Annotated in this window: 106 protein-coding genes, 1 tRNA gene and 8 pseudogenes (1 of these 115 running past the window's edge); 60 read left to right on the top strand and 55 right to left on the bottom strand. The window is 63.9% G+C overall.

Annotated features, from left to right (window positions below; genetic code table 11):
- The 6 genes from BIWAKO_RS16775 to BIWAKO_RS16750 form a co-directional block, all read right to left on the bottom strand.
- Positions 1-258, bottom strand: the start of a protein-coding gene (locus BIWAKO_RS16775) for an adenine phosphoribosyltransferase (protein ID WP_069879618.1). Its footprint begins 288 nt before the window's first position; the window shows 258 of its 546 coding nt (coding positions 1-258); it begins with the start codon at positions 256-258; its stop codon lies beyond the left edge, outside the window.
- A gap of 101 nt (positions 259-359) precedes the next feature.
- Complete coding sequence (locus BIWAKO_RS16770; protein ID WP_069879617.1) at positions 360-1,229, bottom strand: S-methyl-5'-thioadenosine phosphorylase; 870 nt, start codon at positions 1,227-1,229, stop codon at positions 360-362.
- A gap of 137 nt (positions 1,230-1,366) precedes the next feature.
- Positions 1,367-2,248 carry a cytochrome c1 gene (locus BIWAKO_RS16765; RefSeq protein ID WP_069879616.1) on the bottom strand — a complete coding sequence of 294 codons (882 nt, stop codon included), beginning with the start codon at positions 2,246-2,248 and terminating at the stop codon, positions 1,367-1,369.
- A gap of 6 nt (positions 2,249-2,254) precedes the next feature.
- Positions 2,255-3,538, bottom strand: a complete 1,284-nt coding sequence (locus BIWAKO_RS16760) for a cytochrome b (protein WP_069879615.1) — start codon at positions 3,536-3,538, stop codon at positions 2,255-2,257.
- 56 nt (positions 3,539-3,594) lie between these two features.
- The gene (gene petA, locus BIWAKO_RS16755; protein WP_274533587.1) at positions 3,595-4,140 is read right to left on the bottom strand and encodes a ubiquinol-cytochrome c reductase iron-sulfur subunit; all 546 of its coding nucleotides are present in this window, start codon (positions 4,138-4,140) and stop codon (positions 3,595-3,597) included.
- A gap of 189 nt (positions 4,141-4,329) precedes the next feature.
- Entirely contained in the window at positions 4,330-6,195 is a 1,866-nt protein-coding gene (locus tag BIWAKO_RS16750; protein WP_069879614.1) for an ABC transporter ATP-binding protein, read from the bottom strand.
- 118 nt (positions 6,196-6,313) lie between these two features.
- Between BIWAKO_RS16750 and BIWAKO_RS16745 the strand changes: the two genes are divergently transcribed.
- Positions 6,314-6,775, top strand: coding sequence for a tRNA (cytidine(34)-2'-O)-methyltransferase (locus BIWAKO_RS16745; RefSeq protein WP_069879613.1), 462 nt, complete (start codon positions 6,314-6,316; stop codon positions 6,773-6,775).
- Between the two features lie 123 nt (positions 6,776-6,898).
- The gene (gene hemF, locus BIWAKO_RS16740; RefSeq protein ID WP_244523652.1) at positions 6,899-7,768 is read left to right on the top strand and encodes an oxygen-dependent coproporphyrinogen oxidase; all 870 of its coding nucleotides are present in this window, start codon (positions 6,899-6,901) and stop codon (positions 7,766-7,768) included.
- A gap of 6 nt (positions 7,769-7,774) precedes the next feature.
- Here hemF and BIWAKO_RS16735 read toward each other — a convergent pair whose 3' ends face one another.
- From BIWAKO_RS16735 to BIWAKO_RS16720, 4 genes are read right to left on the bottom strand one after another with little or no spacing between them, the layout of a single operon-like run.
- Positions 7,775-9,016: a CCA tRNA nucleotidyltransferase gene (locus tag BIWAKO_RS16735; RefSeq protein ID WP_069879612.1), complete on the bottom strand. Its 1,242-nt coding sequence runs from the start codon at positions 9,014-9,016 to the stop codon at positions 7,775-7,777.
- A complete protein-coding gene (locus BIWAKO_RS16730; RefSeq protein ID WP_069879611.1) occupies positions 9,013-9,270 on the bottom strand; it encodes a DUF6111 family protein in 258 nt (85 codons plus the stop codon). The genes BIWAKO_RS16735 and BIWAKO_RS16730 overlap by 4 nt, the downstream gene beginning before the upstream one ends.
- 20 nt (positions 9,271-9,290) lie before the next feature.
- Complete coding sequence (locus BIWAKO_RS16725) at positions 9,291-9,935, bottom strand: CoA pyrophosphatase (RefSeq protein ID WP_069879610.1); 645 nt, start codon at positions 9,933-9,935, stop codon at positions 9,291-9,293.
- A complete protein-coding gene (locus BIWAKO_RS16720; RefSeq protein WP_069879609.1) occupies positions 9,935-10,516 on the bottom strand; it encodes a DUF1285 domain-containing protein in 582 nt (193 codons plus the stop codon). The genes BIWAKO_RS16725 and BIWAKO_RS16720 overlap by 1 nt, the downstream gene beginning before the upstream one ends.
- 206 nt (positions 10,517-10,722) lie before the next feature.
- On the opposite strand from BIWAKO_RS16720, the gene BIWAKO_RS16715 reads away from it, so the two are divergent.
- Genes BIWAKO_RS16715 through BIWAKO_RS16700 form a run of 4 tightly spaced genes read left to right on the top strand, consistent with a single transcriptional unit; the run spans position 10,723 to position 17,619 of the window.
- Positions 10,723-11,757 carry an AAA family ATPase gene (locus BIWAKO_RS16715; RefSeq protein ID WP_069882560.1) on the top strand — a complete coding sequence of 345 codons (1,035 nt, stop codon included), beginning with the start codon at positions 10,723-10,725 and terminating at the stop codon, positions 11,755-11,757.
- 11 nt (positions 11,758-11,768) lie between these two features.
- Positions 11,769-12,686, top strand: coding sequence for a DUF58 domain-containing protein (locus tag BIWAKO_RS16710; protein WP_069879608.1), 918 nt, complete (start codon positions 11,769-11,771; stop codon positions 12,684-12,686).
- Between the two features lie 13 nt (positions 12,687-12,699).
- A complete protein-coding gene (locus tag BIWAKO_RS16705) occupies positions 12,700-15,516 on the top strand; it encodes a DUF4159 domain-containing protein (protein WP_069879607.1) in 2,817 nt (938 codons plus the stop codon).
- 3 nt (positions 15,517-15,519) lie between these two features.
- On the top strand, positions 15,520-17,619 hold the full coding sequence (locus BIWAKO_RS16700; RefSeq protein WP_069879606.1) for a hypothetical protein: 2,100 nt from the start codon (positions 15,520-15,522) through the stop codon (positions 17,617-17,619).
- On the opposite strand, the gene BIWAKO_RS16695 is transcribed toward BIWAKO_RS16700, so the two are convergent.
- Both BIWAKO_RS16695 and BIWAKO_RS16690 read right to left on the bottom strand, forming a co-directional pair.
- Positions 17,591-18,103: a GNAT family N-acetyltransferase gene (locus BIWAKO_RS16695; protein ID WP_069879605.1), complete on the bottom strand. Its 513-nt coding sequence runs from the start codon at positions 18,101-18,103 to the stop codon at positions 17,591-17,593. The genes BIWAKO_RS16700 and BIWAKO_RS16695 overlap by 29 nt on opposite strands.
- Before the next feature lie 322 nt (positions 18,104-18,425).
- Positions 18,426-18,944, bottom strand: coding sequence for an NUDIX domain-containing protein (locus BIWAKO_RS16690; RefSeq protein WP_371331987.1), 519 nt, complete (start codon positions 18,942-18,944; stop codon positions 18,426-18,428).
- A 354-nt stretch (positions 18,945-19,298) separates the two neighbouring features.
- Here BIWAKO_RS16690 and BIWAKO_RS16685 point away from each other — a divergent pair, with 354 nt between their 5' ends.
- Positions 19,299-20,192, top strand: a complete 894-nt coding sequence (locus tag BIWAKO_RS16685) for a metallophosphoesterase family protein (protein ID WP_069879604.1) — start codon at positions 19,299-19,301, stop codon at positions 20,190-20,192.
- Positions 20,193-20,280: 88 nt separating this feature from the next.
- Here BIWAKO_RS16685 and BIWAKO_RS16680 read toward each other — a convergent pair whose 3' ends face one another.
- Together BIWAKO_RS16680 and BIWAKO_RS16675 are read right to left on the bottom strand one after the other, a co-directional pair.
- Positions 20,281-21,027, bottom strand: a complete 747-nt coding sequence (locus BIWAKO_RS16680) for a glucose 1-dehydrogenase (protein ID WP_069879603.1) — start codon at positions 21,025-21,027, stop codon at positions 20,281-20,283.
- 141 nt (positions 21,028-21,168) lie between these two features.
- Positions 21,169-22,974, bottom strand: a complete 1,806-nt coding sequence (locus BIWAKO_RS16675; RefSeq protein WP_069879602.1) for an ABC-F family ATP-binding cassette domain-containing protein — start codon at positions 22,972-22,974, stop codon at positions 21,169-21,171.
- 137 nt (positions 22,975-23,111) lie between these two features.
- On the opposite strand from BIWAKO_RS16675, the gene BIWAKO_RS16670 reads away from it, so the two are divergent.
- The gene (locus BIWAKO_RS16670; RefSeq protein ID WP_069879601.1) at positions 23,112-23,480 is read left to right on the top strand and encodes a hypothetical protein; all 369 of its coding nucleotides are present in this window, start codon (positions 23,112-23,114) and stop codon (positions 23,478-23,480) included.
- 63 nt (positions 23,481-23,543) lie between these two features.
- Here the strand turns inward: BIWAKO_RS16670 and BIWAKO_RS16665 are convergent, their stop codons facing one another.
- From BIWAKO_RS16665 to BIWAKO_RS16650, 4 genes are all read right to left on the bottom strand, one after another.
- On the bottom strand, positions 23,544-24,590 hold the full coding sequence (locus tag BIWAKO_RS16665; protein WP_244523466.1) for an acyltransferase family protein: 1,047 nt from the start codon (positions 24,588-24,590) through the stop codon (positions 23,544-23,546).
- Positions 24,591-24,662: 72 nt separating this feature from the next.
- A complete protein-coding gene (locus tag BIWAKO_RS16660; protein WP_069879600.1) occupies positions 24,663-25,667 on the bottom strand; it encodes a glucokinase in 1,005 nt (334 codons plus the stop codon).
- Positions 25,668-25,670: 3 nt separating this feature from the next.
- Positions 25,671-26,450: a 2-oxo-tetronate isomerase gene (gene otnI, locus BIWAKO_RS16655; protein ID WP_069879599.1), complete on the bottom strand. Its 780-nt coding sequence runs from the start codon at positions 26,448-26,450 to the stop codon at positions 25,671-25,673.
- Between the two features lie 173 nt (positions 26,451-26,623).
- Positions 26,624-27,604, bottom strand: coding sequence for a hypothetical protein (locus BIWAKO_RS16650; protein ID WP_069882557.1), 981 nt, complete (start codon positions 27,602-27,604; stop codon positions 26,624-26,626).
- Positions 27,605-27,796: 192 nt separating this feature from the next.
- Between BIWAKO_RS16650 and BIWAKO_RS16645 the strand changes: the two genes are divergently transcribed.
- Entirely contained in the window at positions 27,797-28,189 is a 393-nt protein-coding gene (locus BIWAKO_RS16645; protein ID WP_201788630.1) for a hypothetical protein, read from the top strand.
- A 22-nt stretch (positions 28,190-28,211) separates the two neighbouring features.
- On the opposite strand, the gene BIWAKO_RS16640 is transcribed toward BIWAKO_RS16645, so the two are convergent.
- Both BIWAKO_RS16640 and mdoH read right to left on the bottom strand, forming a co-directional pair.
- Entirely contained in the window at positions 28,212-28,967 is a 756-nt protein-coding gene (locus tag BIWAKO_RS16640; protein ID WP_069879597.1) for an FkbM family methyltransferase, read from the bottom strand.
- The gene (gene mdoH, locus BIWAKO_RS16635) at positions 28,967-30,787 is read right to left on the bottom strand and encodes a glucans biosynthesis glucosyltransferase MdoH (protein ID WP_084652257.1); all 1,821 of its coding nucleotides are present in this window, start codon (positions 30,785-30,787) and stop codon (positions 28,967-28,969) included. The genes BIWAKO_RS16640 and mdoH overlap by 1 nt, the downstream gene beginning before the upstream one ends.
- Before the next feature lie 45 nt (positions 30,788-30,832).
- On the opposite strand from mdoH, the gene BIWAKO_RS16630 reads away from it, so the two are divergent.
- The 4 genes from BIWAKO_RS16630 (at position 30,833) to BIWAKO_RS16615 (ending at position 34,190) form a co-directional block, all read left to right on the top strand.
- Positions 30,833-31,840, top strand: coding sequence for a zinc-dependent alcohol dehydrogenase (locus tag BIWAKO_RS16630; RefSeq protein WP_069882555.1), 1,008 nt, complete (start codon positions 30,833-30,835; stop codon positions 31,838-31,840).
- Positions 31,841-31,903: 63 nt separating this feature from the next.
- Complete coding sequence (locus tag BIWAKO_RS16625) at positions 31,904-32,305, top strand: 6-pyruvoyl trahydropterin synthase family protein (RefSeq protein WP_069879596.1); 402 nt, start codon at positions 31,904-31,906, stop codon at positions 32,303-32,305.
- A complete protein-coding gene (locus tag BIWAKO_RS16620) occupies positions 32,302-33,354 on the top strand; it encodes a glycosyltransferase family 4 protein (protein WP_069879595.1) in 1,053 nt (350 codons plus the stop codon). Before BIWAKO_RS16625 ends, BIWAKO_RS16620 begins: the two co-directional genes overlap by 4 nt.
- On the top strand, positions 33,351-34,190 hold the full coding sequence (locus BIWAKO_RS16615; RefSeq protein WP_069879594.1) for a class I SAM-dependent methyltransferase: 840 nt from the start codon (positions 33,351-33,353) through the stop codon (positions 34,188-34,190). Before BIWAKO_RS16620 ends, BIWAKO_RS16615 begins: the two co-directional genes overlap by 4 nt.
- A gap of 10 nt (positions 34,191-34,200) precedes the next feature.
- Here BIWAKO_RS16615 and BIWAKO_RS16610 read toward each other — a convergent pair whose 3' ends face one another.
- Positions 34,201-34,782: a cytochrome b gene (locus BIWAKO_RS16610; protein WP_244523465.1), complete on the bottom strand. Its 582-nt coding sequence runs from the start codon at positions 34,780-34,782 to the stop codon at positions 34,201-34,203.
- Positions 34,783-35,047: 265 nt separating this feature from the next.
- Between BIWAKO_RS16610 and ribA the strand changes: the two genes are divergently transcribed.
- Together ribA and BIWAKO_RS16600 are read left to right on the top strand one after the other, a co-directional pair.
- Positions 35,048-36,190, top strand: coding sequence for a GTP cyclohydrolase II RibA (gene ribA / locus BIWAKO_RS16605; RefSeq protein ID WP_069879592.1), 1,143 nt, complete (start codon positions 35,048-35,050; stop codon positions 36,188-36,190).
- Between the two features lie 31 nt (positions 36,191-36,221).
- Positions 36,222-38,588, top strand: a complete 2,367-nt coding sequence (locus BIWAKO_RS16600; protein ID WP_069879591.1) for a glycosyltransferase family protein — start codon at positions 36,222-36,224, stop codon at positions 38,586-38,588.
- Between the two features lie 7 nt (positions 38,589-38,595).
- Here the strand turns inward: BIWAKO_RS16600 and BIWAKO_RS16595 are convergent, their stop codons facing one another.
- From BIWAKO_RS16595 to BIWAKO_RS16580, 4 genes are all read right to left on the bottom strand, one after another.
- On the bottom strand, positions 38,596-39,456 hold the full coding sequence (locus BIWAKO_RS16595) for a TIGR01459 family HAD-type hydrolase (protein WP_069879590.1): 861 nt from the start codon (positions 39,454-39,456) through the stop codon (positions 38,596-38,598).
- A 5-nt stretch (positions 39,457-39,461) separates the two neighbouring features.
- On the bottom strand, positions 39,462-40,400 hold the full coding sequence (locus tag BIWAKO_RS16590) for a sugar kinase (protein ID WP_069879589.1): 939 nt from the start codon (positions 40,398-40,400) through the stop codon (positions 39,462-39,464).
- A 104-nt stretch (positions 40,401-40,504) separates the two neighbouring features.
- The gene (locus BIWAKO_RS16585; RefSeq protein WP_069879588.1) at positions 40,505-41,767 is read right to left on the bottom strand and encodes a coiled-coil domain-containing protein; all 1,263 of its coding nucleotides are present in this window, start codon (positions 41,765-41,767) and stop codon (positions 40,505-40,507) included.
- Positions 41,768-41,853: 86 nt separating this feature from the next.
- Positions 41,854-42,432, bottom strand: coding sequence for a DUF1134 domain-containing protein (locus BIWAKO_RS16580; protein ID WP_069879587.1), 579 nt, complete (start codon positions 42,430-42,432; stop codon positions 41,854-41,856).
- A 177-nt stretch (positions 42,433-42,609) separates the two neighbouring features.
- Between BIWAKO_RS16580 and BIWAKO_RS16575 the strand changes: the two genes are divergently transcribed.
- On the top strand, positions 42,610-43,128 hold the full coding sequence (locus tag BIWAKO_RS16575) for a YHS domain-containing (seleno)protein (protein ID WP_069879586.1): 519 nt from the start codon (positions 42,610-42,612) through the stop codon (positions 43,126-43,128).
- A 93-nt stretch (positions 43,129-43,221) separates the two neighbouring features.
- Here BIWAKO_RS16575 and BIWAKO_RS16570 read toward each other — a convergent pair whose 3' ends face one another.
- Complete coding sequence (locus BIWAKO_RS16570) at positions 43,222-44,085, bottom strand: 3'(2'),5'-bisphosphate nucleotidase CysQ family protein (protein ID WP_069879585.1); 864 nt, start codon at positions 44,083-44,085, stop codon at positions 43,222-43,224.
- Between the two features lie 138 nt (positions 44,086-44,223).
- Here BIWAKO_RS16570 and chpT point away from each other — a divergent pair, with 138 nt between their 5' ends.
- From chpT to BIWAKO_RS16540, 6 genes are all read left to right on the top strand, one after another.
- Complete coding sequence (chpT, locus tag BIWAKO_RS16565; RefSeq protein ID WP_069879584.1) at positions 44,224-44,865, top strand: histidine phosphotransferase ChpT; 642 nt, start codon at positions 44,224-44,226, stop codon at positions 44,863-44,865.
- 115 nt (positions 44,866-44,980) lie between these two features.
- Positions 44,981-47,593 (top strand): hybrid sensor histidine kinase/response regulator, encoded by a 2,613-nt coding sequence (locus BIWAKO_RS16560; RefSeq protein WP_069882554.1) that lies wholly within the window; start codon positions 44,981-44,983, stop codon positions 47,591-47,593.
- A complete protein-coding gene (locus tag BIWAKO_RS16555) occupies positions 47,590-48,084 on the top strand; it encodes a chemotaxis protein CheW (RefSeq protein ID WP_069879583.1) in 495 nt (164 codons plus the stop codon). Before BIWAKO_RS16560 ends, BIWAKO_RS16555 begins: the two co-directional genes overlap by 4 nt.
- A 30-nt stretch (positions 48,085-48,114) precedes the next feature.
- On the top strand, positions 48,115-48,480 hold the full coding sequence (locus tag BIWAKO_RS16550) for a response regulator (protein ID WP_043237911.1): 366 nt from the start codon (positions 48,115-48,117) through the stop codon (positions 48,478-48,480).
- Between the two features lie 100 nt (positions 48,481-48,580).
- On the top strand, positions 48,581-49,702 hold the full coding sequence (cheB, locus tag BIWAKO_RS16545; protein WP_069879582.1) for a chemotaxis-specific protein-glutamate methyltransferase CheB: 1,122 nt from the start codon (positions 48,581-48,583) through the stop codon (positions 49,700-49,702).
- Positions 49,699-50,589, top strand: a complete 891-nt coding sequence (locus BIWAKO_RS16540) for a CheR family methyltransferase (protein WP_069879581.1) — start codon at positions 49,699-49,701, stop codon at positions 50,587-50,589. Before cheB ends, BIWAKO_RS16540 begins: the two co-directional genes overlap by 4 nt.
- Before the next feature lie 220 nt (positions 50,590-50,809).
- Here BIWAKO_RS16540 and ctrA read toward each other — a convergent pair whose 3' ends face one another.
- A complete protein-coding gene (gene ctrA, locus BIWAKO_RS16535; protein ID WP_069882553.1) occupies positions 50,810-51,511 on the bottom strand; it encodes a response regulator transcription factor CtrA in 702 nt (233 codons plus the stop codon).
- A gap of 344 nt (positions 51,512-51,855) precedes the next feature.
- Between ctrA and fliI the strand changes: the two genes are divergently transcribed.
- On the top strand, positions 51,856-53,196 hold the full coding sequence (gene fliI / locus BIWAKO_RS16530; protein ID WP_069879580.1) for a flagellar protein export ATPase FliI: 1,341 nt from the start codon (positions 51,856-51,858) through the stop codon (positions 53,194-53,196).
- Here the strand turns inward: fliI and BIWAKO_RS16525 are convergent.
- Complete coding sequence (locus tag BIWAKO_RS16525) at positions 53,183-54,388, bottom strand: MFS transporter (RefSeq protein ID WP_069879579.1); 1,206 nt, start codon at positions 54,386-54,388, stop codon at positions 53,183-53,185. The genes fliI and BIWAKO_RS16525 overlap by 14 nt on opposite strands.
- A gap of 242 nt (positions 54,389-54,630) precedes the next feature.
- On the opposite strand from BIWAKO_RS16525, the gene fliJ reads away from it, so the two are divergent.
- Positions 54,631-55,035 (top strand): flagellar export protein FliJ, encoded by a 405-nt coding sequence (gene fliJ, locus BIWAKO_RS16520; protein ID WP_043237924.1) that lies wholly within the window; start codon positions 54,631-54,633, stop codon positions 55,033-55,035.
- Between the two features lie 63 nt (positions 55,036-55,098).
- Here the strand turns inward: fliJ and BIWAKO_RS16515 are convergent, their stop codons facing one another.
- The gene (locus BIWAKO_RS16515; RefSeq protein WP_069879578.1) at positions 55,099-55,713 is read right to left on the bottom strand and encodes a GNAT family N-acetyltransferase; all 615 of its coding nucleotides are present in this window, start codon (positions 55,711-55,713) and stop codon (positions 55,099-55,101) included.
- Positions 55,714-55,893: 180 nt separating this feature from the next.
- On the opposite strand from BIWAKO_RS16515, the gene copM reads away from it, so the two are divergent.
- A complete protein-coding gene (gene copM, locus BIWAKO_RS16510; RefSeq protein WP_069879577.1) occupies positions 55,894-56,277 on the top strand; it encodes a CopM family metallochaperone in 384 nt (127 codons plus the stop codon).
- A 150-nt stretch (positions 56,278-56,427) separates the two neighbouring features.
- Positions 56,428-57,465, top strand: a complete 1,038-nt coding sequence (locus tag BIWAKO_RS16505) for a lysylphosphatidylglycerol synthase transmembrane domain-containing protein (RefSeq protein ID WP_069879576.1) — start codon at positions 56,428-56,430, stop codon at positions 57,463-57,465.
- 62 nt (positions 57,466-57,527) lie between these two features.
- On the opposite strand, the gene BIWAKO_RS16500 is transcribed toward BIWAKO_RS16505, so the two are convergent.
- A complete protein-coding gene (locus tag BIWAKO_RS16500) occupies positions 57,528-58,415 on the bottom strand; it encodes a DMT family transporter (RefSeq protein ID WP_069879575.1) in 888 nt (295 codons plus the stop codon).
- 153 nt (positions 58,416-58,568) lie between these two features.
- Between BIWAKO_RS16500 and BIWAKO_RS16495 the strand changes: the two genes are divergently transcribed.
- Positions 58,569-59,123 carry a helix-turn-helix domain-containing protein gene (locus BIWAKO_RS16495; RefSeq protein WP_244523464.1) on the top strand — a complete coding sequence of 185 codons (555 nt, stop codon included), beginning with the start codon at positions 58,569-58,571 and terminating at the stop codon, positions 59,121-59,123.
- 7 nt (positions 59,124-59,130) lie between these two features.
- Here the strand turns inward: BIWAKO_RS16495 and flhA are convergent, their stop codons facing one another.
- Positions 59,131-61,215: a flagellar biosynthesis protein FlhA gene (flhA, locus tag BIWAKO_RS16490; RefSeq protein ID WP_244523649.1), complete on the bottom strand. Its 2,085-nt coding sequence runs from the start codon at positions 61,213-61,215 to the stop codon at positions 59,131-59,133.
- Positions 61,216-61,503: 288 nt separating this feature from the next.
- Here flhA and BIWAKO_RS16485 point away from each other — a divergent pair, with 288 nt between their 5' ends.
- The 3 genes from BIWAKO_RS16485 to BIWAKO_RS16475 all read left to right on the top strand — a co-directional run bounded on the left by BIWAKO_RS16485 (position 61,504) and on the right by BIWAKO_RS16475 (position 63,829).
- A complete protein-coding gene (locus BIWAKO_RS16485; protein WP_141740128.1) occupies positions 61,504-61,833 on the top strand; it encodes a hypothetical protein in 330 nt (109 codons plus the stop codon).
- Positions 61,834-61,928: 95 nt separating this feature from the next.
- A complete protein-coding gene (locus BIWAKO_RS16480; protein WP_069879571.1) occupies positions 61,929-63,371 on the top strand; it encodes an MFS transporter in 1,443 nt (480 codons plus the stop codon).
- Between the two features lie 131 nt (positions 63,372-63,502).
- A complete protein-coding gene (locus BIWAKO_RS16475) occupies positions 63,503-63,829 on the top strand; it encodes a hypothetical protein (protein ID WP_176733339.1) in 327 nt (108 codons plus the stop codon).
- Positions 63,830-63,854: 25 nt separating this feature from the next.
- On the opposite strand, the gene flbD is transcribed toward BIWAKO_RS16475, so the two are convergent.
- Genes flbD through fliF form a run of 5 tightly spaced genes read right to left on the bottom strand, consistent with a single transcriptional unit; the run spans position 63,855 to position 69,004 of the window.
- Entirely contained in the window at positions 63,855-65,219 is a 1,365-nt protein-coding gene (gene flbD, locus BIWAKO_RS16470; RefSeq protein ID WP_069879569.1) for a sigma-54-dependent transcriptional regulator FlbD, read from the bottom strand.
- Between the two features lie 44 nt (positions 65,220-65,263).
- Positions 65,264-65,614 (bottom strand): flagellar motor switch protein FliN, encoded by a 351-nt coding sequence (fliN, locus tag BIWAKO_RS16465; protein WP_043237944.1) that lies wholly within the window; start codon positions 65,612-65,614, stop codon positions 65,264-65,266.
- A complete protein-coding gene (locus BIWAKO_RS16460; RefSeq protein WP_069879568.1) occupies positions 65,611-66,222 on the bottom strand; it encodes a FliH/SctL family protein in 612 nt (203 codons plus the stop codon). Before BIWAKO_RS16460 ends, fliN begins: the two co-directional genes overlap by 4 nt.
- Before the next feature lie 2 nt (positions 66,223-66,224).
- Entirely contained in the window at positions 66,225-67,313 is a 1,089-nt protein-coding gene (fliG, locus tag BIWAKO_RS16455) for a flagellar motor switch protein FliG (RefSeq protein ID WP_069879567.1), read from the bottom strand.
- Positions 67,314-67,327: 14 nt separating this feature from the next.
- Positions 67,328-69,004, bottom strand: coding sequence for a flagellar basal-body MS-ring/collar protein FliF (fliF, locus tag BIWAKO_RS16450; protein WP_074471568.1), 1,677 nt, complete (start codon positions 69,002-69,004; stop codon positions 67,328-67,330).
- A 252-nt stretch (positions 69,005-69,256) separates the two neighbouring features.
- Between fliF and BIWAKO_RS16445 the strand changes: the two genes are divergently transcribed.
- From BIWAKO_RS16445 to BIWAKO_RS16440, 3 genes are read left to right on the top strand one after another with little or no spacing between them, the layout of a single operon-like run.
- Positions 69,257-69,691, top strand: a complete 435-nt coding sequence (locus BIWAKO_RS16445) for an SxtJ family membrane protein (protein WP_069879566.1) — start codon at positions 69,257-69,259, stop codon at positions 69,689-69,691.
- Positions 69,692-69,704: 13 nt separating this feature from the next.
- The gene (locus BIWAKO_RS35975) at positions 69,705-69,854 is read left to right on the top strand and encodes a DUF5989 family protein (protein WP_176733338.1); all 150 of its coding nucleotides are present in this window, start codon (positions 69,705-69,707) and stop codon (positions 69,852-69,854) included.
- A 10-nt stretch (positions 69,855-69,864) separates the two neighbouring features.
- Positions 69,865-71,700, top strand: coding sequence for a carbamoyltransferase family protein (locus tag BIWAKO_RS16440; RefSeq protein ID WP_069879565.1), 1,836 nt, complete (start codon positions 69,865-69,867; stop codon positions 71,698-71,700).
- A gap of 84 nt (positions 71,701-71,784) precedes the next feature.
- On the opposite strand, the gene sciP is transcribed toward BIWAKO_RS16440, so the two are convergent.
- From sciP to BIWAKO_RS16425, 3 genes are all read right to left on the bottom strand, one after another.
- Positions 71,785-72,060, bottom strand: coding sequence for a CtrA inhibitor SciP (gene sciP / locus BIWAKO_RS16435; protein ID WP_038359348.1), 276 nt, complete (start codon positions 72,058-72,060; stop codon positions 71,785-71,787).
- Between the two features lie 105 nt (positions 72,061-72,165).
- On the bottom strand, positions 72,166-72,831 hold the full coding sequence (locus BIWAKO_RS16430) for a flagellar hook assembly protein FlgD (protein ID WP_069879564.1): 666 nt from the start codon (positions 72,829-72,831) through the stop codon (positions 72,166-72,168).
- Positions 72,832-72,843: 12 nt separating this feature from the next.
- Entirely contained in the window at positions 72,844-74,304 is a 1,461-nt protein-coding gene (locus BIWAKO_RS16425; RefSeq protein WP_176733337.1) for a flagellar hook-length control protein FliK, read from the bottom strand.
- Positions 74,305-74,543: 239 nt separating this feature from the next.
- Here BIWAKO_RS16425 and mnmA point away from each other — a divergent pair, with 239 nt between their 5' ends.
- Together mnmA and BIWAKO_RS16415 are read left to right on the top strand one after the other, a co-directional pair.
- On the top strand, positions 74,544-75,728 hold the full coding sequence (gene mnmA, locus BIWAKO_RS16420) for a tRNA 2-thiouridine(34) synthase MnmA (RefSeq protein ID WP_069882551.1): 1,185 nt from the start codon (positions 74,544-74,546) through the stop codon (positions 75,726-75,728).
- Between the two features lie 52 nt (positions 75,729-75,780).
- Positions 75,781-76,419 (top strand): class I SAM-dependent methyltransferase, encoded by a 639-nt coding sequence (locus tag BIWAKO_RS16415; protein ID WP_069879562.1) that lies wholly within the window; start codon positions 75,781-75,783, stop codon positions 76,417-76,419.
- Positions 76,420-76,457: 38 nt separating this feature from the next.
- Here the strand turns inward: BIWAKO_RS16415 and BIWAKO_RS16410 are convergent, their stop codons facing one another.
- A complete protein-coding gene (locus tag BIWAKO_RS16410; protein ID WP_141740127.1) occupies positions 76,458-76,823 on the bottom strand; it encodes a hypothetical protein in 366 nt (121 codons plus the stop codon).
- 298 nt (positions 76,824-77,121) lie between these two features.
- On the opposite strand from BIWAKO_RS16410, the gene BIWAKO_RS16405 reads away from it, so the two are divergent.
- The 6 genes from BIWAKO_RS16405 to BIWAKO_RS35400 all read left to right on the top strand — a co-directional run bounded on the left by BIWAKO_RS16405 (position 77,122) and on the right by BIWAKO_RS35400 (position 81,356).
- Positions 77,122-77,198 (top strand) — tRNA-Met (locus tag BIWAKO_RS16405).
- Between the two features lie 163 nt (positions 77,199-77,361).
- Entirely contained in the window at positions 77,362-78,585 is a 1,224-nt protein-coding gene (locus BIWAKO_RS16400) for a tyrosine-type recombinase/integrase (RefSeq protein WP_069879560.1), read from the top strand.
- Between the two features lie 101 nt (positions 78,586-78,686).
- On the top strand, positions 78,687-79,136 hold the full coding sequence (locus tag BIWAKO_RS35970) for a hypothetical protein (RefSeq protein ID WP_176733336.1): 450 nt from the start codon (positions 78,687-78,689) through the stop codon (positions 79,134-79,136).
- A gap of 19 nt (positions 79,137-79,155) precedes the next feature.
- On the top strand, positions 79,156-79,806 hold the full coding sequence (locus BIWAKO_RS34290; RefSeq protein ID WP_201788629.1) for a restriction endonuclease: 651 nt from the start codon (positions 79,156-79,158) through the stop codon (positions 79,804-79,806).
- 655 nt (positions 79,807-80,461) lie between these two features.
- Positions 80,462-80,908: a hypothetical protein gene (locus tag BIWAKO_RS16395; protein ID WP_069879559.1), complete on the top strand. Its 447-nt coding sequence runs from the start codon at positions 80,462-80,464 to the stop codon at positions 80,906-80,908.
- A gap of 199 nt (positions 80,909-81,107) precedes the next feature.
- A complete protein-coding gene (locus BIWAKO_RS35400; RefSeq protein WP_141740126.1) occupies positions 81,108-81,356 on the top strand; it encodes a hypothetical protein in 249 nt (82 codons plus the stop codon).
- Positions 81,357-82,198: 842 nt separating this feature from the next.
- On the opposite strand, the gene BIWAKO_RS16390 is transcribed toward BIWAKO_RS35400, so the two are convergent.
- Entirely contained in the window at positions 82,199-82,594 is a 396-nt protein-coding gene (locus BIWAKO_RS16390) for a hypothetical protein (protein ID WP_141740125.1), read from the bottom strand.
- Complete coding sequence (locus BIWAKO_RS16385; protein ID WP_069879557.1) at positions 82,560-82,859, bottom strand: hypothetical protein; 300 nt, start codon at positions 82,857-82,859, stop codon at positions 82,560-82,562. Before BIWAKO_RS16385 ends, BIWAKO_RS16390 begins: the two co-directional genes overlap by 35 nt.
- Positions 82,860-82,962: 103 nt before the next feature.
- Here BIWAKO_RS16385 and BIWAKO_RS36520 point away from each other — a divergent pair, with 103 nt between their 5' ends.
- On the top strand, positions 82,963-83,214 hold the full coding sequence (locus BIWAKO_RS36520; protein ID WP_141740124.1) for a hypothetical protein: 252 nt from the start codon (positions 82,963-82,965) through the stop codon (positions 83,212-83,214).
- Between the two features lie 396 nt (positions 83,215-83,610).
- Here the strand turns inward: BIWAKO_RS36520 and BIWAKO_RS16375 are convergent, their stop codons facing one another.
- A complete protein-coding gene (locus tag BIWAKO_RS16375; RefSeq protein WP_141740123.1) occupies positions 83,611-83,889 on the bottom strand; it encodes a hypothetical protein in 279 nt (92 codons plus the stop codon).
- A 264-nt stretch (positions 83,890-84,153) separates the two neighbouring features.
- Here BIWAKO_RS16375 and BIWAKO_RS35395 point away from each other — a divergent pair, with 264 nt between their 5' ends.
- From BIWAKO_RS35395 to BIWAKO_RS16370, 3 genes are all read left to right on the top strand, one after another.
- Positions 84,154-84,552: a hypothetical protein gene (locus BIWAKO_RS35395; protein ID WP_141740122.1), complete on the top strand. Its 399-nt coding sequence runs from the start codon at positions 84,154-84,156 to the stop codon at positions 84,550-84,552.
- Positions 84,553-84,640: 88 nt separating this feature from the next.
- Positions 84,641-85,066, top strand: coding sequence for a hypothetical protein (locus tag BIWAKO_RS35390; protein WP_141740121.1), 426 nt, complete (start codon positions 84,641-84,643; stop codon positions 85,064-85,066).
- A gap of 418 nt (positions 85,067-85,484) precedes the next feature.
- The gene (locus tag BIWAKO_RS16370; RefSeq protein WP_069879554.1) at positions 85,485-85,670 is read left to right on the top strand and encodes a hypothetical protein; all 186 of its coding nucleotides are present in this window, start codon (positions 85,485-85,487) and stop codon (positions 85,668-85,670) included.
- Between the two features lie 160 nt (positions 85,671-85,830).
- Here the strand turns inward: BIWAKO_RS16370 and BIWAKO_RS16365 are convergent, their stop codons facing one another.
- Positions 85,831-86,034: a hypothetical protein gene (locus tag BIWAKO_RS16365; protein WP_069879553.1), complete on the bottom strand. Its 204-nt coding sequence runs from the start codon at positions 86,032-86,034 to the stop codon at positions 85,831-85,833.
- Positions 86,031-86,474, bottom strand: coding sequence for a DUF5681 domain-containing protein (locus BIWAKO_RS16360; RefSeq protein ID WP_069879552.1), 444 nt, complete (start codon positions 86,472-86,474; stop codon positions 86,031-86,033). The genes BIWAKO_RS16365 and BIWAKO_RS16360 overlap by 4 nt, the downstream gene beginning before the upstream one ends.
- A 435-nt stretch (positions 86,475-86,909) precedes the next feature.
- Here BIWAKO_RS16360 and BIWAKO_RS37110 point away from each other — a divergent pair, with 435 nt between their 5' ends.
- The 4 genes from BIWAKO_RS37110 (at position 86,910) to BIWAKO_RS16345 (ending at position 90,368) form a co-directional block, all read left to right on the top strand.
- Positions 86,910-87,038: a hypothetical protein gene (locus BIWAKO_RS37110; RefSeq protein ID WP_274533586.1), complete on the top strand. Its 129-nt coding sequence runs from the start codon at positions 86,910-86,912 to the stop codon at positions 87,036-87,038.
- A 75-nt stretch (positions 87,039-87,113) separates the two neighbouring features.
- The gene (locus tag BIWAKO_RS16355) at positions 87,114-87,725 is read left to right on the top strand and encodes a COG3904 family protein (RefSeq protein WP_069879551.1); all 612 of its coding nucleotides are present in this window, start codon (positions 87,114-87,116) and stop codon (positions 87,723-87,725) included.
- A gap of 110 nt (positions 87,726-87,835) precedes the next feature.
- On the top strand, positions 87,836-88,045 hold the full coding sequence (locus tag BIWAKO_RS16350; protein WP_069879550.1) for a MarR family transcriptional regulator: 210 nt from the start codon (positions 87,836-87,838) through the stop codon (positions 88,043-88,045).
- A gap of 562 nt (positions 88,046-88,607) precedes the next feature.
- Positions 88,608-90,368: an arylsulfatase gene (locus tag BIWAKO_RS16345; RefSeq protein WP_069879549.1), complete on the top strand. Its 1,761-nt coding sequence runs from the start codon at positions 88,608-88,610 to the stop codon at positions 90,366-90,368.
- A gap of 1,411 nt (positions 90,369-91,779) precedes the next feature.
- Here BIWAKO_RS16345 and BIWAKO_RS16335 read toward each other — a convergent pair.
- A pseudogene (locus tag BIWAKO_RS16335) lies at positions 91,780-92,882 on the bottom strand (IS3 family transposase); the annotation flags it as partial.
- 993 nt (positions 92,883-93,875) lie between these two features.
- Here BIWAKO_RS16335 and BIWAKO_RS16325 point away from each other — a divergent pair.
- Together BIWAKO_RS16325 and BIWAKO_RS16320 are read left to right on the top strand one after the other, a co-directional pair.
- On the top strand, positions 93,876-94,136 hold the full coding sequence (locus BIWAKO_RS16325) for a dTDP-4-dehydrorhamnose 3,5-epimerase family protein (protein WP_244523463.1): 261 nt from the start codon (positions 93,876-93,878) through the stop codon (positions 94,134-94,136).
- Positions 94,137-94,258: 122 nt separating this feature from the next.
- Positions 94,259-94,465, top strand: coding sequence for a hypothetical protein (locus BIWAKO_RS16320; protein WP_141740120.1), 207 nt, complete (start codon positions 94,259-94,261; stop codon positions 94,463-94,465).
- 128 nt (positions 94,466-94,593) lie between these two features.
- Here the strand turns inward: BIWAKO_RS16320 and BIWAKO_RS16315 are convergent, their stop codons facing one another.
- From BIWAKO_RS16315 to BIWAKO_RS16305, 3 genes are all read right to left on the bottom strand, one after another.
- Positions 94,594-94,848, bottom strand: coding sequence for a hypothetical protein (locus BIWAKO_RS16315; RefSeq protein WP_141740119.1), 255 nt, complete (start codon positions 94,846-94,848; stop codon positions 94,594-94,596).
- Positions 94,849-95,004: 156 nt separating this feature from the next.
- Positions 95,005-96,588 carry a phage tail tape measure protein gene (locus tag BIWAKO_RS16310; protein ID WP_371332187.1) on the bottom strand — a complete coding sequence of 528 codons (1,584 nt, stop codon included), beginning with the start codon at positions 96,586-96,588 and terminating at the stop codon, positions 95,005-95,007.
- 23 nt (positions 96,589-96,611) lie between these two features.
- On the bottom strand, positions 96,612-96,935 hold the full coding sequence (locus BIWAKO_RS16305; RefSeq protein WP_141740118.1) for a hypothetical protein: 324 nt from the start codon (positions 96,933-96,935) through the stop codon (positions 96,612-96,614).
- Between the two features lie 97 nt (positions 96,936-97,032).
- Here BIWAKO_RS16305 and BIWAKO_RS35385 point away from each other — a divergent pair, with 97 nt between their 5' ends.
- The 4 genes and pseudogenes from BIWAKO_RS35385 (at position 97,033) to BIWAKO_RS35375 (ending at position 99,928) form a co-directional block, all read left to right on the top strand.
- Entirely contained in the window at positions 97,033-97,419 is a 387-nt protein-coding gene (locus tag BIWAKO_RS35385) for a hypothetical protein (RefSeq protein ID WP_141740117.1), read from the top strand.
- Between the two features lie 522 nt (positions 97,420-97,941).
- A complete protein-coding gene (locus BIWAKO_RS35380; protein ID WP_141740116.1) occupies positions 97,942-98,409 on the top strand; it encodes a hypothetical protein in 468 nt (155 codons plus the stop codon).
- 36 nt (positions 98,410-98,445) lie between these two features.
- Positions 98,446-98,832: pseudogene (locus BIWAKO_RS16290) on the top strand (integrase core domain-containing protein); the annotation flags it as partial.
- A gap of 133 nt (positions 98,833-98,965) precedes the next feature.
- Entirely contained in the window at positions 98,966-99,928 is a 963-nt protein-coding gene (locus BIWAKO_RS35375; RefSeq protein ID WP_141740115.1) for a hypothetical protein, read from the top strand.
- 199 nt (positions 99,929-100,127) lie between these two features.
- Here the strand turns inward: BIWAKO_RS35375 and BIWAKO_RS34855 are convergent.
- Both BIWAKO_RS34855 and BIWAKO_RS36680 read right to left on the bottom strand, forming a co-directional pair.
- Positions 100,128-100,569 (bottom strand): annotated as a pseudogene (locus BIWAKO_RS34855) (transposase); the annotation flags it as partial.
- Positions 100,570-101,210: 641 nt separating this feature from the next.
- Positions 101,211-101,989, bottom strand: a pseudogene (locus BIWAKO_RS36680) (IS66 family transposase); the annotation flags it as partial.
- A 9-nt stretch (positions 101,990-101,998) separates the two neighbouring features.
- Between BIWAKO_RS36680 and BIWAKO_RS34270 the strand changes: the two are divergent.
- A pseudogene (locus BIWAKO_RS34270) lies at positions 101,999-102,219 on the top strand (integrase core domain-containing protein); the annotation flags it as partial.
- 227 nt (positions 102,220-102,446) lie between these two features.
- On the opposite strand, the gene BIWAKO_RS16270 reads toward BIWAKO_RS34270, so the two are convergent.
- The gene (locus tag BIWAKO_RS16270) at positions 102,447-103,511 is read right to left on the bottom strand and encodes an acyltransferase family protein (RefSeq protein ID WP_084651480.1); all 1,065 of its coding nucleotides are present in this window, start codon (positions 103,509-103,511) and stop codon (positions 102,447-102,449) included.
- A complete protein-coding gene (locus BIWAKO_RS34845) occupies positions 103,512-103,697 on the bottom strand; it encodes a hypothetical protein (RefSeq protein WP_141740114.1) in 186 nt (61 codons plus the stop codon). It abuts the gene before it with no gap.
- Between the two features lie 637 nt (positions 103,698-104,334).
- On the opposite strand from BIWAKO_RS34845, the pseudogene BIWAKO_RS36675 reads away from it, so the two are divergent.
- Positions 104,335-104,561: pseudogene (locus tag BIWAKO_RS36675) on the top strand (integrase core domain-containing protein); the annotation flags it as partial.
- A gap of 935 nt (positions 104,562-105,496) precedes the next feature.
- Positions 105,497-106,534, top strand: a complete 1,038-nt coding sequence (locus tag BIWAKO_RS16265) for a class I SAM-dependent methyltransferase (protein WP_176733334.1) — start codon at positions 105,497-105,499, stop codon at positions 106,532-106,534.
- A 318-nt stretch (positions 106,535-106,852) separates the two neighbouring features.
- On the opposite strand, the gene BIWAKO_RS16260 is transcribed toward BIWAKO_RS16265, so the two are convergent.
- The gene (locus BIWAKO_RS16260; protein ID WP_141740112.1) at positions 106,853-107,806 is read right to left on the bottom strand and encodes a methyltransferase domain-containing protein; all 954 of its coding nucleotides are present in this window, start codon (positions 107,804-107,806) and stop codon (positions 106,853-106,855) included.
- A 904-nt stretch (positions 107,807-108,710) separates the two neighbouring features.
- Between BIWAKO_RS16260 and BIWAKO_RS16255 the strand changes: the two genes are divergently transcribed.
- The gene (locus BIWAKO_RS16255; RefSeq protein ID WP_069879535.1) at positions 108,711-109,157 is read left to right on the top strand and encodes a hypothetical protein; all 447 of its coding nucleotides are present in this window, start codon (positions 108,711-108,713) and stop codon (positions 109,155-109,157) included.
- A gap of 76 nt (positions 109,158-109,233) precedes the next feature.
- On the opposite strand, the pseudogene BIWAKO_RS36665 reads toward BIWAKO_RS16255, so the two are convergent.
- A pseudogene (locus BIWAKO_RS36665) lies at positions 109,234-110,171 on the bottom strand (IS1595 family transposase).
- Between the two features lie 63 nt (positions 110,172-110,234).
- Between BIWAKO_RS36665 and BIWAKO_RS36660 the strand changes: the two are divergent.
- Positions 110,235-112,250 (top strand): annotated as a pseudogene (locus BIWAKO_RS36660) (autotransporter-associated beta strand repeat-containing protein); the annotation flags it as partial.
- Positions 112,251-112,269 lie beyond the last annotated feature (19 nt).

The following is a 112,269-nucleotide window of genomic DNA, read 5'->3' as shown; positions in this document are numbered from 1 at the left end:
CTTCTTGCGCACCGGAACGAAGCCGGCCGAGAGCTGATGGGCGACCGCCCCGCCGAGGATGAAGCCGCGCGCCTCGATGCCGGCGATCTTCGCGATCTTCAGCCCGGCGAAAGGCTGGACGAGCTCGTCGACCGCACGCCGGAAGGCCCGGGCATCGCCGAGCAGGGTGGTGATATCCCGGAAGATGATGCCCGGCTTCGGGTGATCCGGAATGGACCGAATCGCGTTCTTCAGGTCGAGGAGGGTATCACGGTCCATGCGGAAACAGCTCGCTGTGGCGACGCGCTCTCTTAGCGCCGCGGCCGCGCGAAGGGAACCGCCAGCCCCCAGGCCGGCGGCCCCTCGATCTCAGGCAGCCGTCAGAGGACCCTGCCCGCGACCGCGTCGAGCTTTGCCACCAGGCTCGGGTCGCGGAACTCGCGCGCCGTGATGATGGCGTTGTCCAGCGCGTGATGGGAGCCGGCCGGACATGACTCGCGCTCGGCAGGGAAATCCGCGGCGAGGCGCGCAACCAGCCGGCGCGCCCTCTCGGCATTCTCCTTCAGCACGGCGACGACTGACGCGACATCGACCGAGGACTGCTCAGGATGCCAGCAGTCGAAATCCGTCACCATCGCGACGGTCGCATAGGTGATCTCGGCCTCGCGAGCGAGCTTGGCCTCGGGCATCGCGGTCATGCCGATCAGATCGTAGCCGAGCGCCTTGTAGGTCAGCGACTCCGCATAGGTCGAGAATTGCGGGCCTTCCATCGTGACCAAGGTCCCGCCGCGCACGAAGGGCAGGTCCTCCGCCGCTGCGGCATCTGCAAGCCGCGCCTGCAGCAATGGGCCGACCGGACGCGCCATCGGGACATGCGCAACACAGCCCTTGCCGAAGAAGGAGCTGGCGCGGCGCACGGTGCGGTCGACGAACTGGTCGACCAGCACGAAGAGCCCGGGATAGAGCTCGGATTTGTAGGAGCCGCAGGCCGAGAGCGAGACCAGATCGGTGACGCCCGCGCGCTTCATCACGTCGATATTGGCGCGGTAGTTGATCTCGGAGGGAGGCAGGACGTGACCGCGCCCATGGCGTGGCAGGAAGACGATCTTGGTCTGGCCGATCCGGCCGATCCGCAGGATGTCCGAGGGTTCACCCCAGGGGCTCGTGACACGCTCTTCGCGCAGATCGGTCAGGCCCGGCAGGTCGTAGATGCCCGACCCACCGATGATTCCGAGCACAGCTTCGCTCATGATCGTTTTCCTTTCATAGTGGCCGGACAGGAGCAGGCTTCTGTGACGGCCGTACAAAGGCACTGCTCAGCCGAAGCCGCGCAAGGCCAAACGAAAAAGGCCCCGTTTCCGGGGCCTTTTCCCATTCTCGTTGGTGCTCAGTGCGCGGTTGAACCATCCGGCATGCGCGACCAGACCTTCTTCTTGGTGTAGTAGAGCAGACCGCCGAAGAAGATCAGGAACAGCATCACCTGCATGCCGATGCGCTTGCGCGCCTCGAGATGCGGCTCCGCCATCCAGACCATGAAGGCCGCGACGTCCTTGCCATACTGCGCCACGGTCTCCGGAACCGGCGACTTGCCGTCCGGTCCCTTCGGATACTCGACCTGCCCGTCCTGGAGCGGCTGCGGCATCGCGATGAGGTGACCCGGCATATAGGTGTTGTAGTTCTGGCCCGGCAGCAGCGGCGGGAAGCCCTGCGGCGGTTCCTTGTACCCGGCCAGCAGCGCCGCGATATAGTCCGGCCCCTGCTCCTGGTACTGGGAGAAGATGTCGATGATGAACTGCGGGAACCCGCGCTCATAGGTCCGCGCCTTGGCCAGGACGGAAAGGTCCGGCGGGAAGGCGCCGCCATTGGCGGCTCGCGCCGCCTGCTCGTTCGGGAACGGCGACGGGAAACGGTCGGCCGGACGGCCGGGACGATCGAACATCTCGCCCTGGTCGTTCGGGCCGTCCTTGATCTGGTAGGTCGCCGCCAGCGCGGTGACCTGCGCGGGCGTGAACTCCGGGCCGCCGGGCTGCGACAGCGTCCGCATCGGGATCAGGCTCATCGCGTGGCAGCTGGCGCAGACCTCCTTGACGACCTTGAAGCCACGCTGGAGCTGGGCACGGTCGAACTTACCGACCGGGCCCGAGAAGGACCACTTCTGCTGCGGCGGGATCACACGGTCGCCGGCGGCCTGGGCCGTCAGCGCGTTGGCAGTGAGGGCAAGGCCGAAGCTGAGCCCCGCCAGGGCAAGGCGAAACGGGGTGGTGCTCATCTTTCGTCAGCCCTTGGCGTTCGGTTCGGAGGCGGTGGCAGCCGCAAGGCTCGCGCCCGAGCCACCCTTGATATTGGCCAGCACGGAGTCCGCGATCGAGTTCGGCAGCTTCGCCGGCTTCTCGAAGATGCCGACCAGCACCAGCGAGATGAAGTAGCCGAAATACAGCGCCGTGAAGATCCGCGAATAGGTCACGTAGGGCTCTTCGGCAGGCATGGCGCCGAGATAGCCGAGCACGATGCAGACCACGAGGAACGCCCAGAACAGGACCCTGGCGACCGGCCGGTAGCTCATCGACTTCACCTTGGAGGTGTCGAGCCAGGGCAGGAAAGCCAGCACCGCAATCGCCGCGAACATCGCCAGGACGCCGCCGAGCTTGTCGGGAATGGCGCGCAGGATCGCGTAGAACGGCAGGAAGTACCACTCAGGCACGATATGCGTCGGCGTCACCGCCGGGTTGGCCGGAATGTAGTTGTCGGCATGGCCCATGAAGTTCGGCTGATAGAACACGAAATAAGCGAACACGAAGATGAAGCAGACCATCCCGAAGATGTCTTTGATGGTCGCGTACGGCGTGAACGGCACGGTGTCCTTCTGGACGTTCTTCACCTCGACGCCGGTCGGGTTGTTCTGTCCGACGACGTGGAGCGCCCAGATGTGCAGGATCACGACGCCGAAGATCATGAACGGCAGCAGATAGTGCAGCGAGAAGAAGCGGTTCAGCGTCGGGTTGTCGACGGAGTAGCCGCCCCACAGGAAGGTCACGATCGTTTCGCCAACCACCGGCAGCGCCGAGAACAGATTGGTGATGACGGTGGCGCCCCAGAAGGACATCTGCCCCCAGGGCAGCACGTAGCCCATGAAGGCGGTGGCCATCATCAGCAGGAAGATGACGACGCCGAGGATCCAGAGCACCTCGCGCGGAGCCTTGTACGAACCGTAGTAGAGGCCGCGGAAGATGTGGACATAGACCGCGACGAAGAACATCGAGGCGCCGTTGGAATGCAGGTAGCGCAGCAGCCAGCCGAAATTCACGTCGCGCATGATGTGCTCGACGGAATTGAAGGCCATGGTCGCGTGCGGCGTGTAGTGCATCGCCAGGATGACGCCGGTCACGATCTGCGCGACGAGCATGAACACCAGGATGCCGCCGAAGGTCCACAGGTAGTTCAGGTTGCGCGGGACCGGATAGGACACGGCCGAATCGTGCATGAGGCGAACGATCGGCAGACGGGCATCGAGCCAGCGTTCAAAGCCGGTCTTCGGAACGTAGGTGCTATGACCACTCATGACGAATGCCTCAAGGCTTTCTCGGTATCATTGGAAATCATGGAGAAGCGCATAGCTCAGCCGATTCGGATCTTCGTATCTGCGTTGAACGCATAGGGCGGGATCGGCAGGTTGAGCGGCGCAGGCCCCTTGCGGATGCGGCCCGACGAATCGTAGTGCGAACCGTGGCACGGGCAGAACCAGCCATCATAGTCGCCCTTCGGGTCGCCGGGAGAATTGCCGAGCGGCACGCAGCCGAGATGGGTGCAATTGCCGTAAACGATGAGGAACTGCTCGTGGCCTTCCTTGACGCGGGCCTGGTCGGTCTGCGGATCGGGCAGCGTCGCGACATTGACCGCACGCGCCTCGTCGATCTCCTTCTTGGTGCGGTGACGCACGAAGATCAGCTTGCCGCGCCAGAACAGCTTGATGGCCTGGCCTTCCGCGATCGGGCCGAGATCGACATCCATCGGCGCACCAGCAGCAACGGTCTGCGCGTCCGGAGCCAGCTGGCTCACGAGCGGAACAATGACAGCACCGAGACCGACGGCACCGGCAGCGCCGGTCGCCAGCATCAGAAAGTCGCGGCGGGTGGTTTGGGTCGTCTCGGTCGCGTGAGCCACGATCGATTCCTCTGCTCTTCGCCCAGCCTGGAACGGCTGTAAATTATCGTCTGACGCCCCTCATAGGTGCGCCCCTTCGCAGCCGCAATGCGGCGGCGCGTCGCCGCCGCGCTCTTTGGCATGCACTTTGGACGAAGTCTACTGTTCCGGCCGGCGGCAATGTGCATCGCGGCCTGCCCTCAGCGGGACTCAGGCCGTGACCGTCTCCGGGTCGGCAACGGCCAGGAAACCACCCGACTGGCGCGCCCAGAGCCGGGCATAGAGGCCACCACGCGCGACGAGCTCGGCATGGCTGCCCTGATCGACGATGCGCCCCTTGTCGAGCACGATCAGCCGATCGAGCGCCGCAATGGTCGAGAGTCGGTGTGCGATCGCAATCACGGTCTTGCCCTGCATCAGCGCCGTGAGCTGCTCCTGGATCGTCGCCTCGACCTCTGAATCAAGTGCCGAGGTGGCCTCGTCCAGGATCAGAATCGGAGCATCCTTGAGCAGCACGCGGGCGATGGCGATGCGCTGGCGCTGCCCGCCCGAGAGCTTGACGCCGCGCTCGCCGACACGCGATTCGAACCCCTTGCGCCCATCCTGATCGCTGAGGGTCGCGACGAACTCATGCGCCGATGCCCGCCTGGCTGCCTCGATGATCTCGTCCTCGGTCGCATCGATCCGGCCATACCCGATATTATCGCCGATCGAGCGGTGCAGCAGCGAGTTATCCTGCGTCACCATGCCGATCTGTGCGCGCAGGGAGTCCTGCGTCACGCGGGCGATATCCTGCCCATCGATCAGGATGCGACCGGCCTCCAGCGGATAGAGCCGCAAGAGCAGGTTGACGAGCGTCGACTTGCCGGCGCCGGACGGGCCGACGAGGCCGATCTTCTCGCCCGGACGGATATCGAGGTTGAGCCCCTCGAAAAGACCGCCGTTGCGGCCATAATTGAAGCGCACCTGCTCGAAGCGGATCGCCCCCTCGCCGACCGACAAGGGCCTGGCATCGGGCACGTCGGTCAGGTCATGCGGCTTGGCGATCGTCTCCATGCTCTCCTGCACGGAGCCGATATTCTCGAACACGCCGCGCACCAGATGGATCAGCCAGCTCGACATCTGCACCAGCCGCAGCACGAGGCCGATCGCGGCCGCGACCGCTCCGGGCGACATGATGCCCTGGCTCCAGAGATGCAGTGAGATCCATGCCGTCGTCACGACCAGCAGGCTGTTCATGGTCTGCAGGATGACGCTGACACCGGTGATCAGGCGCGACAAATGCAGGAACGAGGCGTTCCAGCGCGACAGCGAGTCGCGGACAGACGAGCGCTCGGCATCGGCGCGGGCGAAGAGCTTGACCGTCAGGATATTGGTATAGGAATCGACGATGCGTCCGGTCGTCGAGGAACGACCCAGCGAGTTCGCTTCGGAACGTTTCTTCGCACGCGGCACGAAATAGATCAGCAGCACGATATAGGCCGCAAACCAGACGATGACCGGCAGCGCCAGCCAGAGGCTGGTCGAGCCGAAGAAGCCGATCGCCACTGATGCGAAGATCAGCGCGTACCAGAGATCGTCGATGACCTCGATCGTCGCGCCGCGGATCGATTGCCCCGCCTGGATCACGCGCGCCGAAAGCCGTCCCGCGAAATCATTCTGGAAATAGGAGAGCGCATGGCCAAGCGTGTAGACATGGTTGCGCCAGCGGATCTGATTGGTGATCTGCGGCACCACGACCTGGTCCACGATCGCATGATTGGCAAAATAGATCAGCGGGCGGACCACGACGAGCAGGAAGGCCGCGCCGAGCAGCACCGTGCCGTGATCACGCCAGATCGTCTCGGGCGACTGGGTCGCCAACAGATCCACGAACCAGCCGACCATCAGATACATCGCCGCTTCGATGCCGCTGAAGCCGAGGCCGGTGAGCATGATCAGGGCCATCCAGCCCTTCACGCCCTTGATGTGGTGCCACATGAATGGCCACACGCCCTTGGGCGGCGTCTGGCCCTCGTCAAAGGGCGCGAAGACGTCGATGCGGCTTTCGAGAAAACGGAACAGGGAGGCGAACATGGCGTACCGCCCTCCATGAACCGGCATGACGACGAAATCTTGGCGACATATGGGGCAGCAGTCAGGTCGCGGCCAGAGGCTTGACGCATGTCATGACGTCACCGCATGACAGCAGCGCATGTTGCGCCTCGCCCTCTACCAGCCGGATATCCCGCAAAATTCGGGCACGATGATTCGCATGGCCGCCTGCCTCGGCATCGCGGTCGACATCATCGAACCCGCGGCCTTCGATGTCTCGGACCGCCATTTCCGGCGTTCCGGCATGGACTATCTCGAGCGCGCCGCGATCACCCGGCATGATTCGTTCAGAACTTTCGACGCCTGGCGGCTTGCCGGCGGCCACCGGCTCATCCTGGCGGAGACGGATGGGGCCACCGCTCATACCGATTTTGCGTTCGTTCCCGGCGACATCGTGCTCGTCGGACGCGAATCGGCGGGCGTTCCCGCCGAGCTCTACTCAACCGTCGACGGCAGCGTCCATGTGCCGATGCGCCCGGGCTTGCGTTCGCTCAATGTCGCAATTGCCGCAGCCGTGGTTATGGGAGAAGCCTTGCGGCAGCTGGACGCTTATCCGAGATAGGCGCGAAATTCCTCGTCACCGCGGATGAAGACACCTCGCGGCGAGCGGAACGGAAACGGATCGATGACCACCCGAGCGACTGACCCCGCCTCCACGACCTCCTCCCTCGCCCTCGCGGAGGCCATGAAGCCGCGCGCGGCAGCCTGGTTCGAGGCCCTGCGCGACCAGATTTGCTCGGCCTTCGAGGCGCTGGAGGATGAAGCCAGCGGCCCCTTCCCGTCCGAAGCGCGCCTTCCCGGCCGCTTCGAGCGGACGCCCTGGCAGCGTCGCAACCACGATGGCGCCGAAGGCGGTGGCGGCGTCATGTCGATGATGCAGGGCCGCGTCTTCGAGAAGGTCGGCGTCCATGTCTCGACGGTCTACGGCACCTTTCAGCCCGAATTCGCGGGGCAGATTCCGGGTGCGGCCGAGGATCCGCGCTTCCATGCCACGGGCATCTCGCTGATCGCCCATCCCTGGAATCCGCATGCACCGACAGTGCATATGAACACCCGCTTCGTGGTGACGACGAAACCGTGGTTCGGTGGCGGAGCCGATCTGACCCCCGTGCTGGACAACCGGCGGACGCAAGAGGACGCCGACGCCATCGCCTTCCACGCCGCGATGCGCGCGCCCTGCGAAAACTTTGCCCCTGTCGCCGACTATCCCCGCTTCAAGCAATGGTGCGACGAATACTTCTTCCTGAAGCACCGCGGCGAGCCGCGTGGCATCGGCGGCATCTTCTACGATTATGTCTGGTCCGGCGAGCCTGAGGCCGATCTCGCCTTCACCCAGGCCGTCGGCAGTGCGTTCCTCGATATCTACCCGCGGATCATGCGGGCCAATATCGGCAAGCCCTGGACCGAGGCCGAGCGTTACGAACAACAGGTCCGGCGCGGTCGCTACGTCGAGTTCAACCTGCTCCATGACCGGGGCACGATCTTCGGCCTCAAGACCGGCGGCAATGTCGCCTCGATCCTCTCCTCGCTGCCGCCGACCGTACGCTGGCCCTGAGCGCTCTCAGCGCTCGCGTTGCGCGATTGCGCTTTCGACAAAGGCAAGCTGCTGCGCCCGCTCGCCGGTACATCCGGCTTCGATCCAGTCGCGCCGTGCCTGATCGAGCACGCGCCCGACATCAGGCCCGGCGGCAACACCGCGCTTCAGTACATCGCGACCACTGAGGAGGAAGGGCGGCGTTCGGCCGAGTTCGGCAATTGCAGCCTGCACCTTGGCGTGCCCTCGAGAATTCTCGCTGGCCGTGAGCAGAACGAGGCCGCCGGCGACCGCATCCGCCCCGACACGATGCGCCAGATGGCGCAGCATGGCGATCGAACAATCCGTCACACGCCCCGAGAGCCCTTCAAGGGCGAGCGCGATACGCTCGATCCTGCCGAATTGTTCGTTCGATAGCCGCAATCCGTCCCGCAGGCGCAGCGCATCCTCGCGCACGCCAATAGCCAGCGCCGCGAGCCGGAAAGCCGGATAGACTGCTCCCGCGGGCCCGTCCGCCGCGATCGCCGCGAAGCGCGAAAGCCGGGGCACGCCGCCGATCACCGGCACAAGAAGTCCCGCTCCCATCATCGCCGACAATGCGTCGGCCGCGCGTGGCGCAACGAGCAGCTTCAGCAACTCGGCGCGCACCCGCTCACGCGAAAGCCCGTCGAGCCCGGCCCGGCCGGCCGTGCAGGCCGCCAGTCCCGTCGCGTCCAGTGCGCCTTCGCCATAGCGCGCGTGAAACCGGAAGAAGCGCAAGATGCGCAGATAGTCCTCGCGGATGCGCAGGTTCGCATCGCCGATGAAGCGGATGCGACGCGCCGCAAGGTCGACAAGTCCGTCGCAATAGTCGTGAACGGTGCCGTCGCGCCCGAGCCCAAGCCCGTTGACCGTAAAATCCCGCCTGATCGCGTCCTCTGCGAAATCGCGCCCAAAGACCACCTTGGCGCGGCGACCATCGGTCTCGACATCGCGACGCAGCGTCGTGGTCTCGAAGGGAACGCCATGGGCGACGATGGTCACCGTGCCATGCTCGATTCCCGTGGGAACCGATTTGAAGCCCGCCGCCGCCGCGCGCCGGATCACCTCCTCCGGTAATGCCGTCGTCGCCAGATCGACATCGCCGACCGGCTCTCCGAGCAGCAGATCGCGAACAGCACCGCCAATGACGCGCGTTTCCTCGCCGCCGCCATTGAACGCAGCCAGCACCTCCGTCACCGCCGGCCCCTGAAGAAAGCGCTCGACCCGAGCCCGCTGCGCTTCGCTCATCTGAACTGGCCAGGGACGAGTTGCCCGTTCTCCATATGGGGCGGCACGTAAGCGCCCTGACTGCGCGGAGCGATCCAACCGGTATAGGCGACGAAGCCGATCGAGATCACGAGCCCCACGACCGACAGCCAGAACACGTGCCCGTCCCAGTGCTCGACGTCGAAGGGGTTGCGCCGCCTGACGATCAGATAGCTTGCGAAGATACAAAAGGGCAGGACGAAGAGCAGAATCTCTTCGGTCACCGAACGCAGCATGGGCGCGCCATCCAATCAGACTAGCCGGAGAGTCGCTCGTAAAGGTTACGGATCATGCCGGCGGTTGCACCCCAGATATAGTGATCTCCGAAGGGCATCGCATAGTAGGTACGATAGCGCCCCTTCCATTCCCGGCCTTCGCGGCGATGATTGGCGGGATCCATCAGGAAGGCGAGCGGCGTCTCAAAGGCCTCGTCGACCTCGTGCGGATTGATGGTCAGCGCAAAGGGCGGCTCGACCAGCCCCACGACAGGCACGACCCTGTAGCCGGTGCCGGTGAGATAGGCGTCGAGAAAGCCGACGACGCGCACATGTTCGCGGGCGAGACCGATCTCCTCCTCCGTCTCGCGCAGCGCCGTGACCACCGGCGAGCCGTCGACGGCATCGACGCGTCCGCCGGGAAAGGCGACCTGGGCGGAATGGCTGCGTAACGCCGCTGCGCGCTGTGTGAGCAATACGGTCGGCCCGTCCTCGCGCAGCACGATCGGGATCAGCACCGCGGCCTGGATCGCGGCCGCCTCGTCCGGTGGCTCGATCGCTTCCGGCTGGAGATCATGGTCGCCGCGCGGCCTGCTGATCAGGTCGCCGAGGTCCGGCGGTTCGTGGCGCAGCCGCGCCCCGGCAAGGGCGACGATCTCTGCCGCCGTCAGCTTCAGAGCCTGCATCAGAGTCCTTCGATCTCGCTGGCCGGCACGGCCGGATAGAATGTACCGGCAACGGCCAGCCCGAACATGCTGACGCCATCGACCGGCCTGATCTCGCCAAGGGCCAGAAGGTCATAGGTCAGGGCTCGCGTCACCCTCGCCCAGAGATCCCGGCGAATATGGACATAGGGCTTGAGCCCGTCATTCGTATCCCGGACGAAGCGGATCGCATGCTCCGGGCTCACGCTCACGATATCGTCAACCAGTGTCCGGAACGCGATGGCGCGCTCGTCGCCTGTCCCCTCGACCGTCATCTCGACCGCCTGGAACGGCGCGTCGTCGACCTGGATTCCGACTTTTTCGACCGGTGTCACCAGGAAATAATCGCTGCCGTCGCGACGCAGGACGGAGGAGAAGAGCTTGACCAGCGCCGGTCTGCCTATGGGGGTTCCGAGATAAAACCACGTGCCATCCCCTGCAATCCGCATGTCGATATCGCCGCAATAGGGTGGATTCCAGCGTTCGACCGGCGGCAAGGCTCGCGTGCGGCTGTCCTTCAGCGCGACCAGCAATCGCTCCATCGCCTGCGTCGAATGGTTCATCGAACTACCTGAAATCGTCGCCCGCGGCATATTGGTTGCATGACCCGTTTCGCCTTGAACTCTACATAATCGTGAAGCCGAGTTCTGTGCACCAGAGCCTGTAGCCCCTTGAGCCGGTTGGATAGCCCGTCCACAGTCATCGGTTCGGGAAGCTTGCGGGGCGTGAAGCAGCGCAAGGCGCGACGACGAGGGTGAAGGAGATCGACATGGTGGCGCAAGTCCGTGCGACGGATGGCAAGAGCGAGGCCGGTCAACCCGTCAATCTCGATACCGGGATCGTCGAAGCGGCCGAAGCTGCGCTCGGTGCCATCGGCGCCGCCCGCCGCGAGATCGGCCAGGTCATCTTCGGGCAGCAGGAGGTGGTCGACCTCTCGCTGATCACCTTGCTCGCCGGTGGCCACGGTCTGCTCGTCGGCGTGCCCGGCCTTGCCAAGACCAAGCTGGTCGAGGCGATGGGAACGGTCCTGGGCCTGAGCGCAAGACGCGTGCAATTCACGCCGGACCTGATGCCCTCCGACATTCTCGGCTCCGAGGTGCTCGACGAGAGCGCCGACGGCAAGCGCCATTTCCGCTTCATCAAGGGGCCGGTCTTTGCCCAGCTGCTGATGGCAGACGAGATCAACCGCGCCAGCCCGCGGACGCAGTCGGCGCTGCTGCAGGCGATGCAGGAACATCACGTCACCGTCGCCGGTGAACGCTACGACCTGCCTGCGCCCTTCCACGTGCTGGCAACCCAGAACCCGATCGAGCAGGAAGGCACCTATCCGCTGCCGGAAGCCCAGCTCGACCGCTTCCTGCTCGAGATCGACGTCGGCTACCCCGACCGCGAGGCGGAGCGGCGCATCTTGCTCGAGACCACCGGAGCCACCGAGCACAAGCCGGTCCAGGCGATGACGGCAGAGACGCTGATGTCGACACAGCGCCTCGTACGTCGCCTGCCGGTCGGCGAGAACGTCGTCGACGCGATTCTCGATCTGGTGCGCTCGGCTCGCCCCGGCGATGGCGATCCGGCGTTGACCAGCAAGCTGGCCTGGGGCCCCGGCCCGCGCGCCAGCCAGGCCCTGACGCTTGCCGCCCGCGCCCGCGCGCTCGTCGAAGGCCGGCTCGCACCGTCCGTGGATGACGTCGTTGCGCTTGCTACCCCCGTACTCAAGCACCGTATTGCGCTCACCTTCGCTGCACGCGCCGATGGCGAGACGGTCGAGAGCGTCATCGCGAGGCTCGTGGAACGATTGGGATAGGGACTTCAGTGATGCTGCGCACGCGCGTCCTCGGCCCATCCGAACGCCAGCCGGCCCCGCCGGTCCTGAAGGATTCTCTCGATCTCGCGGCACGCCTGCCGCGCCTGATCCTCGAGGCCCGGCGCGTCTCGGCGAGCGTACATGGCATCCACGGCCGCAGGCGCGCCGGCCCCGGCGAGACATTCTGGCAGTACCGCCCTCTTGTGACCGGTGAGGCCGCGTCACGCATCGACTGGCGCCGCTCGGCGCGGGACGGCCATCTCTTCGTCCGCGAGCGCGAATGGGAGGCCTCGCATGCGATCTGGCTCTGGATCGACCGCTCGGCCTCGATGGGCTTTTCCTCGTCGCTCGCCATGGCCTCCAAGGTCGACCGTGCACTTGTTGCCGGCTTCGCCCTGGCCGAGACCCTGGTCGAAGGCGGCGAGCGGGTCGGGCATCTCGGCCTGACGCGGGCGCTCGCCTCGCGACGTATCGTCGAGACCTTGGCACAAGCGCTCGTGATCGACCGCAAGGGCGAGACCGCCGATCTGCCGCCGGACGCGCCACTTCCACGCCTGGCCGACGCCATCATCATCACCGACGGACTTTCGCCGGCCCAGTCCCTGGCCAAACGCATTGCGACCATGGCGAGCAGCGGCGCGCGCGGCCATATCCTGCTGATCGCCGATCCGATCGAAGAAACGTTCCCCTTCAGCGGCCAGGCCGAGCTCTTCGACCTCGAAGACGGCCTCACTCTGCGCGTCGGCGATGCCGGGGCCTGGGGAGAGGAATATCGCCGGCGCCTCGAAGCCCATCGCGATATCATTCGGGAGGCCTGCCGCAAGGCGGGCTGGACGCTGACCCTGCATCGGACCGACCGGCCCGCCAGCGAAGGCGTACTCCGGATTGCGAGCCTGATCGCCGCCTCGCGCGGCGGCCAGGGCCGCTAGGAGGGCGCCAACGATGCTGACGCAGCTGCCCATCGCCTTCTCCGCCCCGCTCGCGCTGACCGCGCTTGCGCTGCTGCCAGCGCTTTGGCTGATCCTGCGGGTGACGCCGCCACGCCCGCGCCGCATCGATTTCCCACCGCTCAAGATTATGGCCGACCTGATCGCCAAGCGTGAAATGCCGGCGCATACACCCTGGTGGTTGTTGGCATTGCGGATGGCCATTGCGGCACTCGCCATCATCGCCGTTGCCGGCCCGGTCTGGAACCCACCGGTCGCGACGGCGCCCACGCGCGGGCCCGTGCTGCTCCTGGTCGACAACGGCTTCGGCGCGGCGACCGACTGGCCCGAGCGCGTGGCGCTAGCGGAGTCGCGGGTCAATGCCGCAGCCCGCGAGGGACGTGCGGTGGCGATCGTCGGGCTCGCGGAAACGCCGGGCGAGGTCACGCTGTCGGAGCCGCGCGCGGCGCTCGACAAGCTGCGTGCATTGGCATTGCAGCCGCACGCGCCCGACCGCACCACCCAATTGCCCCGGATCGAGGCCTTTCTCCGTGCCACGCCTGACGCCGAAATCGTCTGGGTCTCCGACGGACTCGGCCTGACCGACGAAGGCGCCTTCCTGGCGCGTCTGAAGCAGGAAGCCGATGCACGCCGGCTTTCCATCCACGCCATCCCCGCCGACCAGCTCGCGCTGACGGCCGCAGAGAACCTCTCCGGCGCGCTGACGGTCAAGGTGCTGCGGCCAGCCACCAGCGCCCCTGCGAGCGGCCATGTTCGCGCACTCGATCTGAAGGGCCTGCCACTGGGGGATGCTCCATTCGCTTTTGGCCCAACGGAAACGCAGACGGTGGCCCGGCTCACCCTCCCGATCGAGGTGCGCAACGCCGTTTCGCGACTCGAGGTCGTGAGCGAACCAAGCGCGGGTGCGGTGGCGCTGCTCGACGACCGCGCCAAACGCCGCCGCGTCGGTATCGTCTCCGGCACGACCACCGATACGGCGCAGCCCTTGCTGTCTCCAACCTACTACGTCTCGCGGGCCCTCTCGCCCTTCGCAGAGATCCGCGAGCCGCGCCCCGGCTCCAACGACCCCGTCGGCGAGTTGCTCGCGCAAAATCTCTCGGTCCTCGTTCTCGCGGATATCGGCGCACTCGACCCGGAGACGGCGACGAAGATCAGCAATTTCGTCGAGCGAGGCGGCGTTCTCTTGCGCTTTGCCGGCGTGCGCCTCGCCACCGCCTCCGACGAGCTGACACCCGTGCGGCTGCGCCGCGGCGGGCGCACTCTTGGCGGAGGCCTCTCATGGGATACCCCGCGCAAGCTCGCCCCCTTCACCCGGGAAAGTCCGTTCTTCGGCACGCAGATCAGCGACGACGTCCGCGTCAATCGCCAGATCCTGGCCGAGCCCGATGCGGATCTTGCACGCAAGACCTGGGCTGCGCTCGAAGACGGCACGCCTGTGGTCACTGGCGAACGCCGCGGCGATGGCGTGATCGCCATGATGCATGTCACCGCCGACACCACCTGGTCGAACCTGCCGCTGTCGGGCCTCTTCGTCGAGATGCTGCGCAAGGTGGTGGCGCTGGCCGGAACAGGCCCGGCCGAGGCCCAGGCCGAGGATGCCAAGGTCGAGACGCTCTCGCCGACCCGCGTGCTGGACGGCAAGGGCTCCTTCCGTGCACCACCGGCGACCGCTCAACCGGTCCCGCGGACCTTCACCGGACGTGCCACCCTGGCCCACCCCCCGGGCATCTACGGGCCGGCCGACGGCTCGCTGGCGGTCAATGCTCTGGCTCCCGCCGACACGCTGCACGCACTCGATCTGAGCTCGCTCGGCGCGCCGATCCTGCCGATTGACAAGCCGGTCGCGCAGGACATCCGGCCGCAGCTCCTGGTCATCGCGCTGCTGCTGCTGATCCTCGACACGCTGGCGACGCTCTGGCTCGGCGGTCGACTCCGCATGACGCGTGCTGGCAAGGCTGCCGCCGCCGCGCTCCTGCTTGGGCTGGCGCTGGCCGCCGCTCTTTCGGCCACTCCGGCCCTGGCCCAACCTGTCCCGGCGGCACCGGAGGACACCCGCCCGCTGATCCCGCGTGAACTTTTCGCCGCAGGTGCCGTCACCCGCCTCGCCTATGTCCTGACCGGTGACAAGGCGGTCGACGACATGTCGAAGGCGGGGCTTGCAGGCCTCAATATCGTGCTCGGCGCACGCACGGCACTCGAACCCGGCGAAGCTGTCGGCCTCGACCCAGCCCGCGACGAGCTCGCCTTCTTCCCGATCCTCTACTGGCCGGTGGTCGCCGGGCGCCCGATTCCGGCGCCCGAAACCCTGCGCAAGCTCGAAGCCTATATGAAGGGCGGCGGCCTCGTGATCTTCGATACGCGCGATGCCATGAGCGCCCGCCCGGATGGGGGCAGCACGCCCGAGGGCGATCAGCTCAAGCGGATGCTGCAGACGCTCGACATTCCCGAGCTCGAACCGATTCCGCGCGACCACGTGCTGACCAAGACCTTCTACATCCTCGACGGTTTCGTCGGTCGCTATGACACCGGCACGACCTGGGTCGAGATCCTGCCGCCCGCCGGCGAAGACGGGCGTCGGCCGGCGCGGGCCGGCGACAGCGTCTCGCCGATCGTCATCACCTCGAACGATCTTGCCTCGGCCTGGGCCGTGAATCGCCGCGGCGAAGGGCTGGTACCGATGTCCGGCTCCGATCCCCGCCAGCGCGAAATGGCGCTCCGCGCCGGTGTCAATCTCGTGATGTACGCGCTCACCGGCAACTACAAGGCCGACCAGGTCCATGTGCCGGCCCTGCTCGAGCGTCTGGGGCAATAGACCATGTGGAGCCTCTCCTTCGCCCCGCTCGTGCCTCTGCCGCTGCTGATCGGGCTCGCGTTGCTGGCTGCGGTCGCTGCCGGCGCCGCGCTCGTCCTCGCCGGCCGCAGCGCCATCCTGCGCGCGCTCGCGCTGATCGTTCTGACGCTCACGCTGGCCGACCCGTCACTCGTCTTCGAGGACAGAGAACCGGTCAAGGACGTCGTCTCGGTGGTGGTCGATCGCTCCGGCTCGAACCGCCTCGCGGACCGGACCGTGCAGACCGAAGCCGCCCTGGCCGATGTCGAACGGCAGTTGCGCGGCGTTCCGGGCGTCGAGCCACGCATCGTCGACGTCACCGACATGCAGGGCTCGGGCGACGGGACCCGTCTCTTCGAGGCGTTGGCCGCCAGCATCGCGGATGTACCATCGGAGCGCGTCGCCGGCGCCATCGTCATCACCGACGGCCTCGCTCATGATGCGCCTCCCAATGCCGAGGCTCTGGGTCTCAAGGCGCCGCTACACGTTCTCACGACCGGCCGGAACGCCGAGATCGACCGCCGGATCGTGCTTGTCGATGCGCCGCGCTTCGGCATCGTCGGCAAGGATCAGGTCATTCGCCTGCGCGTCGTCGACAAGGGCGGCCCCGGGCGCGCCGGGCTGACGATCCGCCGCGACGGCGAGATCGTCGCCCGCCGCGAGGTCACCTCGGGTCAGATCGTGCAGGTGCCGGTTCGGATCGACCGAGGCGGGCCCAATGTCGTCGAGATCGAGGCGGCACCGCTCGAGAATGAGCTCACGCTTGCCAATAATCGCGCCGTCATCACGATCGAAGGCGTTCGCGACAAGCTGCGCGTGCTGCTGGTCTCCGGAGAGCCGCATCCCGGCGAACGAACCTGGCGCAACCTGCTCAAGGCCGACGCCAATGTCGACCTCGTCCATTTCACGATCCTGCGCCCGCCGGAGAAGCAGGACGGCACGCCGATCAACGAGCTTTCGCTGATCGCCTTTCCAACGCGCGAGCTGTTCCAGGTCAAGATCAAGGAATTCGACCTGATCATCTTCGACCGCTACGCCAACCAGTCGATCCTGCCGCTGCTCTACTTCGACAATATCGTCCGCTATGTGCGCGAGGGTGGCGCCCTGCTGGTCGCAGCCGGTCCAGAATATTCCGGCTCGCAGTCGCTTGCACGGACCCCGCTCGGCCAGATCCTGCCCGCCCTGCCCGATGGCAGCGTCATCGACGAGGCCTATCGCGCCCGCGTCAGCGAACCCGGCCGCCGCCACCCGGTCACCCGCGACCTCCCCGGTTCTGAGGTCGAGCCGCCGCGCTGGGGCGAGTGGCTGCGCATGGTCGGCGCCCGCGCCCGCACGGGCTCGACCATCATGACGGGCCCGGGTGACAGACCGTTGCTCATGCTCAGCCGCGAGCAGAAGGGCCGCGTTGCACTTTTCCTCTCGGATCATGCCTGGCTCTGGGCGCGGGGGTTCCGCGATGGCGGACCGCATCTCGACCTGCTGCGCCGCCTCGGCCACTGGCTGATGAAGGAGCCAGAACTCGAGGAAGAGGCGCTCCGCGCAACCGCGCGCGGCCGCACCATCGAGATCGAGCGCCAGACGCTCGGCGACGCGCCCTCCCCGATTGTCGTCACCGACCCCAACGGCACGTCGCGCACAGTTCAGTTGGAAGCCGGACGGCCCGGCATCTTCAGCGCCCGCGTCCCCACCACCGAGTTCGGCCTGCACCGCATCTCAGGGGATAATCTGACGGCTTTTGCCAGCGTCGGCCCGGAGAACCCGCGCGAACTCATGGAGGTCGTCAGCGATCCTGCAAAGCTTCAGCAGCTTGCCGAGGCGACCGGCGGCTCCTCCCGCCGGATCGGCCAGGACAGCGGCTCGAGCGTGACCGTGCCGCGCATCGTTCCGGTCCGTTCGGGCAGTCAGTTCGCCGGTGCGGACTGGATGGGGCTGCGCATCAGCGATTCCGGCATCGTGCGTGGCGTCTCGATTTCGCCTGTGTTCATCGGGCTGATCGGCCTCGCGCTGCTGTTTGGCGCGCTGGTGGCCGGCTGGCTCGGCGAGACCGGCCGGCGCTTCAGGCGGAGCCCGGACGCAACGCCATGACCGCTCCGCTGCGCCTGGCCAGCACGCCCTCGACCAGTTCGAGAGCGAGGAATCGGGCTGGATCGGCCGGCCCCGGCAAGGTCAGCTGGCCCGGCGAGATCGGCTTGAAACCGAAGCGGGCATAATAGGGCGCATCCCCCACCAGCATGATGAGGTCGTGTCCGGCCGCCCGCGAGGCTTCGATTGAAGCGTTCATCAGGGCAGCGCCGATACCACGTCCTTCGAAGGCAGGATCAACGGTAAGCGGCCCCAGCATCAGCGCCGGCTGCCCACCCGCCGAGACACGGGTCACCCGCACCGAACCGACAAGGAAGGTCCCGACATGCGAGGCGAAGGATAGCGCCGGGTCCTGCGGCACGCCCTCGCGCAGGCGAAATGCCGTGCGGGCAAAACGGCCGGGACCGAAGGCACGCTCGTGCAGGCGCTCGATGGCGGCGTGATCGGCGGGGAGTTCGTGGCGAATGGTCAGGGGAAGCGAAGTCATGGCGACGGCAAACCTGCGAACGGGCAGCGGGGCAAGAAGCTCAGGCGCCGTGAAGCAGCCGAGCGGAAGGGCGCGCTCAGCGCGCCGGTCGTCGCAGGATGGAGAGGTCTTGCCGGTCAGCCATGAATCGCCTGTAGCAGAGGCACGGGCGGGCGTCCATGTTGGAAATGACGAGCTGTTTCGTGTCTCACCTCGCGAGCGCTGATGGCAGGGCGAAGCGCTGGCGGATGAGAGGACCGGCGACGCCGTGAACCCTTTACGTTGAGATCATGGTTGGCGGGAGGCGAGCCCGCGCAGGCACCCGCTCCCGCAGAAATCGATCTCACCAATCGGCAGTAAGCTGACGCCTGCCGAATATCTCGTCGAGCCTGCGGCGGGTGCCCGCTGTGGTGGTGTCCGGCAGCGCGTCGAGCGGAAAGAAACGGGCCTCGGCAATTTCGCGATCCGGTTGCCTGACACCGTCCACAACAAACTCCCGTACCACGAAGATCGCGACATGATCGCGGCGCGACACCGTTCGGTTGAAGAAGACGCCGTGAAGTTGCGGCGGGCCGGTCAGCCTGACCAGCGCCTCTTCACGCAGTTCCTTGTCGAGCGCGTCTCGCAATGTCTCGCCGGTCTCCACCCCGCCGCCCGGCAGGTGCCACCCCGGTGTGTAGGTATGGCGCACCAGCAGGACCTCGCGCTCATCTCTGAGCACCGCCGCGCGCACGCCCAGCGTCATGCCGCGTGTCAGCCAGAAATACAGATGCAGCAGCCGGCGAACGGGCCCCGAGATGGGGCGTGGCTCGCGGGCATGCCCTGTTTTGCCGCCAGTTTTGGGGTCGGGCCCATGCGACACGCCTCGCGCTCCCCTCATCCACCGCGTATTTGCCTATGCAAATAACGCATAACAGACCACCGTTTACACTGCCGTTACGTCACAAACGCGCCGCAAAGCAGGTAGAAACCAGCGCCATCACCGCTGGGGTTACCACAATGCTTCTCGCTTTCATCACCGCTCGCCTCCGGGCCAAGCGCGCTTTCGTCTGGAAGCCCGCCCTCACCCTCACCGACCCGCGCATCGTTTCGGAACTCACCGACTCGTTCAACTGAGTCCTTGGGCTCGAACCTGATCGGGTTCGGGAACGGATTGAGGCGAGCCGACGCGCGGATGCGCTTGACGGCTGCCATGCTCTGAGGGCAAGCGCAGGGCGTGTTCAAGATCGCGCACCTGTCCGACCCGCATCTCGGCCCGCTTGCCGAGTTTTCTCTGCATCAGCTGCTTGGCAAGCGCGCGACCGGCTATGTCAATTGGCACCGCAAGCGTCGGCACGCCCATGACATGGAAATCCTGGCGCTGATCGTCGCGGATATCCGCGCGCAGACGCCGGATCATGTCGCCTGCACCGGCGATGTCGCCCATATCGGCCTGCCGAACGAATTCAAGACCGCGGTCACCTTTCTCGACACGCTGGGTCCGCGCGCCGATGTCAGCTTCGTGCCAGGCAATCACGATGCCTATGCCCGCTCCTCGCTAAAGCCACTCGCGACCCTGCTTGGCCCATGGTCCAGCAACGATGACGGCATGGCCGGGTATCCCTGGTATCGCGAGCGCGGTCCGGTCGCGCTTATCGGGTTGAACAGCGGCATTCCGACATTGCCGCTGATGGCGACGGGCCGCGTCGGGCGCGAGCAGATCGCCAAGGTGGAGATTCTCCTCGACCGGGCCAAGGCAGCCGGGTTGATCCGCGTCGTGCTCATCCATCATCCGCCCTATCTCGGCGGCGCGCGACGCACCCGCGAATTGCTCGATGCGGATGCTTTCGAGTCGATGCTGAGACGCAAGGGGGCCGACCTCGTCCTGCACGGCCATAACCACCGCTTCTCACTCGCCTGGCGGCCGGGGCCGGATCACGATATCCCCATCGTCGGCGTGCCCTCGGCCTCGATCGGGCCGCTTGGTCATGGCGAAATGGCGAGTTGGCATCTCATCAAGATCGAGGGCGATGCCAAGGCTCCTTCGATCAGCGTCGAGCAACGTGGCTTCGAGCCCGACGGCACCGTCAGGATGCGTCAGGAAATTGCGCTTCACGCCAAGCCGGTTTGACGCCCCGCTCTCCATGGAGAGCGCCGCAGCGCAATGACAAAGGGCGCCCCATGGCGGCGCCCTTCAGAGGTCTGGCAGGGAAGACCGCTCAAACGCAGCGGCCGCCATCCACCGCAAGCACGCTGCCCGTCACCATTTCCGACTCGTCAGAGCAGAGGAAGAGCGCCGCGTTGGCGATGTCCTGAGGCGTCGAGAAGCGGCCCCAGGGAATCGTGCTGGTGAAGGCCTTGCGCTTCTCGGGAGTGTCCTCCCCCATGAAAGTCGCAAGCAGGGGCGTCTCGCCGGCAACGGGCGCGATCGCATTGACGCGGATGCGGTCAGGCGCGAGTTCGACGGCCATCGACTTCGAGAGCAGGTTCGCGGCCCCCTTGGACCCGTTGTACCAGGTCAGCCCGGGGCGCGGACGCAAGCCCGCCGTCGATCCGATATTGAGGATCACCCCGCCGCCATGCTCGCGGAAATGCGGCACCACCGCCTTGGCCATCAGATAGATCGACTTCACATTGACGTCGAAGACCCGGTCGAACTCCGCCTCAGAGACCTCGAGCATCGGCTGGTTGCGATGGCTGATGCCGGCATTGTTGACGACGATGTCCAGCCTGCCGAGCCGGGTGATCACCTTGGCCACGGCCGCGTCGACACTCTTTCCCTTGCCGACATCGCAAACAACGGCAAAAGCCTTGCGACCGATCGCTTTTGCCGCCTCCTGCGCCTTCTCGCGATTGATGTCGAGCACGGCCACCCGCGCGCCCTCGCGCACGAAGGTCTCGGCGATGCCGAAGCCGAACCCTTGCGCAGCGCCGGTAACCAGCGCGGTCTTGCCCTTCAGTCTCATGCTGTTTCCTCGTGATCTTCTTTGAGGTGATGACATTGGGACGATTTGTGGCCCGCCAAAAATGCGTTTTTGCGATTGCCCGGATACCGAAATCCTATGGCCGGGCCGATCGCGCTTCAGGCAGGCCGGAGAACCCTGGGTCTAGCCGAGCTCCTCGCGCAGCATCTCGAGCTCCAGCCAACGCTCTTCGGCCTGGTGGATCTCGCGTGTGACCTCGTCCAGCCGGGTCGTTGCCTTGGCAAAGAGCTTGGGATCGCGCGTGTAAAGATCGCCGGACACGGCCGCGTTGAGCTTGGCGGCTTCCCCCTGAAGGGCCTCGATACGCTTCGGCAGCGTCTCCAGTGCATGCTTCTCGTTGAAGGAGAGCTTCCGCTTGCCGGCTGCCGCCGTCGCAGCAGAAGCCGATTTGGCGGCCGGAGCCACCGCTTTCTCCGCCACAGCACGCGCCTTCGCGCCGACGCCGCGGCCACGCTGCGCAAGCATGTCGGAATAGCCACCGGCAAATTCGGTCCAGATTCCGTCCCCATCCGAGATCAGCGTCGCGGAAACGACCCGGTCGATGAAGTCGCGATCATGGCTGACCAGCAGCACCGTCCCCTGGTAGTCCGCCAGCAGCTCCTGAAGCAGGTCCAGCGTTTCGAGATCGAGATCGTTGGTCGGCTCGTCCAGGACCAGCAGGTTCGACGGCTTTGCCAGAGCCCGCGCCAGCATCAGCCGCCCGCGCTCGCCGCCCGAGAGCGCTCCAACCGGCGTGCCGCGCTGGATCGGCTGGAACAGGAAGTCCTTCATGTAGCTGATGACATGGCGCGGCTGCCCGCCGACCATGACCTGGTCGGAGCCGCCGCCAGTCAGCGCATCGCCGAGCGGCGTCGCCGGGTCGAGGCTTTCACGGCGTTGGTCGAGCGTCACCATTTCGAGCGAGACACCGAGCTTGATCTTGCCTGAATCCGGCTGCAGCGCTCCGGTCAGCAGGTTGATCAACGTGGTCTTTCCGGCGCCATTCGGTCCGACGATGCCGATCCGGTCGCCGCGCGCCACGCGCAGCGAGAGATTCTTGACCACGACATTATCTTCATAGGCCTTGGCGACGTCGATCGCCTCGATCACCAGCTTGCCCGACATCTGGGCCTCGCTGGCCTCGAGCCGGACTGAACCAACCGCACCGCGCGCCGTGCGGCGCTGATCGCGCAGCGCATGGAGGTCGCCGAGGCGGCGCTGGTTGCGCGTGCGACGCGCACTGACGCCGTAGCGCAGCCAGTCCTCCTCGCGCGCGATCTTGCGGTCGAGCTTGTGCCGGTCGAGTTCCTCCTGCGCCAACACCTCGTCGCGCCAGGCCTCGAATTCGCCAAAACCGCGATCCATGCGCCGAGTCTGGCCACGATCGAGCCAGATCGTCGCACGCGAAAGCGAGGTCAGAAAGCGCCGGTCGTGGCTGATCAGCACCATCGCCGAACGCAGCGACTTCAATTCCTGTTCAAGCCACTCGATCACCGGCAGGTCGAGATGGTTGGTCGGTTCGTCGAGCAACAGGATGTCGGGCTCCGGCGCCAATACGCGCGCCAGCGCCGCACGGCGAGACTCGCCACCCGACATGGTGGCCGGATCCTCATCGCCGGTCAGGCCCAGCTCCTCGACGAGGTAGCGGGCGCGATAGGCGTCGTCGCCGGGGCCGAGGCCAGCCTCGACATAAGCCAGCGACGTCCTGAAGCCGGTGAAATCCGGCTCCTGCGGCAGGTAACGGACGGTCGCCCCCGGCTGCAGGAAGCGCTCGGCGCTGTCGGGCTCGACCAGCCCGGCTGCGATCTTGAGCAGCGTCGACTTGCCCGAGCCATTGCGGCCGACCAGGCAGACCCGCTCGCCCGGCGATACCGCGATCTCCGCGCTTTCGAGCAGGGGCTGGCCGCCGAAGGTCAGGGCGACGTCGCGCAGGTGGAGCAGAGGAGCCATTCGATACCCGTTGATTGTCGAGCGGTCGGGATAGACTGGCACGCCCGGCCTGTCACTCCGCCACGGCGTCACGGCCCCTTGCGCAACACAATATCCATCATAGGATACAATCCGTATCCCTTAATGGACAGAGCACCGTGCCGCGCCCTCCTTCCCGCAGAGCCCGCAATGCCAGGATCGGCGACAATGGCGGCCCGCCGCTCGAAGACACGGCCCAGCGCCAGCCGGAATGGGGCAAGGGCGAGATCGGCCGCTATTTCGATTGGCGCTTCGCCTCGCGCAAGGCCTGGAAGAAGCCGCCCTCGATAGCCATGCGACGTCAGGAGCGGGCCGAGGAACTCGGCCTGACCTACGAGGAATACACGCTCGAAGTCATGGAGCGCGGCTATTTTCCGCAGCCGGAGGATGTCACGGCGATTGTCGCCAAGCGGGCCGAGAGACGTAAGGCCGGAGGCATCGTCGGCCAGTCCCTGAAGGGGATGCGCCTGAAGCGGCCGCGCGACTGAAGCCTCCGCCCGAAAACTGGATTGGGGTCTTCAGCAGAGCCTATGCAAACGCAGGAGCCTGATTCAGGCCTCAAGCCGCGTCCTGAGCCAACGCGTCGCCGGCCGCTCGAACCAGCGATAGATCAGCACCGAAGCGACGACCGAAGCGCTCAGTGCCGCCAGGACATACAGGCCGGGCCAGCCGGGAGCCACGCGCGCAAAGATCTCGCGAAGCGCCCGGATCGCAAATGGATGAACGAGATAGAGCGCGTAAGACGCATCGCCGAGGCCGGCGAGGCCGCGAACCAGAGCCGATGGTGCCGAATTGCCGCTGCCGGATGACGCCGCCGCAACCAGCAGCACTGCGGCCGACCCTCGCAGCATGAAGGACATCCAGGGCGCGTCCGCCCCGGGAAGCCACGCCGCCAGCAGCAGGATTGCGACGCCCAGGGCAGCAACAAGCCAGCGCGGTCCGCCGTTGAGCCGGAAACCGTGCCGCCTCAACAGGGCCAACCCCATGCCCGCAGCGAATTCCAGCACGATCGGTTGCCCCCAGAAGCCAAATGGCAATGGCAGGGGGCCTGACAGGGCCTCTGTCGCAACCAGCACCGCGAGCGCCAGCGTCACCACAAGGACGACTGCGGCCCGCGGCAGGATCAGCGCCGCGCCGAACAACGCGTAGAACAGCATCTCGTAATTCAGCGTCCAGCCGAGCGAGTAGACGGGCTGGACGAGACCGGCAGACGAGACGGCCGGCCAGAACAGATAGGAGGCCATGATGTGCCCGAGATCGGGCGCAGCCGAATTGAGCGCGCCGGGAAGCAGCAATCCTGCCAGCAGGAACAGCGTCGTCGCGGCCCAGTAGAGCGGCACGATGCGGGCAAGCCGGCGCGTCAGGAACAGGCGAGGCGCATCCTTGCGGCCGAAGAGCTCACCGGACGCATGCACCATGATGAAGCCGGAGACGACGAAGAAGATATCGACGCCGGCCATCCACGGCACGAGATAGGAGGGCGTGAAACTCGCACCCGACCGCTGGGCCAGAGCAAGCGCGTCCGGCTGGACATGATGCACGGCGACCATGAATGCCGCGAAGGCGCGCAGAACCTGGATGCCGTAGAGCTGAGACAAGGAGCGGGAAGGCCCTGAAGAAGAGAAAGCGGCGCTCTGCGCTCGTCGCGAAGCACAGCTGCTATCCGCAGTTCACGGAAACCACAATCGGGCTTTGTCGTCGAGGCCAAAGCGGACCGGAGATTCCGCAATGGCTGCAAGCCCCTGCTCGGCAGCGTCCGATGCCGTGATGACGTGCAGGGCGAAGCGCGCCGCAAGTTCCTCCATCGGCGGCTTGCCATTGAACATGGCATGGAGTGCAGCGTTGCCGGCGAGTGGCAGGAGACGTGGCACGATTCCGCCGGCGATATAGACGCCACCCGTCGCCTTGAAGATGAGGGCGAGATCACCGGCAACACGCGCCAGCAATCGCCAGAAGCGGATGACCGCCATCAGCGCCGCAGGGTTGCCGTCCAGCGCCAGTGTCGTCACATCGGCGGCGCTGACCCTCGCCTCCTCCATGCCTGTTTCGCTGGCGATGGCGCGATGCAGGCGCACCAGACCGTCACCGCTCAAGAGCGCCTCGACCGTGACGCGCGGCAGACCGGCCGCCAGCGCCGGCCAGATCTTCTCCTCCGCCTGATCCTCGGGCCCGACGCCGATATGCCCGGCCTCGGTCGGGATCAATGCGCCCCTGCCATTCCGGCTGACCAGAGCTGCCGCACCAAAGCCGGTCCCGGGTCCGAGCACGAGACGCACTCCCTCCGCCTCGGGTTGCCCCGGCACCAAGGTGACCATGTCCTGCGGCTTCAAGACAGCGAGCGAGGCGGCGAGTGCCTCGAAATCATTCACCAGCAACCCCTGCACCAGCCCAAGCTCGGCGGCCATGCCAGGCCCGTTGAAATGCCAATTGGCATTGGTCAGCTGGGCCGTACGGCCATCGAGCGGCCCTGCAACCGCAAGAACCGCCGAGCGAGGGCGTGGATCGAGGGATGCCAGAACCGAGGCCAGCGCTGCATCAGGTGTCGGATAACTGCCGGTCTGGATACGCGCCAGCGGCTCAGGCCGTGCACCGGCATGCTGCACGAGTGAAAGGCGGGAATTGGTCCCGCCAATATCAGCAACAAGGACCGGGTAGGCAAAGGGCTCGGCGCGCATCGCTCAGGCCTGCTTTTTCCAGTCGGAGAACCAGCCCAGCCCCTCGAGCGTCCCGGCCCTTGGCCGGTACTCGCAGCCGACAAAGCCAGTATAGCCTAGACCGTCGAGTTCAGCGAACAAACGCGGATAATCCGGGCCGAGCGCGTCCGGTTCATGGCGGCCATTGGCGCTGGCGATCTGGACATGGCCGACCAGCGGATAGAGTGCCTTCAGCTTGCCCGAGACGTCGCCGTGGATCAGCTCGCAGTGATACATATCGAACTGCAGCCTGACATTGGGCCGCCCGGACTCGCGGACATAAGCTGCGGCCGCATCGAAATCATTGAGGAAATAGCCCGGCATATCCTTGCCGTTGATCGGCTCGAGCAGAAGATCGATGCCATGCTCGGCGAGCTTGTCGGCGGCATAGGCGAGCGAGGCGCGATAGGCCGCCTGAGCTGCAGGGTCTTTGGGATCGGCATGCCCGGCCATCATATGCAGGCGCTTGACCCCGGTGGCATGCGCATAGGCCAACGCGGTTTCGACGGAGGCGCGGAATTCCGCCTCGCGGCCCGGAATGGCGGCCATGCCACGCTCGCCCTTGGCCCAGTCGCCGGGAGGCAGATTGAACAGCGCCTGCTCGAGTTCAGCCCCCGCGAGCGCAAGGCTCACCTGCTCGACCGGGTGTTCATAGGGGAACAGGAACTCCACGGCCTCGAAGCCCGCTTCCCCAGCCGCCTTGAAGCGGTCGAGGAACTCCCACTCGTTGAACATCATCGACAGATTGGCGGCAAAACGCGGCATGGCATCCTCAGGCAAACGAAACGCGCGCCAACCTATCGGGCCGCACGCCCTGCGTCATGTGAGAACGCAACAGAGGCGCGTTGCGTTCCAATGGGAGATCAGCCTTCTCGTCGCGAAGTCATCCCGGATCACCATCAGGCCCCGGCGACATCCCGAGGGACGTGGGAGCGCCGCTATTTCTTGGCTGGCGCCGCCGGCGGGTTCGGATCCCTGGAGAAATTGCGGAAGACCATGTCCGGCGAAGAGGTATTGTGACGCGAGTGGGTCGTGCGGCCCATCCAGATATCGCTCGCCTTGCCGCCGCTGAAGGGCATCAGCAGCTCCTCGCGCCAGCCCTTGGCTCCAGGCTCGCGGATGGCGATGCGGGCGACGTCGTTGTTGAACTCGGTGACGTACATTGAGCGCAGCGCTACAAAGGCCTTGCCGCCGGTGACCGGCTTGTCGAGCACGCCATCCAGCACCATGCGGTTCTCGTCGACACTGTCGAGCTTGAGCGTCGCAGCCGAGCCATCCTTGAAATTCATCTTGAAGGAGGTCGTCTTCGGGTCAAACTCGATCTCCTTGATGTTCACCACCGGCCGTGCGCCATCCTGCTCGATCGGTCCGAACAGGAAGGATGAGCCGTAGGAGGAGAAGCCGAGATGCTGCGGCGGCATCGGCCTGGCCCGCCAGTAGCCGTCCTGCGGATAGACCACGAGGACTTCATAGGATTTGTCCTTGCCGAGCTTCCAGAGCTGCACGAGATGCAGGCCCTTCTCGACCCGGTCTCCAACCTTGAAAGTGGTGTCCGCCGGACGCCAGAAGGTCGGGAAGGTGTAACCGACGAGCCAGTAATCGATGCTCTCGTAGAATGTCACCCGGCGCGGCGATGTCGGCGCGGTGAAGACGGGGTCGCCAGTCATGTCGCAGGCGGTCCAGTCAGCGTCCCAGTTATCGCGGACCAGCCCGGCGATATAGGCCGGATGTGCCGCCTCGATCTGGAACCGCCGCACTTCAGGCGAGATCGCCTTGATCGTGACGTTGTCCTTCTCGGCGCAAAGCACCGGCTCCGACTCGTTCTTCACCTCGACAGCGACATCGCCCGCAGCGTGCACCGGCGCCGCGAGAAGCAGGAGAGAGAGCGAGAGAGCGATTGGGCGGGCGAGGCTGAACATGACCATCCTTCGAAAACGGCTTTCGACGCCAGCATGGCGCAGGCCTGATGAATGCAAGCTGGCTGGTTCCCTCTTAGGGCGTGCGGGCAGCCGATGAAAGCATGCGCCTGCAGAGACGGACGTTGCGGCAGGCCGCCATTTCAACCGATGATAGGCGTTGATGCGCGGATCACTCGTGCCATCGGGGGACGCGTGCAAACAGAACTTCTGCTGGCGGGAGCCCTGGTGCTCCTCATCGGGCTGGTCCACTCCGTTCTCGGCGAAGTGCTGATCTTCCGGCGCATGCGCCGGGGTGGCCTCATCCCGACGATGGGCGAGCCGCTGCTACGGGAACGGCATGTCCGTATCATCTGGGCGAGTTGGCATCTCCCGAGCATTCTCGGCTGGGCGTTCGGCGTTTTGTTGATCTCCATCGCAGCCGCTGCAGGCGAACCCGTGGCGCCAGCCCTCGTCGTCCGCGTCTTGGCGGTATCGCTGGCCGTCGGTTCCGCCCTCGTGCTGGTTGCGACGAAGGGCAGGCATCCCGGCTGGTTGGGCCTTCTTGCGGCGGCAGCGCTGGCCTGGCTCGGGCAGCCGGCCGTTTGAGCAATGCGACGATGCCCGCCGCTCAGCCGTGCAGGACGGCGTAGATATCGCCCGAGTTGGCCGAATGCGGCAAATCACGCAGGAAGCCGCCCATTGCTTCGGCGCTGGCCTCCTCGGAGAGTTCGAGGAACTGGCTTTCACCCAGTGCGACATTGAAGCGATACGGCCCCAGCGTCTCAAGCAATGCGAGGCAGCCCTCAGCGACATCGCGCTGGATCGTTGTGAACTCGAACGAGATCACCGGTACCCGCCGCGAGAGCCCGGCAAGGACATTGGCCTCAAAACCCTCGACATCGATCTTGATGAAGGCAGGCTCGCCATAGCGCGAGATCAAAGCGTCGAGCGTCGTGCAGGGTACCGTGATCTCGCGATCCCAGACTTGGTCTGCCCAGCCCTCGGCGCCATGGGCGGCACCGACGAATTGCTCGGAGACGGTCGAGACGGTGGGATTCGCACTGTTGATCCTGAGCGTCACGGTGCCGGCCCGATCGCCGCAGGCGGCCTGCACCAGGGTGACATTTGGATCCCGCCCGTGAATGAGGCGAAGCGCACGCGCCGGGCCAGGTTGCGGCTCCAGCGCAACAACCCGCGCACCGAGCCGGCGGAAGGAGGAAACCCGGTCACCTACATGGGCGCCGATGTCGAATGCGAGATCGCCTGGCTTCAGGAAGCCGGAATAGAGCGCATCCATCGCGTCATGGTGCCCACGATCGCGGTGATAGACCCTGAGCGAACGTGCGATCGCCTTGGCCGTACCCCTGGGATAGGCCACGCCCATCACGCGCGCGTCTCCGCCTGGATGGCGACGAGTTCGGCCGGAGGATCGAAATCCTCAGGGACGCCGCAGAGGCCGCGGGCGACGAACCATTCGCCCAGCGCCGGGGCGGCGGTCAGCATGGCAAAGGGAATCGCCAGAACGTAGCCGGCGGTCAGCGGCAGCGACCAGAGCAGTACCGTGGGAGAGAGGATGGCGAGGGTAACGAAGATATAGAGCCCAAAAAGCAGATGCGGCCACAAACCTGCGAATGCCGTCGCAAACGACAGCGCGTGCGCATCGCGCGACTGGCCGTTCCAGCCGATCTTCGCTCGCCCGAAAGCAAGGCCGATCATGAACAGCGTCGTGCGGAAGGTCGAGACCGCGCCCTGCAGAAAGGCGAAGACGATCTCGATCAGCGACGAGGCGATGAAACGGCCCGTGCCGCCGTAGCGCTTCGCACCTCCGCTGGTCAGCAGGATATCGGCAAAGCCCGCCAGCTTGGGCGAGAGATACATCGTGAAGAACAACACGTAGAGGAAAGCCGCGAGCCCCGTCGGGTACCCGGCGATAGCGCCGTCCTCGATCACCTTCCAGGGCAGCAGCGCGATCATCAGCGTCCAGGCCGGCAGGCCAAGGAACATCAGGATTGCCCAGACGAGCTGGAAGCGGCTCATCGGCTTCAGGCCCGGCAGATCGAGCAGCTTGAGATATTGCAGGTTGCCCAGGCACCAGCGCAGGTCGCGCTTGGCGAATTCGAGCATGGTCGGCGGGTTCTCCTCCCAGCTTCCCATCTCCTCCGGCAACACGCGCACCTCATAGCCGGCGCGGCGCATCAGGGTCGCCTCGACCTGGTCATGGCTCATCACCGCCCCGCCCAGCGGCGGGCCGCCAGGCAGCACGGGCAGATGGCATTCATCGCGGAAGGGCGCGATCCGCACCATGGCGTTGTGCCCCCAGAAGGGCCCGCACTCGCCAATCCACCAGGCCGAGCCCATCGTGTAAGGCCGCATGCCGTGACGCATGCCGAACTGGAAGATCCGAGCGAAGGCCGATCTGCTCGGCATGCCGACGACGAGGCTCTGCAGGATGCCGAGCCGCGGATGGGCCTGCATCATGCGGGTCAGCCTGACGATCGCTTCGCCCGACATCACGCTGTCGGCGTCGAGCGGCAGCATCAGTTCGTAGCGATCGCCCCAGCGCTCGCAGAATTCACGGACATTGCCGGCCTTGAAACCGGTATTGTCGGTCCGGCGGCGATAGGTTACCCGGCCGCTCTCGCCGATCTCGCTCGCCCACCCCTCGGCGAGCGCCTCCTCCGCAGCGGCGACACGAGGATCATTGCTGTCGGAGAGCACGAAATAGTCGTACCAGCCGCCCTGCCCTGTCGCGTCAAGGCTTTGCTTGATCACGCGCAAGCGACGGAAGGCCCGCGCGGGGTCCTCGTTGCGAAGGGTCATCAATACTGCGGTGCGAACCGCCAGCGGCGTCGCGACATCGCCGTCAGCGGCAAAAGGCGCAACCTGCTCGCGCCCGTCCTCGACGCCATGCAGCAACCAGAGCCCGATGGCAGCATTCCAGAAGCCGAGCACGGTCCAGGGAGCTCCAAACAGGAAGGCGACGAAGATCACCATATCGGCGAGCGTCCAGCCGCCCGCCCCCAGCACGCGCGACAGCCCGAAGAGAAGGCCGGCGAGGGTGAAGAGATTGAGCACGAGAACCAGCAGCCGACGCGCCCTCAGCACGCCGATCGTCTGCAGCCCGGCGGGGGTCAGCCCCGGCAGAGTGTCGCCTGCCTCTTGCGCCACCGGCTGGAACGTGGTCGGAGCGGGGCGCTGGTTCATGGCGGTTTCCGTCATGCGATGGTGCAAGGCGAGGGTCTGCTCAACATGGCGCAGGAGCTAAAGCCGGCATTTGCAGCCGGCGCAAGTTCGACGGCGATGGGCCTCTGGTATGTGGCGCCGCGTGAATGCGCCCTGAACACCGTTGCGGTGCCCCCGGTGGGACCGGGCGATTGCCTTGTTCGTACACTCTGGAGCGGCATCAGCCGTGGCACCGAGCGCCTGGTCTTCGAGGGGCGCGTGCCGCCGTCCGAGCACGAGCGCATGCGCGCGCCGTTCCAGGAAGGCGCGTTCCCGTTCCCGGTCAGATACGGCTATTGCGCCGTCGGGCTGGTTGAAGACGGGCCGGCCGATATCATTGGCAAGACGGTGTTCTGCCTCCATCCGCATCAGAGCCACTTCGTGGCGCCGCGCGAACGCCTGACGGTCGTGCCCGATGCCGTTCCTGCTCGCCGCGCGGTGCTCGCCGCCAATATGGAAACCGCGCTGAATGCTCATTGGGATGCTGCATCCGGTCCCGGCGACCGCATTGTCGTCGTCGGAGGCGGCGTGCTCGGCCTGCTGGTTGCCTGGATTGCCGCACGGATACCCGGTGCCGACGTGACGCTGGTCGATATCGACCCCGGCCGCGCGACGCTGGCGGAGCAACTCGGCTTCGGTTTCGCGCAGCCCGGCGCCGCCCCTGAGAATGCCGATCTCGTCTTCCATGCCAGCGCCTCGGCGCCAGGGCTTGCCACGGCGATATCAGCGGCCGGTTTCGAGGCCCGCATCGTCGAGCTGAGCTGGTATGGCGAGGGCGCCGTGTCCGCCCCGCTCGGCGGCGCCTTCCATTCCAAGCGATTGCAGATCGTCTCCTCGCAGGTTGGGCAGGTCTCCCCTTCGCGCCGTTCCCGATGGGACTACGCCAGGCGCGCTCAGGCCGCGATGGCCCTCCTCGCCGACGAACGTCTGGACGGGCTGATCACGCAGGAAATCCTCTTCGCCGATGCTCCGGCGCAGCTTCCCGGCGTGCTGTCGGCCGATTGGCGCGGGCTTGCCGCAGTGCTGCACTATTGACCTGACACAGGCGGGTTGGCCAAGACAGGAGCCTGCCGACGCGCCGGCTCAAGGGAGTTTCACATGTTTTCCGTCGAAGTCCGCGACCGCATCATGATCGGCCACTCGCTGCCCGATCCGTTCTTCGGCCCGGCGCAGAACATGCACGGCGCAACTTTCGTGGTCGATGTCGCCTTCTTCCGCGAGCGGCTCACGCGCCAGAATGTCGTGGTCGATATCGGCGCCGCGCTCGACGTGCTGAACAAGACGCTGAAGCCGTTGAACTATCAGAACCTCGATGCGCTGCCGCAGTTTTCTGGCGTGCTCACCACCACCGAATTCCTCTGCAAATACATCTTCGACGCGATCGCCGGAGCCGCGAAGTCCGGGGCCCTCGGCGAGGATGGCGCCGGGCTGTCCCGCATCCGCGTCACCTTGCATGAGACCGACCTCGCCCGCGCCAGCTATGAGGGCGCCCTCGCGTGAGCGAGATCGTCTTCGCGATCCCCGGCGAGATCGACCTGCCTACGGGCGGCTATGGCTATGATCGTCGCCTGCTGCAGGAATGGCGCGGGAACGGCGTCGCAGCGCGCCATCTCCCCCTGCCCGGCTCCTTCCCAAACCCGACGCCGAAGGATCTCGACGAGACCGGGCGGCTGCTCCTGTCACAGCCTTCCGATCACGTCCTGCTGATCGACGGATTGGCCTATGGAGCCTTTCCGGAGAGCATCGCAGCCGATCTGGCCGGTCGCGTGGTCGCGCTGGTGCACCACCCTCTCGGCTTCGAGACCGGACTTGAAACGGAGCACGCCCGCCGGCTGATTGCGCGCGAAACCGCCGCGCTGCGTCATGCGAGCGCCATCATCGTCACGAGTCCGGCGACCAAGCGCCTTCTGGTCTCCGGTTTCGGTGTCTCCGCCGGACGCATCGCAGTGGCCGAACCCGGCGTCGATCGGGCACCGCGTGCTGCCGGCGGGCGCCCGGACGAGCCGCTGCAACTGCTCGCTGTAGGGTCCCTCGTCCCGCGCAAAGGCTACGACATCCTGGTTGAGTCCTTGCGCCCGCTGCAGGACGTAGCCTGGCGGCTCACGATTATCGGCTCAGCCGACCGGGCGCCCGCGACAACGCTCGCGCTCAAGGCGCAGATCGCGTCTTCCGGGCTTCAGGACCGGATCACGCTGGCGGGAGCCGTCGGCGAGGCCGAGTTGGCGCAGGCCTATGACAAGGCCGACATCTTTGTCATGCCCTCCCTCTTCGAGGGATATGGCATGGTGCTGACCGAAGCGATGGCGCGAGGGCTGCCGATCCTGTGCACGACCGGCGGAGCAGCAGCTGAAACTGTGCCGGATGCCGCCGCCATCAAGGTTGCTCCCGGCGATGCCGGCGCATTGACCCGGGCGTTGAGCGAGCTTCTGGCCGAATCGACTGGCAGAAAGCGCCTCGCCGATGCCTCCTGGGCCGCGGCCGAGACGTTGCCTCGCTGGCAAGACACCGCGACGATCGTCGCCGAGACCTGCCGAAAGGTGTTTGCATGAGCGGCTTTTCTCCGGACTGGCTGGCCCTGCGCGAGCCGGCCGATCACGCGGCACGCAACCCGCAATTGCTTGCAGCCGTTGGCGCCCATTTCTCCAGCCGCCCATCGCTCACCATCGTCGATCTCGGCTGCGGCGCAGGCTCCAACCTACGCGGCACCTATTCCGCGCTCCCCGCCCGGCAGCACTGGACGCTCGTCGATTTCGATGAGCGCCTGCTTGGCGTCGCTCGCGAGCGCCTCGCGGCCTGGGCCGATGACGTCCGCGAGCAGGGCGAGGAGCTCGTCCTGAGCAAGGGTGGCAAGACAATCACCGTCGATACCCGCAAGGCGGACCTGAACAAGGATCTCGAATGGGTCCTGGGCTGGCAGCCGGATCTGGTGACCGCCGCTGCCCTGTTCGACCTCACCTCGAAGCGATGGCTCGAACGTTTCGTCGCCGCACTCGTGAGCCAGAACGTCCCGCTCTACACGGTGCTGACCTATGACGGCCGCGAGCAGTGGCAGCCGAAACATGACGCCGACGCCAGGGTCCTGGCGGCCTTTCACCATCATCAGCACAGCGACAAGGGCTTTGGTCCAGCCGCTGGACCGGATGCTACGGAGGCGATGGCCGAGGCTTTCCGCAAATCCGGCTTCGCGGTTTCCACCGGCGAAAGTCCGTGGTTGATCGACGAGAGCCAGCGCGAATTGGCGGAGGCCCTGACCAAGGGCATCGCCGAAGCGGTCACCGAAACCGGCCATGTCGACCCCGCCACGGTCGCAGACTGGCTGGAGGCCAAGCGCGCGACCATCTCCGGGCTCGTCGGCCATCAGGACCTCTGGGCCCGGCCCGTCTGAAGCCGGTCGACTAGCGCGCCCCCGGCCACATCCGCCGCAACACGCCGTCTTTGCGGATGAAACGGTGATAGATCACGGCTGCGATATGCGCTGCGATCAGCAAGGCCATGCCGAGCGCCAGCCACCCGTGGATATTGAGCACCCTCTTCGCCATATCCTCATTCGGCGCAGCGAGTGCCGGTAGATCGAACAGATCGAAGACCGTCAGCGCTGGAAAGAGCGACACACCGATCCAGCCCAGGATCGGCACGATGAGCAGCAGGCAGTAGAGCAGCCAATGCACCAGATGCGAACCGGCCTTGTGCCACCACAGCAGGGTCGGCTCGTCGGACGGAGCACCATGCAAAAGGCGATAAGCCAGTCGCCCGGCCATCAGCCAGAGCAGCGTGAAGCCGATCAGCTTATGCGCACTGTAGAGGGAGTTGGTCAGTCCATCCCAGATATCGAGCGTCTTGCCGCGATAGGTCATCGCCAGGCCAAGCGGGATCATCACGAGGACGAGCGCGACGATCAGCCAGTGGAACCCCCGTGCGACCGGGCTGTAGATCTCTGCCATGCCCGATTTGCCCGCCTTGGCGTCGTGACTGATCACCCTGCTCTCCCGAGGCTTCCTGCTGTGGTTGGGTATGCCGCTACCTTCGCCCATTCATCTCGCGTTCAATCTCGCCTTCCTATACAGCTGGCGGCAACAGATTGGATGGCTGCTAAGTTCAGCCGACGTGAGGGTTTTGGCAACGGGAACCGTCTGCCCCCGGGAACGTTTCGAAACCGGGGTCAGTCGCGCATCCCTAGCGATTTCCTGATCGTAGAATAAACATTCCTCCGCCGCTCGCCGGTGCAATCTGACGGACAGTTCGATGCTCAAGTCGCCGATGTCTAGGTCGCGTACGCTCTTCGGCCGCTCGCAAGAAACCAGCCTCGTGACGGTCGATCGTGCGATCGCAGAATTTCGCGCCGCCCGACCGGTGCTCTTGCGCGATGGCGTCAGTCTGGCTCTGGCTCTGTCGGCGGAGCTCGCGGACGCTGATCTGGTTCAGCGTCTCGACGAACTTGCCGGTGGCCGAGCGCACCTCATTCTCAGCGCCGCGCGTTTGCGCAGGCTCGGAGCCAAGGGCCGGAGCGAAACCGGCATCCTGGCGATGCCGACGCTCGACCTTGCCCGGATCGAAACCCTTGCCCTGAAGATCGACGCCAAGGTCGATGCGCCCGTTGCGCCAGCCGGTTCGCTCGACGAAGCCGCGATCGAGCTCGCCAGGCTTTCGCTGGTTTTGCCAGCGACGATCCTTGTTCCGGTCGCGCCCGACGAGATCGCCGGAGAACCGTTGGTCGAGGTCACCATTCAGGCGATCAACGCCTACCGGGGCGAACAGGTCGCATCGCTGGCGATCGTCGGCCGGGCGCCGGTGCCGCTGGAAGGTGCGCCGGAGACCGAGTTCGTCGTTTTCCGCGGCGGCGAAGGCCTGCGTGATCAGGTTGCGATCATCGTCGGCAAGCCGGATCTCGACACGGCCGTGCCCGTGCGCCTGCATTCGGCCTGCCTGACGGGCGATCTCTTCGGTTCGCTGAAATGCGACTGCGGCGACCAGTTGCGCGAGACCGTGCAGTGGATGGCGGAGAACGAGGGTGGCATTCTGCTCTATCTGGACCAGGAAGGCCGCGGCAACGGCATCTCCAACAAGATGCGCGCCTACCGCCTGCAGAGTCAGGGCTGGGATACCTATGACGCAGACGAAGTGCTCGGCTTCGACCTCGACCAGCGGCATTTCGATTTTGCCGCCACGATGCTGAAGCAGCTTGGCGTGACCAGCGTCACGGCCTTGACCAACAACCCGCTCAAGATCGGCGCGATCAAGGCTGCGGGCCTCGAGGTCGCCGCAACCCAGCGCGTGCTCGGCCGGCCGAACGTCCACAATGTCCGCTATCTCGCCTCCAAGCGGGACCGTGCCGGTCACTTCATCGACATGGACGCGCTGATGGCGCGCGCCGCCCCGACGGATTGATCGAGGCTGCGGCTTCGGGCAGAGCTCACTGATGTCCGAGCCCGGCACCGCCCCCCCTCCGGTTCCCTCGACACGCTGGCCGCTGGCCAGCGTGTTCTGCATCGTATTCTGCGCCTGGCTGGCCCTGTCCTGGCCCTGGCTCTCGGGAATCGTCACCATTCCCTGGGACGCGAAGGCCCATTTTCATCCACAGCTGCAATTCCTGGCGACAGCGCTGAACCGCGGCCTTTCCCCGTTCTGGACGCCCTATGTCTTTGCCGGATCGCCGCAGGTCGCCGACCCGCAATCCCTGATCTTTTCACCCCCCTTCGCGCTGATCGCGATCTTCAATCCGGCGCCGAGCTTTCGCTGGAGCGACGGCGCAGTGCTCGCCACCTTGCTGGCGGGCGCCGTCGCGCTTGTGCTGCTGTTTCGCGATCGCAACTGGCATCCGGCCGGTGCTGTCGTTGCCGCTCTCGCCTTCGCCTTCGGCGCTTCCGCAGCCTGGCGCATCCAGCATATCGGGCAGGTGCTCAGTCTCGGCTATTTCGCCATCACGCTATTGCTGCTGTCGCGTGCGCTTGAACGCAGCTCGCTGATCTACGGCCTGGCGGCGGGCATCGTGGCCGGCCTCATGGTGCTTGGCCGCGATCAGGTTGCGTTGCTCGGCGTCTACGTCCTGGCCGGGCTGGTGATCGCCGCCATTGCCATGGCCGACAGGCCGCTGCGGGCCTTGCGCGCAAGCATCCTCCCGCTCCTCGCCGGGTCGCTCGGCGCCATCCTCGTCGCGACCGTCCCGATCCTGCTCACTGCCTTCCTGGCCCAGGAATCGAACCGTCCCGCAATCGATCTCATCGGTGCCGGAAAGGGTTCGTTGCACCCTGCATCCCTGCTCACCGGGCTGATCGCCAATCTCTATGGCGCGGCAGGGCCGCTCGAGAACTTCTGGGGACCGCCGAGCCCTGCCTGGGAACAGCGGTTCGGACCGCTCGATCTCTATCTCGCCCGCAACATGGGCGAGCTCTATCTCGGCTTCCTGCCGATGCTGCTGATCCTGACCGTCGGACTGGTGCGTGGCGCGCTGCTGCGGCGTGAGATCATCGCGATCACCATCGCAGCGCTGCTGGTGCTGGTCTACGCACTCGGTCGCTACACCCCCGGTTTCCGGCTGATCTTCGAGGCGCTGCCGGGCGTGAGTTTCTATCGGCGGCCGGCCGATGCGCTCTTCATCCTGGGGGCGCTGCTCGCGATCCTCGGCGGCTACCTGACCCATCTCGTCATGACCGACACGGCGCCACCCGCGCGGCTCTGGCAAGTGCTCGTCGAGGCCGCGCTTCTGATCGGCGCCCTTGGGCTCGCCCTCTGGCTCGCCTGGACCGTCGGACGTATCGGTGTCGCGACGATCCCGCTCGTCACGGCGCTCCTCTGCGCCCTCTTGAGCGCGGGCGCGTTGGTTGCGGCACGCGGGCTCGCGCTGAGAGGGGCAACGCTTGCGGCCGCTGCCTTGCTGGCGGCGACGCTGACGGTGGATCTCTCCGTCAACAACGGTCCGAGCGAATCCACCGCCCTGCCCTCGCAGAATTATGACGTCCTGCGCGCCGACAGCACGAACGAGACGATTGCCCTGCTCAAGCGCGAGACGGCCCGCACCGCCGCGCCGGATCGCCGCGACCGCATCGAGCTCGCGGGCATCGATTTCCACTGGCCCAACGCCAGTCTCGTCCATCAACTCGACAATACGCTCGGCTACAATCCCCTCAGGCTCGGTCTCTACAGCAAGGCCACGGGCGCGGGCGACCATGTCGCCTTACCGGACCAACGCACGTTCTCGCCGCTGATGCCGGGTTACCGCTCGCTGCTCGCCGACATGCTCGGCCTGCGTTTCATCGCGACCGGCGTCCCCGTCGAACAGATCGACAAAACCCTGAAGCCCGGCGACCTCGTTCAGATCGCCCGGACGCGTGACGGCTATGTCTACGAGAACCCACGCGCCTTGCCGCGCGTTCTGCTCGTAGAGAAGGCCGAGCGGGCCGATTTCGGCGCGATCCTGGCAAGCGGCCAATGGCCGGCAGGTTTCGACCCGAGAACCACGGTCCTTCTGGAGAGGGCCCCGCCGTCCCTGCCCGCCGGGCCGGCTCAGCCCGGCTCGGTCCGCATCGTCGATTACGGCACCACCGAAGTGGCTCTCGAAGCGGATGCACCGCGCGGCGGCTATGTCGTGCTCAATGATGTCTGGCATCACTGGTGGCAGGTCGAAGTCGACGGCAAGCCAGCTCAGTTGCTTCGCGCCAATGTCCTGTTCCGAGCGGTCGCTGTGCCGCCAGGGCGATCGAAGATCCGCTTCGTCTTCCGTCCCTTCGAGGGGCTCTACGCCGATATCGGAGCCTGGCTGAAGGCGCAGCGGGCGCCTCCCGTCTGAAGCGCGCTCAGGCGAGCGCGGCCATGGCCGCGACAGGCACGGCTGGCTGCCCGGCCAGGACGCGGGTGACGCCGGCCGGGTCGACCTCTCCATCCAGGATCGTCTCTTCGCGATGTATGCCGCCGGCGACGAAGAGGCTGTCGAAACCCATCAGGCGCGCACCAGCGAGATCAGTCCGCACCGCATCGCCGATCACCAGAACCTTGTCGGCTTCGATCTCGCGCCCCCCGCGAGCCTCCCGGGCAGCAGCGAGCGCCAGGTCATAGGCGGGGCGATGTGGCTTGCCGGCCCAGGCGACCGAGCCGCCAAGTTCCTCGTAAATCGTCGCAAGCGCTCCAGCGCAAGGCAGCAGATCTTCGCCGACATGCACGACGAGATCGGGATTGCCGCAGATGAAGGGAAGCTTGCGCGCCGCAAGCCGCGTCAGCAGCGGGCGATAATCCTCGGGCCTCTCGCGCCGATAGTCGTTCAGCTCCGTCGCGACGACGAGTTCCGCATCCGCTTCGTCGACGAGATTGACACCGAGGCCCGCAAACACCGCTTGGTCCGCATGCCAGCCGATATGATAGATTTGCCGCGTCGGGCTCGCTGCGATGAGCGCCTTGGTCACATCGCCGGAGGTCACCAGCCGATCCCAGGCCTCGCGAGGAACACGCTTGTCGTCGAGAACGCCGGCAATCTGCTCCGAGGGACCGGGCGCATTCGAGAGCAGCACGACCGCCCCGCCACGCTGCCGAAACTTGATCAACGCATCGCAAGCGGGTTCGAGGGCCCAGACACCGTCATGCACGACGCCCCAAACATCGCTGATGAGCACGTCATAGCCGGCGAGCAGATCGCCGGCCTGGCTCAGGATCGGAACATTCATCTCAATCAAGCCCTTGCCTCAACGGCCATCCGCGCCTCGACATCGACGCGCCTTGGCAGCGGCGCGACTGCGCCATAACCCAGCGTGGAAATTGCCGCCGCGACATTGGCGTAGGCGGCAGCGACAAAGGGATCGCCCGTGCGCACATATTCGGCGAGGAAGGCGCCGTCATAGCAGTCGCCGGCTCCGGTCGCATCGATCGCGTCGACCTTGATCGGCACGAAGCGCCGGCGCCGCTCCGGCGTCGCAACCAGCGAGCCCTCGTGGCCCAGCGTGAGCGCGACAATCCTTGCGCCAAGGCCGAGATAGAAATCCGCGATCGCATCCGGGTCGCTCAGGCCGGTCAACTGGGTCGCGTCGTCAAAACCTGGCAGGACGATATCGGCCATGGCGCAGGCGGCATGGATGATCGCCCGCGCCCGGGTCAGCGGCCAGAGCTTCAGCCTCAGGTTGGTATCGTAGGCCGTGGTGACGCCGCTCGCACGAGCCACGGCAAAAGCCTCGAACACCGCATCGCAGGCGCTTGCCGAAATCGCCTGGCTGATCCCCGACGCCTGCACCACCTTGGCCGAGCGAACAAGGTCGAGAGGCAGGTCGCGTGGTCCGCAGAGGCTCGCGGCCGAACCCGCACGCAGATACGAGAACACGTGCCCGCTCGGTCCGTGATCGACGAAATAGAGCCCGGTCGGCGCAGTTGGATGGGTCGTGACATGGCTGTCATCGACGTTTTCCCTGGCCCAGAGCTCACGGAATGAGCGGCCTGCGCTGTCATCCCCCAAAGCGCCGACATAGGCGACGCTAGCCCCCTGCCGCGCCGCGGCGATCGCGCAGTTGGAGGTGTCGCCGCCATGTCCGAAGCGGAAGGAGCCGGCCTCGCCGCGGGTCGCATTGAACTCGCCCAGCGGTTCGCCGATGCAGAGAATATCGAGTGTCTTATCCGTCACGGCACCGTCTCAGGCCAGAGCTGTTGGACGCGGCGAAAAGCCTGCGCGCCTTCCTAAAGCATCAGACGTCCAAGGGGGAAACGGTTTTTCCGCGGGGTTACGCGCTATTCCGCCGCTTCCCGGCTCGGCGGCGGCGCCAGCAGCTGATCGGCGATCCGTACGATCTCCTGCCGCAGAGCGGCATTGTCGCTCCGCACAGCCGGATCATCGACGGACTTCGCCTCCCGTCGCAACTGCGACAGTTCCTGCTTGGTGCGCGCAAGCTCGGCTCGCACCTGAGCCAGTGCCCCCTGCAGGGTCTGCGCTTCCGCATGCTCGGTTTCAAACCGGGCATCCCGAGCCCGCAACTCGTTCTGGGCCTGCGCGACCTCGGCGGCGGCCCGCTGCTTTCTGGAGGCGTTCATGGATTTCTCCTGCGCCAATTCCGCTTCGAGTTCCTGCTTCATGCGCGCCTGGTGGTCGCGCTCCTCCTCGACCTTGCGGGCGAGTGCTGCGAGACGACCAGCCTCCGCAGCGACCTCAACCGCGCCGGAATCCGCAGCCGCAAGGCCTGCCTCGGCTTGTATCGCGCGTGCGGCGAGGGCCTCGGCGCGCAGTCTTTCGCTGTCTCGATCGGTCGCCATTGCCTTCAGCGCCGCCGCCGCCTGATCGACCGCGCGCCGGCTCGCTGCCAATTGGGCTGCGAGTTCGCCACGCTCTCCCTCGATCACCATGATGCGCGTGCGGCCCTCGACCTGCGCAACGCGGTAGGCATCACCCTCCTGACGGGATTGCGCGAGTTCAGCCTCACGCTCCGCAAGCAGTGCTTCGGTCCGCTCGAGCGCCGCGCGCAATTCTGCCAGCTCTTCGGTGCGTGCATCGAGATCGGACCCGGTGCCGTGCAACGCAAGCCTGGCCTCGTTCAGGCTGTGCTCCAATGCACCAAGATCATGGATCCGCTGTTGGATCGTACCAGTGGCCAGCGCCACCGCCGCGGTTTCCCTGGCCAGCGCGTCGCGGGTTTCGGAGAGATCGGTGCGCGTGGCCGCCAGATCGCCCTCGAGCCCGCTGATGCGGTCTTCGCGGGCACCGAGCTCCCGCTCGAGCCGCCCGATCGCCATGTCGCGGCGGCCGAGTTCTTCCATCGCCCCAGCCCTTGCAGCAAACCCGCTTTCCGCCCGTTGCTCGAGAGCCCGCGCCTGCATCGCCAGTTCCGCCCGTAGATGATCTCGATCGGCTGCGATCTCCGCCAGCGAGAGCGGGAACGCCGCCTCTGCCCGCTTGCGAGCCAGGCGGTCGGCCCGTCGGGCAAGCGCCGGCAATGCCGCCAGCGCCAGCAGAATGGCTGTCAGGAAGCCGAGCGTGACGAGCATGACGGCTTCGATCAAATCACCGGGCTCCGATCAGGAACGATTCCAAGAGCGAAACCCTGCCATGACAACAGCGCCATGGCCAGCAAAACGAGCCCTCCCGATCAGAACGGGTTCCAGGTCGCCTGCGGCGTGAACTTGAGATAGCCGAGATTGACGCCGAGCCGCCAGCCGACGCCGGTCCGGATCGGCACCAGCGTCACGCCCTCGGCTGCCATTGCAGTGAAGCCGAAGCCCCCGACAAAGTAGACCGAGCCGTCAATGCCGACGAAGCGCTGATAGAGCGCATCGACGACCGGCAGGTTGTAGACCAGCATCATGGTGCGGGCGCCTTCTCCGCCGAAGTCGAAGCCGACGGACGGGCCCTGCCAGAACACTTTGCGATCGCCGGCATTGCGCGTGAACAGCGTGCCCTCGCCGAAGCGGAGGCCGCCGACGAAGGCACCGGACGCCTCCTGACCGAGAACATAGCCATTGGGTTCGCCCCAGCGACGGACCGCCTCCTCGATCGTCAGCGCAAGTCCGCGCGAGACATTGCCAAAGAACTGATGACCGGAGCTGACGAGCTCGGTCTGGGAAAAGGACTTCGGATTCTGGCTCTGCGCCAGGACCGGCAGGCTGCTCAGGCCAAGGGTGGCCGAGACAACCGCACCGGCCAGAAGGGAACGGCGAGTGAGATCCATTGAGGAAACTCCGGGCTAGGCGTCGCATCCCGGCCGGGTGGCCGGATGCGCGGCGGGGCACGGCATCACGCGAATGCGCGACAATTCAGTAACCAGTTTGATACGCCCCAAGAGTATCCAACCCGTGAAGATTGCGCGGAGGTGCTTCCCCGCCGTCACCCAGCAAAGGAATCTGTGATGAAGGCCGTAAAATGGCAGCGCTGGATTTCGATCGCGGTCGGTGTCCTCGCCCTTGCCATCGCGGTCCAGCCGGTGCTGGCCCAGCCGGCGGCGCTGCCCTATGGCCTTCCGGAATTGCCTGCAATTGGCGAGGAAATGCAGCGCGACATCCGTTCCGGGCTGGCATTGCGCGGCTTTGACCCCGTTGCCTACCAGGCAGAAGGCCGCGCGGTTTCCGGTCGCCCGGACTATGAGCTGGTCTATGACGGAGCAGTCTGGCGCTTCAGCACGGCCAGCAATCGCGAAGCCTTTCGCGATTCGCCCGATATCTACGAGCCGGCCTTTGCAGGTTTCGACCCGCTCGCGGTTGCCGATGGGCGCGCGGTCGAGACCGACCCGCGTCGCTTCGCGATCATTGATTCGCGGCTCTTCCTCTTCCGAAGCGAAGAGAACAGGCGCCGCTTTACCCAGGAATCCTCCCTGCGCCAGCTTGCGGAATCCAATTGGCAGCGCGTCAGCCAGCAGATCGCTCGCTAACGCATCGGCCCGAAAAGCGGATTGCGGTTTTCGGACAAGCCGACGCAACCAAGGAAGATTAGGAAACGGGATACGATTGTCCGGTCCTAAGGTCTAACCAACGGTACTCGTCTTGCCGACAGGCGTCAGTTCCTTCGCAAGTGCGATCGCGCGCCCGGCCAATCCCTCGTTGCTGGCCGCCACGAAGGACGGATTGCGATAGTGCCGCTCGGCGCCGCCATAGTGCAGCACATTGCCGTCGAGCTGCCGGACGACGCCGCCCGCCGCGGTCAGAATCGCGTCGCCTGCGGCAATATCCCATTCCATCGTGGTTCCTCCGCGGACATGAAGGTCGGCCTCGCCACTGGCGATCAGGCCGAATTTCACCGCCGAGGACATCGGCATCTGTTCACTCTTGCACATCGCGCTGAGAACGCTGCTGCTGAGTGCGTCTCCGTGAAAGCGGCTGACCAGCACGACCGGACCGGTCGCCGGAGTGGGACGGGCGACGATGCGTTGCGCCGCACCGAGCGTTGAGCCGTCCGGCGCGATGGCCTGCGCAAAAGCATCTTCCCCCGCAAACCAGAGCCGTCCGATCTCCGGCGCGGCAATCGCCCCCGCGATCGGCCGCGTGCCGCTGATGATGGCGATCGCGACACAGTAGCTGCCACCAGCTGCCAGGAATTCGCGCGTGCCATCCAGCGGGTCGAGCAGGATGAAGACGGGGGCAGGCTGAGCGGTTTCGACGCTTTCTTCGCTGATCACGGGGAAATCCGGCAGCAGCCGCGTGAGGGCCGCCTTCGCGGCGTGATCGGCGGCGAGGTCAGCGGAACAGACCGGCGAACCGTCCGCCTTGCTCCGCACGTCCCTTGCAGCGCGCATGGCCAAAAGCACGGCGCCGCTGAGGCGCGCCGCCTCGGCCAGCTTCTCAGCCAGCGCATTGCGGTCGGAAAGGCGCGGATCATCGGGCGCTATCATGCGGATTGGGCGCCCATTCGCTGTTCTGCTGGCCAAAACACAGTTAACCACATGCAAACCAAGATCGCCTCATACCTTATCCTATCGGCGCTTCATTTGCCATGAGCGCCCCGAAACGCTGTTCCCAGGACATCTGCCATGACCGACATCTCGCTCGAGCCGCTCGATCTGGCTGCGCTTCTTTGCAGCCGGGTCTGCCATGACGTGATCAGCCCGGTCGGCGCCATCGTCAACGCGCTCGAGGTTCTGGAGGAAGACGACCCCTCGATGCGAGATTTCGCACTCGAGCTGATCAAGAAGAGCGCGCGCAGCGCGTCCGCCCGCCTACAATTTGCCCGGCTTGCCTTCGGCGCGGCGGGGTCGGCAGGCGCGATGATCGACCTCGGCGATGCCGGCACGGTCGCGAATGGCTTCCTGAACGATGACAAGCTCTCGCTCGACTGGGAGGCCCCGCGCGCGTTGCTGCCGAAGAATCAGGTCAAGCTCGTGCTCAACCTGCTGATCCTCGCGACGCAGGCGGTGCCGCGCGGCGGACGCCTCGTCGCCCGCACCACCCTGGAGGGCGAGCAGGGCAGCTTCCATATCACCGCCACCGGTTCTCATGCCCGCATTCCGGCCCATGTCGAGGAACTACTCGCCGGCCGCTCCGAGACGGGCACGATCGACGCCCACGCCGTGCAGCCGCTTTACGCCGGCATGGTCGCCCGCGCGGCCAACATGAAGGTCGCCTTCTCAATCGACGGCGACACCGTGACGATCACGGCCGACAAGGCGGACTGAGCCATTTCGGCCGAGAGCGCAGGAACATCGCGCTTTCAGTCCTGTCTCAACCGATCATAAACCCTTCCGCTGCATAGATGGGCGCTGCATTGTTGCGTGGGTAATGGTCTTCGGCATGGACGAATTGCTCCAAGAGTTCCTTGGCGAGACTGGCGAGCATCTCGACACCGTCGACAGGGAGCTCGTGCGCTTCGAGCAGGAACCCAATAACCGCGATATTCTGCGCAATATCTTCCGGTTGGTTCATACCGTGAAGGGCACGTGCGGGTTCATTGGCCTGCCGCGCCTCGAAGCCCTGACGCATGCGGCAGAATCCGTGATGGGCCAGTTCCGCGACGGCGCAACCGTGAACGCGATCGCCGTGACCGCGGTTCTCGAAACCATCGACCGCATCAAGGAAATCATGGCGGAGCTGGCCGACAAGGGCCAGGAGCCAGCCGGCAGCGACGAGGTCCTGATCCGCGAATTGCAGGCGCTGGCAGACCAGGCCAAGAAGGAGCTGGCACGGTCCCCCGCGGTCAGCCCATCGGACCCGGTCGCCGCCTACCTGGCCCGGCACGCTCTGTCTGCGACCGATGACGGCCTCGACCTCGTCTTCCAGAGCGCCCCCGGACCGCAGCGCGGACCGGACGGGCGCATCGAAAGCGCGGCGCGCCACGACGCTACCGCCGAAGACGCCTCCCCCCGCGAGAGCCGCTCGGCGGGTCCTGCGAGCCTGCGTGTCAATGTCGACACGATCGAGCATCTGATGACGATGGTCTCGGAGCTCGTGCTGACCCGCAACCAGTTACTCGAGATCTCGCGTCGCCAGGATGACGCCGCACTCAAGGCGCCGCTCCAGCGTCTGTCCCTGATCACCGCCGAACTGCAGGACGGGGTGATGAAGACCCGCATGCAGCCGATCGGCAATGCCTGGTCGAAGCTGCCGCGCATCGTGCGCGACCTCAGCGGCGAACTCGGCAAGCGCATCGAGCTGGTCACCGAAGGTGCCGATACCGAGCTCGATCGGCAGATCCTCGACCTGATCAAGGACCCCTTGATCCATATGGTGCGCAACTGCGCCGATCACGCGATCGAGCCACCGGCCGACCGTGTCGCCGCTGGCAAGCCGGCCCATGGCACCATTCGCCTCGCCGCCTATCACGAGGGCGGGTCGGTCACCATCTCCATCTCGGATGACGGTCGCGGCCTCGACTTCGAGCGCATTCGCCGCAAGGCGCTACAGCAAGGCCTTGCCCATGAGGGCGAGATCGAGCGCATGAGCGAAGCGCAGCTCAGCCGCCTGATCTTTCATCCCGGGTTCTCGACCGCGGAGAATGTCACCGCGATCTCCGGGCGCGGCGTTGGCATGGACGTGGTCAAGTCGAATATCGACGCCATTGGCGGGTTGATCGACATAGCCAGCACCGCGGGTGCCGGCACCTCACTGACCATCAAGATCCCGCTCACGCTCGCCATCGTTGCAGCCCTGATCGTGGCCTGCGGCGAACAGCGCTTCGCCATCCCTCAGATCGTCGTGCGCGAGCTCGTCCGTGTGAAGGCCGGGGCCGATCACCGCGTCGAGCAGATCAACGGCACACCTGTCCTGCGGCTGCGCGGCCGATTGCTACCGATCATCGCACTTGCCGGATTGCTGAACGACGGTCCCGCGGAAGCAGATGACGGGTTCATTGTGGTGACACAGATCGGCGAACGTCAGTTCGGCATTCTGGTCGACACCGTGTTCCACACCGAAGAAATCGTCGTCAAACCGATGTCGACGAAGCTGCGTCACATCCCGATCTTCTCCGGCAACACCATCCTTGGCGATGGCGCGGTCGTGTTGATCGTCGATCCCAATGGCGTCGCCAGCCTCGTCGGAGCGACGACCTCTGCCGATGCCCCCGAGCAGAACGCGGCCAGCGGCCCCTCCCCCGTCGGTGAGCGCACGACCATGCTGGTGTTTCGCACCGGTGCCGACAGCCTGAAAGCCGTACCGCTCTCGCTCGTCACACGGCTGGAAGAGGTCGAGGCAGAGCGGTTCGAGATCAGCGGAGGTCGCGTGCTGCTGAACTATCGCGGCCGTCTGATGCCGATCATCCCCGTCGGCGAGACACAGGTGAAGAGCAAGGGCCTGCAGGCACTCGTCATCATCGCGGAAGGCGAGCTGACCATGGGCCTCGCCGTCGACGCGATCGTCGACATCGTTGACGAGGTTCTCGATGTCGAGTTGCAGGCCATGCTCGACCAGGGCGCCGTTGGGTCGGCGATCATCAGGGGGCGCGCCACCGAGATCCTCGATCTGGCGCACTATTTGCCCAAGGGCGATCCGAACTGGTTGCGGGCCAGCCGCCGCGAAGGCATGTCCAGCAGCGCGCATGTCCTCATGGTCGAGCCTTCCGAATTCCTGCGCGAAATGCTGGCCCCCGTCCTGAAGGCCGCAGGACTTCGCGTCACACTGGCCGCCGATATCGCCAGCGCCCGCCAGCATGTCGCCGCCGGCGGGCTCAACGGCGTGTTGATCGACCTCGACCGCTACACCGAAGCAGCGCTCGGCTTTGCGGCCGAATTGCGTGACGGAGAAGACGGCGATGCGTTCCGGATCCTCGGCATGACGACCCTCGCCACCCCGGAGCTCTATGCGCTCGCAACGCAGGCGCGCATGGACGCCATCGTCGCGAAATTCGACCGCCGCGCCTTGCTCGCCGAGCTGGCAGACAACCGCTCCAGGCTGAGGCAGGCGGCATGAGCTCACAGCAGATCAACGCACGTCCCGCCCCTGACGCAGCGGGTTTCACGGAGTCCCTCGACTACGTCACCGTGACCATTGGCGAGCAGTTGCTCGGGCTGCCGATCGGCCGCGTGCAGGACGTCTTCAATACCAGCCGCATCACTCCGGTGCCGCTGGCCCCGCCCGAAATCATCGGCCTGCTCAACCTGCGCGGGCGGGTGGTGACCGCACTCTGCCTGCGCAAGCGGCTCGGCCGGGAGCCCCTGCTGAGCGGAGCCAAGGAGTTGGTTGCGGTGGGGATCGATCATGGTGGAGAGGCCTACGCCCTGATCGTCGACGCGGTCGGCGAGGTGTTCCGTCTCGATCACTCCACGCTGGAGCCCGTGCCAGTTCATCTCGACCGCGCCTGGGCCTCCCTGGCAGCCGGCGTTCACCGCCTCGAAGACCGCCTTCTCGTCGTACTCGACATCGACGCAGTGCTGAAGATCGACCTGCCTTTGGCTGCCTGAGCTGCGGCGCGCCCATTCTGGAGAATGACCATGAAATATTGCCTCGTCGTCGATGATTCAGCGGTGATCCGCAAGGTCGCGCGCCGCATTCTCGAGGGTCTCCAGTTCCGCATCGCAGAAGCCGAAGACGGCGCCCGGGCGATCGATGCCTGCAAGGGCGAGATGCCGGACGCTGTATTGCTGGATTGGAACATGCCGATCATGGACGGCTATGATTTCCTGCGCACCCTGCGGCAGATGCCAGGCGGCAAACGGCCCAAGGTCGTCTTCTGCACGACCGAGAACGACATTGCCCATATCGCGCGCGCCATGCACGCCGGCGCCGACGAATACATCATGAAGCCGTTCGACAAGGAGATCGTCGCCTCCAAGTTCCATCAGGTCGGCCTGCTGTGACAAGTCGCGCCGCGGCCCGTGCTGTCGCGGCACATATCTCGGCGACCCATTGGTGGCCCGCCCAGCCAGCCCTGCTCTCGACGCACAGGGGTCGTGCCGAATGATGAGCCCTCGCTCATCCAGCCATGGCAGAACAGCCATCCGTCCGAAGACCGTCGTCATCGCCGACGACTCCGTCGTCGTGCGCGGGCTGTTCGCACGCTGGCTCGGCGAGAGCGGCCATTTTCATGTCGTCGCGGTGGCGGGCGACGGTGAGATGGCCGTGGAGCATGCCACGCGCTACCGACCGGATATCATGGTCCTCGACCTCGACATGCCCGGCCTCGACGGTCTTGCAGCGCTGCCCCAGATCGTCAGGGAGAGCCCGAAGACTGCGGTCCTGTTGGCCACCACGCTAACGGAACGCAATGCCCGCCTTGCCCTGCAGGGCATGACCATGGGCGCCATGGACGTGCTGCCCAAGCCCGAAAGTCGCACCGGCATGACGCTGTCGCTGGATTTCCGGAGCGAATTCCTGATCAAGCTCAGCAGCATCGCACAATCCTCGCACGAGGCGTTGCTGCCTTTCAGCGAAATCTCGCCTGAGCCGGGTCTGCCGAGCGGCATCATGGATCTCAGGCCGCTGATCTCGATGATGCCGCGCTACCTCGTCATCGGCGCCTCGACAGGCGGCCCCCGCGCCGTGGCCAAGGTCCTCACCGATATTGGCGATGGCCTCCACGACCTGACGACGCTCGTCGTCCAGCATATGCCTCCGCTCTTTACCGCGTCCTTCGCGGAACAGCTCTCCGGGCAGATCAGTGTCAGGGCACGCGAGCCTTTCGATGGCGAAAGACTGAGCAGGGGCACGGTCTATATCGCGCCGGGAGGACGTCATCTCGGTATCGATCGCAGACTCGGCCATATCGTCGCGAGCATCGGCGACGGGCCGCCGGTACGCTTCTGCAGGCCGGCCGTCGATGTACTCTTCAGCGAAGCTGCCAATCACCTCGGTCCGGCCGCGCTCGGCCTGGTGATGACCGGGATGGGCAGTGACGGCACGGACGGCGCGGGCGCGTTGCGCCGCGCCGGCGCCGCCGTGATCGCACAAGACGAAATGTCGAGCACGATCTGGGGCATGCCAGGCTCCGTCGTGCGCGCCCGCCATGCCAGCACCGTTGTCGCGCTCGACGGCATCGGCCCCGCCATTCGTGCGCTCGTGCGTGGAGGGTCCTCGGCATGACGGAGGCCGATTTCGACTTCCTGCGCACGCTGCTGCATCTGCGCTCGGGTCTCTCCCTCAGTACCGAGAAACGCTACCTCGTCGAGAGCCGGCTCGGCATCCTCTGCCGAAAGCGAAATATCGCGGGGCTCGGTCCGCTTGTGCAGCGCCTCCGGCTCGAGGGCGATCGCGGCCTGGAGCATGCCGTCGTCGAGGCGATGACCACCAACGAGACCCTGTTCTTTCGCGACCGGACCCCATTCGATCTGTTCCGCAATGTGATCCTCCCCGAGAAACTCGCTGCGAATGCTGCCCACCGCTCCTTGCGGATCTGGTGCGCCGCAGTTTCGACGGGACAGGAAGCCTATTCGCTGGCCATGATCCTGGACGAGATGGCGGCGCAGTTGACGGGTTGGAGGATCGAGATCGTCGGGACCGACATCTCCGCCGACGTCCTGGAGCGCGCCCGTGGTGGGCTCTACACTCAGTTCGAGATCCAGCGCGGCCTGCCGATCCAACTCCTGCTGAAGCATTTCCGGCAGGAAGGCGACAAGTGGCGCATCTCCGAGCAAATTCGCGCGATGGTCGAGCTGCGGCAGCACAACCTGCTCGATTCGAGCGGTCATTTCGGCCTCTTCGACGTGATCCTTTGCCGCAACGTGCTGATCTATTTTGACGTTCCGACCAAGGCGCGGGTCATGGCCGCATTGGCCCAGCGGCTCGCCCCGGATGGAGCCTTCCTGCTCGGCGCCGCCGAGACGGTGATTGGGATCACCACCAGCATCGTTCCGGACAAGCAGCATCGCGGCCTCTACCGCGACGGCCGCTCCGCCAAGGCACAGTCGCCCGGTCTCGGCTATCCCTTCGACCGGCCGCGCCCGCTGCCCACGGCCGGCTCCCGCCTCTGATCATCGGACTGGATATCGTATCCGGTCGACGATCGAACCTTCTATGCTTGCATCAGCTCGCCCGAAAACCGCAATCCACTTTCGTGGCCGATGCTTTGGGCCGCCGTTGCCATAAACAAAAACCCCGCCTCTCGGCGGGGTCCCGTCAACCTGTCGTGTACATCCGACGATCAGGCTGTATCTCTTGTCGCATCCGATCGTGACGACCGGATGACACCGATCACGCCGGAATGCGTTCCTCGACATCGTTCGGCTCGCGCAGCACATAGCCGCGCCCCCAAACGGTTTCGATGTAGTTCTTTCCGTCCGACGCATTGGCGAGCTTCTTGCGGAGCTTGCAGATGAAGACGTCGATGATCTTGAGTTCCGGCTCGTCCATGCCGCCATAGAGATGGTTCAGGAACATCTCCTTGGTCAGCGTCGTGCCCTTGCGGAGCGAAAGCAGCTCCAGCATCTGGTATTCCTTGCCGGTCAGGTGCACGCGGGCGGCATCGACCTCGACGGTCTTGGTGTCGAGATTGACGACGAGATCGCCCGTGGTGATGACCGACTGCGCATGCCCCTTCGAGCGGCGCACGATGGCGTGGATGCGCGCGACGAGCTCGTCCTTGTGGAAGGGCTTGGTGAGATAGTCGTCGGCGCCGAAGCCGAGGCCCTTCACCTTGTCCTCGATGCCGGCAAGACCGGAGAGGATCAGGATCGGCGTCTTCACCTTCGCGACGCGAAGGGAGCGCAGCACCTCATAGCCCGACATGTCCGGCAGGTTCAGGTCGAGGAGGATGATGTCGTAATCGTAGAGCTTGCCGAGATCGACACCCTCTTCGCCCAGATCGGTCGTATAGACGTTGAAGCTCTCTGATTTGAGCATCAGCTCAATGCTCTGGGCGGTTGCGCTATCGTCCTCGATCAGCAGAACCCGCATGTCACGTCCCCAATTTCGCCCCGAGGCAAGCTCGACCACATTCTCATCCGAACCCTCATGGCTCTGGACGACCAGGCGCTTGCCCGATGAAACGCCACGCGACACGCTACTGGGAAAATGGTTAACAAACCGTGATTCCCGAGCGCAAGCGCTTCCAGGGAGAAAGTGAACGATCCTTGTCGAGGTGAGTCGAAATTGACACGGATCGGGAGACCTTCGCCCGCGAAATCGCCTTTCGCGGAGGACTGTTCCGAGGAACAGGGGCAAAAAGCCCCTGCGACACGACACAGCCTCGATGCACAGTGTTAATCACAGAGGTAAATGAAAGATTGACGGGACGGGGAATGAGCGGCGCAAAGCACGGCACAGACAGGTTATCCGACCTCGCCGCCACAATCGGCAACCTCGATGCGGTAACGACATTCGGCCGGGTGACGGGCGTGCGTGGCCTGATGGTCGAGGTCTCCGGACCGATCGGCGCCATGAGCCTTGGCGGGCGCATTGAGATCGAGATCGCGCCGGGAACGCGTGTCCCCTGCGAAGTGATCGGCTTTTCCGGCGAAAAGGCGCTGGTGATGCCCTATGGCGGCCTCGACGGAGTCCGCCGCGGCTGCCCCGCCTATGTGGACAAGGCGGCTCCGGGCATCCGGCCGACCAATGCCTGGCTCGGCCGAGTTGTCGATGCGCTCGGAAGACCTGTGGATGGCGGCCCGCCCCTGCCTCAGGGAGAACATCTCAGCGCCTTCCGCGCCGACCCGCCGCCCGCGCATGCTCGCCGCCGCGTCGGCTCCCCGCTCGATCTCGGCGTCCGCGCCCTCAACGCCTTCCTGACCTGCTGCCTTGGCCAGCGCATGGGTATCTTCGCCGGCTCGGGCGTCGGCAAATCGGTTCTTCTCTCCATGCTGGCCCGCTACGCACGCGCCGATGTCAACATCATTGGGCTCGTCGGCGAGCGCGGCCGCGAGGTCCAGGAGTTCCTGCAGGACGACCTCGGTCCGGAGGGTCTGGCGCGCTCGGTCGTGGTGGTCGCCACCTCCGACGAGCCGGCGCTGATGCGCAAGCAGGCCGCTCTCACCACCCTCACCTTGGCCGAATACTTCCGCGACCAGGGCGCGCAGGTGATGTGCCTGATGGACTCGGTCACGCGCTTTGCCATGGCGATGCGCGAAATCGGCCTTGCCGCCGGGGAGCCGCCAACGACCAAGGGTTATACGCCGACCGTCTTCGCCGAGTTGCCGCGCCTGCTCGAACGCGCCGGCCCCGGGATCGGAGAAGGTGCCATCACCGGACTGTTCACCGTGCTGGTCGACGGCGGTGACCATGATGAACCCGTCGCCGACGCAGTGCGCGGCATTCTCGACGGCCATATCGTCATGGAACGCTCGATTGCCGAACGTGGGCGCTACCCGGCAATCAACGTGCTGAAATCCGTGTCACGCACCATGCCGCGCTCCTGCGACCCGTCCTACTACCCTGTCGTCCAGAAGGCTCGCGCGACGCTCGCGACCTATTCCGACATGGAGGAACTGATCCGGCTTGGCGCCTATCGCCAGGGCGCATCGGCTGAGGTCGACGAGGCCATCCGCCTCAACCCACAGCTCGAAGCCTTCCTGAAACAGGCCAAGGACGAGGCGACGTCACTGGGGGAAGGCTACGCCAGGCTCGCAGCCATCATGGCGAGCTGACGCGGCGCACCAGGATCAGCATCGCCACCAGCGCACCGGTCTGGATCGCCGCCGAGATCATCAGCGTCGCGCTGCTGCCAAAGCGCTCGATCATCACGGCAAAGAGCAGCGGCGCGGCTGCGAAAGTCAGGTTCTGCGGAACCGTCAGCCGCCCGAGCATGGTCGCAAAGCCGCGCCGACCGAACAGCGAGAGCGGCAAGGTGGCGCGTGCCACGGCAATGACGCCCATGGCAGCGTTGAAGGCGGCGACGAAGCCGATGGCCGAAAGCGCGGTTCCTGACGCCAGCGCCATGTAGAGGCAGGAGAGCGGCCCGAGCACGAGGCCGACCAAGGCCACACGCTCGACAGCGAAGCGTTCCCCGGCCAGGACGTCGACCAGGCGCGCCACAAGCGTTGCAAGCCCGCCCAGCGAAGCGATCGTGACCGCCGTGGCGCTGGTCAGTCCCGAATTCTCCAGCAGGCCAATGAGGTGGAGCGGCAGCCCCCAGGAGACCAATCCGCTTGCCGAGAAGGCGAAAGCCAGCAGCCAGAAGATCGGGCGACGCTCTTGCGCAGGCACCCTGCCCTCATCGGCAGGCAGAGCCGCCGCTGCCGGGCCGGCAGCGGGTGCGTGAGGCGTTGTCACCGGGATGGCGAGATGGATCGGCAGCACGATCACGATCTGGATCGCCGCAAAGATCAACAGGGCCGCGCGCCAGCCATAGGCAGCGCAAAGGGCTGCGGATAAGGGCCAGAACACGCTCGAGGCAAGCCCGGTGACCAGCATCATCACGCCGATGACCCGACGCGTTCGCTCTCCCATCAGTTGCGCGACCGTGACATTGCCGACATTGGCGAGCGTCAGCGAGTGGCCGATACCGATGACGAACCAGGTTGCCAGGTAGCTGATCGGCCCCTGTGCCGCCGCGAGCAAGGCCAGGCCCAGTGCGCAGATCACGGCCCCGGCACACATGGCACGCCGCGTTCCGCGACGATCGAGATGTCGCCCGACCATCGGCGCGACCACCGCACCGGTCACGAGCAGGATGGTGATGCCTCCGAAGACGACCTCCCCGCTCATCCCGAGATCTCGGTCGAGATAGGCGGCCAGAACCGACGGCGCGTAATAGGTCGATCCCCAGCCGATAATGCGGGTGAGAGCAAGGCCGCAGAGCAGCGGCCAGTGCTCCGGAAGGCGTGATGAGGCGAGCAACGGAAAGCGATCCGGGAGGGAAAGATGGGCGAACGCCCTAGTAACCGGTGTAGACATTATAGGGGACACACACGGCACGGCAGCAGCGGCGACGCGGGCTCAATATGCGTCGAAAGCGGGCGGCCTCGGTAAGAAACGGTCAACCTCCTTGCGCCATTGTACTTTTCGTCTCGCGGATCAAGTTCCGGCGGCGAACCGAGGGGTCGGGGAGCCGCCATGCGTAACCAGGAGTTGGACACGACATGAAGTCGCGAGAGACCCTCTTGCGTCTCAAACGCTTCCAGGTGGACGAAAAGCGTCGCCGGGTAAGCCAGATTGAGATGATGATTGCGGATTTCCATCGCATGGCGACCGATCTGGATCGTGAGATCCAGAGCGAGGAGACACGGGCCGGTATCTCCGACCCTGCTCATTTCGCCTACCCGACCTATGCCAAGGCGGCACTCGGACGCCGCGACAACCTGCGGCAGTCGGCGGATAATCTGAAGGGCCAGCTCGACGAGGCCAAGGCCGAGCTTCAGGAAGCCTTCGAGGACATGAAGAAGGTCGAGATTCTCGACGATCGCGAGCGCGCTTCCGAGCGGGCCGCGGAAGCAGCGCGCGACCAGTCGATGATGGATTCGATCGGGCTGCGCTCGCGCGCCTGACCGTTTGGCTTCAGGGATCTTGCACGAAAAAGGGCGGGAGGCCGCTAGCCTCCCGCCCTTTTCTCATTCGATCACCGGATGATGCCGCACGGAGTCGCGCGGCATATGCCCCGCCAGCCGCGGATCATCGTCGACCTCGACGCTGCGCTTGAAGACCGTGAACCCCGAGCGCTGATAGAATTCCGGCGCGCTCTGATGATCGAGCGTGCAGGTGTGTACCCAGAAGCGCGAAATCGGCTGGGCCCAGGCCCGTTCCAGCGCCCGATTCATCAGCCAGCGGCCGGCTCCGCGGCCGAGCACGGTTTCGTCCAGCCCGAAAAAGCTGAGCTCTCCCTCTCCCGCCACGCGGAAATCAAGCTCCAGCAATCCAACGTCGCGGCCATCGGCCCGAACGGCGAAGAACTCGACGGCTGGATCCGCCAGGATCGCCTCGATCTCGGCCACGGGCTTGACCAGCCGGCTGAACCACATCCAGCGCTCACCGAGCACACGGTAGATCGCGAGATAGCGAGCGACATCATCTCTCCCGATCGGCTCGAGGGAGAAGCCCGAAAGGCCAGGCGGATCGGCCCGCTTGGCCGGTGGCGCAAACATCTCGAGAGATGTGACGATCGCCGCGATCTTGCCGGGCGGAAGGTCGGTGATGCCGGTCAGGCTGATGGAAATGCTGTCGCTCATGGTCCTGTCTGCGGTACGTTAGCCGTGTGACCGACGCTCGAAGCCTGCGCCCTCGAGGCTGCCGGATATCGCCGCGATCATGACATGATCCGGGGTGAAGGATCAGTTCGTACGGTGCATGCCCCATTCCCGCCAGGAGAAGCTGTGGCGCGCCGCGTCAAACGAATGAGGATTCTTTCGATGACCAGACGTATAAAGCTGAAGCTTGCCGCCGCTCTCTTCGGCATCGCGGCGCTGGGCGGTGTCGCCGTTGCGCAGCAGCACCAGGGTCATGGTGCAATGCAGGGCTCGGCGACCGGGGCTGCGGACACGCCGGCGACGGCCGCCTACAAGGCGGCCAATGACAAGATGCACAAGGACATGGCGACCTCCTTCACCGGCGACGCCGATGCCGATTTCGTGCGTGGCATGATTCCGCATCATCAGGGCGCCATCGACATGGCCAAGGTCGTGCTTGCTCATGGCAAGGATCCGGAAATCAGGAAGCTGGCCACTGAGGTCATCTCCGCCCAGGAGAAGGAGATCGCCTTCATGCAGGACTGGCTGAAGAAAAACGGAAAATAGGCCGTCCGTGCAGCCTGGCACGGGCAACGCCGCTTGCCCTCGCCCTCCCTCGCTGGCACACAGGCAAAGGTTCGCTCCGGCCGGCTTCCCAGGCCTTCCCCTGCGCGCCGCGACACCGCCTTCGACGCCTCCTCGCAGCCTGCCGGTTTCATGAAACGCTATCTCGACTATCTCTGGCCGCTCATCGGTCTCGTCGCGGTCGTCTGGTCGGTCGAGTTGCTCTGGGACAAGCTCAAGGCCGAGGCCGGCACGGATGCCGCCGTCCAGGCATTGCTGGAGCAGGGAACCCTCTGGCAGAACATCAAGATCATTGCGGCCGGCATCGGCCAGAAGATCGCCTTGATCTCGCCGGACGCCTTCCTGCACGCAGCCCTCGCAACGCTCGTCGCCTACGCTGCGCTGGCCTGGTATGACCGCATTGCCTTGATCCATCTCGGCAAGGAAAAGGGCATCTCCTGGCCCTATATCGCCCTCTGTTCCTTCGTAACTTATGCGCTCTCGCACAATATCGGCGCCTCGGTCTTCTCGGGCGGCATGGTCCGGTTCCGCGCCTATACCGCGAAGGGCCTGACAACGGCCGATGTCGCAGTTCTGGTGGCGCTCTGCTCCTTCACCTTCGCCTTCGGAACCATTCTGCTGCTTGGGCTCGTCCTGATCGGGGAGCCTCAGATCCTGCGCCCGCTCGGCCGGCTCTCGCATTGGTTCACCCTCGGCGATACGACTGCCCGGCTGATCGGCTTCGGGCTGCTCGCCTTCGTCGGGCTTTACACGGTCGGCTCCTGGCTGAAGTTCAGGCCGCTCAAGATCGGCAAGTTCGAGTTGATCTATCCCCGGCTGCCGGTCGTTGCGCGGCAATATCTCGCTGCGCCTCTGGAGCTGATGGGTGCCGCCGGCATCATCTATTTCGCGCTGCCCGATCAGGGAAACCCCGGCTTCTTCATCGTGCTCGGCGCTTTCCTCCTCTCCTTCTCGGCCGGGCTGCTCAGCCAGGTGCCGGGCGGGGTCGGCGTGATGGAAGCGGTTTTCCTCGCGGTGATGCCAGGCGTGCCGGCGCCGGCCGTCTTTGCGGCCCTGCTGATCTGGCGACTGTTCTACCTGATCCTGCCGCTGGTGATTTCGCTGCCGATCGTGCTGGCTTTCGAGCGCGGTCAGCTCAGGAAGAACACCCGCATCGCGCCCCCGCCCTGACAAGCATGGTGCCGAAAGGTGGGAACCGGCCTTCGGGCAGCAGCATCGGCTAGAACTCAGCCTCAGCGCCTCAGCGCGATCGCGGCCGCGCCGAACATCAGCACCGCGCCGATTGCCTCCGACAGGCCGAAGGGCTCGTTCAGCACGACAACTCCAGCCGTGACCGCAATGGCAGGGCTGACGAAGGCATAGAGCCCGGCATGGAAGGCGCCCCAGTCGCGCAGCAGCCGCATGTAGATGGTGAAGCCGATGAGCGAGCCGCCAATCACCAGGACGGCAACGGCCGGCCAGACCGGCCACTCTCCGAGCGCGCGAATGTCAGCCAGTGTGACGGGCTCGACAGCGAACGACACAGCAGCAAGGCCGAGCGCACCAATGACCGTCTGCCAGCCGGCCAGTGTCAGCGTCGGCATCGTGCCGGCGATCCGCCGCGTCAGAACGGCGCCGAAACAGTAGAGCAGCGTGCCGAAGGCCACGGCCGCCAGCCCCCAGATCTCCATCGGATCGCCATGTGCCGCGCTCCAGCCGCTGGAGGCGCGCGTCGCGAACAGAAAGCACAGCCCGGTGAGCCCGAGCACGATGGCCGCAATACGTTGGCCGGTGATCCGCTGTCCCTCGATCAGGCGGCTCGCGATCAGTGTATAGATCGGGATTGTCGCAAGATTGACGATGGCGGCGAGCCCTGATGGGGCATGCGCAGTCCCCCAGAACAGGAAAGTGTAGTTGCCGGTATTCACCAGGAGCGCGGTGATCAGCAGGCGGCGCCGCGCCGCGGGGGGAACGGCGAGAACGTCGCGCCCGGCCCAGAGCAGCATCAGGACGCCGGCGATCGAGAACCGTGCCGCTGCAAGGAAGATCGGCGGAACATGAGCGGAGCCGATCTTGACCGGCAGGAAGGTCAGCCCCCAGACCAGGCACATCAGGGCAAAATAGAAGGCGTTACGCGACATGCCACGGTCCTTAGCGATGCGGAAACGGCAGGGCCAAGGCCGGATTGGCGACGGCTGCATGCGCACGACGCAGGCGTGCGTCCTGCACTTGCGCGCCGTCTGTCATGGGTTGCACTCTGATCGATCTACTATAGAAGAATCAACGCTATGATAATGGACGATTTGACGTCAAGGCTTGCCGAACGCATGCGGATCGAGCGGGAAAGCCGCGGCTGGAGCCTGAGCGATCTCGCCGACAAATCCGGGGTGTCCCGCGCGATGATCAGCAAGATCGAGCGGGGAGAGGCGAGCCCAACCGCTGTCCTCCTCGGTCGGCTTTCCGGCGCCTTCGGGTTGACCTTGTCGAACCTCCTGGCGCGAGCCGAGACGCCGAGCGAGTTTCTCCGACGCTGCGCGGATCAACCATTCTGGCGCGATCCCGAAACCGGCTTCACCCGGCGCGCCATTTCGCCGGCGGGCGAAGCGGGCATCGAACTGGTCGATGCCGAGCTGCCGCCCGGCGCACGCATCTCGTATCCCGCAAGCTCCTACGCGTTCATCAGGCAGCAGATCTGGGTGCAGTCCGGCACGCTCGACTTTCGCGAAGGCGATATGATGAAGCGACTGCAGGCCGGCGACTGCCTTGAACTGGGGGCGCCCAGCGATTGCAGCTTCAGCAATCCCGGACCGGAACCGGTGCGCTATCTCGTTGTCGTCGTGCGCCGCTGAGGGCGGCTCAGACGCTTCCGACCGTCTTCAGACGGACGCGGGGATGGATTTCCCCCTGCGACAGCACGGGCGTCTCGCGGCGGAAGCGCTCGATGATCTGGCGCACGAACGGTCGCGCCATACCGGAGGTGACCAGCGCCGGCATCTCGCCGATACGCGCCGCGTCCTCGAACTTGTCGCGGACCTGATGCACGAATTCCTGCAGGCGCGAGGGCTGCATGGCCAGATGCCGGTCCTCGCCCTGGCCGACGATCGACTCGGCAAAGATGCTCTCCCAGGCCGGCGAGAGCGTGATGATCGGCAAATGCCCCTGTTGGTTCGAGAACTGGGCACAGATCTGCCGGGCCAGCCGCACGCGGACATGTTCGGCGATGTCGCGCGGGTTCTTGATGCCGCCGGCGACTTCGGCGATGCCTTCGACGACGGTGGCGAGATCGCGGATCGAGATGCGCTCCGCGAGCAGCAGTTGCAGTACGCGCTGGATGCCAGTGGTCGAGATCTGGCTCGGCACGATCTCCTTGACGAGGTCGGCATGGTCCTTGGGCAATTCGCGCAGCAGTTTCTGCACTTCGCCATGCGAGAGCAGCTCCGGCATATGCGACTTCAGCACTTCGGTCAGATGCGTCGAGATCACCGTGGCGGCATCGACCACGGTGAAGCCGCGCAGTTGCGCCTCATCCTGCAGTGACGCGTCGATCCAGGTGGCAGGCAGGCCGAAGGTCGGCTCCAGCACATTATGGCCGGGCAGGTTCACGCTGCCGCCCATCGGGTCCATGGCCATGAACTGGCCGGCATAGACGATGCCGTGCCCCGCATCGATCTCCTTGATCTTGATGTAGTAATGGTTCGCCTCGAGCTGGACATTGTCGACGATGCGCACGGCCGGCATCACGAAGCCGAGCTCTGCAGCAAGCTGGCGGCGCAGTGCCCTGACCTGATCGGTCAACCGATCCTGCCCGCCCGCCGCATTGACCAGCGGCAGCAGCCCGTAGCCGATCTCGATCTTGAGTTCGTCGAGCTTGAGCAGATCGTTGAGCGTCTCCTCCTTCGGCGTGCCGTCGGCGGCAAGCGGCGATGCCGCCTGTGCAGCCTGCGCCACCTCGACCTCCTTGGCCTTGGCGATCTGGCCGAAATGGCGCGCGAGCCAGGCCGAACCGCCGGCGAGCAGCAGGAAAGGCAGCATCGGGATACCGGGCAGGACCGCGATCAGCAGCATCACTGCCGCCGACATGCCGAGCGCCTTCGGGTAGCCTGAGAGCTGCCTGCCGAGTGCCTTGTCGGCCGCGCCGCGCACACCGGACTTGGAGACCAGCAGGCCCGCCGCCGTCGAGACGATCAGCGCCGGAATCTGGCTGACGAGACCGTCGCCGACGGTGAGCTGCGTGTAAGCGCGCGCCGCATCGCCAAAGCTCATGCCTTGCTGCGCAACGCCGATGATGATGCCGCCGAGGACGTTGATGAAGGTGATGAGCAGGCCAGCAATGGCGTCGCCGCGCACGAACTTCGAGGCGCCATCCATCGAGCCGAAGAAATTGGCCTCGTCCTCCAGCGCCTTGCGGCGCTCCTTGGCGACGTCCTGATCGATCAAGCCGGCCGAGAGATCGGCGTCGATCGCCATCTGCTTGCCGGGCATCGCATCCAGGGCAAACCGCGCCGCAACTTCGGCGATGCGGCCCGAACCTTTGGTGATGACTACGAAATTGACGATGATCAGGATGGTGAAGACGATCACCCCGATCACGAAATTGCCGCTCATCACGAAGTTGCCGAAGGCCTCGATGACATGGCCGGCAGCGGCACTGCCTTCATGGCCGTGAGCGAGGATCAGGCGCGTCGAAGCGAGATTCAGCGCCAGCCGCAGCATCGTGACGATCAGCAGGACGGTGGGAAAGGCTGAGAACTCCAGAGGCTCCTCGATGAAGAGCGCCGTCATCAGCACCAGTACGGACAGGATGATCGACAAGGCCAGGAGCATGTCGAGCAGCAACGCCGGCAGTGGGAAGATGAGCACCACGAGGATGCCCATGACGCCGATGGCAAGAAACAGGTCGGGCCGGTTGAGGAAATTCCCCATGGCACCGCCACTGGGCATCTTGAAGCCGCCACCGGCGCCCGCCGTCATGTCCGTCATCGACCAGTCCACTCCCCGTCGCGACGCGGCCGTCAGGCAACCGTGCCCCTCCAGCTTCCGCGACGATACCCGGCAATTCTTGCCGGGTTCTTGGTGAACGAATGGTTAAGCCGGCCAGAAAATGGGGCCGTGGAACCCCTTCCTGAATGGATCGTTATTGAACTGCCGCCTTCAGGCCCCATTCGGCAGAACAACTCGCGGGCGGGGTCGACATACTGCCTTCTCTGGCCGATTTGATTGGAGATATTCGTGGATAGACGTTCTTTTGTTTTGAGCCTTTTCGGTGGCCTCGCAGCGGCCGGCCTTGGTGGGACCGCCATTGCCCGGGCGGCGACGGGCCAGGTCACCCCGACCCTGGAGTTGCTGCGCGCGAACGAGTTGAATGCTGCGACCAAGGCCGCGCTTGACCGTGCCGATGCCGATTTCAATCAGGTGGTGGTGCGCGAACGCACCATCGTTCGGCGGCCGCGCCCGGCCTACCGGCGTCCGGTCGTGGTGCGCGAGCGTGTCGTCGTGCGCCGGCCCGCCCCGCGCTATCGCCGTCCCGTGGTGGTGCGCCGGAATGTGATCGTGCGCTGAGACGCAGGATTTGGAGAAGGCGGTGCCGAAGGGCACCGCCTTCTTCGCATGAGGCGAAGCCATGACGGCACGCCGGACGATGAGGGAGGCTCGCCATGTCGCCGCAGGATGCGGCTCTGCCCGCGGTCATCGCGACGGATATCCCGGCCCGGCTCGATCGCCTGCCATGGTCGCGTTTCCACACGCTGGTCGTGGTGGCACTCGGGATCACCTGGATCCTGGATGGGCTGGAAGTGACCCTTGCCGGCTCGGTCTCGGGCGCCCTGAAGGAAAGCCCGGCCCTGCGCTTCACCAACACGGAGATCGGCCTTGCCGGTGCCAGCTACATCGCCGGCGCCGTCTTCGGCGCTTTGTTCTTCGGTTGGTTGACCGACAGGCTCGGCCGCAAGCGCCTCTTCAGCATCACCGTTCTCGTCTACCTCGCAGCCACGGCCGCGACGGCGTTCTCATGGAGCGTCACGAGCTTCCTGATCTTCCGCTTCTTCACCGGCATGGGGATCGGCGGTGAATACACCGCGATCAACTCGACCATTCAGGAGCTGGTGCCGGCGCGCGTGCGCGGATGGGTCGATCTCGTCATCAACGGCTCGTTCTGGGTCGGCGCAGCCTTGGGCGCCATCGGAGCGATCATCCTGCTCGACCCGGCCACGATCAATCCCGAACTCGGCTGGCGGCTCGCCTTCTTCATCGGCGCGGCGCTTGGCCTGATCATTCTCGTCCTGCGGCGCTGGATCCCTGAAAGCCCGCGGTGGCTGATCAGCCATGGCCGGGCTGAGGAGGCAGCCGCGATCGTGGCGCGCATCGAGACGCAAGCCGGCGTCAGCTACAGCGCCAGCGAGGGCCTGGCACAGATCCGCCTGCGACCACGCTCGGCGACGCCACTTGGCGAGGTCTTTCATTCCCTCTTCGTGACGCATCGCCAGCGAGCGCTGGTCGGGCTGGCGCTGATGGTCGCGCAGGCCTTCTTCTACAATGCGATCTTCTTCACCTATGCCTTGATCCTGACCGATTTCTACCAGGTGCCTTCGCATCTGATCGGTTGGTTCATCCTGCCCTTCGCCGCCGGCAATTTCCTCGGTCCGCTCCTGATCGGACGCCTCTTCGACACGCTGGGTCGGCGCACCATGATCGCCGCGACCTATGCCCTGTCGGCGCTACTGCTGGCCGGTACCGGCTATCTGTTCGCGCGGAATCTGGTGACGGCCTCCCAGCTCACCCTGTGCTGGAGCGTCGTGTTCTTCTTCGCATCCGCAGCCGCAAGTTCGGCCTATCTGACGGTCAGCGAGACCTTCCCCGTCGAGATGCGCGCGCTTGCCATCGCGGTCTTCTACGCCATCGGCACCGGCGCGGGTGGCATTGCCGGCCCCTGGCTGTTCGGTGCGCTGATCGACACCGGGTCGCGAGCAAGCGTCTTCGGCGGCTACCTGTTTGGCGCGGCCCTCATGCTGGCTGCTGCCGTCATTGCAGCCCTCTATGCGGTCAGGGCTGAACGCCGGTCGCTGGAAAGCATCGCCCGGCCCTTGAATGCGGTGGATTGAGTCCGCTGGACGACCTGGCCGGTGCGAGAGGGAGCGCGATCGATTGGAACAATACGCTGCGGCATGCGTTAGCATCTGGCACCATTTCGGGGATGCCGAAAGGGTGGCCGAAACCCTGTCTGGAGGACGCCGTGGATAGACGTTCGTTCATGATGACCCTGTTCGGCGGCATGGCTGTGGCCAGCCTTGGCGGGATGGCCAGCGCCGCAGCGGCCGAGCCCAAGCTCATTCCCCCTGCTGAACCGGCCGAGGATGAAGGCAAGCTTGCCGCCGAAACCAGCGAAGCGCTGGACAAGGCGGACGCCGAGTACAGTTATTATTACAGGCGGCGCTATTATGGGTATCGCCGCCCCTATTACCGCCCGAGATACTATTATCGACCCCGGTATTATCGCCCCCGGTATTATTACCGCCCGCGGTATTATCGCCCCTATTACCGCCGTCGGTACTATTACTGACGGCCTCTTCGGGAGCACCTCCGGGTCAGGCGACGCTGACGCGCGCCTGTCCCGGCTCGGCAACCGCAATACCGGCCGAGGTATATTCGCCGAGCTTGTTGCGGAGCGTGCGGATCGAAATTCCGAGGATCTTGGCCGCATGCGTGCGGTTTCCGAGGCAGTGGTCCAGCGTATCGAGGATGAGGTCGCGCTCGACATCAGCAACAGTCCGGCCCACCAGGCCGCGCGTGACGGCCTCTGCCGTCTGAACGACACGGCTTGCAACGTCGTGACCTGACGACGGGCCCAGGGGCTCGCCTTCCGGGGTCACCATCGCATCAGGTCCGATCTCCGCGCCCTGGGCCAGCAGGACCGCGCGGTGAACCGTGTTCTCGAGCTCCCGCACATTGCCTCGCCAGCCATTGGCCAGCAGTGCCTTGCGGGCATCGGCCGCGATCGGACGCAGGGGCATGCCGTTGATCTCGGCATATTTCTTGGCGAAATGATCCGCCAAAACAAGGATATCGCCCGGCCGCTCACGCAAGGCGGGAAGCCGCAGATGCACGACGTTCAGGCGATAGAACAGGTCTTCGCGGAAGGAGCCTTCGCGGACGGCTTCGCCGAGATTCCGGTTTGAGGTCGCGATGATCCTGAGATCGACCTTCACAGGCTGCGAGCCGCCGACGCGGTCGATCATCCGTTCCTGAAGCGCGCGCAGCAGCTTCGCCTGCAGGCGGACATCCATCTCGGAAATCTCGTCGAGCAGGAGCGTGCCGCCATGAGCCTCCTCGAACTTTCCGATGCGCCGCGCGATCGCACCGGTAAAGGCGCCCTTCTCATGACCGAACAGTTCCGATTCCAGCAAGTTGTCTGGAATCGCCGCGCAATTCACGGCAACGAAGGGCTTGTCCTTGCGCAGCGACTTCTGATGCAGATGGCGGGCAATGACCTCCTTGCCGGTGCCGCTCTCGCCGGTCACCAGAACAGGCGCCTCCGAGCGCGCAATCTGGCCGGCGAGCTGCACCACGCGCTCCATGGCCGGATCACGCCAGATCAGGCTGGACTGGTCGGCTGCGACGGCTTCCAGCACCGCCGCGATCAGCTCCGGATCAGGCGGCAGCGGCACATATTCGCGCGCGCCGGCCTGGATCGCGGCAACCGCCGCACGGGCATCGGTCGACGTACCGCAGGCGACGATCGGCGTGCGGATGCGCTCGCTCTCCAAAGCCGCGACGAACTGCGCGATCGGCTGGGCGACATCGATCATCAGCAGGTCCGCGCCCTTGGCACGCAACACCGCCAGGGTCTGATCGAGGCCGTCGGTATGGGTCACGGCGGCGCCATGCGAGATGGCGATCTTGGCCGCAGCGATGATTTGTCCCTTGAGACCGCCGACAATGATGAGGCGCATGGCTCAGGCCTTTCCGGATGAGTGCGTAACAGGCCGGGCGAACATCACCGGTCGGCCTTGATGATTTCGGTCATCGTGACGCCCAGGCGATCCTCGACGACGACGACCTCGCCGCGCGCAACCAGGCGCTCATTGACGAAGATATCGATCGCCTCGCCGACGCGCCGGTCGAGCTCAAGCACCGCGCCCGGGCCGATCTGAAGCAGATCGCCGACCGCGATCCGCGAGGAACCGAGCACGGCAGAGACCGTGACGGGAACGTCGAAGACCTGTTCCAGGTCCTCGGCAGTCTTGATCGGAACGGGCCCGGAGCGAGCGACGGAGGCCGCGTTGTGGTCGAATGAGAGGTCGGCCGGGTTCAGCGGCGGCAGGTTCAGATCGTTCTCCTGGCTCATAGCGATCCTCCCTGGGCGGCGTTGGATTGGGGCATATGGCCGAAGATGCTGCGCACGGCCTCTTCGACCTTCTGCCCGATCACGGCGCTGTCGATGGCCATGCCGCCATCGGCCCATTCGATGCGGCCATCACCTGGCCCGATATCGGATTGGCCGAGGACGACTAGGCGGCCGGCAAAGCCGGTTTCGCGGGCGAGCCCCGCGAGCATGCTCTCCATCGTCTCGACCGCGCTCTCGTGGACACGCACCAGCAGATGCGGGGCGAGACGGGCGTGGCTCAGGCATTCGCGCACTACAGCTTCGATCCTTGCCAGCGGCCGATCGGCCAAGGCCGCGCCGGCGAGGGTCTGCGCCGTCACGATGGCGACCTGGGCGGCCTGCTCCTCGATGGCGAAGGCACGCTTGTCCTCCTCGACGAGCAGCCGCTCGACCGATCGCACGAGATGGGCAAGCAGCCCGTTCAACTGCGCGTCGGCCTCGCGCCGGCCCTGCTCGTGCCCGGCAGCAAACCCTTCCGAGCGCGCCGCCGCCAGATCCGCTTCGCTGACGGCACGCCGGTTGCCCTCGCGAAAATCGGTTCCGAACATGAATTTCTTGGCGGTGCTCATCGTCAGTAGACCAACTCGTCTTCGGAATTGCCCTTGGACAGAACAATCTCGCCCTTGTCGGCAAGGTCCTTCGTCAGGGTCACCATCTTGGTTTGGGCCTCATCGACCTCCTTCAGCCGGAGCGGCCCGAGGCTTTGCATGTCGTCCTGCATGTTCTTGGCCGCGCGCTGCGACATGGCGCCGAAGAAGAAGGCGCGCATGTCCTCGCTGGCGCCCTTCAGGGCCCGGGCCAGCACATCCTTGTCGACCTGCCGCATCAGGGTCTGCAGCCCGGCCTGGTCAAGCTTGGCCAGATCCTCGAAGGTGAACATCAGGGCGCGGATACGCGCGGCCGATTCCTGGTTGGACTCGTCAAGCGCCGACATGAAACGGATCTCGGTCTGGCGGTCGAAGCCGTTGAAGATCTCGGCCATCATCTCGTGCGGGTCACGCCTGCGCGTCTGCGTCAGGGTCGCGACGAATTCCGAGCGCAGCGTGTTCTCGATATGGTCGAGCGCTTCCTTCTGCACCGACTCCATCCGCAGCATGCGGGCGACCACTTCGATCGAAAGTTCGTTCGGAAGGTTGCGCAGGACATTGGCGGAATGCTCGGGCCGGATGCGCGACAGGATCACGGCGATGGTCTGCGGGTACTCGTTCTTCAGGAAATTCGCGAGCACGACAGCGTCGATATTGCCGAGCTTCTGCCACATGTTTCGCCCGGCCGGACCGCGGATCTCCTCCATGATCAGCGCAACCTGATCGGACGGCAGGATCTTCTCGAGCAGCGAAATGGTGCGGTCGAAGGAGCCGGTGATCGCGCCCGCGCTCGAAAGCTTGCTGACGAAATCGAGCATCAGCCGCTCGACCATGTCGGAATCGACCGTTCCGAGCTCGGCCATCGCGCGCGTGATGATGCGGATCTCTTCGTCGTCGAACTCCTGCCAGATGCGCCGGCCGTGATCCTCGCCGAGCACCAGCAGAATGACGGCAGCCCGCTGCGGCCCGCTCATGCCCGCATAGTTCATCGGCATCGGCGCGGGATCGTAGTCGGAGGCATCGCCTCCGTCGCTCCCGGAATTGCGTGTCGCGATGGATCGGGTTTCTGCCATGCCTCAGAGCCCCGTCACGCCGGCGCTTTTTCGTGTATCCAGCCGCGCAGCACCGCGACCGTGTCGGCGGGGTTCTGCGTGACCATTGCCCCGATCTTCTCGACCGACTGCGCCTTGAGCTGGCCCTTGATCTGCGCGATCGCCAGCATCCGCTCGGACGGCGCCTCGACCTCGACGGCCGTCACTTCTCCATTCGGACCAACGACCCGTGGGCTCGCAGGATCGCCTGTCCCGTCATCCTGGATCATTGCCATGCCGTTGCGCATGAATGTCGGGATCGGGCGCACCGACTTGTCGCTTGCCAGCACCTGCTTCAGCAGCGGACGCACCACCACCATCAGCACGATCAGGGTCAGCAGCGAGATGACCCCCATCTCGACGAGCCGAATGACGTCCTCCCGCGTGAAGGACATCAGCTGTTGCAGCATCGTCTGCTCGGTGAGGTCGGCAACGGCCGGAGGGGCCTCGGCAAAGCGCAGATTGACGACCTCGACCTTGTCGCCGCGGGCCTGATCGAAACCGACAGCGGTGCGAACCAGCTGGTTGATGCGCTCGAGCTCTTCCGGGCTGCGCGGCTGATAGCCGAGCTCGTTGCCCTGGCCGCGGGTATAGCTGCCATCGACCAGCACCGCGACCGAGAGTTTCTTGACCCTCCCGCCTTCCAAGACCTCGGTCCGGGTCGTGCGCGAGATCTCGTAATTCACCACCTCTTCGTTCTTGGCGGAGACGTCGCGCTGGTTCTGGGCGTTCTGCCCCTGCTGCTGCGCGCCGGGCAATTCGTTGCCGACGGTGACGGCACCGTTCTGCGCCTCGTTGCTGGCGGAATTCTCGGTGCGATTCTGGCTGGACCGGATGACCTTGCTCTCGGGATCGAAGGTCTCGGACCGGCTCTCGATGCGATTGCTGTCGAGTGTGGCCGAAACCTGCACGCGCGCCCGCCCCTGGCCGACGATGCTGGCGACGATGTCCTCGATCTGTGTCTTGATCCGCTTCTCGATCGCGGTCTGCCGCTCGTCGAGGCCAAGTCCGGCCAGCCCCTGCTCGCCCTGAGCGCCATCGGCCAGCAGGCGGCCGCGCTCGTCGACGATCGAGACCCGCTCCGGCTTCAGGCCGTCGACGGCGGAGGCCACGAGGTGACGAACCGCACGAACCTGGGCCGGATCGAGTTCGCCAGCGAGCTTCAGCGCAATCGAGGCGCGCGGCGGTTCGCGATCGCGCTCGAACAGGCGCTTCTCCGGGATGACGAGGTGGACGCGCGCCGCCTGCACCCGGCCGATCGAGCGGATGGTCCGCGACAACTCGCCCTCGAGCGCCCGCAGATGGTTGATGTTCTGGACGAAGCTGGTCGACGAGAAGGCATCGCCCTTGTCGAAGATCTCATAGCCGACGCCGCCGCCGGAGGGGATGCCCTTTCCGGCAAGGTCCAGTCGCAGGCGCGGCACATCCGTCTTGGCGACCAGCACGGTCTGGCCGTCGCTGCGCAGCTCGTACTTGATGCCGCGGGTGTCCAGATCCTTCAGGATGGCATTCACATCCTGGGTCGAGAGATCCGAAAACAGCACACTCATGGCGGGTTGTGACATCTTCAGCATGACGAAGCCGAAGAAGCCGACGAGTGCGAGCGTGACGGCCAGCATTGCCGCCAGCCGGGCCGCCCCGAATTTCGCAAACTGCTCGACGATCCCGTTCACGCCGTCATCCGTTTCACAACCCCGTCAGAGCAACGCGCGCAACGCCGCTCACTAGGCAAGTTTTTCCCAGTGCATGGTTAGCAACTCGTTAATTTCCGAGACGGGACTGTAAAGAATGCTGTTGATGGGCCTGCGCCTCTGCAGCCTCCCCGCGCCCTGCGGGCCGGCGTTCAGGAGCCGGGGCCGGGCAAATCCCGTTTCCTCCGCCCCCGATTATCGTCTAGACAGCACCCAACGTCGGAGGAGAACCGGGTGGCAGGCCAAGGCGAACATCACGAATTCCGCTCCGGGCACGGGGCAGTCGAGGGATCGACCGATCGCTCGTTCGGGTTCGTCTTCACCGGCGTATTTGCGCTGCTGGCCCTCTATAATGGCTGGCACCACGGCCGAGCCTGGCCATGGCTCGCGGGAATCGCCGCGGTCTTTCTCGGGATCACGCTGGTGCGTGCTTCGCTGCTTGCACCTTTGAACAAGCTGTGGACCCGCTTCGGACTGCTGCTCGCCAGCGTCGTCAACCCGATCGTCCTCGGGCTTCTGTTCTTCGCCGTCTTCACGCCGATCGGTCTGCTGGCTCGGCTCCTCGGCAAGGATTTCCTGAAGCTTCGACGCAAGCCAGACGCCGCGAGCTACTGGATCCGCCGCGATCCCCCGGGTCCGGAACCGCTCTCGATGAAAGATCAATTCTAGTGGGACAGCCCTGATGTCGTTTCTGAAAGAGTTCTTCCGCTTCATGAAGGCCCGGAAGAAATTCTGGCTGATCCCGATCCTGCTGATCAGCCTGTTGTTCGGCGGCCTGCTCGTGCTGACGCATGGCAGTGCAGTGGCGCCCTTCGTCTACACCCTGTTCTGATCGGGCCCGCATGCGCGTTCTGGGGATCTCGGGCCTGTATCACGACAGCGCCGCGGCGCTCGTCGTCGATGGCACCATCGCGGCCGCCGCTCAGGAGGAGCGCTTCACCCGCAAGAAGCACGATGCCGATTTTCCGCATCGCGCGGTCGAGTATTGCCTCTCGGTCGCCGGCTGCGGATTGGACGAGCTCGACGCGGTCGTCTTCTACGACAAGCCCTTCATCAAGTTCGAGCGGCTGCTCGAAACCTATCTCGCCTTCGCCCCGCGCGGCTTCAGCTCGTTTCGGATGGCGATGCCGCTCTGGCTGCGCGAGAAGCTGTTCCAGAAGCACCTCATCGGCAAAGAGCTGCGCAAGATCGCCCCCGGCTTCGATGCCGAGAAACTGCTCTTCACCGAGCATCATCTCTCGCACGCCGCTTCCGCCTTCTACCCCTCGCCGTTCGAAGAAGCGGCCGTCCTGACCATGGATGGCGTCGGCGAATGGGCGACGATGACGCTCGCGATCGGCAAGGGCAGCGATCTCAAGATCCATAAGGAGCTGCACTTCCCGCATTCGCTCGGGCTGCTCTATTCGGCCATCACCTATTACATCGGCTTCAAGGTCAATTCCGGCGAGTACAAGGTCATGGGCCTGGCGCCCTACGGCGAGCCGCGCTACGCCGCCCTGATGCTCGAAAAACTGGTCGATCTGAAGCCGGACGGCAGTTTCCAGCTCGATCAGAGCTACTTCAACTACGCCACCGGCCTGACCATGACGAACGAGCGCTTCGCCGCCTTGTTTGGCCAGCCGGTGCGTGCGCCCGAACAGTTGCTGACCCAGTTCCACATGGACATGGCCGCCTCGATCCAGGCAGTGACCGAGGAGATCGTGCTGCGCCTCGCCCGTTCGGTGCGGGCTGAAACCGGCCAGAAGAACCTGTGCCTGGCTGGTGGCGTCGCACTGAACTGCGTCGCGAATGGCAAGCTCCTGCGAGAGGGTATCTTCGACGGCCTCTGGATCCAGCCGGCGGCGGGCGATGCGGGCGGGGCGCTTGGCGCAGCGCTTGCCGGCTATCATCTTTTCGGTGGCCACCCGCGAAGGCTCAATCCAGGCGGCGGCGATTCAATGCTGGGCAGCTATCTCGGCCCCAGCTTCGCTCAGGCCGAGATCGAGGCCGAATTGACGGCAGCCGGCGCGCGCTTCGAGGTTCTCGGTGACGACGCCCTGATCGAGGCGACCGCGCAGGCGCTGGCCGAGGGCAAGGCGGTGGGCTGGATGCAGGGCCGCATGGAATTCGGTCCGCGCGCGCTCGGCGGCCGCTCGATCCTCGGTGATCCACGGTCTCCCGCGATGCAGAAGACGCTGAATCTCAAGGTCAAGTACCGCGAGAGCTTCCGCCCCTTCGCGCCATCGATCCTGCGCGAGGATGTCGGAAACTGGTTCGAGCTCGATACGGACTCGCCCTATATGCTGCTCGTCGCCGATGTGCGCAAAGAGCGCCGCCGCACGATGACCGAAGCCGAGAAGGCCCTCTTCGGCATCGACAAGCTCAACGTGCCGCGCTCCGACATTCCGGCCGTGACCCATGTCGATTATTCCGCACGCATCCAGACGGTGCATGAGGACACCAACCCGCGCTATCATGCGCTGCTCAGCCGCTTCAAGGACCTGACCGGCTGCCCGGTGCTGGTCAACACGAGCTTCAACGTGCGCGGCGAGCCGATCATCTGCAACGCCACCGACGCTTTTCGCTGCTTCATGGGCTCGGAGATCGAGGTCCTCGTCGCCGGCAACTGCATCCTCCGCAAGGAGGTGCAGGATCCCGGCCTCAAGCTCGATTACAAGGAAGCCTTCGAGCTCGACTGAAACGCAAAAGGCGCGCCTCGCAGCGCGCCCTTTGTGCCCGGAAGGACCGATCTGGCAAAGCGCGAGCGCTCCGCTTCCTCCGGCCTACTGACGATAATGCTGGATGCGCGTGGTGCGCAGCCCGGCAAGCCCGTGCTGGTCGATCGACATCTGCCAGCTCAGGAACTCGTCGACAGTCAAGGTATAGCGCTGGCAGGCTTCTTCAAGGCTGAGCAGGCCGCCGCGCACGGCAGCAACCACCTCAGCCTTACGCCGGATGACCCAGCGGCGCGTATTCATTGGCGGAAGATCGGCAATCGTCAGCGGACTTCCGTCCGGGCCGATCACATACTTCACCCGCGGTCGCAACGGCTCGGTCATGATACACTCACACAACTCAACAGACCTAGTTGTGTTGACCTTAAGACCGCGGCTTTAAGAATTGCCTAAAGCGATAGCGTCGGATTTCGGTATCGGCACGAATGCTCACTGCGCCCGCACCACGGTCTTCACCTTGTCGATCGGAACGCTGATGGTGCCGATCTTGAGCATCGGAATCGAGCTGGTGAAGTCCACGCCGTCGACCACGCCGCTGACCTGGGTCTTGGCGGTCATGGCCTGTCCGGTGGTATCCTTGGCATCGATGCTGATGGTGTAGTCGCCCTCGGGCGCATTCACGCCGGTCGAGGTCTTGCCGTCCCACTTGTAGGTCTGGTCGCCCGCATCGAGGTTTCTGGTCAGGGTCTGGACGACGCTACCGGTGGAATTCTTGATGGTGATAGTCGCGGAACCGCCCCTCGGCGCGTTGATCTTCCATGAGGCGGCGCCGTCCTTCAGCCGCGCCGTCGCGCCCTCGGCCGTAATCGTCGCGCCGATGAAGCCCACCGCATTGGTCGCCGTGCTGGCGGCGCTGAGGCCAAGCAGCGAGCCCAGCGTCTCGTTGGTCTTGAGTTGCTGCTCGACGCCGGCGAACTGAACGAGCTGCGCCGTGAACTGGTTGGTGTCGAGCGGATCGAGCGGGCTCTGGTTCTTGAGCTGGGTCGTCAGCAGCGTCAGGAACTGATCGAAATTATTGGCGATCGAGCTTCCGCCGCCGCTGACATTGGTGGCGGAGCTGGCGCCGGTGCTCGATGAGGTGTTGGAAACGGTCATGATCCGCGCCCTTCAGATGCTGAGGTCGACGCCGCCGAGCCTGACGAGGCGGCGGATGGGCGCGGGCTGCGCCGGAATGGCTGAGGCATCGCCGAGCTCGGCGGCATCAGGCTGGATGCGGGCACGGCGCGGCGCCTCGTCATCCTGCCGCTGCTGGCGGAAACCGGGCTGATCGTTCGGATCGCGCAATGTGATGTCGACGCCGCCATCAGTGGGCTTGAGACCGGCCTGCTCGAAGGCACGCTCGAGCGTCCGCGCATCGCGCTGAAGCAAGCGCAGGGTCTCCACACGGTCGACGACCAGTTTGGCACTGACCTCGCCCTTCTCGGAGATCTCGAGATTGACGTCGACGCGGCCAAGTTCAGGCGGGTCGAGCCGAATATCGAAGCGCTTGCTGCCGGCAAGGGCACGCAGGCCGATCTCGATCGGGACGACATGGAGTGGTGTCGGCTGGCCGTCCGCCATGCCGCGATGCATGCCGGCCGAAGGCTGCTGCGCCCCCTTGGCCGGGTCGATATCAGGCAGACCGGCAATGCCCTCCGGTTTGCCGGAATGCGGCGCCACGGCCGCGGACAGCTCGATCGGTACCGGAGCCTGCTGCACGGCTTCGACGGGCTTGAACAGGTCGGCAAGCGGCTGTCCCGCGGCGACTGTGGTATTGGCCGGGCTGGACGCAGTTTCCTTTGATGTGGCGATCGTCGGTCCCGCATGCGGCTTTTCCGCCGGCTTGCCGACCTCGTCGCCTTCGGAGGTCGACCCGGCGGCATCGGTTGCGGAAACAGCGGCGATCACTGGCGCCTCGGCAGCCGGGGCGGCTGGCAGGATGACTTGGGCCGGCACGGCGGCCTGCGCCATCCCGGCGGGAATCCCCTGAGCCGCCTTCGCATCACCGGGGACGGCTTCATTGCCGATGTCTGCCGCGGCGACATCGCCGCCGACCAACGGCAGAGCAACGACAACCGGAATAGCCACCGGCGCGGGAATTGGCATCACGACCGCTGCCTCAGCAGCCTTGTTAGCGGAGGCCGCTTCCTTCGGCTCGGAATCCGTCAATTTTTCTTCGGCACCTGGCTTGCCAGCGATGGCGGTCCTGCCGGCGGCGGCCTGTTCGGCAACGGCAATGGCGACGAGCGCGCCGATATCTGGCTTGGGCTGGGTCGCGGTCGGAGCTGCTTCGGCGGCCTCCGCCGCCGGCACCACCGCGGTGGTCCCCTTGAGCAGCACCGCAGGCTGCATCGTCGCCAGCGCGGAGGCGGTTGCCTTCTGCTCCTGTGTCGCACCGGCCTTGCCGCCTGTCTCCGGCTTCGTCGCGGCAGCGTCGTCCTTCGCCGCGGCCGGCACCTCCTGGTCGCCGCCGCCCTCAGGCAGGCTGAATGGCGCGGCCGCACCATCGGAGCCGCGCTCTGGCGCACGGCGGCGCGACGCAGCCTGCTCGGCATTGGGCGAGGCGACTGAGGAGGAGACGGCAGACATCAGGTAAATCCGGACCGCGAGCAGGAACATGCCCATGCCGCGAGCAGCAAGTCTCGCGCCAGGATGTCCTTCCTTTGTTTTCAAGGCGGTAGCGACCCTGCCCACACGGTTCGCGGCAAGATTCTCCTTGCCCTCTCCGGTGAGCCGGCAGGATTTGCCGATCGCTCACTGGCCCGCCCCTGTCAAAGCCGGTATAGAACCGCCACATAGCCGCCTTCGCCAGGATGATCCCGCTCGCCATGACCTCCCCCCTCAACTCCCTCGACATCGCCAAGCCGCCCGCGGCGACGCGCGTCGTCGCGGCGATGTCCGGAGGCGTGGACTCGTCCGTGGTGGCGGCCCTCCTCAAGCGCGAAGGCTATGATGTCGTCGGCGTGACCCTGCAGCTCTACGATCACGGAGCCGCCGTCCATCGGGCCGGGGCCTGCTGCGCGGGACAGGACATTCATGACGCCCGCCGCGTCGCCGAGACGATCGGCATTCCGCATTATGTTCTCGATTATGAGAGCCGTTTCCGTGACGCGGTGATCGAGCGCTTCGCCGAGAGTTATCTCGCCGGCGAGACGCCAATTCCCTGCGTCGAGTGCAACCGCACGGTCAAGTTCCGCGATCTGCTCGGGCTCGCCCGCGAACTCGGCGCCGATGCGCTGGCAACGGGGCACTACGTCGTCAGCCGGGCGCTTGGCAACGGCCATCGCGGCCTCTTCCGCGCCGCCGATGAAGCGCGCGACCAGAGCTATTTCCTGTATGCGACGACGCAGGAGCAGCTCGACCTGCTGCGCTTCCCTCTCGGTGAGATCGACAAGGCCCAGACCCGCACGCTTGCTGCCGAACTCGGCCTCGCCATCGCAGACAAGCCAGACAGTCAGGACATCTGCTTCGTGCCGAATGGCCGCTATGCCGACGTCATCGAACGGCTGAAGCCCGGTGCCGCGCGCCCCGGCGACATCGTCCATCTCGACGGGCGCGTGCTGGGCCGCCATGAAGGCGTCCTTCGCTACACGGTCGGACAACGCAAGGGGCTTGGGATCAGCACGGCGGAACCGCTCTATGTGCTGAGGCTCGATGCCGACCAGGCACGCGTCATCGTTGGGCCGCGCGAGGCGCTCGGCGTGCGCGAAGTCCGGCTGCGCGATCTCAATTGGATCGGCGATGTCGCGCTGGACGCCCTGCCGCCTGAAGGCCTCGATGTGGCGGTGCGCGTCCGCTCGACCCGCGCCCCGCGCGAAGCCCGGCTGCTGCGTGACGATTCCGGCCTCATCATCGTGCTCGCGGGCGAGGAGGAAGGCGTCTCTCCCGGCCAGGCCTGCGTGATCTACGACCATGCCGGTTCCGGTGCTCGCGTCCTGGGTGGCGGCACCATCATCTCGCCCGCGGCTCAGGCTGCAGCTGCCCGGCTCGAGCTTGTCCTCGCCGCACCGTGACTGCGGCCCCACCTCCTCCACCCACTCCACTCCGATCCAGTCGAGCTGCCCTATGCCGGTGACCTATGACCTCGAAGGCCAGAAGCGGGTCTATGCCACCTGGGCAAAGTTCTACGACAAGGTCTATTTGCGGCTGCTCGCCCGCGCCCAGCGCGAGGCCGTTACCGCCGCCTGCGCCTGTGGCCCCGATATTCTTGAAATCGGCGTCGGCACCGGCCTGACACTTGCCTATTTCACGCCGGACCGCCGGGTGCTTGGCGCCGATCTCTCGCTCGACATGCTGAAAGTGGCGAACCGCAAGGTTGCCAGTCAGGGCTTGAAGCATGTGAAGGGGCTGATGGTGATGGACGCCTGCCGCCTCGGCTTCGGCGATGAGCGCTTCGATGCTGTGACCGCGCAGTTCGTCATCACGCTGGTGCCAAACCCGGAACAGGCGCTCGACGAAATGGACCGTGTCCTGAAGCCGGGCGGCGAGATCATCATCTCAAGCCGCCTGGTCGACGACAGTGCGCTGACCGCGCCGCTCTGGACCGCGCTCGCGCCGATCGCCAAGGCGATCGGCTGGAGCACGGATTTCAAGGTCCGCCGCCTGACGGATTGGGCCGCGCGGACAGGCCGCTACGACACCGTCCATGTCGGCAAGGGCTACTTCAAGGTCGTGAGACTGAGAAAGCGCCCGGCAAAGGCCTGAAGGCCCGGCCGGGCGCAGTCACTCAGCGAGATTTGCGCTCAGCGATACTTGCTGGCGGAGACAGGCACGCTCGCCGCTTGCGGCGCAAAGCCGAAGCAGCCCTTCTGCGCCATATTCGGATCGTTCTGCTCAGCCATCCTCTGACAGAAAGTGAGCCGCGTGCAGTAGTCGGCGGCAATTCCCATGCCCGAGCCAAGCACGCCGAACTGGGTCTTGTAAGCGCAGGATTGCTGCCAGGGTTCGGCTGCCTGCACCGCGGCGGGGGTAACCATCACGAAGGGCGCCGTCACCAGCGATAGCACAGCTGCATCAGCGAGCAGGCTCCTTCGGGCAAACAGCTTCAAACGCGTCGGGAAGCTGGACCGGTTTAGTACGAGCGAACTCATTAGCGAGGCTTCCTGCATCATGGCCTCGCGGGCAACACTGCCCTGAGCAGCCGACGGCAAGATGCCGGCTCAGCCTGCGACGACCAACATGGATGCCCCTCTTCCCCTCAGCTAGGCATGCCCGAACCGGGATCAAGCATCCCGCCATTGCAGGAATGCATGGCAGCCCCCGAGCAATTGCCATACGCGCCCCGGGGAAAGCCGCCGTATCAGCACAAAGGATGTGAAGCATTCACCAGAAGGCTTGACGGCTCCCTGCTGCGCCCCCTATATCCGCGCCATCGCAAGCCGCTGGCGCCACTGTCGCTGGCCTTGGGGCGGGGTAGCTCAGCTGGTTAGAGCAGCGGAATCATAATCCGCGTGTCGGGGGTTCGAGTCCCTCTCCCGCTACCAAACTTCGGTGCGTCGATATGCGCCCACATCCAAAAGCGCCAGAAAGTGTGTGATCTATTCGGCACATGCAGTGTGCCGGGGGGCGCCGCTGTGCGTTGACAGTCGGCGGTTTTGTTGGCCCTTCTGATGTCCCCAGCCCGAGGCCATCAATTCCGAGGCCAACATGCCGCTGACCGACACAGCCATCAAGAACGCGAAAGCGCTATCCAAGGTGAGGAAGCTGTCAGACGGCGGCGGCCTGCAGCTGTGGCTGATGCCAACCGGTGCAAAGCTTTGGCGCCTCGCCTATCGGTTCGACGGAAAGCAGAGGAAGCTGTCGATCGGCGCTTATCCTGGTATCGACCTGAAGGCAGCGCGGGCGGCGCGCGAGGAAGCCAAGGAACATCTACGTGCCGGACGCGACCCGAGCGAGCAGAAGCGGCTAGATCGGATCACCAAGCAGGAAACCCGCGCCACGACATTCACGAGCCTCGCCGCCGAGCTGAAAGCGAAGAAGCAGCGCGAGGGAAAAGCGGAAGGCACAATTGAGAAATTCGAGTGGCTGCTTTCCATGGCCGAGAAGGATCTAGGTAAGCGTCCTGTTGCGGAAATCAGCGCGGCCGAAGTTCTGTCTGTCCTGCGCAAGTCCGAGAAGCGCGGCCATCTCGAAACCGCGAAACGCCTGCGCTCCGTCATTGGGCAGGTTTTCCGTTACGCGATCGCAGCCGGAAAGGTCGCCAACGACCCGACTTTGGCGCTGCGCGGCGCGCTCGCGATGCCGAAACCCACAAGCCGAGCTGCCATAACTGATCCGAAGCGGCTGGGAGCACTGCTGCGCGCCATCGACGGCTATGAGGGGCAGAACCAAACACGTGCAGCGCTCCAGCTCATGGCCTTGCTTTTCCAGCGGCCAGGCGAACTGCGATCGGCGGAGTGGTCGGAGTTCAATCTGGACGAAGCTGTCTGGCTCATCCCGGCGGCGCGGATGAAGATGCGTCGCGAACACGCCGTTCCGCTTCCGCGACAGGCGCTTCTTACACTCGAAGAGCTACGAGAGATATCTGACCGCAGCCCCCTCCTCTTTCCTTCGCTGCGCTCCGCCTCACGTCCGATGTCCGACGTCACGATGAATGCCGCGCTACGCCGGCTGGGCTACGCCAAGGACGAGATGACGCCTCATGGCTTTCGCGCAACCGCCAGCACTCTCTTGAACGAGTGTGGCAAGTGGTCGTCGGATGCGATTGAGAAAGCCCTTGCACATCAAGAGCGGAACGCCGTTCGCCGCGCCTATGCTCGCGGAGAGCATTGGCAGGAGCGCGTACGGATGGCGCAGTGGTGGGCCGATTATCTCGATACGCTTCGCAACGGCGCAACCATCATTCCGATGCCAGCCAAGGACACGGGCTGACATCCAACCGAGACGCATGGGGATAGCCCGGCCAGGCGACAAGTTGGGAAGCACCGCCCAATTTCCCCGTGCCCCGCACGGTGCGTCGCGGAGCGCGACGGATGCAGATCGATATCGATCTTTTTTGGGAACAGCCCGAAGCGTGGCCCCTAGATACCGCAACGCATATTTTTCTCGGCCGGGCTGTCGTGCGGGCCGCGACAATTGTAGCTCGCGACAAATGGCGCCCCCAATTAATCGCGCAGAGAACTGAGTTCGGCAAAACAATCGTCGGCACTGCAATCGCGATGCTGTCACAGGCGGCGGCCCGCGGTGAACTGGAAACAGCGTCGCGGGGGCTTCTGGGTTTTAAACCACTCCAAGCCTACAGTTGGTCGACGCTCGACGGCCGCGAAGGCAAGATTACGGCCTGCAAATCAGAAAGAAAACCTGCTCGCACAAGAATACATTGTCCACGCTTTGTGCCTTCGGTTGATCTTCGAGGTATTCGCCACATTCGAAATGGCTGCGGTGCAAATGGTTGGCGTGAACGCTCGTCTGCAGTACACTAACCGAAGCAATGGCGTTCGAATGAACGAAATTATTGGCTCTCTCGCCGCAACGAGGAACGAATTTGCCTCCATAAACATCGCGCATGTTGACCCGAAGCAATGTTTCCGGATGCTGAAAGGTGTTGCGTCGCCGTCATTCAAGGAAATATCACCTATTCGTCCAGTTTTAACCTTCGATACGCCCGACAAGCGGATCGTTGAAGGGCGCAATGTTGTGGACGAACTTGACAAAACTACAAACCTCGCGGCGTTGGATTGGGAGGATTTCGAGCACGTGGTTCGCGAACTCTTCGCAAAGATGTTCACTGCTCGCGGCTCGTCGGCCGAAGTCCATGTTACGCGAGCGAGCCGTGACTATGGCGTTGATGCCTTGGTTCACGACCCTGATCCCATTCATGGAGGTAAATTCGTCATCCAGGCCAAACGATATGTCAATAAGGTTGAAGTATCGGCTGTCCGTGATTTATATGGAACAGTACAAAATGAGGGTGCAAACCGCGGTTTCTTAGTGACTACAAGTTCTTTTGGACCAGATGCGCACGCTTTCGTCAAAGGCAAGCCGCTTACATTGATTGATGGGCCGCACCTCCTCCAATTACTGCAGGATCACGGCTACGGCTTTCGTATAAATCTCGAGGAAGCGCGGAAGTTACTAAAGGAACGGGAATAAACACGAGCATCGACAAGCATCCCGCCTGTGAAGACACCGATCATCCGGCCATAGCGATCCGGCCGGAGCTCTACGGGCGTGCAGGAGGCGGGGAGCGCCGATTGCAACGCCGTCCACCCCTTGGCGGAACCGGCTGGTGGGATAGAGAGCGCTATGAAATTGGCGGCCCGACCAGGATGCCGAGCAGATCACGCGCCTAGCCCAGCGCAAACGCCGCCGCCTGCGGGATGATACCAAGGAAGAGGCACTTCATTCGCGGGGTGGTACGCCTTGCTTGAAGCTACCCTGGGAACCGACAAAGACGGGAGTTATCCCTCGCCTCCACGGTCTCGATCCGCTCCCATCGCGAGCGCGAGCCGCCCGTGCGCTTCATCATGCAGCACTGAGGCGTTACGGATAGCCGAAATCCGGCCTTCTTGGCGTGGTTACAGATAAGCGGCTGAAGTCCGAGCCGGTCTTTCATTTATCTGTAACGACAAGAACTCTTCTCTGGCGTTATGTTACAGATATCCGTAGCAATTCGCACGTCGGTCTCCTCCTACCCGTAACAGCGAGGATCGCAGTTGCAGAACGGCGAGTTCAAACGGAGAACCCGCCGGTCTTAGTGCTAAAGCAGTGATTGTCCCGCGGCTCACTATTTGGCTAGCTGTAACGCATGACGTCCACCGTTTATTCGCTCCAGCCCGGCCATTGCACGCGCTGCTCGGTGGCGTTCCCTGCAGACGCCGCCCCCTTTATCGTCTCAGAAACGGTCGCCAGGGATTATCTCGATCCGTCTATCCCTCGCATCGGGCGCATTGCGACGGTGAAAGCGTCCGCCCCCGTGTGCGAAGCGTGTCTTACCGACGGGGAACGCACCTGGTGCACGGCTGAGATGGTCTGCGAAGGATGCGGCGATCGCAAGTTCGTTCACCCCCGTGACAAGAAGGCGACCTGTTCCACGGCCTGCTGGCAGCGCGCCCGGCGGGCGCGGATCCAACGCGAGCGTCCTCCCTTGAAGTGCAACGTGTGCGCGACGTTCTTCTTTCCAAAGCGTCGCGCCGACGCGAAGTACTGCTCCAATCTCTGCCGCCAGCTCGCCTACCGGCTGCGGCTCGGGTGACGAGGGCGGCCAGGCAAACGCCCCTCGACCTGAGGCCAGTCCCGGCCGCCGGCGGCAGCCCCCTCGGCGGGTGGTCGGCCACGGCCTTCCCTCCCCGTCCAGTCGCTTACGAATTCGGCTTCTTTACTCGCAGCCTCGGCGCAAGCAGGATTGCGTCTGCCGGACGTGCGTTCTGGGGCTTGCATCAGGGAGGGGGGCGATGGGAGTGTATTCAACTGCGGCCGGTGATCTGAATTTTGATAATCAGCCGGAGCGCGATCTGGCGGCACTTGATGGCAGGCTCGTTGTGATCCGGCATCAGGGGATCGGCGACATGGTGGCCGGCCGGCTTATCGGCACGCCGCAGCCCGGCTTTGCCCTGCACCTGCTGACCGAGGGTGGCGCGATTAGCGTCGCGGGCTGGCGGTCGGTGCACCGGGTCACCTCTACGGATCACGCGAACCAATAGGCGGAGGCGATGCCGGCGAGCCTGCGCGGCATATGCCGGGCGGCAGCGCGGGCGGCCCGGTCGAGCAGGCGCCGGGCATTACTCTGCAAGGAGTGGATCAGGAAGATTTGAGGGAGCGGGTGCCGTGCCGCTGCACGGTTTTCAACTCGCTGTCATAGACAAAATGCCCGATCTCCTTGGCTCCGACGCCGTTCAGGCGAACGGACTTCCCACTGATTCGCAGCGTGCCAAGCCGCATGGCGAAAGTATTGCATGCGACGAAGCGTGAGCAGCGCAGTGGGAACAGAAGTGGAAGCTTGGTGTAGCTCAGGGATTTGCGGACCGACGTACTACGGAGCGGCGAGCCAGGCGAGCTGTGACGTAGATCGCAAGATGAATTATCGTCATCAAAGAAACCACTATGATCGTGTCTGACCAACTGGGAGGAATAAGACCCCAGGGACCTGAACTCTGGTGAACCCGCGCGAATACGATAAATCCTGACACGCCCATTGCAAGAAGGGTGGCTACGGGCGGCGCTCGGAACGCCCCCAGGGCTATGAAAAGCGAGAAGAAGAAAAAGTCGGTCGCGTTCATTAAGCAGCGCCCCTACTACTTCACTACAACATCCGGTCGATAACACTGCTGCGGCGCCCGCCGATTGTTGCTTTCCGCCAAAGATTTGCTCGCCTCTACCTGGGGGGCGTTCCAGCGGCCCTGGCGGAGAGGTGCAAGGATTTGCAGTCCTTTCTCACACCGCTCAGCACAACCCACAGCCCCTATGCGCGGAGAAGGATGTCCCGCACCTGCGTCGCGGCCCATTTGCCCTTGCGAGCTGGCCATCATAGGGCTCATAGCTGCAGTTAGCGTGACTTGCTGTCTTCCTGCCAAGCCACCAGAAACTCGCTCTCGAGCTCTTGATTGAATGTTGCTAGCGCTCGGGCTACGTCATGGCAGTCGGCATCGTCGAGGCACAATTCGTAGTTGTCCGTGAAATTGGCGACGGCTTCGTAAATTTCGCTGCCGCGGCGGAGGCCTGTATTGGCTGTAAGATCACGAGATACCCCACATTCCTGGAGATCTTCCTTCGCGCTGCACGTAAACGTGCCTTTTTTTGTCTTATTTATCCATATCCTTGTCGACCAAAATCCAAGCATATTGCCCTGATTGATATTCAATATCTCAATTTTACCTTCCACAAACTTCTCCAATCTGGTCACAATATCAATTCCCCGCCCGGCCACGTCTTTCACGGGCAAGCGAAAAGTTCGGGAACAGCGCTGAGAACGATAAGACGACCCCGCCGAAAGCGAAGCCGAAGGCGGCGATGAACATTAGGCCGCGCTTCGGGCCTTCAGCCCCAGCAACTAACGTTATCAAGGAGCATCCCACCAAGACGGTGCCTATCAAGAAGCACACCAGCCGCCGTACCTGAGACATGGGCTTCGGCGCATCCGGGTCGTTGTAGATGATCGGGCCGTCTGGGTCGTTGTCGTTGAGGAAGCGGGGTTCGGGGACTTTCATCGACAGTGACCATGTGTGACCGGCGCTCGCGGGTCGATGTTAACCGCTGCCAATCCCTTGTCATTCTAAGCCAAGCTCTGGCCCGAAGCACATGAGCCCCCCGATGCGCTTCATTATGCAGCACTGGCAGGACCGCCAGCGCCAAGTCGATATCGAAGTTCTCTGGCCGGCATGTCTACGTAACTCCCGCGTCGTTGGCTGTACCCGCCGTGCCTTCACGATCCACGCCCTGAACGACCCGGCATGGACGGTGCTCGGCACAGGCGAGATCCTGCGTCAGGTCGCCCTGCTCCCCCACCCGAGGATACCCCGCGACCTGTGTTCGATCCGTGGTTCCCATGCCATCAGGCGGTAGAGCGCGATCTCAGCGAGCCGTCCGTCGCCGCGTTGCAGCAGCCGAGCTTGGATTTACGTCCGGTTCTAGTGAAATTAAATGCACATCAGCGTGGGAAAAACCCCGTAGAGACCAGCTGGAATGTTCGGCTCTACGGGGTCTCTGCACCCGGCCAACCCTCCTGGGGGAGGCCGTCGCCGGGGAGCCGGCCTATCCGCTGCTGCGGCTCCTGCCGTCGAGGCGTGTCATAGCGAGGGCGTGCAATGCGGCACGGTGCTCCCGCTAGGCAGCCTGGTCAAGAAAAGACAGGATCAGCCCTTCATAGGCGCTCGGACGGACCTTGCCGGCCCTGATGCGGGTAATGATGCCGTCAGCGTAGTCGGACACCCTGCCCCGGCAGCGGCCGGCAGTGCTCGCTCATGCCTTGCTCCTCCGGAAGAAGCGCGTGGCTGCGTTGATCTCCGGTCCGTCCGTGGCGGCAACAACGAGGCGAAGGCTTTCCGTCGCCGAGAGGCTGGTGCGCAGCAGATGGGCGACCGCCGCGGCCCTGACCTCATCAAGCGCCTGCGCCATCCTGGCGGCGCGGGCCTCGACAGCGTCATGTGCCTTGCGCATCGCTTCGAGGGCGACCTCGGCCAGCTCGGCGCGCTGCTCCAGAGAGGCGGCCGCGTCCATCGCCATGACCTTGGGTGTCAACGAGCATGTCGGCGCGGCATCGGCTCCTGCGGCTGCGCGCCCTGGCAGGCGCGCGGAGCCAGCGAGAAGTAGGCGGTGTCGGAGGCTAGTCACATAGGCTTGACCGGTCACAATACCTTCTCGACCTTGTCGAGATAGCCGGCGTTGGCCAGCACCTCCCGCGCCCGGTTGCTGCCTCTTCGGTGGACGTGACCGTCACTTGGTAAGGATGGCTATACATGCCAGCCAGCGATCCGGGAGCGGTAGGCAAGAAGGCCAAATTTGATGATGCGGATCAGTGTCATTGCAGGCGTAATTGGTGCCCTTGTTGTATTAGGCGCGCGCGCTGCATCCGCCGAAAAGCTGACCCTCGCATGTACGTTTGAGAACGGCGACCTCGACAGGGAGCGAGATGTAAACCAAGTCCTGTTCGATACCGAGCGCCCCCTGGTTGATCTGCGCGTCGCTCAAACAATGGGGACAGATAATCCGGTCAACTGGATTTTTCAAAATGATGCGGCAAGCAAGGACAGCATCCAGCTGGTCTCTGACAGATCAAGGATTAGCGTCGCTGCCATCCGCGCCGGTCATGCGGTTGTCATTAGTTTCGACAGGGTCACGGGTCTGTTGAATTGGGCGCATGCCGATGGCTCAAGGTCTTTTCGATATAGTTGCCATAGGTGATCTTGCGGAGGAGGTACGGACGCCGGGCTCACAACGACAGCTGCGCTATAAACAGAATAAAATAATACAAATTTACGGAGGAGATACAATGCGTAGGATTATTGTGCTCGCGGCGGTGTTTCTTCCGGCCTTTGTGGTCCAAGCAAAAGCTTTCACACTCCGGTGCACTTATGAGCCAGGACATCACATCGGATCCAGCTTCGAGCTTTCGGCAGAGAGCATGTCTGGTAAAATGACATTTACAGAGAGGAGCGGCGCCAAAACAGAACTCTTCAATGGCATTCCTGGTGGCGGCAAGTACCCGTTCCTGTCGATGGGACGGGGGAAGTCAAAATGGCGGGATTTGTATTTGGTTGAGTTCAATTCTTGGGGCAACAATATTTGTTCGGAGCCTTGCCGGTTTACACATATCAACGAGAATTACCCTGACGGCGACGATGCGGCCCCATTCATGGTTGTACAAGTTGGAGCCTGCGTAGTCCTATCAACCCGGGGCATATTCACGCCACGTTGATTTGCTCGTCTCCTTGCCTCGCGCCGAAGCGTGAAGAGCGAGGAGGTTGGAGGCCGGGCGGGAGGTCATGGCTTCGCCTTCGACATTGTTGCTTGCTCGATGCAGACAGCCCAGCGCTCACCCCACCGGCCCCTGCCCTCGCCGTCTCGGATGGTCCGCACCGCGGCCTCGCCTTGACCAGGGGGCGGCGTGCAAGGATTTGCAGTCCTCTCTCGCACCGCTCCGCACCGAGACGCACGGCACAGGCCCTTCGGCGCGCTGCTGGAGATCAGCGACCCGCGCTAAGATCCTTTCATCGCCTTTCAGGCGCGATGCGTTGGCGTCGATGTACTCGATCCGCGTACGATGTTCTTGTTGTGCGCTCGACCACCAGCATTGCCACGATGGACGTTCGTTTCACGAGAAAAGGAGCAATGCGATGAAGATTGATCCCAGGACCCTGCAGATGCTGCTCGAAAGCCTCCAGGACGACCTATATGAGCTGTGCCATGAGTTGATGCTGGCGCTTGCGCCGGAGCGCGATGGCCAGGGTATCCCTGTTGAGACTGAGCACGCTATCCAGGGGGTGCTCGCCCGCTTCGGCGTGCTTCTAAAAACGTCATGATGTTGTCGAGCCATTGCTGGTTGGCGTCTTGCTGGACATTGCTTGGTGTGAATGACTTGCGGTCGCCGCCGCCGCAGACGCCGTCTATTGGTCTGCCTTCGTCGCCCCCTCGCCCCGCACCCTGAGTAGCATCGTATTCGTCCACGAGACGACGCCCCGTTCAGCGGCGGAACTTGGCCTGCCATTCCTCCTCCGTCAGGCATCGACCCGACTGCTTATCATCCTCGGCAATCCCAATCGCCGTCCAGTCCTCATCGCCTGGCGGGTGGTTGCTGACCACGAAGCGCACACCATTGTTGGCGAGTGTCGTCTCCAGTTTCGCAATGCGCTGCGACAGTCGCGTCATGGTGCTGGGCCTCGTCATACTCGCCCTTCTTCAAGTGCCTCGAGCCTGCGGTGCAGATCGGTGACCTCGATGGCCCTGGCATGGGCATCGACCAGCTTGCCGAGTTCAGCGGCTTCGGACGGAGTGAGTTCCCCGGCCGCGACTGCCTCCAGGATGGCTTGCGTCGCCCTCGACAGATCGGCGGCAGTCTCGATCCTGGGAAGGTCGAACGTCACTGGTCGGTCGCGGCGTGCGGGAGCCAGACGATCCATGCAGAGCCGCAGCGCCGTCATGTCACCGGCCAGGCCCAACTCGATCGCCTTGCGTGTGAGGGCCTCGGCCTCGCCCTCCAGCAAGGCTTCGATGGCGAGCGTCACCTTGTGGCGGGTGCCCTTTGCCTTGCCGGCCGGGTTGCCCGACTGGCCCGGTTTGAAGGGCGCGCCCCGCTGCTTTCCCACTGCATTTTCAGCGCCAGCCATCAGATAAACCTTCTAGCGACGATCCATGCGATGAAGCCGAAGACGGTGAGCGTCATCAGGAGAGCGCCTCTGCGACCTCGATTACTGAACCGCCGGATTTCCTCGATCACGCGGCGTTTCTGTCAGGCTTGGGTCAGTCGCTCCCGTACATTAGGCCGCATCCGAGCCTCCATCTCCCAAATCAATTGGCAAATTTGCAAGAACTCAGATCGTGGAGCGTACTAGATTATGCAATATTGCTATTGAAAATAACACCCGCGACTGGCGGCCCCAGACGCCGGGAACGCCGCGAACCGGAGCGAGCACGGGAGAACGGCAGGTTACTCTGCAGTCCGTGTCATTTGGCGGCGGCGAGCATGGGCGTGGCGCGATCCAACAAGCCCGACATGGCGGAGGCATGGTAGGCAGAGGAACCCCAAAAAAGGAGTAATGCTCATGGTCCTCGCCATCTGGTCGTGCGCCGTCGCCACCCTCGCGCTTGGGGTGGTCGTCGTCCGCTGGTTCGCTGGGCGCGCCGACGTGACCAGCCCGGATCAGCTGCAGCATCAGTCCCGCTCCTGCTGAGCGGCAGCCCTTCGCAATCTGATCGCGGACGGCAGCATCCGCATCGATTGAACCCAAGACCTTGGAACAAGTGAGATGAGACTGATCAGCGCCCTCCTGGCGATGGCAATCGCTGCCGCACCCGCGTTTCCGGTAGAGGCGGCAACCTTCAAACCCCTCCACGGCGGCAAGTCTCTGGTCATGACCGGGGATATTGTGGAGGGCGACACCTACCGCCTCAGCAACGCCATCGCACGGGCTGCCTACAAGGGCGTCCGCGTGGAGCGGTTATTCCTCAACTCGCCGGGCGGGAGCCTGGTCGAAGGTCTTGAGCTCGGCGTGATGCTCGCCAAGAGCGGTGACATCGACACTGTGGTCGGAGCCACGGACGCCTGCTCCTCTTCCTGCCTCACAGTGTTCGCGGCAGGCAAGAACAAGGTCGTGTTCCCGACCTCGCGAATCGGGGTCCATTCCGCCTCCGCCATCAACATGAGAACGGGCGAGTCCGTCGAACACTCGCGCACGACGCTGCTGATGATCCGCTTCTACAAGAGCGTCGGAGTGCCGGCCTCGGTTCTCGGCAAGATAGCTGCCACAGAGGCAGACGAGATTACCTACCTCAACGTCGCCGACTACGACGCCTGGGGCATCGAGAAGCTCTACCCGAAGGGTAACACCCCGGTCTCGAACCGGGTTCCTCTCTACTGAGCAGGGCCGCGCGATGTTCTGCCGACTGGGGCGGCGGCACCCTTCGCGATCAAACAGAAGATGGCGAGAGAATTGCTGGTCGGCGCTCGCCGAGAGTGGACGGAAGCCGGATGCTGACGCGCGATGAAATCTGGATCCTGCAGCTGTTTCGGCCAGACACCGGCCGCGTCGATTTGCGGCCGAGTAAGTCGCGCGAGGAGCTGATCCGCAAGGGTCTGATCGAAAGGACGCCCGCGCCAGCGTGGGCCGGCTTTAACACGTACGCGCTGACTGAACGCGGGCGGGCGGTCATGGGCGTGCTGCCGAAGTCGCCGGATTGATCAGTTGCGAGGATACGAGGGAAGCCGCCGAGTTGAAGGGCTTGATCGAACGTCAGCTTCCGGACCGAGATCGAAGGGGTGAAATCGACCCTTTTCTGACGTTTGGGACGTCCGCTTTCAGACAGTCGATTTGCAGCGTGCCTGACGGAGCCAAAGCTGGAGTTCTTGGGCCAGAGCGTGACTCCGAGGCGTGAACGAAGATCGCGACTTGGGCCGCGGCGCTCTGTTCCCAGATCAGGTCCGGCGGCTTGTTGTCCTGCCAGTCGCCGCCGAACTCCACGCGTTGATGGGGGGCGGCAACAGGAGTATCCTGCGACCATCAATCCTAACGTGAAAGTGTGCGTCGGCGGGCACCAATTCCTGGAAAGTCGGACGTGTAACAACGCGCACTCTCTGCTCGGGGGAGCACCTTTGGTGAATCGCCCGCCGTCTCGCTGCGCCGGAATCCGCGAACCTGAGCAGAATTGCCGAAGCTGCAAAGCCGCAACGGGACGCTTTCATTCCGTCTCGGTAAGCATCCCGGAAGCATGAGGTTCGATATCTTGTGAGGAGGGAGCATCAAATGTCGCGCATCCCGGAAGAAGGCAACGGCTCGAAGCCAGAGACCAGCCTGCCCGATCGCCGCAACGTGCTGCTTGGCAGCACCGCGCTTGCCGCCGCTTCGGCGCTTGGCTCCGCCAGATCAGTTCAAACCGCGCAGGCACAGCCCGCGCAAGCGCAATCCGCGGCGGGGCAAAGGCCGAACATCCTGTTTATCATGGGTGACGATGTCGGGTGGTTCAACATCGGCGCCTATCACCAGGGCATCATGGCCGGCAAGACGCCGAACCTGGATAGGATAGCCGCGGAGGGCATGCGCTTCACCGACTACTATGCGGAGGCAAGCTGCACGGCCGGGCGCGCCAACTTCATTACCGGACAGATACCGTTGCGCACCGGCCTCACAACCGTCGGGCAGGCGGGCGCTGATGTCGGCATGCCCGAACAGTCGGTTACGGTCGCGACCGTCTTGAAATCACTTGGCTATGCCACTGGGCAGTTCGGCAAGAACCACTTGGGCGATCTCAACAAATTCCTGCCGACACTGCACGGCTTCGACGAATTCTTTGGCTACCTGTACCATCTCGATGCGATGTCGGACCCATACTGGTTCAGCTATCGTCAGGACTGGATCGACAAGTACGGGCCGCGCAACATCGTGCATTCCTACGCGACCGATACTGACGATGCCACCGTGATGCCGCGCTGGGGTAAGGTCGGCAAACAGCGGATCGTGGACGAAGGACCGCTCCCACCTTTCCCCGAGATGGGCGCCGATCACCAGAACTGGCAGAAGGGCCGGCCAGCCAAGTACAACATGCAGACCTTCGACGCTGTGCTGGTCGAGAACAGCAAGCGCTTCATGGACCAGGCGAAGCAGGCCGGAAAGCCTTTCTTCATTTGGCATAACACCACGCGAATGCACATCTTTACGTATCTGTCCCAGAAGTATCAGGCGAAGATGACCCCGGAGAGCGGTCTCGGCCTGGAAGAGGCGGGCATGTCGCAGCTTGACGACGACGTCGGCGACCTGCTCAAGCACCTCACTGATATCGGCGTTGCCGACAACACCATCGTCATCTTCAGCACTGACAATGGCGCGGAAGTGTTCACGTGGCCCGATGGCGGCATGACGCCGTTCCGCGCCACCAAGGGGACCGCGTATGAGGGCGGCTTCCGCGTGCCCTGCCTCATTCGCTGGCCGGGAAAGATCAAGCCGGGCACGGTCGAGAACGGCATCTTCTCCGGCCTTGACTGGCTGCCGACGCTCGCGGCTGCTGCGGGAAATCCGAATATCACCGAGCAGCTTCTCCGCGGCGTGCAGCTCGGCGACCGGAGCTACAAGAACCATCTGGACGGCTACAACCAGATGGATCTGTTGACCGCTGCCGGCCCGTCGAAGCGGCATGAGATCTTCTACTTCTCCGAGGCAAATCTCGGCGCTATCCGTCTCGATGACTTCAAGTTTCAGTTCATGCAGCAGCCATATGGCTGGCCCGGTGAAAAGGTGACGACTGATGTCCCGACGATCGTCAACCTTAGATGGGACCCGTTCGAGCGGACGCCGTCGGTTCGCGGCGAGACGCTGAACAATTCGGCTGGCGGCTACATGAACGAATTCTTGGCGCGCGAGTTTTGGCGTTTCGTGGAGGTACAAGAGAGGGTCGCCGACCTGGCACGAACCGCCATCGAGTTTCCACCCATGCAAGCACCCGCCTCTTTCAACCTCTCTGCGGTCAAGGAGAAAATCGACGCGGCAATGAGGTCGCACGAAGGGCAGTAGGCAACGACGGCACCGGCTATCATCGTCCTGACCGGTCTCTGTCGAGTATGCGCGCTTTCGAACACTCCTGCCGGCTAAGCCCGGCAGGAGTGTCTGCTTACGGGCAGCGCCGCAATGTCAGCTCTCCACCCTCCTGCGACCTTCGGAATGTCTGCAAACAGGCAAGGCCACCGCGCCCTTCCAGCGGTTACGTTCCAGGCTTTGGAGCCTGAAGTGATTTTGAAACGTTCGATCGAGGCGGAAGCCGCACGATATTCGACGGCCGCGCATCCCGCTCAGCGAGGACCACCGCATCAAGCAGAAGTTCGATGGCGCGGCACAGCCGCTCTGGCGGGGCGTGCGCTTGCAATGCTGATCAGCCAAGCCCTCGCTTGGCACGAGATCGTTGCTACCCAGCTCCCGATGACGGTAAGGAACCGGTGATGCAGCCCCGCGGTAGCTGCGCGAGTTACGGCGCAAATGAACAAGACCGGCGTGGGAGACGACGATCCGGCAACGGCAGAGTTGTTCAAAGAGACGGGGTTTTAATGTCTCACTTCGATCGTCTTGTGGATAACAGCCAGACCCAAAATGTAGGGCTAGGGTCCGGGGCATGAGGCAAGGAGCGAATGGAAAAGTTGGCCTTTATGTTGGCCTTTTAGAAATAAAAACGTGGAATAAAATATATATATCAGATAGTTATATAGATATTCCAAGTTCCTCTCCCGCTACCAATTTTTAGCTGAGAAAATCAAAGACTTAGCGAATTTCGAGGCTAAACCAGAGCCTCGCTACCCATGCAACACGTTGCAACATTTCCGCAGATTCCGCCTGTTTTCGCGTGTTGCAATTAAGTCCATGCAACACGCTGCAACACGCGCCATGCGGCTCGCCTAGCTTTGGACGCGCCGCATTTCCCTAACAATGGCGACGATCGCCTCGCACTCGGCACGCTTGAAACCGGCCGCTGCCAGTCCGTCGAAAGCTTCAGCGCCGTCGGGGCTTGGGTGGACACCAGCGGCCTCGACTAACTTTCCCACCTCGCGCCCGTCTAGGAGGGCTCTGGGCTCGTGGGCGTCGAGTGCGGCCAACAGCAGATCTGTTCGGATGGTGAGGGTTGCACCCTCCCGAACACGTATTCCCGAACCACGCTCTCCGGCTTGCCTGTCTGCTTGTTCGTCCGCACGCCCATCGTCACATCGAACGACTTTTAGCGCAGATCCAAGGCGCGCTCCGGATTTGGAACGCCCATGGCCAGCCGAAGTGCGGCAAAGTCGCGCTGGCCGAAGATCGCCGCCTCCAAATCGGGCTCGCGGTGCTCTAGGCAGTAACTCAGCCGGATCTGGCGCCCCTCGTGGTCTGCCCCCATTGGGTGGCCCGGTTTCAGTCTAATGCATGGTCGGCTTTGCGGCCATGTCTGAGATGGATTTGGCGGCGGCATAATGGCGGCCGGTACCGGAGCCCTGTATCCGAGCGATGAGTGGGGCCGCACGGTGTTGTAGTGCTTTCGCCAGCTTTCGATGACGGCTTTTGCCTCGGCGAGGCTGTAGAAGATCTCGCCGTTGAGGAGCTCGTCGCGAAGCTTGGAGTTGAAGCTCTCGCAATAGCCGTTCTCCCAAGGCGAGCCTGGCTCGATGAAGGCCGTCTTCGCGCCGACCGCTGTGATCCACTCCCGCACCGCTTTGGCGGCGAACTCGGGACCATTGTCCGAACGAACATTCCCCGGCACGCCGCGCAGGACGAAGAGGTCCGACAAGACGTCAATGACATCGGTGGACTTGAGCTTCCGGTCTATCCGGATCGCGATGCATTCCCGGGTAAACTCGTCGATCACGTTCAACATGCGGAACTTGCGGCCATCGTGGGTGCGATCCTCCACAAAGTCGTAGGACCAGACATGGTTGGGACACTCCGGTCGTAGCCGAACGCAGGATCCATCGTTCAACCATAAGCGGCCCTTCTTCGGTTGCTTTGCAGGGACCTTGAGCCCTTCGCGCCGCCAGATCCTCTCGACACGTTTGACGTTCACGGCCCAGCCTGACGAACGCAGCATCGCTGCGATCCGGCGATAGCCATAGCGGCCATACTGGGTCGCAAGCTCGACGATGTCGGCTGTCAGCGCTGCCTCGTCGCTCCGTCCCACCGGCACCCTGCGTTGCGTAGACCGATGCTGCCCCAGGACCCGGCACGCCAGCCGCTCCGACACGCCAAACTTCATGATGGCGTGGTCGATGCAGCGTCGGCGGCGGGAGGGGCTCAGAAGTTTCCCGAGGCAGCCTCCTTGAGAATGAGCTTCTCAAGCGTCAGATCCGAGACAGCCTTCCGTAGCCGCTCGTTTTCCTTCTCCAGATCCTTGAGCCGTTTCACCTGGTCGGACTTCAGGCCGCCAAACTCCTTGCGCCAACGGTAATAGGTGAACGCCGTCACACTGATCGTTCGGATCGCTTCCGCGACTGGGCGCCCCTGGGACAACAGCACGTCGACCTGACGTAGCTTCGCGACGATCTCTTCAGGCTTATGTTTCTTCTGCGGCATCACGGGCATCCTCCAAAGGCTCGAAAGCCTACTTCAGGGAGGGCCACTTTTCAGGGGGCAGACCACCCATCGGCAGCGGCCCACAGAGGGCCTGATTGATTACGCAATTAACCGAGCAAACCTCCAGCGCATCCATATTCGAAGGTATAGTAATTTCTCCATCAATCCAAATGTTACGTAGATATAACTGCCAATCAAAAGCGATTCATCAAGTGATAACTGAAGGCAAAAACAATAAAACTTCCACGATCATTTGTCAAATATTTATTACGTCAAACGTAGTTTCAAATATAAAATGTTGCAATACTTAATATCGTTGCAATTTGTGTATTTCGATCTCGTTCTTAAACGCGACAGCCATGTCGACGATCGCGGGAGACCCCACCCCTTGACCGTGCCTGGACGTTGCGTGACGGTGCTGCATGGCTTGGGGAGCTTTAAGCGCGCTTGTCGCGGTAATCGGTGTTGTCGTCGCCCTCGTCGGCTTTGCCGCGAGCCGCAGAGCAGCCCGCGTCCTATCCCCGCGGGTAGAGGGTGTGTCTTATCTCGATGATGGGCGCAGTTCCGTCCCAACGCGCTTTAAGGTCGCGGGGCCGGGCGCGGAGCATTGGCTCGTCGGGTCCGTTCGTGTGGTGAGCCCAAACACGAAGGTTGCGCCATTTGTAGATACCGGCCCCGGCGATGAGTATGGCAATGCCGCATACGGTCCCGGGCCATGGGACACCTACTTAAAAATGGAAGACTATCCCGACAGCATCGGGATAGTGACTTCGCCGGCTGACCGCGAAAGCCGCTTAGTTTTCACGCTCGCTGCCAAGAGCGACGTCACGATTACCCACGATGCGCCGTACACCGTGAAGGCGATGCAAACCCCTCCACCCGGTGCACGTACAGCCCAAGTCCCGGATGCGCGTCGTCCTTGGCCATACCCAACTCACGGGCCGCTAAGTTGATACCCTCGGGCTTCTGTCCCCGCTTCCTATGCGTCGCAAGTTGCGACGCATTACCGTCTCTCGCCTCCACCAACTCGATCCACCGCGCAAGGTGTTCGTCGCGTTCGAGGCCGGTACGGAGGTCGCCTACAAGGTCGACGCGCCCTATGCGCCGCAGGGCGAGGGTGGGTTGTTCTGGGCTGATCCGGCACTTGCCATCAACTGGCCGGTGGTGTCCGGGGCCACGACGCTTTCCGAGAAGGACGCAAAGCTGCCCGGTTTCGCCGATTTTGCCAGCCCGTTCGTCTATGAGGGTGCCTGAACGACGCGGTTTCTCGTCACCGGAAGCGCTTCATCGGCTCGGCCGTGAGTTGACAGAGCTGGCGCAGATAGCGCGCGATGCAAAAGTGAGGGATGATCAACGCGCAATCGGAGGAGGCTATCGTGTCACCCACCAAAGATGAGCTGATCGCCGAGGCCGATGATATTGAGAAGTCAATCCAGATTGCGGTCGATGCGGCCAAGCGGAGTCCAATTCCGATCGAAGCACGGATTGCTCAGCTCGAGCGTTGGGTTGCCACTTTGATGCTTGCGCGCGCCAAAGATCTTCGGAAGTTGGCCGCAGCGGCTGGAGACAAGGGAACCGGTTAGTTGCGGCGCGCCAGAGCGCCCTTTGTTCCCGTGATCAGAACAGCGTCTCCTTCATCCCGGCTGACTAAACCCCGCCCGTGTGCGGTACATCCGAGGCAGCGCGGGCGGGGCAGTAGGTCCGCCCACACTCAATCGTTGGCGATCTCACCGCCAAATTTTAGATGAAACGCGTGAGCCTGGCGCTTTTCAGAAAAACTGACGCGAATGCGGAGCCGGTCAGGCTGCATGCTGACTTTAGCTTGGTGAGGTATGTGCCGTTCGGCGAGCCAAATGCCGACGCCGAACAATTGCTCGTTGAGCGTGTCGGCGTCCAGCGCGAGGTTGACGGCGTAGTGGGCCGCGCGTCCGACGTCCGGGGCTATCGCGATAAGCTGATCCGACATGGGCATTTTCCCCTGCCAAGAGTCCGTCAGCCTCCGCATAAGCGATCTTCATGATATCGGGATGACAGCGCGCACCGTCAATGTCAGTAGCCCGCCCGTGCGCGTGTACATCCGACGTCGCACGGGCGGGTCATGACGGCCGGAAGGCCGCCAATCTCATCGATTTACCAGATGGCCCATCGAAGTTCCGACGGACGCTTTGACGTTGCCGGACGATGTCGACGACATGCCCGTGACCGTGCGACCATCGACTTTGACGCTGACATTGACGTTGGCCTGCCCTTCCAGCGTGGCCGTGACCGGTCCCTCGACCGTCGCCTTGACCGCTTGGGTTTCGGCGCGAAGCTTTGCGTCAAAGGCCCGACGGCGTGAACGTGCGTCGTCGTGCTCTTGCCTGGGCTGCGCGGTCGCCTTGGTCACGCCGGGCTGCGCGGGCTTGTAGTCGTTCACAATGATCGCGGCGCCGGCGGCGATAGCCGCAACGCTCGCGGCGCCTGCCGCTGTCATACCCGCCGCCGCCAGAGGCACGGTCTTTTTGACTGCCTCGGGGACCGCAGAACCGCCCGCTAGTTTCGCCGCCGCTGCGGTGAGTGCCGCGGCTGACGCGTCTAGGGCTGCCGCTGAGCCCGACAGGGCAGCGCCGCCGGTAAGGACGCCAGACAGCTTAAGGGCTCCGACACCAGCGCCGTAGGCCGCTCCAGCCGCAGCCACGGCCGTCGCTGCTTGCTGGCCTTCGGTGGACAGCTTCCCAAAGGAATCGAGGACGGTCGAAAACCCGTCCGGGCCGAACTTAATCAGGCCCTTGTTCGCCTCACCAATAGACAGAACGAAGTTGTCGATTGCGCCCTTCGCCTGCTCATACGAGCCACCCACGCCGGCCATAATCGAGTCGGCTTTGTTCTTGGCGAAGTTCGGGTCGTCTCCGGTCTTGTTCAGCCCTTTCCGGCTGGCGACGTATTCCTCGCGCTGGGCCGCTGTGATCGCGCCCTTGCCGCCGTGCTTGTTGGTCAGGAAGTCGTTTAGCTGAGCCAGCGTCATTTTGGACTGCATGACCGCGTCGAGAAGCCCTTCGGCGTCGACCGACTCCGCAGACATCTGATGAAACTTGCCGGCGGCCTTTGCGACGTTGACGCGATCGGCCGGCTTCATCGTACCTTTCTTGGTCTTGGGCATCTGCCCTTCGATCGCCTCGGTAACGGCGGTCGTGAACTTGCCCCGGTCGCCGATCAGGCTCCTATCCGCCAAGACCTTTTCCAGATTGGCACGCGTCTCGGGCGTGAAGTTCAGGCCCATCCCGTTCCGGAACTGGCCCTGTAGCCCGTTGACGTCCAGTGCGCTCGGCATACGAACGAACTTGTTGTGATCGATGCCTGCAGCGTTCAGCGCGGCGAGCCCGTCCTTGGTCGGAGCGACAAGTTTTGACGCCGTCGACCGCATAAACGTGCCGGCCTCGTCGCCGCGGAGACTAGCGCGCCGGGCCACAGCCGCGATCGACATCATGCTTTCGGGCGTGAGCCCCGCAGCCGTGCCGGAGGCGGCTGCGTATTTGATATACTTGTTGGACATGCCGCCGAGATTGGCCATTTTGACCAACTGGTTGGTCGCCTTGTTGGCCTCGAAAAGCGCCTTTTCCTTCGTGCTGATGTCCTTGCCGGTCGACTGCAAGTAACTGCGGATAGCCTCCGCGGCCTGCTCCATGTCGGCTTCCATGACGAGAGCGTAATTCTTGACGTTCTCGATGATGCCTTCGCCGACCTCGGCCTTTATGTGGACGGCAGCCCCTGCATTGCCTTGGTCTGCGCCTTGACAATGTCTAGGTTACTAAACTGCGTGTCCTGGTCGATCCTTTTGGCTTGCGGCAACAGCCCCTTGCGTTGCGTAGCGTCACTGATATCGGTGAATTCGCGCTGCTTGCGCGAGGCAATATCAAATTCGGCAATGGAGACAACCGACTTTTTGCCGACGCTCTTAGCGCCCGCGCCTACCGCCAGGCCGCCCATCGCGAGCAGATTGCCCGCAGCATCCCGACGCCCCTGAGAGCGCAGCAGCGCAGCCTGGCGCCGTTCGAGTGCGGCGGTCGTCTGCATCGTTGCGGCGCGAAGGCCCCCTCTCCTGTGCCACCAGTTTGGAGAGTGAGACGCCGGTCTGCTCGAGCGCACGCTTGTTGCCGATCAGGGCAGATTTTTGCGCTTCGAACGCCGTCGAGGCGGCGCGGACTTCGCGCTGTGCCTTGGCGAACTCTCGCGACAGAGCCGCGGTCGGGGCCTTTGCCCGAGCCATTTCCGCAGCCAGGCGCGAGACGTTGGCCTGCGCCTCTCTAAAGGTCGTGCGCGCCGCGGCGAAAGAAGCCTGCGACCCTCGGAATGCGTCGATCGCACTCACCTTCGTCAGCGACTTCGCGACAGCGTCAACCTGCTGCGCCATCCCCTTCATGCCCTTGGCCTTGCCAAGCGCAGCAGCGGCTTTGTCAACCGCCTTCATCTTGCCAGCGATATCGCTGAACGTCTTACCCGTCTTGTCGACGGCCTCGATATTGGCCCGCGCCTTCATATCAGCCATTGGCGCGACTAGCTTTCTAGATCTTCGCCGCCATCCGGCAGCGTGACAGGCCCGTCGGCCGGCTTCGGATTGTTCATGGAAATTCTCCAGAATTGAAAATGGCCGCCCCGAAGGCGGCCAGATGCTTTGAGGGGGAAAAGAGTGCGCGGTGACTTGCGACTGGGCGAGAATCCGCGCAAAGCCGCACTTTGCAGAATGGTCCGGCCGAAAATACGGACTTATCTTCAGAGGCGAAACGTGGCCCAAAAATCAAGAAAGCCCGGCGAAGAACGCCGCTCCGACATCGCGAAGCCCTTTGATCCGCATTTCGGCCAGACCAAGCCGTTCGACGACATGCTCCTTGGCAGCCTGATCGAATCATCGCCGGCTCCGGCGACAGCCACAAAGGGGCAGACCGGCGCCAGAGATCGGTAAAGACCCCTCAGCCGAAGGCCGCGTCGATCTCGGCCGTGGTGGTGGTCGTATCCTCGATCGGCACCCTCACGGTCGCGTGTGATAAAGCCGCCTCGAAGGGCGGCTATTGGGTGCGAGCTAATGCCCGTTCCTTCGAGGTTATGGCTTAGTGAATATTGCGCAGCCGGCCATCGGGAGATCGCGAAGCTGGTCGGCCGAAAAAGTACTGCGATCGTAACGATCGAAAATACCCCACGCCCATTCAGGCAGCTCGGATTCCTCCATTTCCCGATAAGCCTTCATTTGATACGCGAAGTGTCTCCTGAACTGACCGTCATTGTCGTGGATCGGATACACTCGCAACTCCGCCCCGGCCTTATCCGCCAGATCCTGAAGGACCGATCGAGGGAAGGCCCACTTATCGCCGCGGTTGCGCCGGCCATCGGTGGACTGCCGGAAAATCTGAGGCTCAAGCTCCGCAATCTGCTACTCGGCGAATTCGAGCGCTCTCCCCCGCTCGCCGCGGTATTTCGCTTCGCGCGTAATCTCCTGGCAGATCAATCGCAGGATCGCGTTGCCAGCCTCAAACGGCTCGAAGAAGAACGCTGAAGCGCCGGGCTTCAGCATGCGCATAGCCATGTCGATGATCCGCGCTTCAGCTACCGGGCCGAGGATGTCGTCGCCACCTTGGAAAAGGTCTGTGCGAAACTGGGCTATCCGAAGACGATCCGGGTCGATCAGGGCTCCGAGTTCGTCAGCCGCGACCTCGACCTGTGGGCCTATGCCGAGGGCGTCACTTTGGACTTCTCGCGTCCGGGAAAGCCGACGGACAATGCCTTCATCGAAGCGTTCAACGGCCGCTTTCGCAGCGAGTGCCTGAACACCCACTGGTTCCTGACGCTTGCGGATGCGGCCGAAAAGATGGAGGCTTGGCTCAGATACTATAACGAGGATCGGCCGCACGGGGCCATCGGCAACAAGCCACCGATCCTGCTGCAGAATCCCGGCGGAGCACCCAGCTCACCGCCGTGATTGAAGGCCGGAAACTCCAACCTCCGGCGCTCCAGCAAATGGTCTCGGATCAGAAGAAAGGCGGCCGACGTTCGCATTAGTGGAGTTGCTTTGCTCACCGGCTGAATTAAAAGGCCATACGCGGAGACCCAAAATGCGAACTTGGCGAACATTCAACGCTGAAATTATCGCCACAATAATAATAACAACCTTTTGTTTGTGGTTGTTCGTTCTATTTGTCGATCCATACGATACTGGACGCTTCGCATTGCTCCCAAAGCGTTCATTATCAGCCATATCGAATCGGATGGCCGTAGCAAGTCTTGGCAGAAACCCGCAATTCAACGGGGTGATTATTGGGAATTCCCACGTTGCCCCGTTATCGCCTCAGCGGCTCTCGGAATACACCGGTCTTGAATTTGTTGCTTTGACGTTACCCGGCGCTTCGGTCGCGCCAGAGTTATCCGTATTGAAATGGTTTCTTACTCACCGAGAAACTCCGCCTAGAGCTATCATCATTGGGATTGACGATGTTTGGTGTCGAACCACACCTCGATACATGGAAGAGCCGCCGCAGCCGACTTGGCTTATTGACGAAAGTCCGATTGCATATGCCGCCAGCGCATTTCGATACGACGGTTTAGAGCAAGCATTTCAACGCTTTTGGGCACCATCAAAGACAGTCGCTCGACCGCCAAACCCTCGTGGTTTCTGGGATCTGGAACTCGACTTCATATGGGACAAAGAAAAGGTACTTGCAGAGCTTTCAAAGCCCTGGATAAGTTCGATCAATCTCTCGGGCGAATATCCATCCCTCAAAATGTTGGGCGAGACGCTAAAGTCCGCATCCAATCATACAGCCGTGGCTCTGGTATTGCTTCCAGTTTGGGCTGACACCCTCCCCAAGGGAGGTCAGGAATTGATCTCTGAAGAATCGTGCAAGCGCGCAATGAGAGATTTCATCAAATCTCGCAAGGGTGGAATCTTAATTGACGGGAGGAGTACTAATGTCATGACAACGGATCCGCGGAATTTTTTCGATCGGACCCATTATAGAGAGCCGATCGCGCGCGAGATCGAAGCAGAATTGGCCCTGCAGCTTAAGCGCGGTTTGTAACGAACCGGACGGCGCGGCTGCTCGCACCGCAAGCGCAGTGGCAAGTTGCAAGCTCTGGAGCGGGTCATGCCGCGGCTAATCGCATTGAAAAGACGGTGATGTTGCCCCCCCGAAACGCCCTGGACCTTTCACGCAGGCCCACAAATCGAGGTCGCAGGAGACGAACTCCGAGCCTTGGTCAACCCGGGTCGTCCTCGGCCCGATAGTTGAAGCGCCGCCGTTCCTCGGCGATCTCGGTCATCTGCTCGCGAAGAGTGCGATCGTCGGGACGGGTGGATTGTTATCGGATGCTCATTAGCCAATGGCTTTACACGCCCACAGTTCGCTCATCGCGTGATGCGCCACGAGATGCGCGGCGGCTTAGCGCATTTCCGCTCGGCGGTGGGCGTCACGACTTCTTTCCCAGCAGGTCTTTCAGCGCGACGTTGTCCAGCATCGCATCGGCCAGCCCGCGTTTCGTCCTCCAGCGTTCGAAGACGCTCGGCCTCGAACACGTCCATCGCGCCAAACTTCGCTTTCCACTTGTAGATGCTGGCATCGCTCACACCGTGCTTGCGGCACAGGTCGGCTACCGAGATCCCGGACTCCTGTTCCTTCAAGATCGCGATGATCTGCTTCTGTATTCGGTCCGCCTCCGTCAATCCTTCTTGGGGCCGAGCGCCGCGGGTTCCTTGCTTCTATCCGTGGTCGGCGAAGCCGCCACATGATGGGATTCGGTTGGATGGTCGGTTCAAGCTCTTCGGCGTAGTCGTCCGCTCAAAGGTGTACGCCACGGCGGATCATGCGAACTCGACCATCCCACGCCCCGCGACGAACGCCTGTGAGGACGGCGTTGGCGCTTCTATGCCGACGCCGTCCATCGGAAATCAGTTCGATCGACCCACATCCGATGCAGGACGACGGCCATCTTCCTGGCCAAAACGACTTTCGCCCGCGTGGTCCCTTGCCGCTCTGCAACACACACAGCCCACGCCTTCATAGGAGACCATCGGGTTGAGGGCCTGAGAATGACGTTGGCAGTCTCGAAAAGGGCCGCTCGGGTCTCAGTATTGCCAACCTTTGTGATCCGACCCACCCCGGTCAATCTCGCCCGATTGCTATCGCCGGGGGTGTCAGTCCGAGATAGGCCCCACGGATCGGGAGTACAAAAGGCGCCCGGGATCATCAACGGTGGAGCGAAAAGTCAGCGCAGCGATCGACCCGATGCCAGGCATCGTTATCCGGAGCCGACATGCGGGGTCACTGCGCACCGTTGCCAGAACGAGACGTGGTTGCTCTCCTAGCTGACGAGGGCGAGCTTCTCCTTGAGCCACGGCTCCAGCCCTGCGACGAGGGGGCGGCTCCTGGCCTACCGGGCGGCATGACGTTCCTCGGCCGGGCGACCGCGGATTTCACCCTCGACCTGGTAGAGCGCCGCGATGCGCGCGAGTGCTTCCATTGCGATCGGCCCCGGCCCGGATTGGGCGAGCTCGTAGAACCTGCACCGGCGTGGGTCCAGCAGAACGCCAGGCTCACCGCGCTGCGCTCGGCCAGGATCTTGTAGCCAGCGACCTGGAGCGTGCCAACTAAGCCGGCGACATGCCGGATCGCCTACTCGGCCTTGCGGTCCGGCGCGTAGAAATAGACCACGCCAGGCGGCTCCGATCCGCACCAACGCCTGTCGTTGCGGGCATAGGCGAAGAGCTGGCCGGTCTTGGTCGGGCCGCAAGAGGAAAGCGGCCTTGCCGAACCGATCGGCCAAGTTCGATCGATCCAGGTTCACGCCTTGTCGGGCATAGATCTGGGCCCGACGGTAGAGCGGAAGGTGGTCAGCGTAGTTCGAGACGAGGACATGGGCAACCGTGGCGTCCGTCGGGATGCCGCCCTCGACGAGGCGGGTGGGCGCCGGCGCCTGCACCACACTTCCTCGCAGGCCCGGCAGGCGTATTTCGGCTGACTCGTTAAGATCACACGGAACTGGGCGGGCACGACGTCGAGGCGTTCGGACAGATCTTTGCCGATGGCATGAAGCACGCCTCGGCAACAGGGGCAGATCTCGTCCTGGATGTCGACGATCTGCTCCCCTGGGCCTACACATCCAGGACCACCGGCAAGGCCGGACGTTTCATCCAGACGGCGCTACGCGAATGGGCCTACTCCAGACCTTATACCCACTCAGATCGCAGAACCGAAGAGCTGCCGCGCTGGCTCCATCACTACAACTGGCATCGCCCTCCCACGGCGGAATCCAAACCAAAACGCCCATCAGCAGACTCGCTCTCGACAACGACAACCGGTTGACGCTCCACTAGACACAAGGCGATCCTCCAAATCAGAATCGTCAGAGTGAGCCCCATCCCCCGCAAAGAAGGTGCGATCGGGCCATCGCCTACGTTTCAATGCCGCCTATAAAGTCGAACACAAGCGCCGCTCCGGCGGGAACGATTTTGTCCATGTCGATTCCTGAAATGAAAAAGCCGCCGAAAGTAGGTTATTTGATCTGAAATAGTTGAAATTGCTGCCAAGCCGGATCAGCAGCTCAAATGTCGACAGGAGCGTGATTTTTGAAGTAAAATCGCTCTGCTACCTGGTATGAAAACCAAGCCAATAGGGCGGAACAAATAAAGGCCAACGTCCCGAGATAGATTGCATTGGCGACAGCGCCCACGCGGTGAATGTACAACAGCCACCATGTCTTGAACACCATGCTAATAGCAACCGAATGAAGCAAATAGAACGAGTAAGAGATGCGACCGAGCTCGGACAGAGGCCTCCAGGCTAACGCCCGGGCCATCACGCTCTCCCCTTCGATCGCTTTGCAAAGGATAATCACCCCACACCCTGCGAATATCCAAACGAACTGCGAGGTCGTCAGCAGGCCAACGGTAAAGAAGCTAGTTGCCAGCAGGTAAAGGGCGACGATAGAAAAGTCCGGGAAGGCCGCTGCTACGGCCTCGACCCCAGTACGGCTGAGAGCAGCGACCAGCGCCCCAGCGAACAGGAACACGAAGAACTCGGCATAGAACCCTGCCAAGCCAGGGGCATACGCAATCACCAGCCCGGCAAAAATAATTGCGGGGATAAGAGGAACACCGCACCGCCGCGCTGTTATCACAACGAGAGGGAAGGTCAGATAAAACGTCATCTCATAGAATAGAGACCACGTGACGTTGTTGAACACGATGCCTGGGACATGCTGGGATATGCCGTTCAGGAAGAGCAAGTTCAGACCGATTGCCTGCCATGTCGGTAGAGGGATCAGCAGGAACGGGCCCAGCGCAGCACAGATGGCCATCGCGAGCAGGAACGCCGGATAGACGCGGACCAGCCGTTTCCCAACGAACCCAACATATTTGAAGGAAGGCTTGATCGCTATGCGGCAAATGAGAAAGCCACTTAGCATAAAGAAGATGTACACGCCGTGGTGAGAGTGAAAGAGCCAGTAAAGTAGCCGATCATATAGATTCACCCACTCGCCGAAACGGACAACATTAGGGTTCCCTCCTCGAAAGGTCGCCATATAGGTCCCACAAAAGTGGACCAAGAAAGTCAAAATTACTGCCACTCCTCGAAGTCCATCGAGGCTACGGTTACGACTTAACATTTAGATTTTCTTGACCTGTCCTGAGGGTAGATAATTCAGCAGTAGATGCTTCGCCATTGCGGGCTCAGGATCACGGCCGCTGCTCCATTTGCCAATCTGCACCAATGGCACGCCCAGAAACTCTGCCGCCACCATTGAGTTAGGTGCGACGCGCTGAAGTTCGCGACCAAAATAGTCGTCCGTCAACGGCCGCGGTCGAAATGCAGCAAACCCGTCCATGCCCCCAGTTTGAGGCATCAAATTAGTCGTGCGCAACCATCGAGTAAATCTCGGAGATTACAGTATCTCTCCTTTTCCAGGCTCTATCGTGAACTAAAGTGGCAGCTCATCTGTGGGCACGTCGCGACCTCTTCCGCCTCGATCTGCGCCACCGCGATACCTCGATGAGAAACACCGACCCGGCGTATTCCCGCGTTGCGATGGCGAACTGCGGGAAATCCTCGTTGCTCACTGGCCGGAAGGTGCCATCCGCAAACTTCCACGGATCGGGTCAACGCGGATATTGTGCGCGATGGACTGCAGTTCGCAGATGTACTTACCCCGGCTGCGATCATCCGTATGAATCGGCCGTTACGGCTCGTGCCCCCTGCTCTATCTGTCGAAGCTATGAAGGTTGTTCATCCAGGCCGGCGCTGAGAGGTCGGGGTTGCGAAGCTCCAACTCCTGCCCAGGAGATCACGGATGAACATGCACAAGAATGCCCGTTTGGCGCCTTGCGGTCGAGGCCTACTGGCAAAGGGGGTTGAAGAGGCTGGTCCGTCATGGCGGCTGCGATGCAGGCGGGCGTCTCGGGCCGCACGGCTTCGCAAAGGCAAGTGCTTGCAATGTCCGCACGCGGCCCCATACCCCACGAACCAACGGCAAGGCCGAACGCTTCATCCAGACCAGCCTACGCGAATGGGCATATGCAAGCCCCTATGAGAGTTCGCCGCGCGCCACGCCGCCATCAGACAATGGGCAACTGACTACAATCTCTCTCGACCACACTCTCCCCTCGGCGGAAAGCCGCCATGGACAAAACTGAACGACCTTCTTGGAAACCACATCTAGCTGCCAACCCCGATCGGGGGCATAGACGGTCAGTTCGACCTTGGACGCAAGCGGAGCCGGCAGTGGAGGCGAGAACGCACCGGCGGCGAAGGACCAGCCCACTTCGGCCGTCGCGTCAGCAGCGAGAATCGTCACCGCGACATCCGAATGGAAAGCGTGCTCTATTGCGACGCCATCAAGTTCATGATCACGGCCACGCGACCGTCTGCGATGCGTGCGAAGCGCGCCATGACAATCCCTCAATCAATATCCAAGAATGACCTGACCTTGAGCGCCGAAGCCTCCGTTTCCGCTCAAGGCGCTGCCGGATGCGCCGCCACTCGAAGGAGGCGCCGGGAGCGCCATTGGACGCCACGGCCGCCGTGATCGTGTAGGTGAAATTCGGAGTGAACGACGGATCGCCCTGCGCAAGCACATATTGGCCCACGCCACCGCATATGCGATGCCGCCGCCCACTTCGGGCCGCGCGATGATGCTGCCCAAACCTCCCGAATCGCCCGAGCCTTCTTGGATGGCGCCCTTCGAAGGATACACCTCCGTCACCGATCGCGGATATCACGGCTCCGAACGCTGACGTGCCCCCCGGCTCCGCGGCTTGTGGGGCGATAATGCCACCGGTCCTGCCAACACCGACGAGAACGGTGTAATTCGTACCGAATGTTACGGCGAACTCGCCGCCTCCGCCAGCTGAACCGACGGAGTTCGCGGTGCCAGTTGCTCCGCCACCACCGTCCGCGCAATAGCCGATGATTTCCGCAATAGATGTGCAGCCAGCCGCTCACTCGTAGCCAATCCGGTTGATTCGTTTCGGCCGGCCCAACGTTGATGGTGGACTGTCGCGGCGAGCCGCGCGCCATTTACGGGCTTGTACCTGAGCATCACCCATGCTCATCAGTAGCGCTCAGCTACCGTGTGCGCATCCACTGGGGGAATTGATGTTCAAAGAATCGCTTCGAGCAATTGGCCGCATGGTACCGCCAATTCGGCGACTTCATGATGCAGCGCTTAAGTCCAGTTATGAGCGCGACATGGCTAATTCAGAAATCTCTCGCCTAACCGCGTTGATTGCAGAGCTCTCGCTGAGCCAAGCCCCGTCCTCCGAACTTGCGACGTTTCCGAGTGCCGATATCGGGGAGAGGTACGCGCACTGGAACTATTTGAAAATGCGCAAACAGCTCATTGAGATCGATTTCCCGGTGAACCCGAGAGCGCGTTTCGGTTACGGAAACTCTCCGGATCCGCTGACGCTGAAGGTGCTCGAAGCTGGCACCTCACGCTACGAGACGCAAATCGAGACTCTTCTTCCATTGATAGAGCCGATGTTGACGATCCCACCTCACCCAGTCGAGGATGCAGCGGAGCCGAACTGGCAAAACCTGGCCTTTCCTGCACTTGACGCTATCGCGTTATACGGCCTGATTGCGCACCGGCGCCCTCGCAGGTTCCTTGAGATTGGGTCAGGATTCTCGACCAAATTTGCCAGGCGAGCGATCAAGGATCATGGGCTTAACACAACGATCACGTCGATTGACCCAGCACCGCGCGCTGAGGTCGATGCGATTTGCGACGAGGTCATACGCAAGTCGCTTGAGGATGTGGACATTGGCTTTTTCGAAGGGTTGGAGTCAGACGTTTTCGTCTTTTTCGACGGCAGCCACAGAGCCTTTCAAAACAGCGACGTGACCGTATTCTTCACAGAGATCTTGCCACGGCTCAAGCCCGGCACCATGTTTGGCATTCACGACATCTTCATTCCTGATGACTATCCGCCGGCGTGGCTGGATTGGTATTTCAGCGAGCAGTATCTGCTGGCGTGTTGGCTCTTGGCCGGCGAAAAACTGAGAATTGAGTTCCCCGCCTACTTCGTTGGCACGAAACCGAACCTTCATTCAAAGCTGTCCCACATGTGGAGTGCTCCTAATCTTCAAGACGCCAACCATTTCGGGGGCTCGTTCTTCGCAACGGTGGTGTAACGTAGCACGCAGGTCAGCGGGAATCGCCGGGCAGTCATTCCCCGGTACAGGTCTAACGGATCGAGAGGTCCGGCCACCATCCAAGCACTTTGGATCAGGCGGTCCCACCAGCGCCGTAGAAATCCGATCATCGACGTGCACACCAGGATAATCATTAGCTCGGGAATGCCCGTCATGGCCTCCGACGTTGCCTCAGATCCAATTGCGGCAGCTCAGCCGAAGTTCCGCACCATCGTCGACCAGCACAAAACGGCCGGCCCCCCTTTCGGCGGCGGGCCACGAAGCCACGCGCACACTGCCACCACGAATGCCGGTCATTCATTTGACGAGCTGCGGCTCCGGTACGATGCCGGCGCCGGAGCGCACAGCAAGCATGATGCCACCGATACGCAGGTCACGTTCGGCGTAGCCCGCGAACGCAGAATCAAGGGTGCGCGGCAGCGGAGCGTCTTCGCGCACGACCTCCCACAGAATCTCGACCTGCGCGGCCGGCAGCGACCGGAAGATGCGCAGCCAGTCTGACGCGCGCAGACGATTGCCGCGCGCATCAGCGTCACTTTCTCGCCAGTCGGTGTCGGCGGCGAGAAAGGCAAGCGGATTGCGCCGGAAATCGAGATGGTCCTCGAGATGGATAGCGTGCAGGGCAACGCCACCCGGGCACAACGCCGCCTGCACGTTGGCGACGATGGCCGTGCTGTGGGCTAGCGGCAGATGCTCAAGCACAGAGGTGGAGTGAACGAGGTCAAAGCTGCCGGCGAATTCCGTCTCGCGGGAGAAATCAGCCGGGGCTACGTAGTCGATCCCCAGCTCTGAGAGTGCCTCCGGAGTCCAATTGCCGAGTTGATCGAGGCGGGCGATCCGTTCCGCAACTGCCACCGCCGGCGCTACCGGCGCCAAAGCTCGCAGCAGTGCGTCGCGGTCGGCGTACACAAATGCGCGGCGCGCGAAACGCAGGCGCAAGAGGGGATAATAATCAAGTGCCACGACCCGCGCCGCTCCGGCCAGCCAGAAGACCAGCGCCTCCGAGAGCAGGTGGCCGCTCCCGAATTCGAGGCACGAATGCCCCTCGACGGAGCCGCAGGCGTCTCGGATCAGGGTGGCGAGACCAGGAGCAATGCGGTCGACACGCTTGTCGCCTCGGGCCCGGTGCCAAGCCCAGAGCATGTGTGTCCAGTGCTGGACATGGCCCTGCCCCCCGATGGCGCGCCGCAACGACTTGCGCAGCGGCGCCGGCAGGCGGCCTACCAAATGAACCAGTATTTGCAAAGGCAAAGGCCGACACCCTCCACGAGGACCGGACGGCACCGGCTCTCTTGGTGCCGGCCGCGCACAAATCGTGCTCTATTCGGTGGCAATGTCCAGAAGCAGTTGTGGCGATGGCCACGGAAGGCGAACCGGGAGCGGGAGCGCAGTTGCCGGCCTATAAGCGCTAGATCGAAACGCAGACGGGTCAGAAACCGCCTAAGCAGAAAGGTCCGCTCCCCCTTTCAGAGGAGCGGAAGATGTCTGCATTGGTCGCGGCTCGGGGTCCATCACCAACGGAAGGAACCGCCGCGCGGGAGGCCCAACCTGATCGCAGAGATCCTTGCGCCACCGGAGCTGGCTCACGTGAATGTTAGAGCATCGGACGTTTAATCGGAATCGTGGGACTCCTTTGAGGCTGTGTTTGTGATTCACCTTTCCTGGAGGTGGATCGTGGGTCGCAGCTATTCGGATGATTTGCGCGCGCGGGTGGCCGGATTCGTCGAAGCGGGACACTCGTGGCAGCGCGGCATTTCGGGGTGAGCGAGAGTTTCGCGATCAAGCTGCTTCAGCGCGCGTCCCGTCTGAAGACTTTGCATCCTGCGCGCCAGGGACGCCCGGCAGCAGGCTGGATGAGCACGGCGCCTTCCTGGTGGCGCAGGTGGAGGCCAAGCCCGACATCACCATGCCGGAACTCGTCGCCCGGCTGGTGGAGGCGACAGGGGCGCCCAATTTCTCCTCCTACCGCCCTACAGTCGCGATCTCAATCCGATCGAGATGGCCTTCGCCAAGCTCACCCAACTCAGACGCAGCGCCGCAAGGACCTTCGACACCCTCTGGAAGGCCGTCGTAGACATCTGCGGCATTAGCAAAAACCACCAGATCTGATCGAGCTTGTTCGGTAGCTTCCGGCTCCCTTTAACGGAGCGGAGCGGTGAGAGTTGACGAGGAACTGAAGCGGAAGCGCGCCGAGCTGCTCGGCGAGGTCGAGGAATTGAAGGCCAGGATTCAGGCGATCGATGGACAGGTCTCGGCGATCGACCAGGTAATCGCGATCTACGATCCGGCCTATGCACCGCGGGGATCAGCGGCAACGAAGCCGCAGCGACCGAGGGCAGCCCAACAGCTCCCTCCCGAATTCGCACGGATCAACAAGAACGAGGCCCTCCTCGAGGTGCTCCGCGAGGCGGAGCAACCGCTTTCAACCGCAGACTGCACCTCCCGGATCGCAGAGCGCAACGGTGCAGACACGGACGATCCGTCCATGCCGCGTTTCCTGACGCAGGTCTCCACCGCCCTAATCGCCTTGACCAAGCGCGGACGCGTGCGCCAGGCGGGCACCGTCGACGGCCGAAAGCACCTCTGGGAGATCGCGGCCTAGGCACTGCCTTCCCAGATCAGGTCGGGCGGCTTGTTGCCCCGCCAGTAGCCGCACAGGTACCGCGACGTCGGCCCCTTCAGCGCCTGCCCGAGTTGGGGAACGCATCAGCCCACCATTGCTCACGCGCCTCGTATCCTCCCGCCAGGCGATGTCGGCCGCGTACCAGTCCGAGATACCGCGTCGAGAAGCGGTGGTGGATGCCGACGTAGGCCCGCTGGATCCGGCTGAAGAAACGCTCGACGATGTTGGTGTTCGTGCCGTCCTCGGAGGAATACGCCTCGGAATGATTGACCCGGCCCATGCGGTTCAGGCCGACGACATCGTTGTAGCTCCCGTGCTCGCCGGCGAAGACCTTCGCGTTCCGGGAGACATGGTCGCGAACGGCAGCCCAAGCGGCATCGCCGTCCTCTTCTCGGATCACCCGGGTGAAGGTCCGGCCGGACATGCCCGCTGCCGGATCGCCAGGATGCAGAGGCGGTCTGGGCTGCGGTTCTCCTTCAGGCGCCGATCGACGCGATCCTCGGCCTTGTTCTTGGGCCGCACGTGGCCGCCGGCGTACTTGCCGTCGATCTCGACCTCCCCATCCAGAATCATGTCCTCGCGGCGCGAGGCCACGGTCTCCCGCAGCTTCATCAGCAGGACCCAGGCCGTTTTGTACTGGACGCCGAGCTCCCGGGAGAGCTGGAGGGCGGCCTTTCCCTTGACGGAGTTGGCGACGAACCAGATCGCGAAGAGCATCTTCTTGAACGGCAGCTTGCGCCAGGCGAACGCCGTTCCGGACGTCACCGTGAAGACGGAGCCGCATTCCTTGGCGGAGCACTTGAAGCGGCTCCGGGTCATCTCGTAGCAGCGCAGGTTGCCGCAATGCGGGCAGTAAGCCTCGCCGTCCGTCTCAGGCCAGCGAGCCTGCCGGAACCACTTGTACGCCGTCCTCTCCTGGATGCGGGAGAGTTCGGTGATGGTCAGGTCGCGCACCTTGGGCGAAAGCAGGAAGTGCTGGCCGGGTCTCTCCATGGCTCAGCGCTCCCCTCGAGGCGAGGGAGAGCGGGCTCCGGCGCATATCTGTTCCAGCAGGGCATGTTGCAGATGGAGGTATCCTCCGGGCAGGCAGCGATCAATGTCGCCGCGTCAAACAACAACGCCCCGCAGTTCGCTGGCTTTGGCTTCCGGCTGGTTTCCGACACGACCGTAGACATCAGCTCTAATAGTACCCTAATCATTGACTGGCCCGGCATCTCCGGTAACGGCAGCCTGACGAAAACCGGCTCCGGCATGCTGGCGCTGAACGACGTCAATATCTATACCGGGCGTACGGTCGTCGCTGACGGAACGCTGTCGCTTGTGAGCATTGGAACGATCGCTCAGAGCAGCGGCCTGACGCTATCCGGCACGAGCGCCGTCTTCGACATATCCGGCGCCAATGGCGGGCGCACCGTTCGTGGCCTCTCCGGCGTGGCCGGGTCGACGATCACTCTGGGCGGGAACTCGCTGACGGTCGACAATACGGGCACCGAGACCTTCGCCGGCGCGATCGCTAGCAACGGCCGCCTGACCAAGACCGGCACCGGCACGCTGATTTTGACCGGCAGCAACGCCCATACCGGCGGCACGACGATCTCGCAGGGCGAATTGCGCGTCGAGGGCACGCTCGGTTCGGGCGCGGTGACGGTCGCCGCGGCCGGCACCCTGTCCGGCGCGGGCTCGATCGCGGGCGCCGTGACGGTCGACGGCACGCTCTCGGCCGGCCACAGCCCCGGCACGCTGTCGGTTGGTTCGTTGGTGCTCAACAGCAGCGCGACCTCGATATTCGAACTCAACAGGCCAGGTGTTGCCGGCGGTAGCGATCCCGCCACCGGCAACGATTTGGTCAAGGTCACAGGCGATCTGACGCTCGGCGGCGGGCACGATGCGCGCGTCGCGGCGGCCGGCTATTATCGATTGTTCGACTATGGCGGCACGCTCGCCGGGAGCTTCGCCAGCCAGAGCGCGACCTCGACCACGGCGGGCTTCACCATTGCCAGCGCAGGGGTGGAGACCGGCATCGCCGGCCAGGTCAATCTTGCGGTGCTGGGTCTCGGCCAGACCATGCAGTTCTGGGACGGGACGATCAACACCGCCTCCGGCAGCGTGAACGGAGGCGCTGGAACCTGGGCTTCGTTCGGCACCAACTGGACCACCAGCACCGGCAGCGCCAATGCGGGTTGGGGCGGCTCGGTCGGCGTCTTCGCCGGCAGTGCCGGCGGCGCGGTGACCGTCGTCGGCACGCAAAGCTTCGACACGCTGCAATTCTCGACCAATGGCTACACCCTGAGCAGCGGCACGCTCGCAATCGCGCCGGCGAGCGGCACGCTCAGTACCTTCAATATCGACGGCGGGGTCTCGGTCAGCATCGATTCCACCATCGCCGATGGTGGCGGCACGGGCATAGCGAAGACCGGCGCTGGCACGCTGACCCTAACCGGCCTCAACACCTATACAGGCGGCACGGCGATCTCCCAGGGCACGCTCGCAATCGCCGGCGCCCAACCGCTCGGCACGGGGACGGTGACCCTGAACGGCGGTACTCTGCGGATAGCCGATTGCGGCTGCGGAAGCATCTCTCTGTCGAATGATTTCGCCCTGAGCGCCACCGGCGGCACCCTGGATGCGGGCGCTGGCGAATTGGAGATCGGCGGCAGCATCAGCGGCGGCGGACCATTGACCGTCACCGGCTCCGGAGGCCCGCTCGGCGGCTATGTCGTCTTCAGCGGTGACAACCGCTATCGCGGGCAAACCCGTATTGCGGCCGACGGCATCCTGCTGGCGCTGTCGCCGACCGGCTTGTCGCCGAACAGCGACTATATCGTCGACGGCATTCTCGATCCCGGCGGCTTCGATGCCACCCCGAGCTCGCTGTCGGGGGCAGCCAGCGGTCGGATCGGCAGCTCGGGCTTCGATCCGGTCACCTTGACCGTCGCGGGCGGCGGCAGCTTCGACGGCACCATCCTGAACGGCGGGCCTGGCGCGGTGTCGCTCGTCAAGACCGGCGCGGGCACGCTGACCCTCAATGGCCAGAATACCTATACCGGCGCAACGATTGTGGCGGCCGGCGCGCTGGTGGTCGGCGGCGCCG

It is taken from the genome of Bosea sp. BIWAKO-01, from assembly GCF_001748145.1.
Classification (GTDB): Bacteria; Pseudomonadota; Alphaproteobacteria; order Rhizobiales; family Beijerinckiaceae; genus Allobosea.
The sequence above is the reverse complement of the archived record's forward strand: the minus strand, read 5'-3'. Positions and strand labels throughout refer to the sequence as shown.

Coding starts and splice junctions, on each gene's coding strand:
- BIWAKO_RS16770 (WP_069879617.1), bottom strand. CDS start 1,229: ATGAGCGAAGCTGTGCTCGGAATCATCGGTGGGTCGGGCATCTACGAC.
- BIWAKO_RS16765 (WP_069879616.1), bottom strand. CDS start 2,248: ATGAGCACCACCCCGTTTCGCCTTGCCCTGGCGGGGCTCAGCTTCGGC.
- BIWAKO_RS16760 (WP_069879615.1), bottom strand. CDS start 3,538: ATGAGTGGTCATAGCACCTACGTTCCGAAGACCGGCTTTGAACGCTGG.
- BIWAKO_RS16750 (WP_069879614.1), bottom strand. CDS start 6,195: ATGTTCGCCTCCCTGTTCCGTTTTCTCGAAAGCCGCATCGACGTCTTC.
- BIWAKO_RS16745 (WP_069879613.1), top strand. CDS start 6,314: ATGTTGCGCCTCGCCCTCTACCAGCCGGATATCCCGCAAAATTCGGGC.
- hemF (WP_244523652.1), top strand. CDS start 6,899: ATGAAGCCGCGCGCGGCAGCCTGGTTCGAGGCCCTGCGCGACCAGATT.
- BIWAKO_RS16735 (WP_069879612.1), bottom strand. CDS start 9,016: ATGAGCGAAGCGCAGCGGGCTCGGGTCGAGCGCTTTCTTCAGGGGCCG.
- BIWAKO_RS16730 (WP_069879611.1), bottom strand. CDS start 9,270: ATGCTGCGTTCGGTGACCGAAGAGATTCTGCTCTTCGTCCTGCCCTTT.
- BIWAKO_RS16725 (WP_069879610.1), bottom strand. CDS start 9,935: ATGCAGGCTCTGAAGCTGACGGCGGCAGAGATCGTCGCCCTTGCCGGG.
- BIWAKO_RS16720 (WP_069879609.1), bottom strand. CDS start 10,516: ATGAACCATTCGACGCAGGCGATGGAGCGATTGCTGGTCGCGCTGAAG.
- BIWAKO_RS16715 (WP_069882560.1), top strand. CDS start 10,723: ATGGTGGCGCAAGTCCGTGCGACGGATGGCAAGAGCGAGGCCGGTCAA.
- BIWAKO_RS16710 (WP_069879608.1), top strand. CDS start 11,769: ATGCTGCGCACGCGCGTCCTCGGCCCATCCGAACGCCAGCCGGCCCCG.
- BIWAKO_RS16705 (WP_069879607.1), top strand. CDS start 12,700: ATGCTGACGCAGCTGCCCATCGCCTTCTCCGCCCCGCTCGCGCTGACC.
- BIWAKO_RS16700 (WP_069879606.1), top strand. CDS start 15,520: ATGTGGAGCCTCTCCTTCGCCCCGCTCGTGCCTCTGCCGCTGCTGATC.
- BIWAKO_RS16695 (WP_069879605.1), bottom strand. CDS start 18,103: ATGACTTCGCTTCCCCTGACCATTCGCCACGAACTCCCCGCCGATCAC.
- BIWAKO_RS16680 (WP_069879603.1), bottom strand. CDS start 21,027: ATGAGACTGAAGGGCAAGACCGCGCTGGTTACCGGCGCTGCGCAAGGG.
- BIWAKO_RS16675 (WP_069879602.1), bottom strand. CDS start 22,974: ATGGCTCCTCTGCTCCACCTGCGCGACGTCGCCCTGACCTTCGGCGGC.
- BIWAKO_RS16660 (WP_069879600.1), bottom strand. CDS start 25,667: ATGCGCGCCGAGCCCTTTGCCTACCCGGTCCTTGTTGCTGATATTGGC.
- otnI (WP_069879599.1), bottom strand. CDS start 26,450: ATGCCGCGTTTTGCCGCCAATCTGTCGATGATGTTCAACGAGTGGGAG.
- BIWAKO_RS16650 (WP_069882557.1), bottom strand. CDS start 27,604: ATGTTCAGCCTCGCCCGCCCAATCGCTCTCTCGCTCTCTCTCCTGCTT.
- BIWAKO_RS16640 (WP_069879597.1), bottom strand. CDS start 28,967: ATGGGCGTGGCCTATCCCAGGGGTACGGCCAAGGCGATCGCACGTTCG.
- mdoH (WP_084652257.1), bottom strand. CDS start 30,787: ATGAACCAGCGCCCCGCTCCGACCACGTTCCAGCCGGTGGCGCAAGAG.
- BIWAKO_RS16630 (WP_069882555.1), top strand. CDS start 30,833: ATGGCGCAGGAGCTAAAGCCGGCATTTGCAGCCGGCGCAAGTTCGACG.
- BIWAKO_RS16625 (WP_069879596.1), top strand. CDS start 31,904: ATGTTTTCCGTCGAAGTCCGCGACCGCATCATGATCGGCCACTCGCTG.
- BIWAKO_RS16615 (WP_069879594.1), top strand. CDS start 33,351: ATGAGCGGCTTTTCTCCGGACTGGCTGGCCCTGCGCGAGCCGGCCGAT.
- ribA (WP_069879592.1), top strand. CDS start 35,048: ATGCTCAAGTCGCCGATGTCTAGGTCGCGTACGCTCTTCGGCCGCTCG.
- BIWAKO_RS16600 (WP_069879591.1), top strand. CDS start 36,222: ATGTCCGAGCCCGGCACCGCCCCCCCTCCGGTTCCCTCGACACGCTGG.
- BIWAKO_RS16595 (WP_069879590.1), bottom strand. CDS start 39,456: ATGAATGTTCCGATCCTGAGCCAGGCCGGCGATCTGCTCGCCGGCTAT.
- BIWAKO_RS16580 (WP_069879587.1), bottom strand. CDS start 42,432: ATGGATCTCACTCGCCGTTCCCTTCTGGCCGGTGCGGTTGTCTCGGCC.
- BIWAKO_RS16575 (WP_069879586.1), top strand. CDS start 42,610: ATGAAGGCCGTAAAATGGCAGCGCTGGATTTCGATCGCGGTCGGTGTC.
- BIWAKO_RS16570 (WP_069879585.1), bottom strand. CDS start 44,085: ATGATAGCGCCCGATGATCCGCGCCTTTCCGACCGCAATGCGCTGGCT.
- chpT (WP_069879584.1), top strand. CDS start 44,224: ATGACCGACATCTCGCTCGAGCCGCTCGATCTGGCTGCGCTTCTTTGC.
- BIWAKO_RS16560 (WP_069882554.1), top strand. CDS start 44,981: ATGGACGAATTGCTCCAAGAGTTCCTTGGCGAGACTGGCGAGCATCTC.
- BIWAKO_RS16555 (WP_069879583.1), top strand. CDS start 47,590: ATGAGCTCACAGCAGATCAACGCACGTCCCGCCCCTGACGCAGCGGGT.
- BIWAKO_RS16550 (WP_043237911.1), top strand. CDS start 48,115: ATGAAATATTGCCTCGTCGTCGATGATTCAGCGGTGATCCGCAAGGTC.
- cheB (WP_069879582.1), top strand. CDS start 48,581: ATGATGAGCCCTCGCTCATCCAGCCATGGCAGAACAGCCATCCGTCCG.
- BIWAKO_RS16540 (WP_069879581.1), top strand. CDS start 49,699: ATGACGGAGGCCGATTTCGACTTCCTGCGCACGCTGCTGCATCTGCGC.
- ctrA (WP_069882553.1), bottom strand. CDS start 51,511: ATGCGGGTTCTGCTGATCGAGGACGATAGCGCAACCGCCCAGAGCATT.
- fliI (WP_069879580.1), top strand. CDS start 51,856: ATGAGCGGCGCAAAGCACGGCACAGACAGGTTATCCGACCTCGCCGCC.
- fliJ (WP_043237924.1), top strand. CDS start 54,631: ATGAAGTCGCGAGAGACCCTCTTGCGTCTCAAACGCTTCCAGGTGGAC.
- BIWAKO_RS16515 (WP_069879578.1), bottom strand. CDS start 55,713: ATGAGCGACAGCATTTCCATCAGCCTGACCGGCATCACCGACCTTCCG.
- copM (WP_069879577.1), top strand. CDS start 55,894: ATGACCAGACGTATAAAGCTGAAGCTTGCCGCCGCTCTCTTCGGCATC.
- BIWAKO_RS16505 (WP_069879576.1), top strand. CDS start 56,428: ATGAAACGCTATCTCGACTATCTCTGGCCGCTCATCGGTCTCGTCGCG.
- BIWAKO_RS16500 (WP_069879575.1), bottom strand. CDS start 58,415: ATGTCGCGTAACGCCTTCTATTTTGCCCTGATGTGCCTGGTCTGGGGG.
- BIWAKO_RS16495 (WP_244523464.1), top strand. CDS start 58,569: ATGGACGATTTGACGTCAAGGCTTGCCGAACGCATGCGGATCGAGCGG.
- flhA (WP_244523649.1), bottom strand. CDS start 61,215: ATGCCCAGTGGCGGTGCCATGGGGAATTTCCTCAACCGGCCCGACCTG.
- BIWAKO_RS16480 (WP_069879571.1), top strand. CDS start 61,929: ATGTCGCCGCAGGATGCGGCTCTGCCCGCGGTCATCGCGACGGATATC.
- flbD (WP_069879569.1), bottom strand. CDS start 65,219: ATGCGCCTCATCATTGTCGGCGGTCTCAAGGGACAAATCATCGCTGCG.
- fliN (WP_043237944.1), bottom strand. CDS start 65,614: ATGAGCCAGGAGAACGATCTGAACCTGCCGCCGCTGAACCCGGCCGAC.
- BIWAKO_RS16460 (WP_069879568.1), bottom strand. CDS start 66,222: ATGAGCACCGCCAAGAAATTCATGTTCGGAACCGATTTTCGCGAGGGC.
- fliG (WP_069879567.1), bottom strand. CDS start 67,313: ATGGCAGAAACCCGATCCATCGCGACACGCAATTCCGGGAGCGACGGA.
- BIWAKO_RS35975 (WP_176733338.1), top strand. CDS start 69,705: ATGTCGTTTCTGAAAGAGTTCTTCCGCTTCATGAAGGCCCGGAAGAAA.
- BIWAKO_RS16440 (WP_069879565.1), top strand. CDS start 69,865: ATGCGCGTTCTGGGGATCTCGGGCCTGTATCACGACAGCGCCGCGGCG.
- sciP (WP_038359348.1), bottom strand. CDS start 72,060: ATGACCGAGCCGTTGCGACCGCGGGTGAAGTATGTGATCGGCCCGGAC.
- BIWAKO_RS16430 (WP_069879564.1), bottom strand. CDS start 72,831: ATGACCGTTTCCAACACCTCATCGAGCACCGGCGCCAGCTCCGCCACC.
- BIWAKO_RS16425 (WP_176733337.1), bottom strand. CDS start 74,304: ATGTCTGCCGTCTCCTCCTCAGTCGCCTCGCCCAATGCCGAGCAGGCT.
- mnmA (WP_069882551.1), top strand. CDS start 74,544: ATGACCTCCCCCCTCAACTCCCTCGACATCGCCAAGCCGCCCGCGGCG.
- BIWAKO_RS16415 (WP_069879562.1), top strand. CDS start 75,781: ATGCCGGTGACCTATGACCTCGAAGGCCAGAAGCGGGTCTATGCCACC.
- BIWAKO_RS16410 (WP_141740127.1), bottom strand. CDS start 76,823: ATGCAGGAAGCCTCGCTAATGAGTTCGCTCGTACTAAACCGGTCCAGC.
- BIWAKO_RS16400 (WP_069879560.1), top strand. CDS start 77,362: ATGCCGCTGACCGACACAGCCATCAAGAACGCGAAAGCGCTATCCAAG.
- BIWAKO_RS35970 (WP_176733336.1), top strand. CDS start 78,687: ATGCAGATCGATATCGATCTTTTTTGGGAACAGCCCGAAGCGTGGCCC.
- BIWAKO_RS34290 (WP_201788629.1), top strand. CDS start 79,156: ATGAACGAAATTATTGGCTCTCTCGCCGCAACGAGGAACGAATTTGCC.
- BIWAKO_RS16395 (WP_069879559.1), top strand. CDS start 80,462: ATGACGTCCACCGTTTATTCGCTCCAGCCCGGCCATTGCACGCGCTGC.
- BIWAKO_RS35400 (WP_141740126.1), top strand. CDS start 81,108: ATGGGAGTGTATTCAACTGCGGCCGGTGATCTGAATTTTGATAATCAG.
- BIWAKO_RS16385 (WP_069879557.1), bottom strand. CDS start 82,859: ATGAAAGTCCCCGAACCCCGCTTCCTCAACGACAACGACCCAGACGGC.
- BIWAKO_RS36520 (WP_141740124.1), top strand. CDS start 82,963: ATGCGCTTCATTATGCAGCACTGGCAGGACCGCCAGCGCCAAGTCGAT.
- BIWAKO_RS35395 (WP_141740122.1), top strand. CDS start 84,154: ATGATGCGGATCAGTGTCATTGCAGGCGTAATTGGTGCCCTTGTTGTA.
- BIWAKO_RS35390 (WP_141740121.1), top strand. CDS start 84,641: ATGCGTAGGATTATTGTGCTCGCGGCGGTGTTTCTTCCGGCCTTTGTG.
- BIWAKO_RS16370 (WP_069879554.1), top strand. CDS start 85,485: ATGAAGATTGATCCCAGGACCCTGCAGATGCTGCTCGAAAGCCTCCAG.
- BIWAKO_RS16365 (WP_069879553.1), bottom strand. CDS start 86,034: ATGACGAGGCCCAGCACCATGACGCGACTGTCGCAGCGCATTGCGAAA.
- BIWAKO_RS16360 (WP_069879552.1), bottom strand. CDS start 86,474: ATGGCTGGCGCTGAAAATGCAGTGGGAAAGCAGCGGGGCGCGCCCTTC.
- BIWAKO_RS37110 (WP_274533586.1), top strand. CDS start 86,910: ATGGTCCTCGCCATCTGGTCGTGCGCCGTCGCCACCCTCGCGCTTGGG.
- BIWAKO_RS16355 (WP_069879551.1), top strand. CDS start 87,114: ATGAGACTGATCAGCGCCCTCCTGGCGATGGCAATCGCTGCCGCACCC.
- BIWAKO_RS16350 (WP_069879550.1), top strand. CDS start 87,836: ATGCTGACGCGCGATGAAATCTGGATCCTGCAGCTGTTTCGGCCAGAC.
- BIWAKO_RS16345 (WP_069879549.1), top strand. CDS start 88,608: ATGTCGCGCATCCCGGAAGAAGGCAACGGCTCGAAGCCAGAGACCAGC.
- BIWAKO_RS16315 (WP_141740119.1), bottom strand. CDS start 94,848: ATGTCGGATCAGCTTATCGCGATAGCCCCGGACGTCGGACGCGCGGCC.
- BIWAKO_RS16305 (WP_141740118.1), bottom strand. CDS start 96,935: ATGCAGACGACCGCCGCACTCGAACGGCGCCAGGCTGCGCTGCTGCGC.
- BIWAKO_RS35380 (WP_141740116.1), top strand. CDS start 97,942: ATGCCCGTTCCTTCGAGGTTATGGCTTAGTGAATATTGCGCAGCCGGC.
- BIWAKO_RS35375 (WP_141740115.1), top strand. CDS start 98,966: ATGCGAACTTGGCGAACATTCAACGCTGAAATTATCGCCACAATAATA.
- BIWAKO_RS16270 (WP_084651480.1), bottom strand. CDS start 103,511: ATGTTAAGTCGTAACCGTAGCCTCGATGGACTTCGAGGAGTGGCAGTA.
- BIWAKO_RS16265 (WP_176733334.1), top strand. CDS start 105,497: ATGTTCAAAGAATCGCTTCGAGCAATTGGCCGCATGGTACCGCCAATT.